The organism is Burkholderia sp. BE17, from assembly GCF_009362305.1.
Taxonomy (GTDB): Bacteria; Pseudomonadota; Gammaproteobacteria; order Burkholderiales; family Burkholderiaceae; genus Burkholderia; species Burkholderia pyrrocinia_C.
Map to the genome: position 1 here is coordinate 1 of NZ_WHNU01000036.1, position 102,285 is coordinate 102,285.

The 102,285-nt window shown below is 65.4% G+C and carries 90 protein-coding genes, 4 pseudogenes and 1 riboswitch; of the genes and pseudogenes, 32 read left to right on the forward strand and 62 right to left on the reverse strand.

Annotated elements, in window-relative coordinates; translation table 11 throughout:
* On the forward strand, window positions 1-1,014 hold a 1,014-nt coding region (locus GD429_RS27580), incomplete at its 5' end, for a helix-turn-helix domain-containing protein (RefSeq protein WP_227791767.1).
* A 63-nt stretch (window positions 1,015-1,077) separates the two neighbouring features.
* Here the strand turns inward: GD429_RS27580 and GD429_RS27585 are convergent.
* The 10 genes from GD429_RS27585 to GD429_RS27640 form a co-directional block, all read right to left on the reverse strand.
* A complete protein-coding gene (locus tag GD429_RS27585) occupies window positions 1,078-1,470 on the reverse strand; it encodes a 2-oxoglutarate dehydrogenase (RefSeq protein ID WP_227791768.1) in 393 nt (130 codons plus the stop codon).
* Between the two features lie 82 nt (window positions 1,471-1,552).
* On the reverse strand, window positions 1,553-3,409 hold the full coding sequence (locus GD429_RS27590; RefSeq protein WP_152861690.1) for a S10 family serine carboxypeptidase-like protein: 1,857 nt from the start codon (window positions 3,407-3,409) through the stop codon (window positions 1,553-1,555).
* A gap of 720 nt (window positions 3,410-4,129) precedes the next feature.
* Window positions 4,130-5,941, reverse strand: a complete 1,812-nt coding sequence (locus GD429_RS27605; RefSeq protein WP_152861692.1) for an ExeM/NucH family extracellular endonuclease — start codon at window positions 5,939-5,941, stop codon at window positions 4,130-4,132.
* A gap of 213 nt (window positions 5,942-6,154) precedes the next feature.
* On the reverse strand, window positions 6,155-7,096 hold the full coding sequence (locus GD429_RS27610; RefSeq protein WP_321574910.1) for a copper resistance D family protein: 942 nt from the start codon (window positions 7,094-7,096) through the stop codon (window positions 6,155-6,157).
* Window positions 7,093-7,473: a copper homeostasis periplasmic binding protein CopC gene (gene copC, locus GD429_RS27615; protein ID WP_152861694.1), complete on the reverse strand. Its 381-nt coding sequence runs from the start codon at window positions 7,471-7,473 to the stop codon at window positions 7,093-7,095. Before copC ends, GD429_RS27610 begins: the two co-directional genes overlap by 4 nt.
* A gap of 14 nt (window positions 7,474-7,487) precedes the next feature.
* On the reverse strand, window positions 7,488-7,835 hold the full coding sequence (locus GD429_RS27620) for a copper-binding protein (protein ID WP_152861822.1): 348 nt from the start codon (window positions 7,833-7,835) through the stop codon (window positions 7,488-7,490).
* Between the two features lie 74 nt (window positions 7,836-7,909).
* Window positions 7,910-9,205 carry a multicopper oxidase family protein gene (locus tag GD429_RS27625; RefSeq protein ID WP_152861696.1) on the reverse strand — a complete coding sequence of 432 codons (1,296 nt, stop codon included), beginning with the start codon at window positions 9,203-9,205 and terminating at the stop codon, window positions 7,910-7,912.
* Between the two features lies 1 nt (window position 9,206).
* Window positions 9,207-10,697 (reverse strand): TolC family protein, encoded by a 1,491-nt coding sequence (locus GD429_RS27630; RefSeq protein ID WP_152861698.1) that lies wholly within the window; start codon window positions 10,695-10,697, stop codon window positions 9,207-9,209.
* Window positions 10,694-10,990 (reverse strand): hypothetical protein, encoded by a 297-nt coding sequence (locus tag GD429_RS27635; protein WP_152861700.1) that lies wholly within the window; start codon window positions 10,988-10,990, stop codon window positions 10,694-10,696. The genes GD429_RS27630 and GD429_RS27635 overlap by 4 nt, the downstream gene beginning before the upstream one ends.
* An 88-nt stretch (window positions 10,991-11,078) precedes the next feature.
* Window positions 11,079-11,444, reverse strand: coding sequence for a hypothetical protein (locus GD429_RS27640; RefSeq protein ID WP_152861702.1), 366 nt, complete (start codon window positions 11,442-11,444; stop codon window positions 11,079-11,081).
* A gap of 267 nt (window positions 11,445-11,711) precedes the next feature.
* Here GD429_RS27640 and GD429_RS27645 point away from each other — a divergent pair, with 267 nt between their 5' ends.
* Window positions 11,712-12,383 (forward strand): heavy metal response regulator transcription factor, encoded by a 672-nt coding sequence (locus GD429_RS27645; protein ID WP_152861704.1) that lies wholly within the window; start codon window positions 11,712-11,714, stop codon window positions 12,381-12,383.
* Complete coding sequence (locus GD429_RS27650) at window positions 12,380-13,798, forward strand: heavy metal sensor histidine kinase (RefSeq protein WP_321574911.1); 1,419 nt, start codon at window positions 12,380-12,382, stop codon at window positions 13,796-13,798. The genes GD429_RS27645 and GD429_RS27650 overlap by 4 nt, the downstream gene beginning before the upstream one ends.
* A gap of 26 nt (window positions 13,799-13,824) precedes the next feature.
* Here the strand turns inward: GD429_RS27650 and GD429_RS27655 are convergent, their stop codons facing one another.
* Entirely contained in the window at window positions 13,825-15,033 is a 1,209-nt protein-coding gene (locus GD429_RS27655; protein ID WP_152861706.1) for an MFS transporter, read from the reverse strand.
* Between the two features lie 179 nt (window positions 15,034-15,212).
* Window positions 15,213-15,632 (reverse strand): winged helix-turn-helix transcriptional regulator, encoded by a 420-nt coding sequence (locus GD429_RS27660; protein ID WP_152861708.1) that lies wholly within the window; start codon window positions 15,630-15,632, stop codon window positions 15,213-15,215.
* A gap of 219 nt (window positions 15,633-15,851) precedes the next feature.
* On the opposite strand from GD429_RS27660, the gene GD429_RS27665 reads away from it, so the two are divergent.
* The 6 genes from GD429_RS27665 (at window position 15,852) to GD429_RS27690 (ending at window position 19,938) form a co-directional block, all read left to right on the forward strand.
* The gene (locus GD429_RS27665; protein ID WP_152861710.1) at window positions 15,852-16,724 is read left to right on the forward strand and encodes an NmrA family NAD(P)-binding protein; all 873 of its coding nucleotides are present in this window, start codon (window positions 15,852-15,854) and stop codon (window positions 16,722-16,724) included.
* A gap of 80 nt (window positions 16,725-16,804) precedes the next feature.
* Window positions 16,805-17,176, forward strand: a complete 372-nt coding sequence (locus tag GD429_RS27670; RefSeq protein ID WP_152861712.1) for a DoxX family protein — start codon at window positions 16,805-16,807, stop codon at window positions 17,174-17,176.
* Between the two features lie 19 nt (window positions 17,177-17,195).
* Window positions 17,196-17,426 (forward strand): hypothetical protein, encoded by a 231-nt coding sequence (locus GD429_RS27675; RefSeq protein ID WP_227791769.1) that lies wholly within the window; start codon window positions 17,196-17,198, stop codon window positions 17,424-17,426.
* A 153-nt stretch (window positions 17,427-17,579) separates the two neighbouring features.
* Window positions 17,580-18,326, forward strand: coding sequence for an SDR family oxidoreductase (locus GD429_RS27680; RefSeq protein ID WP_152861715.1), 747 nt, complete (start codon window positions 17,580-17,582; stop codon window positions 18,324-18,326).
* 149 nt (window positions 18,327-18,475) lie between these two features.
* The gene (locus tag GD429_RS27685; protein WP_152861717.1) at window positions 18,476-19,330 is read left to right on the forward strand and encodes a DJ-1/PfpI family protein; all 855 of its coding nucleotides are present in this window, start codon (window positions 18,476-18,478) and stop codon (window positions 19,328-19,330) included.
* Window positions 19,331-19,455: 125 nt separating this feature from the next.
* Complete coding sequence (locus GD429_RS27690) at window positions 19,456-19,938, forward strand: YybH family protein (protein WP_152861719.1); 483 nt, start codon at window positions 19,456-19,458, stop codon at window positions 19,936-19,938.
* A gap of 55 nt (window positions 19,939-19,993) precedes the next feature.
* On the opposite strand, the gene GD429_RS27695 is transcribed toward GD429_RS27690, so the two are convergent.
* The 4 genes from GD429_RS27695 to GD429_RS27710 all read right to left on the reverse strand — a co-directional run bounded on the left by GD429_RS27695 (window position 19,994) and on the right by GD429_RS27710 (window position 27,296).
* A complete protein-coding gene (locus tag GD429_RS27695; RefSeq protein ID WP_152861721.1) occupies window positions 19,994-20,941 on the reverse strand; it encodes a GlxA family transcriptional regulator in 948 nt (315 codons plus the stop codon).
* Between the two features lie 235 nt (window positions 20,942-21,176).
* On the reverse strand, window positions 21,177-23,690 hold the full coding sequence (locus tag GD429_RS27700) for an EAL domain-containing protein (protein ID WP_152861723.1): 2,514 nt from the start codon (window positions 23,688-23,690) through the stop codon (window positions 21,177-21,179).
* A 372-nt stretch (window positions 23,691-24,062) separates the two neighbouring features.
* Window positions 24,063-25,376, reverse strand: a complete 1,314-nt coding sequence (locus GD429_RS27705; protein WP_152861725.1) for an EAL and HDOD domain-containing protein — start codon at window positions 25,374-25,376, stop codon at window positions 24,063-24,065.
* Window positions 25,377-25,592: 216 nt separating this feature from the next.
* Window positions 25,593-27,296, reverse strand: a complete 1,704-nt coding sequence (locus GD429_RS27710) for a methyl-accepting chemotaxis protein (RefSeq protein ID WP_152861727.1) — start codon at window positions 27,294-27,296, stop codon at window positions 25,593-25,595.
* A 455-nt stretch (window positions 27,297-27,751) separates the two neighbouring features.
* A riboswitch (yybP-ykoY riboswitch) is annotated at window positions 27,752-27,889 on the forward strand.
* A 112-nt stretch (window positions 27,890-28,001) separates the two neighbouring features.
* On the opposite strand from GD429_RS27710, the gene GD429_RS27715 reads away from it, so the two are divergent.
* Window positions 28,002-29,012: a sodium:calcium antiporter gene (locus tag GD429_RS27715; protein WP_152861729.1), complete on the forward strand. Its 1,011-nt coding sequence runs from the start codon at window positions 28,002-28,004 to the stop codon at window positions 29,010-29,012.
* Between the two features lie 145 nt (window positions 29,013-29,157).
* On the opposite strand, the gene GD429_RS27720 is transcribed toward GD429_RS27715, so the two are convergent.
* From GD429_RS27720 to gstA, 6 genes are all read right to left on the reverse strand, one after another.
* Entirely contained in the window at window positions 29,158-29,553 is a 396-nt protein-coding gene (locus GD429_RS27720; protein WP_152861731.1) for a copper-binding protein, read from the reverse strand.
* Complete coding sequence (locus tag GD429_RS27725) at window positions 29,550-32,768, reverse strand: efflux RND transporter permease subunit (protein ID WP_152861733.1); 3,219 nt, start codon at window positions 32,766-32,768, stop codon at window positions 29,550-29,552. The genes GD429_RS27720 and GD429_RS27725 overlap by 4 nt, the downstream gene beginning before the upstream one ends.
* Complete coding sequence (locus tag GD429_RS27730; RefSeq protein WP_152861735.1) at window positions 32,765-34,294, reverse strand: efflux RND transporter periplasmic adaptor subunit; 1,530 nt, start codon at window positions 34,292-34,294, stop codon at window positions 32,765-32,767. The genes GD429_RS27725 and GD429_RS27730 overlap by 4 nt, the downstream gene beginning before the upstream one ends.
* Window positions 34,295-34,305: 11 nt before the next feature.
* The gene (locus GD429_RS27735; RefSeq protein WP_152861737.1) at window positions 34,306-35,598 is read right to left on the reverse strand and encodes a TolC family protein; all 1,293 of its coding nucleotides are present in this window, start codon (window positions 35,596-35,598) and stop codon (window positions 34,306-34,308) included.
* A 91-nt stretch (window positions 35,599-35,689) separates the two neighbouring features.
* Window positions 35,690-36,076 (reverse strand): hypothetical protein, encoded by a 387-nt coding sequence (locus GD429_RS27740; RefSeq protein ID WP_152861740.1) that lies wholly within the window; start codon window positions 36,074-36,076, stop codon window positions 35,690-35,692.
* A 106-nt stretch (window positions 36,077-36,182) separates the two neighbouring features.
* Entirely contained in the window at window positions 36,183-36,815 is a 633-nt protein-coding gene (gstA, locus tag GD429_RS27745) for a glutathione transferase GstA (RefSeq protein WP_152861742.1), read from the reverse strand.
* A gap of 136 nt (window positions 36,816-36,951) precedes the next feature.
* On the opposite strand from gstA, the gene GD429_RS27750 reads away from it, so the two are divergent.
* Both GD429_RS27750 and GD429_RS27755 read left to right on the forward strand, forming a co-directional pair.
* Window positions 36,952-37,344 (forward strand): winged helix-turn-helix transcriptional regulator, encoded by a 393-nt coding sequence (locus tag GD429_RS27750; RefSeq protein ID WP_152861744.1) that lies wholly within the window; start codon window positions 36,952-36,954, stop codon window positions 37,342-37,344.
* A 24-nt stretch (window positions 37,345-37,368) separates the two neighbouring features.
* On the forward strand, window positions 37,369-37,737 hold the full coding sequence (locus GD429_RS27755) for a hypothetical protein (protein ID WP_152861746.1): 369 nt from the start codon (window positions 37,369-37,371) through the stop codon (window positions 37,735-37,737).
* Here GD429_RS27755 and GD429_RS27760 read toward each other — a convergent pair.
* The gene (locus GD429_RS27760; protein WP_227791770.1) at window positions 37,734-38,282 is read right to left on the reverse strand and encodes a YbhB/YbcL family Raf kinase inhibitor-like protein; all 549 of its coding nucleotides are present in this window, start codon (window positions 38,280-38,282) and stop codon (window positions 37,734-37,736) included. The genes GD429_RS27755 and GD429_RS27760 overlap by 4 nt on opposite strands.
* Before the next feature lie 454 nt (window positions 38,283-38,736).
* On the opposite strand from GD429_RS27760, the gene GD429_RS27770 reads away from it, so the two are divergent.
* Both GD429_RS27770 and GD429_RS27775 read left to right on the forward strand, forming a co-directional pair.
* Window positions 38,737-39,621 (forward strand): helix-turn-helix transcriptional regulator, encoded by an 885-nt coding sequence (locus GD429_RS27770; RefSeq protein ID WP_152861748.1) that lies wholly within the window; start codon window positions 38,737-38,739, stop codon window positions 39,619-39,621.
* A gap of 187 nt (window positions 39,622-39,808) precedes the next feature.
* Window positions 39,809-40,020: pseudogene (locus GD429_RS27775) on the forward strand (arginase family protein); the annotation flags it as partial.
* On the opposite strand, the gene GD429_RS27780 reads toward GD429_RS27775, so the two are convergent.
* Together GD429_RS27780 and tam are read right to left on the reverse strand one after the other, a co-directional pair.
* Window positions 40,021-40,425 carry a nuclear transport factor 2 family protein gene (locus GD429_RS27780; RefSeq protein WP_152861750.1) on the reverse strand — a complete coding sequence of 135 codons (405 nt, stop codon included), beginning with the start codon at window positions 40,423-40,425 and terminating at the stop codon, window positions 40,021-40,023.
* A gap of 220 nt (window positions 40,426-40,645) precedes the next feature.
* A complete protein-coding gene (tam, locus tag GD429_RS27785; protein WP_321574914.1) occupies window positions 40,646-41,431 on the reverse strand; it encodes a trans-aconitate 2-methyltransferase in 786 nt (261 codons plus the stop codon).
* 138 nt (window positions 41,432-41,569) lie between these two features.
* Here tam and GD429_RS27790 point away from each other — a divergent pair, with 138 nt between their 5' ends.
* Window positions 41,570-42,466, forward strand: coding sequence for a LysR family transcriptional regulator (locus GD429_RS27790; protein WP_152861754.1), 897 nt, complete (start codon window positions 41,570-41,572; stop codon window positions 42,464-42,466).
* Window positions 42,467-42,597: 131 nt separating this feature from the next.
* On the opposite strand, the gene GD429_RS27795 is transcribed toward GD429_RS27790, so the two are convergent.
* Window positions 42,598-43,032, reverse strand: coding sequence for a GNAT family N-acetyltransferase (locus tag GD429_RS27795; RefSeq protein ID WP_152861756.1), 435 nt, complete (start codon window positions 43,030-43,032; stop codon window positions 42,598-42,600).
* Between the two features lie 200 nt (window positions 43,033-43,232).
* On the opposite strand from GD429_RS27795, the pseudogene GD429_RS27800 reads away from it, so the two are divergent.
* Window positions 43,233-43,631, forward strand: a pseudogene (locus GD429_RS27800) (LysR substrate-binding domain-containing protein); the annotation flags it as partial.
* 37 nt (window positions 43,632-43,668) lie between these two features.
* On the opposite strand, the gene GD429_RS27805 reads toward GD429_RS27800, so the two are convergent.
* Window positions 43,669-43,869, reverse strand: coding sequence for a hypothetical protein (locus GD429_RS27805; protein ID WP_152861758.1), 201 nt, complete (start codon window positions 43,867-43,869; stop codon window positions 43,669-43,671).
* A 29-nt stretch (window positions 43,870-43,898) separates the two neighbouring features.
* Window positions 43,899-45,218, reverse strand: a complete 1,320-nt coding sequence (locus GD429_RS27810) for a DUF3422 family protein (RefSeq protein WP_152861760.1) — start codon at window positions 45,216-45,218, stop codon at window positions 43,899-43,901.
* A gap of 129 nt (window positions 45,219-45,347) precedes the next feature.
* Here GD429_RS27810 and GD429_RS27815 point away from each other — a divergent pair, with 129 nt between their 5' ends.
* Window positions 45,348-46,223: a LysR family transcriptional regulator gene (locus GD429_RS27815; protein WP_027782171.1), complete on the forward strand. Its 876-nt coding sequence runs from the start codon at window positions 45,348-45,350 to the stop codon at window positions 46,221-46,223.
* Here GD429_RS27815 and GD429_RS27820 read toward each other — a convergent pair whose 3' ends face one another.
* From GD429_RS27820 to GD429_RS27840, 5 genes are all read right to left on the reverse strand, one after another.
* On the reverse strand, window positions 46,224-46,763 hold the full coding sequence (locus GD429_RS27820; protein ID WP_152861761.1) for a hypothetical protein: 540 nt from the start codon (window positions 46,761-46,763) through the stop codon (window positions 46,224-46,226).
* A 145-nt stretch (window positions 46,764-46,908) separates the two neighbouring features.
* Window positions 46,909-47,259, reverse strand: coding sequence for a hypothetical protein (locus GD429_RS27825; RefSeq protein WP_152861763.1), 351 nt, complete (start codon window positions 47,257-47,259; stop codon window positions 46,909-46,911).
* 314 nt (window positions 47,260-47,573) lie between these two features.
* Window positions 47,574-48,164 (reverse strand): class I SAM-dependent methyltransferase, encoded by a 591-nt coding sequence (locus GD429_RS27830; RefSeq protein ID WP_152861764.1) that lies wholly within the window; start codon window positions 48,162-48,164, stop codon window positions 47,574-47,576.
* Between the two features lie 283 nt (window positions 48,165-48,447).
* Window positions 48,448-50,169, reverse strand: coding sequence for a ubiquinone-dependent pyruvate dehydrogenase (gene poxB, locus GD429_RS27835; protein ID WP_152861766.1), 1,722 nt, complete (start codon window positions 50,167-50,169; stop codon window positions 48,448-48,450).
* 237 nt (window positions 50,170-50,406) lie between these two features.
* A complete protein-coding gene (locus tag GD429_RS27840) occupies window positions 50,407-50,934 on the reverse strand; it encodes an Lrp/AsnC family transcriptional regulator (RefSeq protein ID WP_006749407.1) in 528 nt (175 codons plus the stop codon).
* Between the two features lie 149 nt (window positions 50,935-51,083).
* Between GD429_RS27840 and mdeB the strand changes: the two genes are divergently transcribed.
* Window positions 51,084-53,816: an alpha-ketoglutarate dehydrogenase gene (mdeB, locus tag GD429_RS27845; RefSeq protein WP_152861768.1), complete on the forward strand. Its 2,733-nt coding sequence runs from the start codon at window positions 51,084-51,086 to the stop codon at window positions 53,814-53,816.
* A gap of 60 nt (window positions 53,817-53,876) precedes the next feature.
* Here the strand turns inward: mdeB and GD429_RS27850 are convergent, their stop codons facing one another.
* The 3 genes from GD429_RS27850 to GD429_RS27860 all read right to left on the reverse strand — a co-directional run bounded on the left by GD429_RS27850 (window position 53,877) and on the right by GD429_RS27860 (window position 55,461).
* Window positions 53,877-54,350, reverse strand: coding sequence for an RES family NAD+ phosphorylase (locus GD429_RS27850; RefSeq protein ID WP_321574915.1), 474 nt, complete (start codon window positions 54,348-54,350; stop codon window positions 53,877-53,879).
* On the reverse strand, window positions 54,347-54,850 hold the full coding sequence (locus GD429_RS27855) for an antitoxin Xre/MbcA/ParS toxin-binding domain-containing protein (protein WP_193727218.1): 504 nt from the start codon (window positions 54,848-54,850) through the stop codon (window positions 54,347-54,349). The genes GD429_RS27850 and GD429_RS27855 overlap by 4 nt, the downstream gene beginning before the upstream one ends.
* Window positions 54,851-54,960: 110 nt before the next feature.
* Window positions 54,961-55,461: an Lrp/AsnC family transcriptional regulator gene (locus tag GD429_RS27860; RefSeq protein WP_152861772.1), complete on the reverse strand. Its 501-nt coding sequence runs from the start codon at window positions 55,459-55,461 to the stop codon at window positions 54,961-54,963.
* Window positions 55,462-55,659: 198 nt separating this feature from the next.
* On the opposite strand from GD429_RS27860, the gene GD429_RS27865 reads away from it, so the two are divergent.
* Window positions 55,660-56,676, forward strand: a complete 1,017-nt coding sequence (locus GD429_RS27865; RefSeq protein WP_152861774.1) for a 1-aminocyclopropane-1-carboxylate deaminase — start codon at window positions 55,660-55,662, stop codon at window positions 56,674-56,676.
* An 80-nt stretch (window positions 56,677-56,756) separates the two neighbouring features.
* Here GD429_RS27865 and GD429_RS27870 read toward each other — a convergent pair whose 3' ends face one another.
* The 11 genes from GD429_RS27870 to GD429_RS27915 all read right to left on the reverse strand — a co-directional run bounded on the left by GD429_RS27870 (window position 56,757) and on the right by GD429_RS27915 (window position 69,738).
* On the reverse strand, window positions 56,757-57,527 hold the full coding sequence (locus GD429_RS27870) for a heparin lyase I family protein (protein WP_152861776.1): 771 nt from the start codon (window positions 57,525-57,527) through the stop codon (window positions 56,757-56,759).
* The gene (locus GD429_RS27875) at window positions 57,517-58,242 is read right to left on the reverse strand and encodes a WecB/TagA/CpsF family glycosyltransferase (protein ID WP_321574916.1); all 726 of its coding nucleotides are present in this window, start codon (window positions 58,240-58,242) and stop codon (window positions 57,517-57,519) included. Before GD429_RS27875 ends, GD429_RS27870 begins: the two co-directional genes overlap by 11 nt.
* Window positions 58,243-58,277: 35 nt before the next feature.
* Window positions 58,278-59,294 carry a glycosyltransferase gene (locus tag GD429_RS27880; RefSeq protein WP_193727219.1) on the reverse strand — a complete coding sequence of 339 codons (1,017 nt, stop codon included), beginning with the start codon at window positions 59,292-59,294 and terminating at the stop codon, window positions 58,278-58,280.
* Complete coding sequence (locus GD429_RS40700; protein WP_193727220.1) at window positions 59,291-60,541, reverse strand: hypothetical protein; 1,251 nt, start codon at window positions 60,539-60,541, stop codon at window positions 59,291-59,293. The genes GD429_RS27880 and GD429_RS40700 overlap by 4 nt, the downstream gene beginning before the upstream one ends.
* Complete coding sequence (locus GD429_RS27885) at window positions 60,538-61,824, reverse strand: hypothetical protein (protein ID WP_152861782.1); 1,287 nt, start codon at window positions 61,822-61,824, stop codon at window positions 60,538-60,540. The genes GD429_RS40700 and GD429_RS27885 overlap by 4 nt, the downstream gene beginning before the upstream one ends.
* A 20-nt stretch (window positions 61,825-61,844) precedes the next feature.
* Window positions 61,845-63,089, reverse strand: a complete 1,245-nt coding sequence (wecC, locus tag GD429_RS27890; protein WP_152861784.1) for a UDP-N-acetyl-D-mannosamine dehydrogenase — start codon at window positions 63,087-63,089, stop codon at window positions 61,845-61,847.
* Between the two features lie 28 nt (window positions 63,090-63,117).
* A complete protein-coding gene (gene wecB / locus GD429_RS27895) occupies window positions 63,118-64,296 on the reverse strand; it encodes a non-hydrolyzing UDP-N-acetylglucosamine 2-epimerase (protein WP_152861786.1) in 1,179 nt (392 codons plus the stop codon).
* Window positions 64,297-64,315: 19 nt separating this feature from the next.
* Window positions 64,316-66,565: a polysaccharide biosynthesis tyrosine autokinase gene (locus tag GD429_RS27900; protein ID WP_152861788.1), complete on the reverse strand. Its 2,250-nt coding sequence runs from the start codon at window positions 66,563-66,565 to the stop codon at window positions 64,316-64,318.
* Window positions 66,566-66,572: 7 nt separating this feature from the next.
* Window positions 66,573-67,064 (reverse strand): low molecular weight protein-tyrosine-phosphatase, encoded by a 492-nt coding sequence (locus GD429_RS27905; protein WP_193727221.1) that lies wholly within the window; start codon window positions 67,062-67,064, stop codon window positions 66,573-66,575.
* Window positions 67,061-68,245, reverse strand: coding sequence for a polysaccharide biosynthesis/export family protein (locus tag GD429_RS27910; protein ID WP_321574918.1), 1,185 nt, complete (start codon window positions 68,243-68,245; stop codon window positions 67,061-67,063). The genes GD429_RS27905 and GD429_RS27910 overlap by 4 nt, the downstream gene beginning before the upstream one ends.
* A gap of 86 nt (window positions 68,246-68,331) precedes the next feature.
* Window positions 68,332-69,738: an undecaprenyl-phosphate glucose phosphotransferase gene (locus tag GD429_RS27915; protein ID WP_152861790.1), complete on the reverse strand. Its 1,407-nt coding sequence runs from the start codon at window positions 69,736-69,738 to the stop codon at window positions 68,332-68,334.
* 474 nt (window positions 69,739-70,212) lie between these two features.
* On the opposite strand from GD429_RS27915, the gene GD429_RS27920 reads away from it, so the two are divergent.
* The gene (locus GD429_RS27920; RefSeq protein WP_152861792.1) at window positions 70,213-70,599 is read left to right on the forward strand and encodes a hypothetical protein; all 387 of its coding nucleotides are present in this window, start codon (window positions 70,213-70,215) and stop codon (window positions 70,597-70,599) included.
* Window positions 70,600-70,902: 303 nt separating this feature from the next.
* On the opposite strand, the pseudogene GD429_RS42135 reads toward GD429_RS27920, so the two are convergent.
* Window positions 70,903-70,977, reverse strand: a pseudogene (locus GD429_RS42135) (sel1 repeat family protein); the annotation flags it as partial.
* Between the two features lie 341 nt (window positions 70,978-71,318).
* Here GD429_RS42135 and GD429_RS27930 point away from each other — a divergent pair.
* From GD429_RS27930 to atsR, 3 genes are read left to right on the forward strand one after another with little or no spacing between them, the layout of a single operon-like run.
* Entirely contained in the window at window positions 71,319-72,191 is an 873-nt protein-coding gene (locus GD429_RS27930; protein WP_152861794.1) for a response regulator, read from the forward strand.
* Between the two features lie 42 nt (window positions 72,192-72,233).
* Window positions 72,234-72,737 carry a molybdopterin-dependent oxidoreductase gene (locus GD429_RS27935; protein WP_152861796.1) on the forward strand — a complete coding sequence of 168 codons (504 nt, stop codon included), beginning with the start codon at window positions 72,234-72,236 and terminating at the stop codon, window positions 72,735-72,737.
* 1 nt (window position 72,738) lies between these two features.
* The gene (atsR, locus tag GD429_RS27940) at window positions 72,739-74,559 is read left to right on the forward strand and encodes a hybrid sensor histidine kinase/response regulator AtsR (protein WP_152861798.1); all 1,821 of its coding nucleotides are present in this window, start codon (window positions 72,739-72,741) and stop codon (window positions 74,557-74,559) included.
* A gap of 65 nt (window positions 74,560-74,624) precedes the next feature.
* On the opposite strand, the gene GD429_RS27945 is transcribed toward atsR, so the two are convergent.
* Entirely contained in the window at window positions 74,625-75,044 is a 420-nt protein-coding gene (locus GD429_RS27945) for a secondary thiamine-phosphate synthase enzyme YjbQ (protein ID WP_027789935.1), read from the reverse strand.
* 10 nt (window positions 75,045-75,054) lie between these two features.
* The gene (locus GD429_RS27950; RefSeq protein ID WP_021160574.1) at window positions 75,055-75,381 is read right to left on the reverse strand and encodes a thioredoxin family protein; all 327 of its coding nucleotides are present in this window, start codon (window positions 75,379-75,381) and stop codon (window positions 75,055-75,057) included.
* 227 nt (window positions 75,382-75,608) lie between these two features.
* Here GD429_RS27950 and GD429_RS27955 point away from each other — a divergent pair, with 227 nt between their 5' ends.
* Window positions 75,609-76,310: a flavin reductase family protein gene (locus GD429_RS27955; RefSeq protein ID WP_152861800.1), complete on the forward strand. Its 702-nt coding sequence runs from the start codon at window positions 75,609-75,611 to the stop codon at window positions 76,308-76,310.
* A gap of 145 nt (window positions 76,311-76,455) precedes the next feature.
* On the opposite strand, the gene gcvA is transcribed toward GD429_RS27955, so the two are convergent.
* A complete protein-coding gene (gene gcvA, locus GD429_RS27960) occupies window positions 76,456-77,388 on the reverse strand; it encodes a transcriptional regulator GcvA (protein WP_059696122.1) in 933 nt (310 codons plus the stop codon).
* 138 nt (window positions 77,389-77,526) lie between these two features.
* Here gcvA and GD429_RS27965 point away from each other — a divergent pair, with 138 nt between their 5' ends.
* Window positions 77,527-78,729, forward strand: coding sequence for an MFS transporter (locus GD429_RS27965; protein ID WP_152861831.1), 1,203 nt, complete (start codon window positions 77,527-77,529; stop codon window positions 78,727-78,729).
* Window positions 78,730-78,743: 14 nt separating this feature from the next.
* Complete coding sequence (locus GD429_RS27970; protein ID WP_152861830.1) at window positions 78,744-79,640, forward strand: oxidoreductase; 897 nt, start codon at window positions 78,744-78,746, stop codon at window positions 79,638-79,640.
* Window positions 79,641-79,824: 184 nt separating this feature from the next.
* On the opposite strand, the gene GD429_RS27975 is transcribed toward GD429_RS27970, so the two are convergent.
* Window positions 79,825-80,397, reverse strand: a complete 573-nt coding sequence (locus GD429_RS27975) for a YbhB/YbcL family Raf kinase inhibitor-like protein (protein WP_059696124.1) — start codon at window positions 80,395-80,397, stop codon at window positions 79,825-79,827.
* A gap of 472 nt (window positions 80,398-80,869) precedes the next feature.
* Between GD429_RS27975 and GD429_RS27980 the strand changes: the two genes are divergently transcribed.
* Both GD429_RS27980 and GD429_RS27985 read left to right on the forward strand, forming a co-directional pair.
* Window positions 80,870-81,202, forward strand: coding sequence for a DUF2322 family protein (locus GD429_RS27980; RefSeq protein ID WP_048021448.1), 333 nt, complete (start codon window positions 80,870-80,872; stop codon window positions 81,200-81,202).
* Window positions 81,203-81,860: 658 nt separating this feature from the next.
* Window positions 81,861-83,072, forward strand: coding sequence for a polysaccharide biosynthesis protein (locus GD429_RS27985; protein ID WP_152861802.1), 1,212 nt, complete (start codon window positions 81,861-81,863; stop codon window positions 83,070-83,072).
* Here GD429_RS27985 and GD429_RS40705 read toward each other — a convergent pair.
* Together GD429_RS40705 and GD429_RS41305 are read right to left on the reverse strand one after the other, a co-directional pair.
* A complete protein-coding gene (locus tag GD429_RS40705; protein WP_193727224.1) occupies window positions 83,008-83,934 on the reverse strand; it encodes a hypothetical protein in 927 nt (308 codons plus the stop codon). The genes GD429_RS27985 and GD429_RS40705 overlap by 65 nt on opposite strands.
* Before the next feature lie 66 nt (window positions 83,935-84,000).
* Window positions 84,001-84,345 carry a hypothetical protein gene (locus GD429_RS41305; RefSeq protein ID WP_227791774.1) on the reverse strand — a complete coding sequence of 115 codons (345 nt, stop codon included), beginning with the start codon at window positions 84,343-84,345 and terminating at the stop codon, window positions 84,001-84,003.
* Between GD429_RS41305 and GD429_RS27995 the strand changes: the two genes are divergently transcribed.
* Window positions 84,344-85,237 (forward strand): acyltransferase family protein, encoded by an 894-nt coding sequence (locus GD429_RS27995; RefSeq protein ID WP_265334695.1) that lies wholly within the window; start codon window positions 84,344-84,346, stop codon window positions 85,235-85,237. The two genes, GD429_RS41305 and GD429_RS27995, sit on opposite strands and share 2 nt — an antisense overlap.
* 376 nt (window positions 85,238-85,613) lie before the next feature.
* Window positions 85,614-86,246, forward strand: a pseudogene (locus tag GD429_RS28000) (DDE-type integrase/transposase/recombinase); the annotation flags it as partial.
* 261 nt (window positions 86,247-86,507) lie between these two features.
* Here GD429_RS28000 and GD429_RS28005 read toward each other — a convergent pair.
* The 4 genes from GD429_RS28005 to GD429_RS28020 form a co-directional block, all read right to left on the reverse strand.
* On the reverse strand, window positions 86,508-87,560 hold the full coding sequence (locus GD429_RS28005; protein ID WP_152861804.1) for a fimbrial protein: 1,053 nt from the start codon (window positions 87,558-87,560) through the stop codon (window positions 86,508-86,510).
* A 183-nt stretch (window positions 87,561-87,743) separates the two neighbouring features.
* The gene (locus tag GD429_RS28010; protein ID WP_152861806.1) at window positions 87,744-90,311 is read right to left on the reverse strand and encodes a fimbria/pilus outer membrane usher protein; all 2,568 of its coding nucleotides are present in this window, start codon (window positions 90,309-90,311) and stop codon (window positions 87,744-87,746) included.
* 181 nt (window positions 90,312-90,492) lie between these two features.
* Complete coding sequence (locus GD429_RS28015; RefSeq protein ID WP_321574925.1) at window positions 90,493-91,221, reverse strand: fimbria/pilus periplasmic chaperone; 729 nt, start codon at window positions 91,219-91,221, stop codon at window positions 90,493-90,495.
* 164 nt (window positions 91,222-91,385) lie between these two features.
* On the reverse strand, window positions 91,386-92,126 hold the full coding sequence (locus GD429_RS28020) for a fimbrial protein (RefSeq protein WP_321574926.1): 741 nt from the start codon (window positions 92,124-92,126) through the stop codon (window positions 91,386-91,388).
* Window positions 92,127-92,412: 286 nt separating this feature from the next.
* Between GD429_RS28020 and GD429_RS41680 the strand changes: the two genes are divergently transcribed.
* Window positions 92,413-92,535: a hypothetical protein gene (locus GD429_RS41680; protein ID WP_265334696.1), complete on the forward strand. Its 123-nt coding sequence runs from the start codon at window positions 92,413-92,415 to the stop codon at window positions 92,533-92,535.
* Between the two features lie 65 nt (window positions 92,536-92,600).
* Window positions 92,601-92,888 carry a fimbria/pilus outer membrane usher protein gene (locus tag GD429_RS28025; RefSeq protein ID WP_193727223.1) on the forward strand — a complete coding sequence of 96 codons (288 nt, stop codon included), beginning with the start codon at window positions 92,601-92,603 and terminating at the stop codon, window positions 92,886-92,888.
* A 162-nt stretch (window positions 92,889-93,050) separates the two neighbouring features.
* Here GD429_RS28025 and GD429_RS28030 read toward each other — a convergent pair whose 3' ends face one another.
* The 4 genes from GD429_RS28030 to GD429_RS28050 all read right to left on the reverse strand — a co-directional run.
* Window positions 93,051-96,143, reverse strand: a complete 3,093-nt coding sequence (locus GD429_RS28030; RefSeq protein WP_152861812.1) for a hybrid sensor histidine kinase/response regulator — start codon at window positions 96,141-96,143, stop codon at window positions 93,051-93,053.
* A gap of 177 nt (window positions 96,144-96,320) precedes the next feature.
* Window positions 96,321-96,989 carry a response regulator gene (locus tag GD429_RS28035; protein ID WP_152861814.1) on the reverse strand — a complete coding sequence of 223 codons (669 nt, stop codon included), beginning with the start codon at window positions 96,987-96,989 and terminating at the stop codon, window positions 96,321-96,323.
* A gap of 625 nt (window positions 96,990-97,614) precedes the next feature.
* Complete coding sequence (locus GD429_RS28045) at window positions 97,615-100,719, reverse strand: ATP-binding protein (protein ID WP_152861816.1); 3,105 nt, start codon at window positions 100,717-100,719, stop codon at window positions 97,615-97,617.
* A gap of 597 nt (window positions 100,720-101,316) precedes the next feature.
* Window positions 101,317-102,285 (reverse strand): GLUG motif-containing protein (locus GD429_RS28050; RefSeq protein ID WP_415748958.1); only part of this gene is annotated, 969 nt, incomplete at its 5' end.

A 102,285-nucleotide genomic window follows, 5' to 3' on the forward strand; every position in this document is an offset into this window, starting at 1 on the left:
CCCCCGATGACGCCGTCTGCCCACCCGAGCGATTTCTCTGGCGCCCCGTTGTTCGCGCGAACGGTCGCGTTCTGCGCGTTCACCGACGTGGAGGAACAGGCGCGGTCGTTCGAAGGCTGGAACCTGAATTACACGCAGATCTCGGGCGGCCTGTTTCATGGCTCGTCGTCGATCGTGTCGCTGGGCGGCATCAAGCTGCTGGTCGAGGACCTCGACAAGGTCATCCTGCAGCGGGGCGCGGTGCCGTCGGACCGGATCGCCGTGGCCGTGCCGCTGGAACTGGAAGGGCATGCGCGCATGTGCGGCGAGAAAAGCGGGCGCGACAGCCTGCACGTGTTCTCGAGCCTGCCGGAATTCGAGTTCTACTCGCCCGACCGGCACGTGCTCGTGAATGTCGAGATCGAGCCCGACAAGCTGTCGACGCAGGCGATGCGCACGGTCGCCGCGTCGCTGCGCGCGCGCACGCTCGCGCCGCTGATCCCGATGCCCACCTATGTCGCGGACCATCTTCGCGATCTGCTGCGCCGAACGCTGGCCGCCGCGGCGAAAAGCACCTCCGTCGAAGACGTGACGACGCAGGACCGGATCGAGCTGCTGGAGCGCACCGTCCTGTATGCGATCTCGGAAGTGTTGACGGCGGCCGCGCCGGAGGCCGGCGCGCAAGCCGCACGCCCGACGAAATACTGGTCGCTGGTCAACGCGGTGCAGGAGCGGCTTCAGGACGCATCGACCTGCCCGCTGTCGATCGCCGAACTGTGCGTGCAGCTCGGCATCAGCCGGCGCACCGCGCAGTATGCGTTCCACGACGCGCTCAACCTGAACCCGATTGCGTATCTGCGGGCCGTTCGACTGAATCACGCGCGCCGCGAGCTTCGGCTCGGCGAATCCGTGACGTCTGCCGCAACCAAATGGGGCTTCTGGCACCTGAGCAGTTTCGCGCAGGACTATCGCGCGATGTTCGGCGAGTTGCCGTCGGCCACGGCCAGGCGCTATGCGGCGCGCCGGGCCATCTGAAAGCCTTTCGCGGTTCGGCGGCCGATGCCGGACCCCACACCGGCCGCCGTCCTGCTCACGCCATCACTCGTCCTGCTGTTCCTGCTGCGCCTGCACCTGCCGCTGCTGGATGAATTGCCGTACGTCGCTCATCGTCACGCGGCCCGTGTGCTTCGCATCGATCTCGTCGAAATGCTTCGACACGAAACCGAGCCCGCTGCTCTGCGCCTGCGCCTTCGTCACGGCCGCGCCGTTGCTCAGCACCGTATTGGCGCCGAGCCTCGCGTCGACGCGCCGCTGCGCCTGCTGCTGCAGCGTCGTGCCGGTCGACGGCAACACCGGCGCCGCACGCGTGGCAGGAAAGAACGGACCGTCGACACCGCGCCCGCCATGCGGCAGCTTCACCGGCGCCACCGCCTGCGGCGGCAATGCGTAGGCGCTGCTCACCACGGCACCGAGGACGATCAACGCAGACATACGCCGAATCAATTTGATTAGGGACATGATCACTCGCATTCAATGGATGAATAGAGGGTTCCTTTGACAAGGAGTCCGTCGCTCAAGGCGCCGCCGCCAGCGTCGTCGCGGCCGTCGCGCCCGGGACGCTGCCGGTCGGCACGCTGGGCGGGTTCTCGTCCGGCCACGGCGGCGGAAGCGTATGCAGCGTCAGCGCCGTCGGAATCCGCTTGCCGCGATAGAACGTCGTCAGGTCACGCTTCATCTGCGGACGCGCGACATCGTCCAGGTAAGTCATGTGACCGCCCTGGAAGAAGTTCACCTGTAGCTTCGGATTCAGGCCCTTCACCGTCTGCAGCCGCGCGAGTTGCTTCTCGGTGTTGAAGAACGGCGTCGCGAGATCGTGGAAGCCATTCTCCGCGAGCACGCGAAGCTTCGGGTTGAGCTGCAGCGCACCGAGCAGATCGGGGATCGTGTCGGGCATCGGCTGGCCGTCGTGCGAGAAGTCCCATACGCCGATGATGTTGTCGTTCAGCGGCAGGTAGGTCGCGTTCGGCGCGGTATAGCCGAGGTAGTCCGGCATCTGCGTCGCGAGCGCGTTCGTGAACGGCTGCGAGATCAGGATGTCGGACGGGTCGCCGTCGTTCTGCAGCCGCGGATCGGAGTTCGGCAGCGACACGCGTCCGTCATACCGGCCGACCGTCGTTCCGGGCAGCAGGCTCGTGCCGAACGGGTTCGCGTTGAAGTAGCCGCGCAGCGCCTGTTGCGTCAGGCTCGACGGGATCGACCACAGCTGGAGCGTCGCATCGCTAGGGAACACCGGCGTGCCGAGCGCATCCGGAATGCCGAGCTGGCTCAACACCCACGACTGCGAATACTTCTGCAACTGGTTGTAGATCAGCGTCGTGAACAGTTCCGTCTGCAGTGCGTACAAAGCCTGGTTCACCGGCGCCGGCGATACCTGGTTGAAGTACGCCGCGACCGCCGCATAACCGGGCAGGTAGCCGGCCACCGTATCGGTTTCGAGCAGCAGCCCTTCCGTCGACTGCGTGATCGCCACCGCTTCCACCGCATCCGCGAAGTAGTTCAGGATCGCCGACTGCAGCACGATGCCCGTCAGGTGCACGCCGGCCGATTCGAGCGCAAGCGCCAGCATGTCGGTACGCGGCGTGCCGTACGATTCGCCGTACAGGTAGATCGGCGACGTGCTGCGGCTGTTGACGTTCAGGTAGCGCTGGATGAAGTCGCGCATGATGTTCACGTCCGCATCGGAACCCCAGTACTTCTGGTTGGTGTTCGGCAACACGGCTTCCGACAGGCCGGTTCCCGGCGGGTCGATGAACACGAGATCGGTGGTGTCGATCAGGCTTTCCGCATTGTCGACGAGCGGATAGTTCGGCCAGTTGCTGCCGAACAGCGGATCGGGCGTGGCGACGCGGGTCGGCGCGAACGAGCCGAGGCGCAGCCAGATCGACGACGAGCCGGGGCCGCCGTTATACACGAACGTGACGGGGCGCGGCTTCCCGTTCGTGCTCGGCGCGGTGTACGCGACATACGACATCGACGCTTCCGCATTGCCGTTCGCGTCCTGCGCGGTCAGGTGGCCGGTGGTGGTCGTGTAGTTGATGGTCGTGCCGCCGGACTTCCACTGGTAATGCATGACCGCCGCTTTCTCGGACACCTGCGCGGCGGCGAGGCCGTCGGTCGCATTCATCGAATACGCGACCTGATCGACGTAAGGCTGGTTGGCCGCCGGCGCCTGGCTGGCGGCCGCTTGCGCGCTGGCCTGCTGGCTGGCGGTCGCCTGCGCGAGGCTCGACGCGCCGACGGACGACGAATCGTCGCCGCCGCATGCCGCGAGCGCCAGTGTCATGACGGTCAATGCGCCTAGCCCGGCCAACCGGCCGTGACGACCACGGCGACCTTGGCGGCTGCCGGTACAGCTCCTGTCTGGTTTCATCTCTATCCTTGTGCTGGGTTCGAATACCGCTTCACAAAGGCCGCCTTCGCCGGCGAGACGCGCAGCAACACCCGCCACTCGCGCAAAAGGCGGTTGGGATCGGACTGCTTCAAGAGACTGAACGTGATACAGACACAGCAAACTGCCGGCGAGAATCGTGCGTGAACCGCCCCCTGCAGTTTGGACTTCTTTTCTGATTACCGAAATTTACGACATCGACAAAATAGGCGGTGCTGCGCCGCGTTGTCAAAGATCATTCCGATATTAAAAATCCCGTAATGATGCGAAGGCCGGCCAGTGTCTGGCATTTGAAAGAAAACGGGATTATTCGTGCAAGGTGCGCTTTATCGGCAATGCTTCGTCGAATATTTTACTTTTCTCGCACAACGTAGAAGCCTTTGCTGTATTGATGCAGCACCTCAAAAGCCTTCATATCGACAGGGTTTTTCTTTCATTTTTATTATCCTCAATCGATTAAAGCAGTGCAGCGGTATGGATACGCGATTCGATTCACCCTTTATTTAATCGTGGCGGCTTATGCATACCTCGCCATCCACAAAATACCGATTTTGCTAATTCCCATCGGCCACGGCGGAATTATTTACCCGATATCAGGCCGGATTTTCCGCAGTGCGAGCGGCGCGCGATACACACGCGGCCGCCCGCGCAACACCGTGCGGCACTGCCGCACGTCGCCCGTCACGAACACTCAACCCGCGATCAACGCCCGCCGCCCGGCAGCGCGATATCGATCAGCACCGGATCGTGATCCGACGACCGATACGCATCCGGCGCGTAGTACGTCTTCTGCTGCTCGGCCGACTTGTACGCCATCGTGTATTGCAGCGCGAGCGGCTCGTCCGCGTTGATGTGCCATTCGTGCACGGCCTTCACGTGCGACGCGAGCGGCAGCGTCGCGAGCGCGTGGTCCAGATAACCGGCTTCGCCGTTGTACACGTAGCTGTATGCGTTCGCGCCGATCCAGCGCGCGACGAGGTTGCGGTAGCCGCGCGATTCGAGCGCACGGATCGGGTCTTCATGCGTGTAGCTGTTGAAGTCGCCGATCAGCAGCACGCCCTGGCCCGCGACACCGGTCGGCGTGCCGGCGAGCCAGTCGGCGACCTTCGCCGCCGCACGCGTGCGCGTCGGGTTCCAGCAGCCCTGACCGTCGCCTTGGTCGAGATCGTCGTTCGCCGCGTCCGGGCAGTTCTTCGACTTCAGGTGGTTCACCGCGACCGTCAGCGCCTGCTTGCCGCCGATGCGGCGGAACGACTGCGCGAGCGGCTGGCGGTTCTTGTCGTCGATCGCGAGCGTGGCCGCGCGGCCGACCGGTTCGACCTTGCGGCTGTCGTAGATCATCGCGACCGCGATCGCGTCGCCGCCGAGGCGCGACGTGCCCGGATCGACGACGCGCCAGGTGTTGCCGAGCTTCGCCGCGAGCTGGCGCACCGCGCTCAGTTCGCCGTAGCCGTTGTTCTGGATTTCCATCAGGCCGATCACGTCGGCGTCGAGCGCCTTCAGCGCGCTGACGATCTTCGCTTCCTGGCGCTGGAATTCCTGGTAGTTCTTCGCGCCGCGGTTGTTCGGATCGTCGAAGCCGCCGCCGAGACCGTTGCCGTTGAAGTAGTTGAGGACGTTGAACGACGCGACGCGCAGGTTCGATTTCGGGTCGCGCGCGGGCGCGTTGGTGCGCGGATTCGTGCGCGCGTCGAATGCCGGCACGGCCGCGCCGGGCAGCGGCTGCACGCGCCATGCGCCGTAACGCACTTCGAGCACGCCTTCGACGTCGCGCACCGTGTAGCCCGCGCGCAGCGTGTTCGCGGCCGACAGGCCCGGCGCCGGATACGGCACGGTCGCGGGGTTCTGCTTGTTCGAGCCGTCGTCGAGGACCAGCCGGTTGCGTGCGTTCGCATCGATCTGCGTCTGCGCCTGCGCGGGCGGCACGACGCTCGTCGGCGTGCGCAGGCGGCCGTTGCTGAGCAACACGCTGCCGTAGCGGCCGAGCTCGTAGTTGTCGGTGACGTTCAGCGTCTGCGGCAGGCGCACGAGCATCCCTTCATACGCGGCGAACGCGTTCGGGCTGTCGACCGGCAGCGTGAGCGTCGCGGGCGTGACGGTCTGGCCGTTCGCGCACACCGCGATCGCACCCGACTGCGTGAGCTGCGTCTGCCCGTATTTCTCCTCGACCTTGCCCGTCACGTGCACGAGATCGCCGGCCTTCGCACGCACTTTCGGCGCATAGACGAACAGGCCTTCGGACACGCCCGGCTGGTTGCGGCGCTGCGCGTCGGCCTGCTGGACGAAGAAGCCGCCGAAGCCGTCGGTGCCGCCGAAATCGGCGGTGACGACGGCTTCGATCGACACGTTCTGGCCGGCGAGCGGCGACGGCGCGCCCGGGCCCTGGATATCGGCGATCGGCGTCGCACTGCCGCCGCAGTTCGCGCTGACGGGAGCGCCAGTGGCGGCGATCGCCGGGGCGGCGAGCGTGGGCAGAAGCAATAGCGGGGCAAACAGGCGGATTGTCGAGCGCATGACGGGGAATCCCGGTTGTGAGGGTGGCGAAAGCTTAGCGGCGCTCAATGACAGTTTTTAGTAATAGACAGACAGGCCGATGTAATTTTCGACATCACGCTGCGATCGCAACCGGCCGCACGATCACGCGAGAAAAAGCGGGGAATCGTCCGACAAATATCCGCCGTGCGCGCGACGATTCCCCTGCGTGACCTTCGGCAACGCACCACCGCGCTAAATCGTCCCCGGCAACGCACTCGACACGAGCACGGCCGCCACCATCAGCACGCCGGCCAGCACGACCGCCTCGATTCGCAACACGGCGCCGAACCGTCGCAACAGGCCGGCCGGCATCGCGGCGGCCGGGTCCTTCAGCGCGGCCAGCAGCTTCGGCATCCCGAAGAACCGGTTGTGTCCGCCGAGCGCCGCCGCGGTCAGCACCAGCGCGAACTTCAGCAGCAGGATCTGCCCGTACGTCGACGCGAGCAGGTTGGCGGGCGTATCGACACCGCGCCATCCGTTGTACGCGCCGGTCGCGAACAGCACGATCAACGCATAGGTCGACGCATCGGAAAGCGACTGCACGAACGACGCGCCGGTCGCACGTTCGCCCGCGGGCATGCCAACGAGTCGCGGCATCACGCCGAACGCCGTCACGAGCACGAGCCCGACCCACGCGCTGATCGCCAGCAGATGCAGCCAGTCGACCCACACCGGCACGCTGAACAGCCCCGCGTCGACCGGATGGCCGCCGTTGCTGCGTGCGAGCGCGACGCATGCGAGCGCGGCCCACATCGCGAACGGAAAACGCGTGTCGTTCGCATGCCTGACGAACGACAGCAGCACGACGACAACCATGAACACGGCGCCGGCCAGCCACGCATGGCCGAAGCCGGTACCCACGAGCATCGCGCGGACGGACGGCCCTGCGTCGAGCATCGACACTTCGCTCATCAGCGCGCAGTGCGCCCAGAACGCCGTGATGCTCGCGAGCAGCGACACGACCGACGCGATGCGCAGCGTCGCGACGAGACGCCGCCCGATGCCGTGCTGCCACGCCGACGCGCCGCGCGCGAGCCAGTGGCTGCCGAGCAGCGTGCCGACGATCACCGCGAACCCGGCGTTCTGGATCGCCACCGATACGAGCCGCAGCAGGCCGATGAAGCCGTCGTTCACCCTTTCACCTTGAACGTATAGGTGCCCTTGGTGCGATGCGCGTCGGCCGTCATCGCCGCCCACTGCACCGTGTACGCGCCCGGCGCGAGCTTCGGCATCGCGACGGTCATCACGCGCGGGTTCGACGCATCGACCTTCGCCTTTTCCTGCGTGACGGCGTTGCCGTTCGCGTCCGACACCTTCACCGAACTGAACGTCGGTTCGAGGTCTTCGTTGAACGTAAGCCGCAACGTATCGGGCGCCGTGTCGACCGTGCTGCCTGTCGCGGGCGCGGCGCTTTCCAGCTTGCCGTGCGCCGATGCCGCGACCGGCGCGGCCGCGAGAATCGCGCCGACCGCGGCGAAGGCGGCCAGCCGCGTGAGAGTCGTGATCTTCATGTTCATGCCCTGCGTCACGGCTTCTTCAGCTCGACGACGGTCAGCGCGCCGCCCACGTCCTCGGCGACGAAGTCGACCTTGTCGCCCACCTTCACCTGCGACAGCATCGCAGGGTCCTTCACCTTGAACACCATCGTCATCGCGTCCATCCCGAGGTTGTCCAGCGGGCCGTGCTTGATCGTCAGCCTGCCCGCGACCGTGTCGACCTTGCGGATCTCGCCGTGCGACATTCCGTGCTTCGCGTCGGCGCCCTGCATCGCGCCGCCGCTCATGTTCATGCCGGCCATGTCGCCGGCCGCGTACGACGCGGCGGAAAACGCCAGCGCGCAACCCATTGCAATCGAAACCAGTCCCTTCTTCATCATGCTTGCTCCCGAGTGAGTGAATCGAAACCGGCGGCCGCATCGGCACGGCCGCCGCGTGCTGCTACTACTGCTCAGCCGTCCGGTAATTCGCCGGTGTATTCGTATGCGACGGTGCCCTTCGGATGCCGGAACCAGCCCGGGTCGCGATAGTCGTTGCGGCCGAGCCCCTGCCGCACCTTGAGCACCGTGAACATGCCGCCCATCTCCAGCGGCCCGAACGGGCCCGTGCCCGTCATCATCGGCAGCGTGTTGTCGGGCAGCGGCATCTCCATGTTGCCCATCGCACCGCCCGTGCTGCCCATCGCCATGTAGTCCGGCACGAGCTTGCCGATCTTTTTCGCGAGATCCTTCTGCGGCACGCCGATCAGGTTCGGCACCTGGTGGCCCATCGCATTCATCGTGTGATGCGACTTGTGGCAATGGAACGCCCAGTCGCCCGGGCGATCGGCGGTGAACTCGATCGCGCGCATCTGGCCCACCGCGACATCGGTCGTCACTTCCGGCCAGCGCGCCGCCGGCGGAATCCAGCCGCCGTCGGTGCCCGCGACTTCGAAGCTGTAGCCGTGCAGGTGGATCGGATGGTTCGTCATCGTCAGGTTGCCGAAACGAATCCGCACGCGGTCGCCCGCGCGCACCGGCAGCGGATCGACGCCCGGGAACACGCGCGAGTTGAAGGTCCACATGTTGAAGTCCGTCATCTCGTTCACGCGCGGCGTGTAGCTGCCCGGATCGATGTCGTACGCGGCGAGCAGGAACACGAAGTCGCGATCGACCGGCATCGTGCCGCGATCCTTCGGGTGCACGATGAACATGCCCATCATCCCCATCGCCATCTGCACCATCTCGTCGGCGTGCGGGTGATACATGAACGTGCCGTGCGATTCGAGCTGGAACTCGTAGACGAAGGTCTTGCCGGGCGGGATATGCGGCTGCGTGAGGCCGCCGACGCCATCCATCCCGTTCGGCAGCCGCAGCCCGTGCCAGTGGATCGTCGTGTGCTCGGGCAGCCGGTTGGTCACGAAGATGCGGACCTTGTCGCCTTCGACGGCCTCGATCGTCGGGCCCGGCGACTGGCCGTTGTAGCCCCACAGGTTCGCGTTCATGCCGGGCGCCATCTCGCGCACGACGGGCTCGGCCGTCAGGTGGAATTCCTTCCAGCCGTTCTTCATCCGCCACGGCAGCGTCCAGCCGTTCAGCGTCGCGACGGGCGTGTACGGGCGGCCGTTCGGCGGCACGAGCGGCGGCTGCGTGGCGGTTTTCGCCATCGTGGGCGCTTCGGGCAGCGACGCGGCGCCGGCCTTGCTGACCATCGCGGCGCCCAGCAGCGCGGCGCCCGAGCCGCTGAGAAATTGTCGACGGGACACCATGTCAATGACCTTCAGGATGCGTTGCGGGCGCAGGTTGCGCCGCGGGTGAGGAAGCCGGCTGCGACGCAGCGTCGGTTCGGGGTTCGGGTTCGGGTTCGGCGGAAGCCGCCGCGCGCGGCGCGGGGCCCGCAGTCGGCAGCCGGCCGCCGACGGCCATCTGCAGATCGGTTTCGGCGAGCCAGTAATCCTTCAGCGAATCGATGTAGCCGTTCACCGCGCCGACCTGCTCGCGCGCATCGGTCAGCAGCTCGAACACGCTCGCGAGCATCCCGTTGTAGCGCAGCAGCAGCTCGTCCGAGATCGTCTTGCGCAGCGGCACGACTTCGTCGCGATAGTGCTTCGCGACGTCGTAGCTCGTCACGTACGACGCGTACGATTCGCGCACTTCGGAGCGCGCATCGATGGCCGTCTTCGCGAGCCGGTTCGCCGATTGCATGTAGACGGCCTCGGCCCGCGCGACCTTCGCGCCGCCCCAGTCGAACAACGGAATCTCGACGCTGATCTCGTAACCGTGCTCGTGACCCTTGCCGGTCTCGTAGTTGTTCACGTAGCCGAGATCGACCGCATTGACGAAGCGCGTGGCCTTGCTGAGGCCGAGCGACGACGCGACACCTTGCGTCTGCAGCTTCGCGGCCTGGATATCGAGGCGGTTGCTCATCGCGAAGCGTTCGAGATCGGGCAGGTCCGGGCGCGCTTTCGGCAGGTCGGGCAAACGGTCGGGCAGCGCGTACTGCGTGCGCTCGCCCCACAAGCCCATCGCGCGCGTGAGCTTCTCGCGCGCGGCCACGGCCTGCTGGCGCGCCTTCGCATGCTGCGCGACCGCGTCGGCATGGAACGCCTGTTCGCGTGCGTAATCGAGCCGGCTGAAGTTGCCGGCCTGCCGCATGCGCTGCGCGAGTTCGGCGGCCGCGCTCGCCGCGTCGCGCACCTGCTGCGCGTAGTTCGCGGCCTGCTCGGCGGCGACGGCCTCGACATACGCACGGCGCGCGTCGGCCGCGACCTTCAGCATCGCATCGGCCGTTTCGAGCTTGGTCTGCTCGAAACGGCGGCGTTCGATATTCGTCGCGAGCGGCATCGTCAGCAGCGCGAACACGTTCGCCGAGAACGTGCGGCCGAGGCTCAGCTCGCCGTCGCCGGCGCGCGTGCGGCTGAACGAGAAGCGCGGGTTCGGCAGCCGGCCGGCCTGCACGAGGTCGGCTTCCGACAGCCCGAGCTCCGCATACGACGCCTGCAGGCCACGGTTGTTCAGCAGCGCGACCTGCACCGCGTCGTCCATCGACAGCGGCTTCGCGAGCAGTTCCCGGGTCCGCTTGTCGACGGCTTCGCGGTCGGCATCGGTGCGGACGACGACGGCGTCTTTCCCGATCCGTTCCGACGCGGTGGACGACACGGCGTCGAAGCCGCCATCTTTCGAAAACGTCGTGCAGCCCGCGAGGAACGCCAGCACGATTGCGGCCGCGCCGATCCGCGGCGATATCGCCAGGTGCTTCATTGCGCCGCCCCTCCGTGCATCGAATGGGCGCCGCCGTCGCCCGCCGGGGTGCCGGGCTTCGCGGCGCCGGTCGTGCGCCCCTTCGCGGGCCGTTCCATCACGTCCCGGTTCAGCTGCTTCCAGCCCGGGCCTTCGTCGTCCCGATACGGCCGGTAGCCGTCGAACGCGGACGTCACGGTGACGTCCGGCACCGTCGCGGAGGCGTCCGCCGGATCGGGAAACGGGGTTTGCGCAGGCGCGAGCGACGGCATGAGGGCCGCCGCGCTCAACAGCGCCGCAGTGATCAATCGCATGAACAAGTCTCGTCGTGAGTCGTCCGGCGGACCGCGTACGGCCGCCGGCGTGGATTGCGGAGCGCGGCCGGTCGGCCGCGGGCAGGGACTAGACGGGAATTCGGCGAGGCGGCCGCTCGATGCCGCCGGTCAGGAACGACACGACGACGGCCGCGGGCGGATACGACGCGCTCGCGATGCTGGCGTCCGCCGCAGCCGGCACCGCGGGTTCGCCCGACATGCCCGTGCCGAAGCAGCAGGACACGCAGGCGGCGCACGACGGCGCATGACTTGCGTGGCTGTCGCGGCTGTCGTGTTCGGCGTGGCTGCCCTGCGCGACCGGCATCGTGTGCGACGCCGCTTCCGCATGCGGCACGGCAGCGCCCGCGCACTGCATCGACACGGTCGCGAACGACTGGATCGGCAGGCTCAGCGCCAGCAGCACGACGAGGATGAATTTGCGCCAGTACGACATGGAAACGGAATCAGGCAAGCAACGACCGGATGGGCCGGCGCAGCGCCGCGACGGCGCGCTCCGGAGACAAGACGGCTGCAGCTTATCGCCGCCGCGGTGACGACGACATGGTCGAAACATGACCAGATTTTCATGAAACGCGGGGGAAGCGGCGAGTAAGCACTTCATGAAAAATCCGTCATCCCGCGGTCATCTTTCGCGCACGCGCGGCACCCTATGCTCTGGCGTTACACTGACCGGCTGGAATCACGGACAGCCTGCCTCACCATGCGGATACTGATAGTCGAAGACGAACCCAAGATGGCGTCGTACCTCCGGAAGGGGCTGATGGAGGCGAGCTACACGGTCGACATCGCGGAGAACGGCAAGGACGGGCTGTTCCTCGCGCTGCACGAGGATTTCGATCTCGTCGTGCTCGACGTGATGCTGCCGGAAATGGACGGCTTCGAGGTGCTTCGGCGGCTGCGCGCGCAAAAGCAGACGCCCGTGCTGCTGCTCACGGCCCGCGAGGCGATCGAGGACAAGGTCGCCGGCCTCGAACTGGGCGCCGACGACTACCTGCTCAAGCCGTTCGCGTATGCCGAATTCCTCGCGCGCATCCGCTCGCTGCTGCGACGCGCGCCGCGCAACGTGCGCGACATCCTGCATGTGGCCGATCTCGAAATCGACCTGATCAAGCGCCGCGTGCGGCGCGCCGACAACCGCATCGACCTGACCGCGCAGGAGTTCGCGCTGCTGCAACTGCTCGCGGAACGCGAGGGCGAGGTGCTGACGCGCACCTTCATCACGTCGCAGATCTGGGACATGAATTTCGACAGCGACACGAACGTCGTCGATGCGGCGATCAAGCGGCTGCGCGCGAAGATCGACAACGCGTACGACAAGAAGCTGATCCACACGATCCGCGGCATGGGTTACGTGCTCGAGGATCGCTCGTGACAGCGAGCCCGGCTTCGTATTCGCTGCTGCGGCGCCTGACGCTCGCGTTCGCCGTCGTCGCCGCGCTCGTGTTCGCGCTGACCGGTGCGTACCTCTATCGCTCGCTGTCCGCCGAACTGACGCGGCGCGACGACATCGAGATCTCCGGCAAGCTCAACCAGTTCCTGCAGCTCGCGCACGCGAGCGGATCGACGGCCGCGCTGCGCGACGATCCGGCCGTGTTCCACGAGGTGCTGCTGTCGCATCCGGGCGTCTATCTCGGCATCTACGACGGGCAGAACCGCCCGCTCGTCGAGCACACCGACGAAGCCGGCAACACGCTGGCCTCGGTGATCGCGGCGCCGCACCCGGCCAGCGGGACCGGTGGAACCGGCGGCCCGTTCACCTGCTCGCCGCCCGGCATCGGCACGTCGCGCTGCGTGTATGCACGCGCCACGCTGCCGTCCGGCGAGGCGATCCAGGTCGCGCTCGCACGCACGGCGACCGATCGCCAGTCGCTGCTCGAAAGCTATCGCGTCGACATCTGGCTCGCGGCGGCCGTCGGCGCGCTGCTGGTCGGCGCGCTCGGCTACGCGGTCGCATCGCGCGGCCTGCGCCCGGTCGAGAGCCTCGGCCGGCAGACGTCGAGCATCGAGGCGCACAACCTGAACGCTCGCCTCGACGCGCGCGGCGGCCCCGTCGAGCTGCGCGAGCTCGCGACGTCGGTCAACCGGATGCTCGACCGCCTCGAACGCGCATTCGTGCGGCTGTCGCAGTTCTCGTCCGATCTCGCGCACGACATGCGCACGCCGCTCGCCAACATGATCAGCTCGTCGCAGATCACGCTGTCGCGCGCACGCACGACCGAAGAATACGAAGCGCTGATCGATTCGAATATCGAGGAATGCGAACGGCTGCAGCGGATGATCGAGAACATGCTGTTTCTCGCGCGCACCGACAACGCGCGGCAGCACCTGAAAACCGCCGAACTCGACGCGGGCAGTGAACTGCGCCGGCTCGCGTCGTATTTCCAGGCGCTGGCCGACGAGGCCGGCGTGCGCATCGACGTGCATGGCGAGGCGCCGGTCGTCGCGGACGCGACGCTGTTCCGGCGCGCGGTCAGCAACCTCGCGTCGAACGCGCTCGAACACGCGGAAGCCGCGTCGACGATCGAGCTGGCCGTGTCCGCGCAAGCCGGCTACGCGGTCGTCGAGGTCACGAATCGCGGCGCGGCGATTCCGCCGGAACAGGTCGACCGGATCTTCGAGCGCTTCTATCGCATCGATTCGTCGCGGCACGGTGCGGCGCGGAACGCGGGGCTCGGGCTCGCGATCGTCAAGTCGATCATGGAACTGCATCGCGGCAAGGTCGAGGTCGTGAGCCGCGACGGATGCACGACGTTCGCGCTTTACTTTCCGCGCGGCACCGATAGTTAGTTTGGCCGTTCGCTGCCGGCTCGCGATCACCGGGCCTGCCCGGTGCCGAACGATCCGCGCAAGCGGACGAGCAGCACGATGGTCGCCGCGCTGAACACCGCCCCCGCGTAGAACGTGGCCGCGGCGCCCGCCCTGTCCCACAGCATGCCGGCGACGACACTCGATACGAGCGTCGCGACGCCGCTGAGCAGATTGAAAACGCCGAACGCCGTGCCTCTCAATTCGGACGGCGCGGCTTGCGCGACCATCGTGGCGAGCAACCCTTGTGTCATCCCCATATGGAGCCCCCACAGCGCCACGCCGACGAGTACGGTTCCCCAGTGCGTGCCGTGCGCGAGCACGAGATCGGCTGCAATCAGCATCACGAGTCCGGCCACCATCAGCTTCGTGTGGCTCGTCGTGTCGGCGAGCTTGCCGAACGGGTAGGCCGACAGCGCGTACACGATGTTCATCGCCACCATCACCAGCGGAACGAGCGCGACGGGTACGCCGCCGCCCATCGCGCGCAGCACCAGGAAAGCCTCGCTGAAGCGGGCCAGCGCGAACACGGCGCCGACGGCGACGACCCACCAGTAGCGCGCGCCGAGTTGCTTCACGACGTCGCGGCGGATCGGGTTGATGCGCTTGTCGCCCGGCGCGCGCGCCGGCTCCTCGATACCGAACGCGAGCAGCGCCACGGCCAGCATGCCCGGGATCACGGCCAGCCAGAATGCGAGGCGGAAGTCGTCGCTCCACATCAGCATGATGGCGACGGCCAGCAGCGGCCCGAGAAACGCACCCACCGTGTCGAGCGCCTGTCGCAGCCCGTACGCGGCGCCGCGCAGGTGGACCGGCGTGACGTCGGCCACGAGCGCATCGCGCGGCGCGCCGCGGATTCCCTTGCCGATCCGGTCGACGATCCGCGCCGTCACCACGACGCCGATCGTCGGCGCGATGGCGAACAGCGGCTTGCTGAGCGCGCCGAGCCCGTATCCGGCGACCGCCAGCCACTTGCGATTGCGCAGATAGTCGCTCAACGTGCCGGAGAACACCTTGACGACCGGCGCCGTCGCCTCGGCGATCCCCTCGATGACGCCGATCGTGGTCGCGCTCGCGCCGAGCCCCGCCATCAGGAACATCGGCAACAGGCTGTGGATGATTTCCGACGATACGTCCATCAACAGGCTGACGCAGCCCAGCACCCAGACGCTGCGCGGAATCTGACGAAGAATGCGGGTCGACGCTTCGGTCTGCATGGGTCGCTCTCGATTCGGGAAGCCTGACACGGGACGCCACCGATACTACTGCAGGCCGGTGACACGCGGCACGCATGGGCCGTCGCGCGCGTGATACGTCCTTCCGCACCATCTGCAAAGCAGGACATCAGCTGGCCGCTTCAGGCTTTCGCCACCACCCATCGCATCGGGCCGGGCATCTAGCGCGGGACGTCACCGGATGCGCCGTCAAAGCGGACGCGCGCGGCATGGATGTCGGGATAACGACGATCGGCCCAATCGATGAGGGCCGCCATCGGGTCCAACAGGGATTGGCCTAGCGGGGCCAGACGATATTCGACGCTTGGCGGGCTGGTGGGAAAAACATGGCGGGTGATGAGGCCGTCGCGCTCCAGATCGCGGAGCGTCTGGGTCAGCATGCGCTTGGAAATGTCCGGGATGGCTCGGTGAAGCTCACTGAAGCGCTGCGATCGCGTCGCGAGTTCCATGATCATGAGCATGCTCCATTTGTCGCCGATGCGGTCGAGCACGTCGCGAACCGCGCAGTGTGCGGGCTGGGCGTCGCTCACTTGGCGTTGATATCGGCTGAATCTCTCGATCGCATTCCGGGCGGTGCTCATTCGGGTTCCCTTTAACTCTTCTGGTAACAAAAAAGTGCCTCCTTCCGGCGCGAGGCATAGGTCTCTATGATAGACCTGCCCTCAACCAAAGACCGCTCCTGAGGGGGGTTCCGATGTCAAACCCCGTTCCCGGCGGCCTTCCGTACCAGTCACCCCGGCCGCAGCCCCAGCCGCAGAAATGTCGGCGTTCAAGGGCAATATCAATTTCAGGAGAAACACATGTTCTTAGTCATGGGCATTACAGGACGCGTAGGCGGCGCAACAGCCCGACATCTGCTGGCGCAAGGCAGGGAAGTGCGGGCGCTGGTCCGCAATCGCGAGAAGGCGACGAATTGGGCAGATCGAGGTGTGGAACTGATCGACGGCGACTGGAATGATGCGGCCGCCGTAGGGAGGGCGCTCGAAGGGGTCGAAGGTGCATTCGTCATGCTGCCGGCTGTCTGGGCACCCTCGCCTGATTTCAGCGAAGCAAAGAGCGTGATCGCGAACTATGTCGACGCGCTGACCGGGGCGCCACCGCCGCGGGTAGTCGTGCTGTCGTCGATGGGGGCGAACCGAACCAGCGGGCTGGGAATGATCACGGCCCTGTCGCTTCTGGAGCAAGGACTGCGCAACCTGACGTTGCCGATCGCCCATGTGCGAGCCGGCGGGTTTTTCGAAAACTTCCTTTACGGCCTGCACGTCGCCCAGGGCGGCACGCTACCCGTCTACTACAACCCGACGAGTCGGAAATCGACCATGGTCGCGACCGACGATGTCGGCGCCGAGGTAGCGACGCTGCTGACCGGGCCGGCGTGGTCCGGGCATCGCGTCGTAGAGCTTGGCTCGATGGTCAGCGCGGATGAAATCGCGGCCCAGCTGGGCGAAGTCTTGCAGCGCGACGTCAAGGCCTTTGCCATCCCGCGGGCCGGGTGGCCCGCCACGTTCGAACAGTTCGGCATCCCGAAGGGCCGGACCGGATCGGCCGAAGCGATGTTCGATGCCGTCAACGCAGGCTGGATGGACCTCGGCGTCGCGGGTACGGAGCACGTCGCGGGCACGACGTCCCCTCGCGATGTCTTTGCGGCGGCCCGCAACGCCGCTACGGCATGAACAGCGGAGATCGGCCGGCTCGTCCGGCCACGCGGCCACACTGGCCCTCGGCAGCGCCCTCGTCAGGGAAGGTAGAACGAATGTCCAGGATTTCCTGGCGCCAGGTATTGCCTTTGGTTCTTGCCGCCTTTTTCGTCGTGGGATCGCTCGGCAACATCGTCGCCCCGCAATCTATCGTTGAGGAATACTTGAAGTGGGGATATCCGCACTGGTTCCATTTCGTGACGGGTTCGCTGGAACTCATGACCGCCGTTCTGCTGGCACGAGCACCGACGCGGCTGTGGGGCGCGGCGCTCGGCTGCACCGTGATGCTGGCTGCGCTGGCAACCGTCACGGTCCACGGCGAATACGGACATGGGGTGGCGCCACTTGTCGTGGCGACACTATCGATTGTTGTCGGCCGGATTGCGTGGCGTCAGCGGCTCGCTGCCGGTTCTAACGCTCGGGCCTGAACCTTGCGCGACCTTCAAGATGATTCCGCGCGAGCAGGTCGTGCGCGACATCGTGGCGGGTATCGGGCGCCGCGCCGACATGATCGTCGTGCCACTGCCCAACCCCATCGCCATCGCCGCCAGGGCGCCCGGTTTCTTAAGGCGCTTCATTGAACGCGCCGCTTTTCGCAGCGGCGGCGTCGAACGCGCTGCCCGACATTGTCGCGCGCGGCAGCCAGTAGACCCCAACGCGGGTTCGTCAGCAAGTTGAATTGCATGACGCGTTTTGAGGGTTATACGACCTTTGAGCCATCCAATTCAGATTCCATAATTTGCTCAGGAATCGAGCCGGAACACGAACACAAACGCGATTGCGGCTTGTGCGTCCGGTTTGATCAATCTCGAGCAAAGAAAGGAACGGAAGATGAGGCTTAAGAACAAGTCAGCTTTGATTACGGGCGGTACCAGCGGCATCGGTCTCGCGACCGCCAGGCTTTTCATTGCGGAAGGCGCCCGAGTTGCGGTTACCGGTCGCGATGATGCAGTGTTCGAGCGCGTGAAGGCCGAGCTTGGCGAGAATGCGTTGGTTCTCAAGGGCGATGTCCGTTCGATCGACGACATGCGAGCGATTGCCGCCGAGGTAAAGGAGCGGTTCGGCGGGCTGGATGTCGTGTTCGCCAACGCCGGTTGGGCTTTCCCGTCCGCGGTCAACGACATCGACGACCATCTCTACAACGAGATCATGGACATCAACGTCAAGGGCGTGGTGTTCACGCTTCAAGCGGTGCTGCCGGACTTGCGAGAGGGTTCCTCAGTCATCCTCAACACATCGTTCGTCGCCCAGACCGGCAAGCATGGCATCTCGTTGACTGCGGCGGCGAAGGCCGCCGTGCGATCGCTTGCCCGTAGCTGGTCCTACGAGTTTCTCGATCGCAAGATTCGGTTCAACGCGATCGCGCCTGGCGGCACGGACACGCCCCTGCTCGGCAAGTGGGGGATGTCGGACGAGGATGTCCGCAACTTCAAGAGCGAGTTCGCGAAGACCATCCCGGTAGGCCATCTGGGAAAGCCAGAGGACATTGCCTACGCGGCGCTCTATCTCGCCAGCGACGAATCCTCCTACGTTGTCGGCAGCGAACTGATTGTCGATGGCGGCGCCTCGCAGCTTTAAGCCTGCGCGTTCCGATTCAAGAGCCCGGCACGTTCTTCCGGCTCATCCACACCTTGATCACACGTCCACCCGCATGCCTGTCGTGGTGGTTTTCAGTCCGGCCCACGCCTGTTGAGCACGGAGGGGCCGAAGCGCAAGGAGAATTGATCTTGACCGACAGCAACGATAACAATGCCAACGAAAAGGCACTCACCGGAGCAGGTCGCTCGCGCCGCGATATGCTCAAGTTCGGCAGCATCGCCACGCTGGGCGCCGTGCTGGGTGGCGGAGCCCTGCTTGGCCACACCACGCCTGCTCTTGCGCAGGCAGCCAGCAACGGAGAACTTGCTCCGGATGCCCCGCTCAACATCTTGATTGTCAATTACGACGGCGGGACGCTTCTCGACTTCGCCGGCCCCAGCGAAATTTTCCACCGCTTACCGAATACGAACGTTCGCTATGCGAGCCTCAATGGGGGCAACGTGACTCTCGAATTCGGAGTCGTGTATGGCAAGACCGAACGACTGGCCGATATCGAAAAGACCGACCTGATCCTGGTGCCCGGCGGCTCCGATTTGACGGCGCCGATGCGGCCCGAGTATCAAGCGCAGATCCGGCGTTTGGCGGAAAGCGCCAAACACGTCACGTCGGTTTGCAACGGATCGCTGGTGCTCGCTGCGACGGGCATTCTCAAGGGCAAGCGAAGCGCCTGCCATTGGGCCTTCGTCAACAAGCTGTCCGAATATGGCGCGATCCCCGTGCCGGACCGGTTCGTGGAAGACGACAACGGCCGCTTCATGAGCGGCGGCGGCGTGACGGCGGGCATCGATTTCGCCCTTCGCGTCGCAGAGAAGCTGCGCGGTCGGCAGGCCGCCGAATTCACGCAACTCGTGATCGAATACGATCCCGCTCCGCCGTTCCGTTCCGGTCATCCCAGAGACGCACGGCCGGAACTCGTCGCGATGGTCGACAAGGAACTGCCTGGTGCATCCAGGGGGCTCGCACGCATCCCGGGCGTTCGCTGAGATGCCCGCAGCCAATGTCGGTGGGACTTGCACGCGTTTCGATGAAGCCGCGGCCGACATCGCTTGCCTCACCTGCCCAAGCTCGCGCAGCCCCTTCGATTCAAACCCTGATCGGAAATCCTGAAATGCAACAGATTCGTCGTTTTACTGCAGCCCTTGCAGCCTGCTTTTCCTGTTTCGCGTTTGCAGCGCCAGCCATTGCCGGCGGCCCGCAGCCTCAAACCGAAGCGGCCATCAAAGCCGAGAACGCGCGATGGGCGGATGCCTTTGCGCGAGGGGACTATGACGCGATAGGCCGTCTATATACGAAAGACGGCGCACTCCTGCCGCCCGGCGGCGACAGGGTGACGGGGGGCAGCGCGATTGCCGCGCACTTCGCCAACGGGTATGCCGCGGCAAAACCCGACACCGTATCGTTCAGCAATTACGAGTTCTACGGTAACGACCGGACCGTGACGGAGGTTTCGGATGCGGAAATCCGTGACCCTGCTGGAAACCTCAAATACCGCGGCAAGCAGATCCTCCTCTTTCTGAAGGAGGGCGGCGCGTGGAAATTGCATCGCGACATCTGGAATGATTACGCCGCCCGGAAACCCGATGGCCGTTGAGCGCCCCGCGATCCAGGCAGTCACGTACCGCGAGCGCCAATAGCCCGGCGCTCGATCAGCGCGCACTGTTCAATCTGCTCTCGCGCCGGATCGCCTGCGGAGGGTGGCCATACAGTTTGATAAAGGCCCGCCGCATGCGTTCCGGATCAGTGAATCCCACGGCCAGAGCAATTTGTTCGATGGGCTCACTACCGTCCTGCAGGCGCAGCCTCGCAGCTTCGACGCGCAAACGTTCGACCGCCTTGGCGGGCGTTTCCCCGGTTTCCCGACGAAACGCTCGTCCGAACTGCCTCGGGCTCAATCTTGCCGCATCGGCGAGTCGTTCCACCGGTAGCGCTTCGGCCAGATGTTCTCTCGCGAAGTTCAGGGCGATGCGGATACGATCCGATTCAGGCTCCATTTGCGACATGGCGGAGAATTGGGACTGCCCGCCCGGCCGACGGTACGGAACGACCAGCAGCCTGGAAACAGCGCGCGCGACGTCCGCACCCATATCTCTTTCGATCAAGCCGAGCGCCAGGTCAATTCCGGAGGCAATGCCCGCCGACGTCCAGATGCGGCCGTCTACGATATAGATGCTATCGCCCTCGACCCGGGCGCGAGGGAAGCGGGACTGCAACAGCGCAGCGTATCGCCAGTGCGTGGTTGCTCTCAAGCCGTCCAGCAAGCCGGTTTCCGCAAGCAGAAACGCTCCGGTACACACGCTCGCCACCCGCGACGCCCTGGCGCACAATTTCCTGGCAGCGGCGATGTTCTCCGGTGTCTGCATCGGGCCGATATCACCGCCCACGAAAACGACGGTGTCGAACATGCGCCTTCCGACCGGCTCGGTCTCGATCGAAAGGCCGGTATTACCACGTACCGGGCCTCCAGACTGCGAGATGACATGAAGATCGTACGGAGTATGGCCAGCGGCTCCGGCCACCTGATTAAAAGCCGACAGTGGCCCGCCAAGATCGAGCGCGTCGTGGCCGCTGCAAACAAAAAACCCGATTCGATGCATGACGGAGTCGTTAGCCGAATACCCTGAGAAGGCGTATTTTACGGAAATCCCTCAAATCGTGTCATGCAGGCGGAAATGACGGCAAATCGTCATTTGCCCCTCATCCGCCCGCTGAAGCGTCATTGGAACGGTAACGACTTCGACCGGCTACGTGCCGCGCGGCAGCCGGTCCGCGCCGCATGCGTCAGTCGACCCGCCGGCGCGTGAACGCGCCGCGGCGCGCCCCGCGACCGGCTCACTCCGCCAGCAATTCAGCGCCGCGGCGCGACGAGATGCCGACCAGCTGGTCGGCGGGCTGCGGCCGCGCGAACAGGAAGCCCTGCCCCTGGTGGCAACCGATCTCCTGCAGGAAGGCCAGCTGTTTCGCCGTCTCGACGCCCTCCATCACGACATCGAGCCCCAGCGCGCACCCCATCGCAACGATTGCGCGCACGATCGCATCGTCCGTGCTGCCCGAACCGCAGTCCGCGAGGAACGACTGATCGATCTTCAGCGTATCGACGGGCAGATCCTTCAGATACACCAGCGACGAATAACCCGTACCGAAATCGTCGATCGCCAGGCTGATCCCCCGCGTCGCGAGTTCGCGCAGCAGGATGCCGATTTCCTCGCGGGTGTTCATCGCCATGCTTTCGAGCAACTCGAGCTGCAGGTATTCGGCCGGCAATGCGGTTTCGCTGAGAATGGTCGTCAGGTCGCTGAGGAAGTGATCGGTAAAGCACTGCCGTGCCGACACGTTCACCGACACACGCCCGAACTCGAAGCCCTCGTCGAGCCAGCGGCGCGCCTGCCGGCAGGCTTCGTGCAGCACCCACCTGCCGATCGGGACGATCAGCGCGGACCGCTCCGCCAGCCCGATGAAGTCGCCCGGCGGCACCAGGCCCCTGCGTGGATGCAACCAGCGCAGCAGTGCCTCCACGCCGACGATCCGGCCGCTGGCCAGATCGTATTGCGGCTGGTAGAACAGGCGGAATTCATTCTGCTCGAGCGCGCGGTGCAACTCGCCGAGCGTCTCCAGCTGCTCGATCGCCGACGACGTCATCTTGCTCTCGAAGAACTGGAACACGTTCCTGCCGCGGCTCTTCGCGCCGTACATCGCCTGGTCCGCGAGCAGGATCAAGTCCTCCGCCTCGGTGCCGTCGTCCGGATAGATGCTGATGCCAATGCTCGGCGTCACGAAGATCTCGCGATCGCCGATATCGATCGCCCGTCCCACTTCGTCCAGCAGCTTGCGCGCCACTCGCCCGACGTCGCGGACATCGTCGACCTCCTCGAGCACGAGCGCGAATTCGTCGCCGCCCATGCGCGCCACCGTGTCGTTCGCGCGCACTTTCGCGACGATGCGCTCCGCGACCATCTTCAGCACCTCGTCGCCGGCGTTGTGGCCGAGCGTATCGTTGACCAGCTTGAAGCGGTCGAGATCGAGGTACATCACCGCGACCTTGCGACCGAGCCGCTTCGCGTGGACGATCGCGTGCGAGAGCCGCTCCTCGAACAGCATCCGGTTCGCGAGATTGGTGAGCACGTCGTGCGTGGCGAGATAGCCCAGCCGCTCCTCCGCCTGGCGCCGCTGCGTGATGTCGGAAAAGATCGCCGCGTAGTGAGAGATCTCGCCCTCGCTGTCGCGAATGCTGGTGATCGTCAGGTATTCGAGAAACAGCTCGCCGGTCTTGCGGCGATTCCAGATTTCGCCTTGCCAGTGGCCATCGGTCGTCAGCGAATGCCACAGCTGCTTGTAGAAATCGGGCGTCTGGCGCCCGGAACTCAGCAGGCCCGGGTTGCGCCCGATCACTTCGTCCTCGGTGTACCCGGTCAGGCGCGTGAAGGCCTGGTTGACGCGCTCGATCCTCGCGTGCCGGTCGGTCACCATGATGCCTTCGAGTGCCGATTCGAACACCCGATCCGCCATGCGCAGGTTGAAGCGTGCGAGACCCAGCGCTTCGTCGCGCTCGCGCAAGGCGCTGCGCAGCTCGTTCGCGTATTCGTGCTCGATGCTCTGCAGCACGTCCGCGAAACAGAGCAGCCCGGTCAGCCTGCCATCGTCGTCCTGGATGCCGACATGCCGCATATTGTGCTCGGTCATGAAGCGCTGCGCCGCATACAGGCTCTGCTTGGCGGTCAGCATCTGCAGCGGCTTGCTCGCGTAGGCCCCGACCGCGCCTTGGGCCCCGCCGTCCGCCAGGAGCCGGACGATGTCCCGTTCGGTCAGGATGCCGTGCTCGCCGTCGTCGTAGCCGACGAGGATCGCATCGAGCCGTTGCGCGCGCATCCGCGCGATGACTTCGTGCAGTGCGGCCTGCTCGGGCACCACAACGGGCGGATGGACGCAGATCGATTCGATCGGCTTCAGGTGCAGGAAAAATTCCGGCCCCTGGTTCACCACGACGTCGGTCTGCGTCAGCACGCCGATCGCGGCGCCATCCCGGACCACCACGAAGTGCCGCACGCCCGACTGCTTGAACTTCATCGCGGCTTCACCCAGCGGCATATCGGCCTCGAGCGTCAGCACCGGATGGCTCATCACCTCGCTGACCGGCCTATCGAGTTCGCGCGAACTGTCGCCGGCCGACAGTGCATCATGCTCGGTCCAGATCCCGACGACCTGTTCATCCTGCATCACGACGATCGAGCTGCAACGTTCGGCGAACATGCGTCGCGCGACCTCCCGCACCGGCGTGGCGGGCGCGCAGGACAGAATCTGACGCGCAACGAGGCGCGCAATCGGAACATCGTAGCTGTTCGGATACATTCTCTAACCAAGACGAAAAATCCTCGCCGGCGCACGTCGATCCGGCAACCTTCGGGCTCGCCTGCGGCGGCTGGCAAGATACGATCTCACTTGCCTCGAATGGTTGCGTACTCATCGAACTCGCAAACGGGGAATTGACCCATCGCTTGAGGCGTCGTGGCGACGCGCGCGGCACTTTGGCCCCGAGACCACGGTCGACGCCCCCTTGTCCGGCGAATCCACATGCCGGAGCACCGCCCTCTCAGGGGCAGCCGCCCTGAGTTAACGGCAGATTCGGACAAGAGTTGAGTGCCGCGACGACATCCGGTTTGCGCGGCGGCAAGTCGAGCGGCTACGGGCAGGGTGAGGCCGACGGCGCGGCCATCGCCCCCCTTATTGCGAGGCTCGCTGCGGGCGGTGTGCGGGTAGCCCACGCACCTGATCGTCGTACCAGGCGGCGGCGGCAAGCCAGAGCATGGTCAGGTCGTTGGGGGCGAAGCTCGGCAATCCATTGCACGCTGCGCGGATTGCGTTGAACTCCCCCGATTCGGCTGCCTCGCTGGCGTTCAATAGCAGACCCAGCTCGCCATGCCGTTCGAGCAGTGCCCGCCGGATATCGGCGTGAATCGGCAGCGTAGTCACGACGTCCTCGATCGTGCTGCCGAACAGCACATGAACCAGCGAGAACACGCCCGCAATGAACGCGGTCTCGGCAAACCGATCGTCGTCGGGCCGCAGCCGGCCGGCGGCAAGTTCCATGAATCGCGCACGCGTGCCGCACAGCTGCGCCAGCGGATCGGAGCGCAACGCGTCCAGACGTTCGTCTGCAAACAGGAGCAACTGTGCCCAGCGCGTGATTTGCCGCGTGCCGACCAGCATGATCGCCTCACGCAGCGATGAAACTGCCTGGCTAAGCCCGACCGCGCTCGAATTGAGCAGCATCAGCAGTTGAATGACGAGGTTCGGGATCCGCTTGAGTTCGGCTTCGAGTTCCACAATCTCCGGTTCGCCGCCCAGAAGCACGAGCAGGCGCAGCAGCGCGTCGCGCGATGGCGTGATGCGCCGCGATGTCAGCACCTGCGGCTTCGCAAAGTAGTAGCCCTGAAACAGGTCGAAGCCGGCGCGCATGGCGGCAGCATGGTCCTCCGGCGTTTCGACTTTCTCGGCGATCGAAACCTTGCCGTGCTGCCTGACGGCGTCGATCAGTTCGGCAAGGTGTTCGTGCGGGCATTCGAGAAAATCGATCTTGACGATATCGACGTAAGGCAGAAACTCGAGCAGGCGCGGGCAAACCCGAGAAACGTCATCCAGCGCGAGCCGGTAGCCCGCGCGCCGCAGTTCGTTACAGCGCCTGCAGAGCGCCTCGTCGAACGTCACGGTTTCGAGGATTTCGAGTACGAAGCGTTCGCGCGGCAACAACCGGACGATGTCGGACATCAGCACCGTCCGGTCGACGTTCACATAGCCGGTGCGATCGCCCAGTGCAGCGTTGAGGCCAATATCGCCGATGAGTCTCTCGATGACCTGCGCGGTGGCGGCAGCGTCATCCGTGATTCGGGCGCGATTGGCTGCCCCGGAGCGGAACAGCAGTTCGAATGCGTTCAATACTCCGCTGCGGTCCAGAATCGGCTGCCGCCCGAGGTAGACGTATTCCGGTGTGGCGGCTGTGCTGTCCGACGTCGGTTGATCGTCGGCGGGGCCGGGCAACGGTGCTCTGGTATTCAATCTTGAACGATTCCCGTTGAGTTGAGGTCTCGCGGATGCCAAGCGGGTATCCGTCGCATCCGGGGAGTTCGTTGCGCTGATGACTGGCGTCGTCTCCGGCTTCTTCAACGCTCACGAAGACACATGATAACCGTCCGTGCCGGCGCCGAGCCGCGCGGTTTGCTCCGCCTGTCGGTCACTCGCGACGCGGATGGCCGCCTAGAAGCTGTCCCATTCTCCAGCCGCTGCGGTTTGCGCTGCCGGAACGGGCTGCGGTGCGGGCCGATCCGGGGCCGACCTGGCCGGGGTCCGGGCGCGCGTCGGCGCCGCGGTCGTGTGCGTTTGCGTGACAGGGCGGCTGACTTCGGCGTCGCGTGACGCGTTCAGTCTGAACATCGAAACGGACGCTTTCAGATCGTTCGCCTGCGACTCGAGCGAGCTGGCGGCGGCCGCCGCCTGTTCGACCAGCGCCGCGTTCTGCTGCGTGACTTCGTCCATCTGCGTGACGGCCTGGTTGACCTGGCCGATACCCTTGCTCTGTTCCTGCGATGCGGCGGTGATTTCCCCCATGATGTCCGTCACGCGCCTGATCTCGTACGTAATCTCGCGCATCTTCGCACCCGCTTCCCGTACATGGCCGGCACCTGCCTGCACGCGCTCCACGGAATCGTGGATCAGCTCCTTGATTTCCTTGGACGCCGCCGAGGAGCGCTGTGCCAGCGAACGTACTTCCGAGGCGACCACCGCGAAACCCCGTCCCTGCTCACCCGCCCGCGCCGCTTCGACAGCCGCATTCAGCGCGAGGATATTGGTCTGGAACGCGATGCTCTCGATGATACCGACAATGTTGGCGATCTTGTCCGAGCTGGCGTTGATGCCATCCATGGTTTCCACCACGCGTGACACGACAGTGCCGCCCTGCTCCGCCACCTGGGCAGCCTGCGCGGCGAGTTGGCTGGCCTGACTGGCATTGTCGGCATTCTGGGTGACGGTAGAGGTCAATTGCTCCATGCTGGCCGCCGTTTCCTCGAGCGAGGCGGCCTGCTCTTCGGTGCGCTGCGACAGGTCCTGGTTGCCCGCCGCGATCTGGTGCGTGGCGGTAGCGATCGAGTCGGCCGAAACCTTGATCGTACCGATCGTCTGCGTGAGCTGCTCCTGCATGCGCTTCATCGAAAAAAGCAGGCTCGAGCGGTCGTGCGGTGCGGTCTTCACCACGGCGGTCAGATCGTTGCCGGCGATCCGGTTTGCAATCTCGGCGGCATAGGACGGCTCACCGCCCAGTGAGCGCAAGATGCCGCGGTTGAGCAGCAACACGACAATCGACAGCGCGACGGCCAGCACCACCAGAATCCCGAGGCTCTGGTACAGCGTCGAGCGGAATGCAGCATCGAGGTCGTCGACATAAAGCCCCGTCATGAGAATCCAGTCCCACGGCTGATAGGTCAGGTTGTAGACGATTTTCGGAGAGGCTTCGGTTCTCCCCAGTTTCGGAAAGGAATACGCGGTAAAACCCCGGCCGGCATGCTTGATGACGGCGACCGTGTCCCTGAAGAAGTAGACGCCGTTCGGATCCTTGAAATCGCCGACGTCCTTGCCTTCCAGTTCCGGTCTTGCAGGGTTCATCAGCGCCATCGGCTGCGAATTGAGGATCACGAAGTAACCGTCTTCGCCGTACCGCATGTTCCGGACGCTGTCCAAGGCCCGCTTCTGGGCATCCGCTACCGGCATGGCGCCGGCGGCAGCCTGATCGCCAAGGGTCTTGACCGCACTCAGCGCGATCTCCGCTGCGTGTTTCAGGTCCGCCTTGCGCTCCTCCAGCCGCATTTCTCGAGTCTGGTAAGCGTTGTAGACCGATATGCCGGCGAGACACAGCAGGCTCAGGATGAGTGGCAACCAGAGTTTCTGCGCAAATGACAGCTTCATGTGCTTACCGACCTTGCAGATTGACCAACGGGGAGGAGAAGGTACGACGCTCACTCTGCAGAGTGAGCGTCGACGGAATACTTGCAGCAGATAACGGCCCGAGATCGATCGCGATTAGCAGTCGATTCTGGAGCGGTCCCTTACGGTACTTGCCAAAATGATGGCTGCCGATATGTGATAGGAGCAGGCGCGGGCGCCACGGAAAAAAATGCCGGACGCCGGAACTGGAGCTCGAGGGAGCGGACAGGAGACGATCAGCGCCCGGCGGATTCCTGCACATTCAGTGCGACAAAGGCCAAGAGGCGTGTCAACGGCCGCTTACGATCAGGTGACGGTCATACACGATAGTTGGCATGAAGGGCGGCTCGGGGTCCGACAGCGACATCCACGGAAATCCGCGAAGAAACATTTTTCGAGACGAAGGCTTGTCGAAAGAAATCCGCTCCGCTAGACTGCCGTTCGTCTTTGGGGAGTAGCCTGCTTTCCGCCTCGCGGAAAGCGAACGCGTCAACACACTCGGCTTTCGGCCGTGGCGCGTTCGGCCGATTCGGTCTGGCGAGACCATGGGCACATCGCGTCGTTCCTGGTCGGACGTCGGCGGATGTGCCATGGTTCGTCAGCGTCCGACCACGGAGTCCCCATGTTCCTCCCCGCCGTTCCCCCGCGCCCCATCGCCCTCTACGCACCAGCCTGCAGAGGTGCCGCATGACTTTCATGTTCGTCGAACTGGCGTTCATGCTGCTCGTGATCCTCGTGGCCGCCGAAGTCTTCACCAATGCGCTCGAACATCTCGGCGAACGCCTGAAGATTTCCGAAGGCGTGACGGGTTCGCTGTTCGCGGCCGTCGGCACCGCGCTGCCCGAAACGATGGTGCCGCTGCTCGCGCTGGCCGGCGGCACGGCGAACCAGGCGGTGAACGAGGAAATCGGCGTCGGCGCGATTCTCGGCGCGCCGCTGATGCTCGCGACGCTGACCACCTTCCTGATGACGCTCGCCGTGATCCGCTCGCGCGGGCTGCGCGGCACGATCGCGCCCGAGCGTACCGGCTTCGTGCGCGACATGAACTACTTCCTGGCCGCGTTCTCGCTGGCGACCGCGGCGATGTTCGTCCCGCATCACAACTGGGCCGTGCGCGCGCTGCTTTCCGCGATGCTGGTCGGCATCTACGCGATGTACGTCGTGATGACGTTCCGCGCGTCGAGCCAGCTCGTCGATGCCGGGCACGGCACCGAGGCGATGCACACGATGTTCCTGGCGCGCACGGGCCTGCCGACCAACCTGGCGACCATCGCGCTGCAGTTGCTGCTCGGCGTCGCGCTGCTGGTCGGCGGTGCGAAGGGCTTCATTCACGGCGTGGAAGGCGTGTCGCACGTGCTCGGCATATCGGCGCTGCTGCTGTCGCTGATCATCGTGCCGATTGCCACGGAATTACCGGAGAAGGTCAACAGCGTGCTGTGGATCCGCCGCAAGAAGGACACGCTCGCGTTCGGCAACATCACCGGCGCGATGGTGTTCCAGGGCACGCTGCTGCCGGCGATCGGCATCATGCTGACGCCGTGGGAGCCGCGCCCCGAAGTGCTGACCGGCGTGATCGTCACGCTCGCGGCGGCGGCCTGGCTGCGCGTCAATGCGCGCAAGCGCGGGCTCGCGATCTGGGCGTTGCTGGCGAACGGCGCGGGTTATGTGGTGTATCTGTTTCTGACGCTGGCGCGCTGACGCCGGGATCGGGCGCATTGCCCGACACGCACACGCGCGCGGACGCGGACGCGGACGCGGACGCGGACGCGGCAACGTCGGCCGCGTCCGTGCGATGCGGTTCACTGCATTGACGCGGGCGAAAGCAACACCCGCATCCGGACGATCAGGATGCCTTGACGAGCTTGACGATCGTCATCGTGCCGTTGACGTTCTCGATCCGGACCTTGACCTTGTCGCCCACATGCACCTGCTCGAGCATGGCCGCATCCTTCGCCTTGAACGCCATCGTCATCGGCGGCATCCCGACGTTGTCGAGCGCGCCGTGCTTCAGCGTGACCTTGCCGCTCGCGGCATCGACCTTCTTCACTTCCGCATCGGTCAGCGCGGCGTGCGATGCGGCCGAGCCGTCGGACGACATCTTCATGCCGGACATGTCCATGCTCTTCATGCCGGACATGTCCATGCCCGACATGTCTCCGGCGGCAAAGGCGGGGGCGGCGAAAGCGCCGATCGAGAGAGCGGCGGCGGCGGCGGCGGCGGTAATCATCAACTTCTTCATCGAGGTTCTCCAGTTTGGGTGGATGGCACGTTCATGCCGGAAGGCACTGCAGGTGAAACTGCGGGGAAATGCCGCGCATCGCTCGCTCGCCGCACACGACGGCGCTGAAGCAGAAGCCACGCGGCGGGAATGACGAACATCGACAGCAGCGGCGCGGTGACCATGCCGCCGACCATCGGCGCGGCGATGCGCTGCATGACTTCGGAGCCGGCGCCGTGCCCGACCATGATCGGCACGAGGCCGGCGAGCACGACGGCAACCGTCATCGCCTTCGGCCGCACGCGCAGCACCGCGCCTTCGCGAATCGCATCGAGCAGCAGCGCATCGGTCAGCGGTTCGCCGGCGTCGAGCCGGCGCGTCAGCGCGCCTTTCAGGTACAGCAGCATCACGACGCCGAATTCGGCGGCCACGCCCGCAAGCGCGATGAAACCCACCGACGTCGCGACGGACACCGCATGGCCGAGCCCCCACACGAGCCAGAAGCCGCCGACCAGCGCGAACGGCACCGTCGACATCAGCAGCAGCGCGTCGGCCGCCGAGCCGAACGTGAGAAACAGCAGCACGAAGATCACGACGAGCGTCACCGGCACGACGGTGCGCAGCGTCGCCGCCGCGCGTTCGAGATACTCGAACTGCCCCGACCACGCGATCGAATAGCCGGGCGGCAACGCGACCTGCTGCGCGACCGCCTGCTGCATCGCGCGAACCGCCGTGCGCAGATCCGTGCCGCGGATATCGACGTACACGTAGCCGGACAGCCGCGCGTTTTCGCTTCGGATCATGGGCGGGCCATCGGCGATCGCGATGCGCGCGACGTCGCCGAGGCGGATCTGCGCGCCGCGCGCGGTGACGACCGGCAGTTGCCGCAGGTTATCGAGCGAATCGCGGATCTCGCGCGGATAGCGGATGTTGATCGGAAAGCGCTCGCGCCCCGCGATCACTTCGCCGACATCGTCGCCGCCGACCGCCGACGACACGACCGACTGGATATCGGCCACCGACAGCCCGTAGCGCGCGGCGGCGAGCCGGTCGATATCGACGTCGACGTAGCGGCCGCCGTTCAGCCGCTCCGCGAGCGCGGACGTGACGCCCGGCACGCGCTTCACCGCCGCCTCGACCTGCGTCGCGATCGCGTCGATCCCCTTCAGGTCCGGCCCGGAGATCTTCACGCCGACCGGCGTCTTGATGCCGGTGGACAGCATGTCGAGCCGGTTGCGGATCGGCGGCACCCATACGTTCGACAGGCCCGGCACCTTCACCGTGCGATCGAGTTCGTCGACGAGCTTCTCCGGCGTCATGCCGGGCCGCCATGCGCTGCGCGGCTTGAAGCGGATCGTCGTCTCGAACATCTCCAGCGGCGCGGGGTCGGTCGCGGTATCGGCGCGGCCCGATTTGCCGAACACGGTGTCGACCTCGGGCACGGTCTTGATCAGCCGGTCGGTCTGCTGCAGCAGCTCGCTCGCCTTGTCGGCCGAGATGCCCGGCAACGCGGTCGGCATGTACAGCAGGTCGCCTTCGTCGAGCGGCGGCATGAATTCGCCGCCGAGCCGCGACAACGGCACGGCCGTCAGCACGAGCGCGACAAGGGCGATGCCGATCGCGAACCACGGGCGCCGCAGCGTCGCCTCGAGCAGCGGCCGGTACAGACGGATCAGCACGCGGTTGATCGGATTCGCGTTCTCGTGCGGAATGCGGCCGCGCACGAGATAGCCCATCAGCACCGGCACCAGCGTCACCGACAGCCCGGCGGCGGCGGCGATCGTGTAGGTCTTCGTGAACGCCAGCGGCGCGAACAGCTTGCCCTCCTGCCCTTCCAGCGAAAACACCGGAATGAACGACAGCGTGATGATCAGCAGCGAGAAGAACAGCGCCGGCCCGACTTCCGCGGCCGACGCCGCGACGAGTTCCCAGCGGCGCGCGGCCGTGATCGGCTCGCCGGGATGCGCGTGGTCGTAGGCTTCCAGATGCTTGTGCGCGTTCTCGATCATCACGATCGCCGCGTCGATCATCGCGCCGATCGCGATCGCGATCCCGCCGAGCGACATCAGGTTCGCGTTCACGCCCTGGTAGCGCATCACGATGAACGCAGCCAGCACGCCGAGCGGCAGCGACAGGATCGCGACGAACGCGCTGCGCAGATGGAACAGGAACACCGCGCAGACGATGCCGACGATCACGAATTCCTCGATCAGCTTGTCCTTCAGGTTGCCCACCGCGCGCTCGATCAGTTGCGAGCGATCGTAGGTCGTGACGATCTCGACGCCGGGCGGCAGCGAACGCTTCAGGTCGGCGAGCTTCGCCTTCACCGCGTCGATCGTCGTCAGCGCGTTCTTGCCCGAGCGCATCACGATCACGCCGCCCGTCACCTCGCCCTGACCGTTCAGCTCCGCGATCCCGCGCCGCATCGCCGGGCCCACCTGGATGCGCGCGACGTCGCCGAGCAGCACCGGCGTGCCCGCGTCGTCGGTGCGCAGCACGACATGCCTAAAATCGTCGAGCGTGCGCAGGTAGCCGGACGAACGCACCATGTACTCCGACTCGGCCAGCTCGACGACCGAACCGCCGGACTCCTGATTGGCCTGGCGCAGTGCGTCCGCAACCGCCGCCTCCGTGATCCCGTACGCGCGCAGCTTGTCGGGATCGAGCACGACCTGGTACTGGCGCACCATGCCGCCGATGCTCGCGACTTCGGATACGTCCGGCACGGCCTTCAGCTCGAACTTCAGGAACCAGTCGTTGAGCGCGCGCAGTTGCCCGAGATCGTGATGGCCGGTGCGGTCGACCAGCGCGTACTCGTACACCCAGCCGACGCCGGTCGCATCCGGCCCGAGCGACACGGTCGCGCCTGCCGGCAGCCGGCTCTGCACCTGGCTCAGGTATTCGAGCACGCGCGAACGTGCCCAGTACGGATCGGTGCGATCGTCGAACAGCACGTAGACGAACGCGTCGCCGAACGACGAGTACGCGCGGACGGTTTTCGCGCCGGGCACGCCGAGCAGCGTCGTCGTCAGCGGATAGGTCACCTGATCCTCGACGACCTGCGGCGCCTTGCCCGGATACGATGCCTTCACGATCACCTGCGTATCCGACAGGTCGGGCAGCGCATCGAGCGGCGTCTGCCGCAGCGAATGAACGCCCCATGCAGCGATCAGCACCGTAGCGAGCAGCACCAGGAAGCGATTGTCGATGGACCAGCGAATGATGCGCGCGATCATCGTTCGCCTCCTTGCGGTTCGACCTTCGTCAGCCGGTAGCCGTCGTCGGTCTGCGTGAACGCGAAGCGCACCGTCTGCCCTGGCTTCACGTCCGGGAACGCCCGTGCCGACGGCTTGCCGAACGCCATCGTCATCGCGCCCCAGCCGAGCGCCGGAACCGGCTGATGCGAGAACGTGATGTCGTCGGCCGTGACCTTCTCGACCTTGCCGGTCGTTTCGTAGATCGGCGACGCCGCCGCGGACGATGCGGGTGCGCTTGCTCCCGCGGCCCGCTCCAGCTTCGGCAGCACGCTTTTCAGGCTGGCTTCCGAATCGATCAGGAACTGCCCCGATGCGACGACCGTATCGCCTTCGTTCAAGCCGTCGAGCACTTCGGTGTCGCCGCCGACGTCGTTGCCCACCGTCACCGATACCGGCTGAAGCCGGCCGTCGCCGTTCTTCACGATGACGATCGTGCGCTTGCCGGTCGCGATCACCGCTTCGGACGGCACGAGCAGGCGCGAAACCGACTCCTTCGCGGCGACACGCACGCGCATCAGCATGCCGGGCGTGAGCTTCAGCGATGCGTTGTCGATCTCCACGCGCGCCTGCAGCGTGCGGCTGCCGGTGCTGATGCCGGGCAGCACTTCGCGGATGCGCCCGGTGAAGTGCCGCGCCGGATCGCCCGCGAACGTCGCGTCGACCGACATCCCCGGCTGCACGTTCAGCGCAAGTGCTTCGGGTACCTCGACGATGAGCCACAGCGTCGACAGCCCGGCGATCTTCGCAAGCGTCTGCCCGGGCGCGACCATCGCGCCGTCCCGCACATTCAGCTCGCTGACGACGCCGGTTTCCGGCGCGCTCAGCACGACGTGCGTCTGCGCACGGCCGGTGCGATCGAGATTCGCGATCATGCCGTCGGGAATCGACAGCGCCCGCATCCGCGCGCGCGACGCATCGAGCAGGCTGCCGTCCATCCCGCCGCGCTTGAGCGCGAGATATTCCTCCTGCGGCGCGAGCCAGTCCGGCACGAACAGCGACGCGACCGGCGCGCCCTTCGCGATGCGCTGCATCGGCGCGCGCGCATACAGACGGTCGATATAGCCGGTGACGCGCGACTGGACGACGTCCGCGCGCGATTCGTCGAACTGCGTGGTGCCCACCGCGTCGAATCCTGCCGCCGTCTGCTCGCGTCGGACGGTCGCGTAGCGAATGCCGAGGTTCTGCTGCAGGCCGGGATCGATCCGGATACCTGACGAACCGCCGCCTTCGTCCGCATAGACGGGCTGCAACTGCATGTCCATGAACGGCGATTTGCCCGGCTTGTCGAAGTGCTGGTTCGGCACCATCGGATCATGCCAGTACAGCACCTTGCGTCCTGTCTTCGGATCGGTCGCGCCTGCAGCGGCGACGGCAGGCGCTGCGGCCGCTGCCGCCATCCCCGCGCCGCCCGCCGCGTGGCGGACGCCCGCGAAATAGCCGGCGCCGAGCAGCGCCGCGGCAGCGAACGTCAACAGCGCCGCGCGCGCCAGTGATTGCTTCGTCATGAGGTTCTCCTTCACTGCGCGGCGGCCAGCGTCGCCGGCACGACCTGATATTCGAGCTGTGCCCAGGTCTGCGACACGTCGCGCCTGAGATCGAGCACCTGCAACTGCGCTTCCAGTTGCGCACGCCGTGCGGCGAACGTGTCGGCAAGCGAACCCGTGCCGGCCCGGTAGGCGGCGTTGGCGAGCTGCACGCGCTGATCGGCGGCGGGCAGCAGCGATGCGCTCAGGTTCGCGATGCGTTCGCGGCCGTTCGCCAGCGTTTCGGACTGCGTGCGGATATCGGCCTGTACCTGACGCAGCGTGTCCTCGTACATCAGCCGCACCTTCGTCGCGAGCGCGGCCTTCTCGGCGACGTCGCGGTTCTGGCGGTTCTTGCGGTTGATCGGCAGCGGGATCGATACGCCGACCGATACCATGTTCGAATACGCGCCGCCGCGCTGCTGGTACGCGACCTCCCACGTCCAGTTCGGGCTGCGCTCGCTGTTCGCGACCGCGGTGTCGGCTTCGGCAACCGCGATGTCGTCCGCGGCGGCGACGAGCGCAGGTTGCGACAGACGCAGTTCGTCCGGCGGCAGCGACGACACGAAGGACTCGGGCGCGGGCGGCGTGCCCGTCACGTCTGCAACCGGCGTGGCCGTCCAGCGGGCAAGCGCGATGAGTGCGGAACGATATGCCTGCTGCGCCTTTAGCACCTGATCCTGCGTTTGCGCGAGCATCGCGCGGGCCTGCACGACGTCGCCCGCGCTCGCCTTCGCGCCGCGATACGACGCCTGCGTCGCGTCGAGCTCATGGTTCATGTGCGCGAGCAGCGCCTGCTGAAGCGCGAGCGCCTGCTTTGCGTAGACGGCGTCGAGCCAGGCCGTCGCGGTCTGCCGGCGCACGGCGGCGAGCTGCACGAGATACCCCGCGCGTTCGCGGCCGACCTGCTCGTCGGCCAGCGCGGTGCGCAACCTCCGCTTGTCGCCGGACACCCATTCCTGCTCGATGCCGATGCGGCGCATCGTCATGAAGTCCTGGCCGATAGTGAAGCGCTGCCCGCCGTTGACCGGCAGGTTGTCGATGCCGGCCTTGAGCATCGGGTCCGGCAACTGGCCGGCCTTGACGGCCGCTTCCGAACTCGCGTGCACCGAAGCCTGCGCGGCCTGCATCGAAGCGGAACGATCGGTGGCGGACTGCAGCGCGGCGTCCAGCGTGAATGGCGACTGCTGCGCGTGAACGGCGCCCGTCACCAGCAGCACGGCCCACAGCACGGGCGCGCGCCGACACGCACGCCGCGTGCGCGGCGTGCCGAATTCGAATGACATGGTTTAACCCCAACATCGGAATCCATAGGGATTCCACGTCCTGAGCACAGGACGAACCTCACCGCGTGGGCGGTGAACCGGTCGGATGGGATCAGCTAATGCGTGGAGGGCGCCACAACCCGCTCGGGTCGCGGACCGGGACGGACTGCGTGTAGTGGAAGACGATCGTGCTGGCAAATGCAGCGGGACGGGTGACGTCGACGCGGGCGGCCGGGTGATAGAGACTGCCGAACTGGCATTGGGCCGTCACCTTGCAGGCCACGGTCTTGGCTTTGGCCTTCGCTTTCGCGCTGCTGGCGGCGGGCGACTTCATCGAATCGCAATCGCTCATGTCGGCGGACATCTTCATGCCGGTATCCGCTTCCATCGACATCGTGTGCTGCATCGGACATTCACCGGTCAGGCCGCTGGCTGCCAGCCCGCTGATGGGCAGCACCGCGCAAAGCAGCAGCAGGATGAAGGTCCGAAGCAGTTTCATGGCGGCGATTATAGCGCGGCATTTTGCTGCGTGGCGGCGCCTCGATAGCGCAAAACGGTCGCGGTGCGACGGGATGACGCGCCGTATCCGCGACCGTCGCCGCGCGCTACCGCGACAGGCCGTCCGCCGCCAGCACGGCCTGCACCGCCGGCCGTTCCCGCACGCGCTCGTACCACGCCCGCAGATGCGCATACCGGCTCAGGTCGATATCCGCGTTGTACACCGAGCGCATCCAGTCGGCCTTGCCCCAGCCGGTCAGCGCGAACAGGTACGCATCCGCAACCGTGAACGTGTCGCCCGTGACGAACACCTTGCCGTCGAGCTGACGGTCGATCCATGCAAAGCGGCTGTCGAGCTTCTGCCGCGCCGGCTCCACGTACTTCCCCGCCTGCACCGCATACAGCAGCGGGATGAAACCCTTGTGGATCTCGGTACCGAGGAAGTTGAGCCATTCCATCAGCCGGTAGCGCGCGAGCGTGCCGTACGCAGGCGCGAGCGCGGCATTCGGGCGCAGATCCGCGAGATACTGCGCGATCACCGGCCCTTCGCGCAGCATCGTGCCGTCGTCGAGTTCGAGCAGCGGCACGTAGCCGAGTTCGGTCACGTCGTAGTAGTTGCTTCCGCATTCGACGACATGCTTGCGCGCGTCGACGTTGACGATCTGCGCGTCGATGCCGCCTTCGTGCAGCACGATGCGGATCGCCTGCGAACAGCTGCCGGGAGCGTGATAGAGCTTCATGCGTTTCCTTGGTTGGTTGTCCGTGTATCGATTCGCCGCGACGCGGGCGCTAATATCTCGCATCGGCGCATGGCCGGGAAGACGGCAGTCGTTTGTGCCGTAGTCACAAAAAGTTTACCGACCAGGGTTCATCAGGATGAAAACGAGTGCGACAGGATGTTCCGTTGAAGAAGCGATGCGCATGCTCGGCGGCCGCTGGCGGCTGTTGCTGGTGTCGTATCTGCTCGACGGGCCGCGGCGCTTCAGCGACCTGCGCCGCGACATGCCGGGCATCTCGCAGCGCATGCTGACGCTCGACCTGCGCGCGCTCGAAGACGCGGGGCTCGTGCGTCGGACCATCTATCCTGAAGTGCCGGTGCGCGTCGAGTACGATCTGACCGCGGACGGCGACCGGCTGCGGCCGGTGGTCGACGTGATGCGCGAATTCGGGCTATGGCTGAAGGCGCGCGATGCCGATGCGTCGTGCGATACCGGTGTGACGCCCGAAGCGGCGGAGGCGATCGAAACGGCAAGCCGCTCACCCCAATAACCTATTACGCAGGAACCTACGTTCATGGACCTTCACGCTACCGTCGGCGCGGCAACGTCCGACCTCGACGACGACGAAAGCTTCGCCAGCATCTACTGTCACGACGCGGAGCAGGATTATTGCTTCGCACTGTCGCGCTTTCCGGACGACACGCTGATCGAAGTGATGGTGCGCGACCAGATCAACTGGCGCGTCAAGGATCTGTCGGTGCGCCTGACGGACGACACGATCGACGTCGAGATCGAACCGGGCATCGCCGCGCGTCTCGACGGCCAGACGCGCTATGTGATCCATCTCGCACCCGGCCAGTACGATCCGGTCGCGTTGCGCGCCGCACTGAAGGAGATCTTCGTCGGCAAGAGCGGGTATCGCGACGACAGCGCGGCCGGTTAGCGGCTCAATCGCACAGTCATCGTCGCCTTCGCGATGGCCTGGTAGTGAGCGGTAAAGCCGACGACCGCAGGCGTCGCGTCACGCTCGACCGGCAGCGTCGCCACCTTGAGCGCGGTCAGCGCAATGACGTAGCGATGTGTCTCGCCCTGCGGCGGGCACGGGCCAAGATAGCCGGCGTGGCCGGTGTCGTTCTTCATCGGGACGGCACCCGCCGGCAGTCTGGCAATGTCACTTCCCGAACCGGGCGCGATGCCATGAGCCGACGCCGGGATATCGGCGACGACCCAGTGCCAGAATCCGGAGCCCGTCGGTGCGTCGGCATCGAACATCGTCAGAAGGTAGCTTTGCGTTCCCTCCGGAACACCGCGCCACCGTATGGATGGCGAAATGTTTTGACCGTGGCAGCCGAAGCTGTCCGATACCTGCGCGGGATCAAACACGCCGCCGGCGAGCTCAGCGCTTTCGATCGAGAAATCGCCTGCTCGTGCCGTACCGGCAGCGATCATCGCAACACAAAGGGCGAAACCGGGCTTGAATGTCTTCATCGTCAACCTCACCAGCAAGCAGGAATGGAACGGACATTCTTGTCATCACGCCGATCCTGAACAAGGCGGGCAAAGGTACCGGTATCGCGACTACCCGGCAACCTCCGGCCATGTCGGTCCCGCTCGCGGAACATGCCGGATGCCGGTACATTGGCGGCAAACGGAAGCCGGGCCCCGCCGGCCGCTTTCATCCTCATCCGCGCCTTTCATCCCTGATCCGACCATGACGCGTCCCTCGCGACTCAGTTCGCTGCTCCACGGCTCCATGCTGCTGCTCGCTGCCTGTGCGTCGATTGCGCCCGCCGCGCATGCGGCCAGACTGACCTGCCACCTTCGGGGGGACAAGCGATGTCTTGCGAAGCGCGAAGTCGCAAGGACACCTGCCGGTGTTTCCCCTTAATGACGTTTTTCACCGCAATCGCTACAATCCCGCCGCTTCTCACCGGGGAACCGCATGCCGCAGAACGTGAACCCCTCCCACCGCGACAACGACCGCTTCAACGTGTCGTTCAAGGCGCTGGGCGAGCTGATCGAGACGGTCGGCACGCCGCACTTCGTGCCGCGCCTCACGCAACTGCTGAACGACGTGGTGCCGCTCGACGTCGCGCACGTCGAACGCTCGCGCGTCGACGGCACGATGCCCACGGGCTATCGATGCGAATGGATCGGCAGCAGCGGCATCGGCACCGCAACGTCGGACATCTCGGACGTGATGACGCTCTACTACGAGCGCTTTCTCGACAGCGACCCACTGTTCGCGGGGCTGCGCGGCAAGACCGGCACGATGCTCGTCGTGCGCGACATCGCGGCGATCCCGCCCGGCGAATTCCGCCAGCGACTGTTCGATGACGTCCATATCGGCCACGAATGCGTGCTCGCGCGCGGCACGCGCTATTCGCAGCATTCGATCGCGCTGGAGCGCGGCCGCGACCGGCCGCCGTTCACGCTCGCCGAGATGAATCGCTTTCGCAGCATCAGCGACGTGCTGTTCCCGCTGCTCGAACTGCATGCGTCGACCACCGCCGTGCGGCGCGTCGCGCACCTGGCACCCGAAGTCCATCCGCTCGCGCAGTTCGATGCGCGGATCGCGGCCGACGGCGTGAAGCTGTCGAAGCGCGAATACGAAACCTGCAAGCACCTGATCTCCGGCAAGACCGTGCCGGAAACCGCCGGGATCCTCGGCGTGCGCGTCGCGTCGGCCGAGTCGTACGTGAAGCGCGCGTTCGCGAAGCTGGGCGTGCGCACGAAACGCGAGCTCGCCGCGTGGGGTTCGGCCAGCACCGCGTTGCCTCCCGCCGGATCGCACGACGGCGCCGCGCCACCCGCGATCGCCCGCTGACCTGGCCAGGCCGCGCGGCCGCCTACGGTTGCGCCGCGTCGATGCGCCGGCGCCGCTCGCATCGAGCCCCGTCGATGTAAGCGTTGCGACTTCAAAATCTTCGCGCGGGCGTTCTCCTCTACCAGCGGCCGATCGCTTCACACCAGAAAGAGGAGACGGCCCCGAGCCCCACGAACCGAACCAGCCGATGGGCGGCAACGAAATGCCGCGCTTTGGCGGCATCGCCACGATATGCGACTGCCGCAGGCCGCGACGACCGACGGCCTCGACGTGTGCTTCGTCGGCGTGCCGCTCGACCTCGGCACGTCGAACCGCTCGGGTTCGCGCTTCGGCCAGCGCCAGATCCGCACCGAATCCGTGCTGCTGCGCCCGTACAACCTGGCCACGCGCGCCGCGCCGTCACTGTCGATGGGCCGCCGCTTCCGCCTCGGTATCGTGATACTCGGTAAACGCCGTGATCTTGCCGTTTTCGATCGTGATCAGATGCACCCACTCGTCCTCGTACGTGCGCCCGGTCGAGTGGACATACCAGCGTTGTGTGCCGAGTACGACGACCCGGTTGCCGCTGGCGATGAATTCGAGCGGCTCGAACCGTTCCGCGGTCTGCGTCGACGCAAGCGCCCCGAAAAACGCCGCGACCTCCTGAGGCCCATGTCGTCTGCCGGCGAACGGAATGAAGCTGGTCGGCCCCGGTATGAACCAGTCGACGCTATCGGATAACGTCTGCAGGATGCCGTCGATATCGGCCCTGCCGAACGCCGCGTACGCCTGTTGCACCAGTTGAATGTTGCTTTGCTCGGTCATCGTGACCTCCCGTCATCGCCGGTTCGCAGCGTTGCGACGCGAAGCGCGGGCTGCAGTCAATTCAGCATAGTCGAACCGCAGCGCGACACACTTAGGGTTGGCGAGCAATCGAGCGGCACGGATTTGATATGAGCAATCCGGGGCACCGCTATCCTGCCGCGACGATGACATGCGCCCGAATCTTGCCGGCCACCGGCCCGTCGCCAGCGTCATTGCCTCGTCACTTCCGAGTCGCCACAACGAACAGGCGCGGGAACGGCAGCAGCACGGTGCCGTCGCCGAGTGCCGGATAACCGTTCGGACCGGCGAGCGCCTCGCGATAATGCGCGAGGAACGCACGCTGTTCGCCGTCGTCGAGCGCCGCGAGGAACGGCCGCAACGCACTGCCCTTGAACCATTCGACGACCGCGTCCGCGCCGCCGCGCAGCGGGTGGTAGTAGGTCGTGCGCCACACGTCCACGCGCGAACACAGCGGCGACAGCAGCGCGTAGTAGTAACGCGCGTCGAACCGCTCGGTGCGCGCCGCGTCTTTCAGCTTGCCCGCCCACGGCCCGGCCGCCGCGACTTCGCGCATCAGCCGGTGCGCGGGTTCGTCGAGGTTGTCGGGCATCTGCACCGCGAGATGGCCGCCCGGCGCGAGCCGGCCGACAAGCATCGGAAACAGCGTGTCGTGCGCGGGCACCCATTGCAGCACCGCGTTCGACAGGATCAGGTCATAGCCGCCCGGATCGTCCCACGCAGCCACATCGGCGATGTCGAAACGCAGTGCCGGCAGGCGCTTGCGCGCGGCCGCGATCATGTCCGCCGATGCGTCGATTCCGTGGATCGTCGCGTCGGGTGCGCGTGCGATCAGCGCTTCCGTCGAATTGCCGGGCCCGCAGCCGATGTCGATCGCGGTGCGGATCGGCGTGCGCGGCACGGCGGCCAGCAGGTCGCGCACCGGCCGCGTGCGCTCGTCCTCGAATTGCACGTACTGGCTCGCGTATTGATCGAGTGGGGTCGTCACGATGGTTCTCCTTGTCGGCATGGGCGGCGCCGCCGCATCCGGGCGCGGGATGCATGCGGCCGCCGATGCAGCGCATTCTGCGACTGGCGCCGCACTTCAGTAAAATGAATTTAATATCGTTATTGATTCAAATTTCTGATGAAAATCGATACGCTCGGTGTCCAGGCGTTCGTCGCGATCGCCGACGGCGGCAGCTTCCGGCAGGCGGCCGACACGCTGCACGTGACGCAGACGGCGATCACGCAACGGCTGCGCAAGCTCGAGTCGTATCTCGGCGTTGCGCTGGTCGAACGCACGACGCGCCGCACCACGCTGACCGAAATCGGCCGGCGTTTCCTGCCGCAAGCGCGGCGGCTGCTCAACGAACTTTCCGATGCGCTGACCGAAATCCGCGAGACGGGCCTGAGCCAGCGCGGCGACGTCACGATCGCGTGCGTGCCGACGGTCGGCGTGCAATACCTGCCGCGCATCCTGCGCGCGTTCTCCGGGCACCGGCCGCACGATCGCGTGAAGATCCTCGATCACGCATCGGCGTCGGTGCTGCAGGCCGTGCTGCGGCGCGAAGCCGAATTCGGCATCGGCATCGCCGGCGACCAGCACCCCGAACTCGTCAGCGTGCCGCTCACGAACGACCCGTATGTGCTTGTCTGCCGCGACGATCATCCGCTCGCGAAGCGGCGGCGCATCCGCTGGGCGGCACTGCAACCGCATCCGCTGATCTTCGCCGGCGAAGTGAGCGGCAATCGCGGGCTGCTCGAAGGCGCGCTGAAAACCAGCGGCGTGTCGCTGCATTCGTTCTACGAGGTGCAGCGCAGCTCGACGGCGCTCGGGCTCGTCGCCGAAGGGCTCGGCGCGCCCGTGGTGCCGAAGCTCGCGATCCAGAAGAACGCGTATCCGATGATCCGCACGATCGAGCTCGTCGAGCCGTCGGTATCGCGCACGCTCGTGCTCGTCACGCGCAAGAGCGCGCAACTGTCGCCCGCGGCGCGGGCGCTCTACGACATGATCGTCGAACGCGCGACGCCTGGGCGGTGATTTGCGAGCGGTGCAGGCGCTCCCGAAACATCACCGGATACGAACGGCGGCTCATCCTGCGTTGCGCTTGCCGCCACCCGCTAGCGATGTCGGCGGATGTCAGGAACAGGCTCGTAACCGCGACAACACGCTCAAAGCGTCTTGACCATGAACACGCGCGCGGTCCCTTCCGGCTCGCACGGCACTTCGCCGAAGGTCTCGTAACCCTGCTTCCGGTAGAAGTCAGGCGCCTGGAACGAGATCGTGTACAGCACCGCGCGTGCGCACCCGCGCCGTTTCGCTTCCGCTTCGGCCTCGCGCAGTAACCGGCTGCCGAATCCGCCGCCGCGCAGCGATTCGGGCAGGTAGAACAGATCGATGAAGAAAAGGCCGAGCGAAGTCCGGCCGGTGAGGCCGCCCGATACCTCGCCGGTCGCGGGGTCGGTCACGTAGACGTCGAGCGCGGCCGCATCGGCGCGCCCAGTCATCGCGTGGTTGAATTCGCCGAGCTTGCGGCTGATGAAGTCTCGTGCGGCCGGCTGCTCGGTGTCGGTCAGTCGAAGGGTAACGTCGGGAAGGGCTGTCATCGGGCGAATGCATGCGTGAAAAGGCCGCCGGGCATACAGCACCCGCTGCGGGCGTCGCACGACTATAGCGCGTCGCCCGCGCGCCGGCATGCGGTCGCATCGAGTGCGACCGGCGCTGCCGCGGCAAAAGCGCGAACGGCGGGCGCATCGCGCGGCCGCCGCTTCGTTGCACGTTGTCGCGTTGCGTCGGCTCACGCCACCGCGAACGCAGCCTTCATGTCGGTCACGACGCGCCGCTCGTGCTGCTCACGGCCGAGTTCGCGACGCGCGTGCAGATCGACCGCTATTTCCGCGAGCACGACGTGCGGTCGCGTGTGCTGATGGAGGCGAATTCGCTTGGTGCGGTGATCGAGATCGTGCGCCGCACGAATCTCGCGACGCTGCTGCCCGCGACGATCGCGACCGGACACGACGATCTCGTCGCCGTCGCGCTCGATCCGGCCGTGCTGCGGCGAACGGCTGTGCTGCTGCAGCGCAAGGGCGCGTACCGGAGCGCGGCCGCGCGTGCGTTCGTCGAGCTGGCGCTCGCGCTAGGGGCGGCGAAAGCAAAGGGAAAAGGCGATTCACGCCCGGCGCGCCAAAGGGCGGCCGGTAAATGAACGCCTGCGTCGAATCGAATCGACGCGAAGAAACGCGTCAGTTGTAGCCGAGAATCGCCACCGCCGCGACGTCCGGCCGATCGTGCGTATTCCCGACGAGCGACGTCATCGGCTCCTGCAGCACGGCCTGATACGACGTCACGCGCGCCTCTTCCGGCACGCCCGCGTCATCCGGTGCCGGTTCGTCGAACGCGTCGAGACCGCTGAAGAACCCCGATTGCTTCTGCGAAAAAGTCATCTCCACTCCTTTGATATGTCGTTGATGTTCTAGTTGACCTGCTTCAACGCCGCCTCATGCACATGCGTGCCGTCATGCACGGCCTCCGATCGCGCAAGCTGCGCGCGCGTGCGCCGCGTGATGTGAATCACCGCGAATACCACCGGCGCGATCAGCAGGCCTTCCGCCAGCTCCGGATCGACCGGCAGGTTCATCACGTGCAGCGCCTTGAACGCCGCCGTCGCGAGCGACAGCACGTAGTACGAAATGGCTGCCACCGACAGCCCTTCGACCGCGTGCTGCAGATGAAGCTGATTGCGCGCGGTGCGCTCCATGCCCGCCAGCAGGCGCGTCACGTCCTTTTCCTGCGCGAGGTTCACGCGCGTGCGCAACAGGTCGACCGCACGCGCGATCCGCGCGGCGATCTGCTCGTGGCGCGCCCACACGCTGCGGCACGTCTCCATCGCCGGCGCAAAACGCCGCTCCATGAATTCGGCGATCGTCGGCATTCCTTCGATGCGCTCCTCGCGCAATTCCTGGATGCGCGCCAGCACGAGCTTCTCGTACGCACGCGACGCACTGAAACGCGCGCCCGAACCCGACAGCGATTCGACCCGCACCGCGAGATGCGTGAGCTTGACGAGCAGCGCCGCGTCGTCGCCGTCGGCGCCGCTCGCGTCCATCCGCTGCATCAGCGCATGCAGCGCCGCGTGGATCTCGTCGAGTTCGCGGCTCATCCGCCGCGCGACCGGCAGCGCGAGCAGCGCCATCATCCGGTACGTTTCGATTTCGTACAGACGCTGCAGCAGGCGGCCGCCCTGCTCCTCGCGGAAATCCTCGTCGACGACGAGAAAGCGCATGAAGCCATCGTCGCGCACATGCCAGTCGCAGAACACCTTGCCGCCGCCGAGCACGTTGCTGCCGACGAGCGCGGGCCCGTCGATCCAGCGGCGCAGGTCGCCGCAGACGAGCCGCGCGGCGTCGCCCGACAGCAGTTCCATCCGCACCGCGACGAAACGGATGCCGGCCAGCCGCGCGAACCACGCGGCCGGAATGCCTTCGATCGCGAGATCGTCGAAATAGCCGGTGTCGCGACGCGGCGCGACGAACGTAAAGGTCGAGAATTCGGTATGGCGTTCCCACTTCAGGTGCCAGCCGCACGGCGACTGCACCGCGTAGTGCGTCGCGCCTTCGTGCGGCGCGGTTATGCCGGTGTCGCGGCACAGCGCGTGCAGCAGCGTTTCGTGGATGTCGGGCTGGCCGTCCGCATAGATCGCGTAATGCGTGAGCGACACGGCTTCGGCAAGCCGCAGGAACGGCCGCGCATGCAATTCCGCGGCCAATGCCGCGCGCAACGGATGGTCCATCATCGATACACCACTCTTCCCTGTTCAAGCCTGCGTGCCGGGCAAAACGCCAGCGTGATTGCACTATGGCAGACACACAGCAACAATAAAAACGCATAATGCTGATCGTTACGTTCAGTTTTCCTGATACCCATGAAGATGCTCGATCACGACGTGCTGGCCACCGTCGTCGCCGTCGCGGAAACCGGCAACATGACCCGCGCCGCCGAGGCCGTGAACCGCTCGCAGTCGGCGGTGAGCATGCAGATCAAGAGCCTGGAAGACGCGATCGGCCGGCCGCTGTTCGTGCGCAAGCCGCGCAGCATCGTGCTGACGCGCGAGGGCGAGGTGCTGCTGGGATTCGCCAGACGAATGCTGGCGCTGCGCGACGAGGCGTGGGCGGCCGTGGTGCGGCCGGAAGTGACCGGTAAAGTGGTGATCGGCGTGCCGGACGACTATGCATCGTCGCTGCTGCCGTCGGTCCTGAAGAAATTCTCGGCGACCTACCCGAAGGTCGAGATTCAGGTGATGGGGCTGCCGAGCAGCGCGCTCGCGCCGCTGATCAAGGAAGGCACCGTCGATCTCGTGTGCGGCACGCGCATCAAGGGGCTGACCGGCGACTTCATCCGCCACGAGCCGATGGCGTGGGCCGCGATGACGAACGGGCCGCGCGTGTGGGAGGAGCGGCCGCTGCCGATCGCGGTGTTCATGCCGGGCAGCGTCGCGCGCGAGAACGCGATCCGCAGCCTCGAACGCGCGAAGGTGCCGTATCGCACCTCGTATGAAAGCCCGAGCCTGCTCGGGCTGCTCAGCATGGTCGAGGCCGGCCTCGCGGTCGCGCCGCTCGCGCGCTGCGCGATTCCCGCGCAACTGTCGATGCTCGGCCGCTCGCACGGGCTGCCCGACCTGCCGCCGCTCGAACTGATTCTCGCGCGCAGCACGAAATCGAAGCGGCCGCCGTGCGACTTTCTCGCGGAACAGTTGATGGAGGATCTGCAGCGGCAGACCGGGCAAACCGGCGACGCGTGATCAGCGCGTCGCGCGAAACCCGGCCGCGGCAAGCGCCGCGTTGACGTTCGCCGCGACCGCATCGACGAGTGCCTCGAGCGTATCGCCGCGCACCTGCGCGTGTTCCGGCGCGACATGTTCGGCGCGTCGCCAGCCCCACTGCGCGCCCGACGCGACCGACAGCGTCGCACCGAACCGGTTGCCGTGGCGGCGGCCGAAGATGCTCACGCGCCGCTCGTCCAGATACGCCTGCTCGGGCAGGCAGAGCTGGATCTCGACCGCGACCTGATCGGAGTCGTTGACCCGCGCGGCCGGGTTGATCGCCGGCGCGAACACCTTGCCGATCCGCAACGTCACGCAGGTCTCCCACGCCGCGAGCGGTCCGCCGGCCGCGTCGACGCGCTCGGTGTCGACCGACCACTGATGCCCGTCGGGCACGACGATCGCCTGATGCAGCAACATTTCGGCCACGCGCACCGTCGTCACGAGCTGCCGCGCGAGCTGCCGGCCCGACGGCAGCGACGCCGTCCGCGCGCTATGCACTTCTTCCGTGAGGTACATGGACACTCCATATTCAGGATCGGCGCCGCGCGCGACGCGGCGCACGAACATCCGCCGCCCGACGGGCGGACAGCACCGCGACCGACGATCCGGCGACGAATCAAACGATCAACAAACAACCGACACGCAATAATCGCTCCCCGACTCACCGGGGCTGCGGCCCGACGCGCAACCGGCGCGCGACGGGCCCGATCACCGCATCGGCCTGCTGCGCGATCAGCATGTGCAGCATGAAATCCAGATCCTCCGGCGCGATCTCGAAGTGCACATGGATCACGTCGCGCACGGTGCGCGCGCTGACGACATACACGCCGAGCGGCGAATGCAGCAGCGCCGCGAGGCGGGCGCGCGCGAGTTCGCCGGAGCCGACCGTCAGCGTGACGGGCAACTGCAGGCGCGGACGCGGCGGCGGGAACGGAAGGACGTTGTGGCGTGCGCCGGCGCGCACCTGACGGCCGGCGACATCGAAGGCGGGAACGGGATGGATGAAGGTCATGGCGCGGACGGAAGCCGTCTCGGCTGTTCGACACATGCCCAGCTTAGAAGACCGCGCATAAACGCCGTGCAAAAAAACGGCGCGGTAATGCTAAAACGGCATGCGGGTACCGTCTTTCGTCAGCGGGCCGCGCGGCGACGGCACGCGCTTCTAGCGCTTCGTCGGCGATCCCTGTCGGATGCGGCTGGAAAAGGAAAAAACCGGCCGGCCTGACCGCAAGCCCCACTTGCGAAGAATGGAAATTGGAAGAATCTGTATGGCTTGCGAAAGAAACCGACGCGGTGCCGTGTCCCGGCGCCCCGCGCGCGGCCGCGTCAATCGGCGTGTTCGGCGGCGACGCCGCGCACGGTCACGATGCGCGCAGGCGGAATATTTGCCCAGACGATACGACTGCCGCAGGCAACGAATGCCGAATCGCCCAGCGGATGACGGCCGGGCGAGCGCAAATCGTAGGTAAATTGAACCATCACGCCATCGGCCGACAGCACGTGATGGCATTGCTCGACGATGGCCGTCACGTCCTCGCGCGGCAGCGTGCGCAACGGCAGGCACGACACGATCGCATCGACCCGCGCGGCGGGCGGCAGCAGCCGTTCGAGCTGCCGCGCATCGCCCCACACGATCGACACATCCGGAAAGCGTCGCCGCAGGTGCTGCACGAACGCCGGCGAACGCTCGACCACGACGAGGCGCCGTGGCGCGACGCCGCGTTCGAGCAACGCCGCGGTGATCGCGCCGGTGCCGCCGCCGAGTTCGACGACCAGCCCGTCGCCGTCCGGCACCGCGCCGGCCATCTCGCGCGCCAGATGCCGCGAACTCGGGCACAATGCGCCCACCGCGGCCGGGCGGCCGACCCACTCGCGCACGAACAGTGCGGAGACGCGCCACACGTTTGGCCAGATCATTGGCCGGCCTTGAGCGGTTGCGCCTTCGGCTTCGACGTGCCGACGACTTCGTGGAACGGGGCTACGGCGACACGGGGCTTGTTCACTGGCATCCTCCTGGACGAAGCGGTCCGCCGCAGGAAGAGCGACGATCCAATCGATTCTAGGAAACGCAAACTTAAGGCGACGTGAAGATTGTCCCTAATTGCCCGCGCCGCCGCATCCGTGAGTGGGTCGCCGACGGGAGCGAAGCAGCGTGACCGATCGGGAACGAACGGCACGCCGCATCGCGCGCGGCACCGCCTCACCTCAGGTTGGTTCTCGCCAGCTCGACGATCTCGTCGCCGCGCCCGCTCAGGATCGCACGCAGCATGAACAGGCTGAAGCCCTTCGCATGCGCGATCTCGATCTTCGGCGGCATCGCAAGCTCGTATTTCGACGTGACGACGTCGACCACCGCCGGCCCGTCGTGCGCGAACGCCGTGCGCAATGCCTGCTCGACGTTCTCCGAATGCTCGACGCGTACGCTGAAGATACCCGCGCCCTTCGCGATCGCCGCGAAATCGGTCGGGCTCAGGTCGACGTTGGTATCGAGATAACCGGCCGCCTTCAGCTCCATCGACACGAAGCCGAGCAGGCTGTTGTTGTACACGACGATCTTGATCGGCAGGTTGAGCTGGCGCGCGCTCAGCAGATCGCCGAGCAGCATCGACAGCCCGCCGTCGCCGGACAGCGACACCACCTGCCGCCCCGGATGCGCACCCTGCGCGCCGAGCGCCTGCGGCATCGCGTTCGCCATCGACCCGTGGTTGAACGAGCCGTGCAGTTGCCGCTTGCCGTTCATCGTCAGGTAGCGCGCGGCCCACAGCGTCGGCGTGCCGACGTCGGCCGTGAAGATCGCGTCGTCGGCCGCGACTTCGTCGACGAGCTTCGTCAGGTATTGCGGATGGATCGCGCGGCCCGGCGGCTCGGCCACCGCGAGATCGTCGAGCCCCTTGCGCGCGGCCGCGTAATGCTTCAGCGCATTCTCGAGGAAGCGCCGCTGGGCCTTGCGCGTCAGGCGCGGCAGCAGCGCGGCGATCGTCTCCTTCACGGTGCCGACGAGGCCGAGCGCGAGCGGCGCGCGATGGCCGAGCTGCGAGCCCTTCCAGTCGATCTGCGCGATCTTCGCGTTCGACGGATAGAACGGCCGGTACGGGAAATCCGTGCCGAGCATCAGCAGCGTGTCGCACGATTCCATCGCGTGATAGCCGGAACTGAAGCCGATCAGCCCGGTCATCCCGACGTCGAACGGGTTGTCCCATTCGACGAACTGCTTGCCGCGCAGCGCATGCACGACCGGCGCGCCGAGCGTGTCGGCCAGCGCGACCACTTCGTCGTGCGCGCCCTGCGTACCGCTGCCGCACAGCAGCGTGACCGCGTCGGAACCGTTCAGCAATGCCGCGAGCCGGTCGAGATCGGCTTCGGCCGGCAGGATCGACGGCGGCGCCGATTCGCTCCACGCCGGCGCTTCTTCCGGGCCGTCGCCGAGCGCGATGTCGCCCGGCAGCACGATCACCGCGACACCGCGTTCCTCGATCGCGGTGCGCATCGCGCGCGCGAGCACGCGCGGGAACTGCGACGCATTGGTCACCAGCTCCGCGAAGTGGCTGCACTCGCGGAACAGTTCCTGCGGATGGGTTTCCTGGAAGTAGCCGAGCCCGATTTCGGTCGACGGGATGTGCGCGGCGATCGCGAGCACCGGCTGGTGATTGCGGTGGCAGTCGTACAGCCCGTTGATCAGGTGCAGGTTGCCGGGGCCGCAGCTGCCCGCGCACACCGCGAGCCGCCCGGTCGACGCGGCATCCGCGCCGGCCGCGAACGCGGCGCTTTCCTCGTGCCGCGTATGCATCCAGCGGATCGAGCCGATCTGGGCCAGGCTGAACGACAGGCCGTTCAGGCTGTCGCCCGTCACGCCCCAGATGCGCTCGACGCCCGCCGCCGCCAGCGTCTTCGCCAGGTATTCCGCCATCGTCTGTCTTGCCATCACGCCCTCACTCGTTGATTGATCGAGACATGCATGAAGCGGCCGCGCGCTCGCACGTTTCGCCGACCGGACGAGCATACGCGACTGGCCCGCGCCGCGTCGCGACGGTGCAACCGGGCCGACTGCCGTATGAGGCGCACCCACGCGATCGGTTCGATCCGGCGCCGCGCAGCGCGGCGGGCGTCATCGTTTCGTCACCTTCGCGTCGGCGAACGGACAGGCTGGCCGGCGCCGCGCTCAGCTCCAGTCGGACGCCGACTCGTCCGGATCGACCAGCGTGAGCCCCGCCGCCGGCAGCGGCAGCGCGGTCTTGTAGCGCACCTGCTTCAACGCGAAGCTCGACCGGATGTTCGACACGCCGGGAATCGTCGTGAGCCGCTCGATGATGAAGCGCTCGAGCGTGCGCATGTCGGGCATCACGACGCGCAGCAGATAGTCGGCGTCGCCCGACATCAAATAACACTCCATCACCTCGGGCCGCTGCGAGATCGCCTCCTCGAAGCGCTGCAGCGCGTCCTCGACCTGCTTCTCGAGGCTGACCTGGATGAACACGTTGATCCGCAGCCCGAGCGGCTCGGGATCGAGCAGCGTGACCTGCTGCCGGAACAGCCCGAGTTTCTCCAGCGCGCGCACGCGGTTGAAGCACGGCGTGGCCGACAGGTTCACCGCGCGCGCGAGTTCCGCGTTCGTGATCCGCGCGTTCTGCTGAAGCTGGTTCAGGATGCCGATGTCGATGCGGTCGAGCCGCTTGGGAGAGGCGCTCATAGTCTGAATATTCCTTCTATCACGACGATTCCGGAATATTTACACTATCCGGCGGCAAATTCCCAATGAATTCAGACGCATATTTTGCGGATCGACGCGTAGCATGAGTCCCATTGATGCGTGCCGCCGACGGCGCGCGGGAGACTCCCATGACGGATCTGTCGAACGGTATCGAACACGCGCAGCGCGCGGCCCTCGCGCGCACCGATGCGGACCCGGAAGAAACCGCCGAATGGCTCGAGGCGCTCGACGCGGTGGTCGCGCACGTCGGCCGCGACCGCGCGCAATACCTGTTCGACCGGCTCGCCGAGCATGCGCGCGCAACCGGCCTCGCGTCGGCGCGCACGCCCGTCACGCGCTACCTGAACACGATTGAGCTCGCCGAGCAGCCGCCGTATCCGGGCGACCTCGACCTGGAGGAACGGCTGTCGGCCGCGCTGCGCTGGAACGCGCTCGCGATGGTCGTGCGCGCGAACCGCGCGTACGGCGAACTCGGCGGCCACATCGCGAGCTATGCATCGGCGTCCGACCTGTTCGAGACCGGCTTCAACCACTTCTTCCGCGCGGCGTCGACCGCGGCCGGCGACGCACCCGGCACGGCCGGCGGCGATCTCGTGTACTTCCAGCCGCATTCGTCGCCGGGCGTCTATGCGCGCGCGTATCTCGAAGGCTTCCTCACCGAGGATCACCTGAAGCATTACCGCCGCGAAATCGCCGGCCCGGGCCTGTGCTCGTATCCGCACCCGTGGCTGATGCCCGATTTCTGGCAGTTCCCGACCGGCTCGATGGGGATCGGCCCGATCAACGCGATCTACCAGGCGCGCTTCATGCGCTACCTGCAGCATCGCGGCCTCGCGAACACCGCGGGCCGCACCGTGTGGGGCTTCTTCGGCGACGGCGAGATGGACGAACCCGAATCGCTCGGCGCGCTGTCGCTCGCCGCGCGCGAGGGGCTCGACAACCTCGTGTTCGTGATCAACTGCAACCTGCAGCGGCTCGACGGCCCGGTGCGCGGCAACGGCCGCGTGATCGACGAGCTCGAAGCGCAGTTCGCGGGCGCCGGCTGGAACACGATCAAGGTGCTGTGGGGCTCCGACTGGGATCCGCTGTTCGCACGCGACCACGCCGGCGCACTCGCCCGCGCGTTCGCCAATACCGTCGACGGGCAGTTCCAGACCTTCTCCGCGAACGACGGCGCCTACAACCGCGCGCGCTTCTTCAGCCAGGACCCTGCGCTCGAAGCGCTCGCCGCGCAGCTCACCGATGCGGAGATCGACCGCCTGCGCCGCGGCGGCCACGACGCGCGCAAGCTGCACGCCGCGTATGCGCGCGCGCTCGCGCACCGCGGCCAGCCGACCGTGATCCTCGCGAAGACGATGAAGGGTTACGGCATGGGCGCGGCCGGCCAGGGCCGGATGACGACCCATCAGCAGAAGAAGCTCGACGTCGACGATCTGAAGGCGTTCCGCGACCGCTTCCGGTTGCCGCTGTCGGACAGCGACGTCGAACAGTTGAAGTTTTACAAGCCAGCGGAAGACAGCCCGGAAATGCGTTACCTGCATGCCCGCCGGGCTGCCCTGGGAGGCTATCTGCCCAGAAGGCGGACAGCGGCATCGAAGGGGCTGACCGTCCCTTCGATGCCGGCCTGGGGAACGTTCGCGCTGGATGCGGCGGGCCGCGAGATGTCGACGACGATGGCGCTCGTGCGCATGCTCGCCGCGTTGATCAAGGATCGCGACATCGGCTCGCGCGTCGTACCGATCGTGGCTGACGAAGCGCGCACGTTCGGCATGGCCAGCCTGTTCCGGCAGGTCGGCATCTACTCGCCGCTCGGCCAGCGCTACGAGCCCGAGGATCTCGGCTCGATGCTCTACTACCGCGAGGACACGCGCGGGCAGATTCTCGAGGAAGGCATTTCGGAAGCGGGCGCGATCTCGTCGTGGATCGCCGCCGCGACGTCGTACAGCGTGCACGACCTGCCGATGCTGCCGTTCTACATCTACTACTCGATGTTCGGCTTCCAGCGCATCGGCGACCTGATCTGGGCCGCCGCCGACCAGCGCTCGCGCGGCTTTCTCATCGGCGCGACGTCGGGCCGCACGACGCTCGGCGGCGAGGGGTTGCAGCACCAGGACGGCAGCAGCCACCTCGCCGCGTCGACGATCCCGAACTGCCGCGCGTACGATCCGGCGTTCGCGTACGAAGTCGCGACGATCGTCGATGCGGGCATGCGCGAGATGGTCGAGCAGCAGCGCGACGTGTTCTATTACGTGACCGTGATGAACGAAAACTACGCGCAGCCGTCGATGCCCGACGACGAGGTGGCCGCGCGGCGCGAAGGCATCCTGAAGGGCATGCACCGGCTGCCGTCCGGTTCGAACGCAACCGCACGCGTGCAGTTGCTCGGCTCGGGCGCGATCCTCGGCGAAGTGCTCGCCGCGCAGCGGATGCTGAAGGACGACTGGTGCATCGATTCCGCCGTGTGGAGCGTCACGAGTTTCACGGAACTGCAGCGTGACGGGATGGAAGCCGAGCGTCGCGCGCGGCTCGACGACGACGCACAGTCGACGCCGTACGTCACCGCCGCGCTCGCCACGACGCGCGGGCCCGTGATCGCGGCGACCGACTACGTGCGCGCGGTGCCCGAACTGATCCGCGCGTACGTACCGCGCCGCTACGTGACACTCGGCACCGACGGGTTCGGCCGCAGCGACACGCGCGACGCGCTGCGCGCGTTCTTCGAGGTCGATCGCGCGAGCATCGTGCTCGCGGCGCTGAAGGCGCTGGCGGATGACGGAAAACTCGATGCGACTGTCGTGCGCGACGCACGCGAGCGCCTCGGCAAGTCGGCATATCCAGGCGGCGCGCCATGGCAGCGCTGACCGCGCGACGCGACCGTGCAGCAGCCGACGATGATTCGTCGACCAAAACAATACGACCGACTAGCCGAAGAGGCGCGGATCCAGCGCGAACGCTTCCTTGCCGATCACTTTCACACTCGAAGCAAAATCCGCATGCAGCGGGTTCATCAGCAAGTTGAAGTCGGTCGAGCAGACGACTGACGGTACGCGCATCGCCAACTGCTCGCCCGCTTCAAGCCAGACCCGCCCGATCCGCGCGGTCGACTCCGGATCCTGCGACAGTACCGCCCAATCGTCCGGCAGGTCCGGCTGGTACGCATTGTCATGGACGATGTCGGGCACTTCCAGCGTCACTAAAAAAAATCCGCCAACGGGAAGCAAGCCGGACATATGGACGAGTGACTCGAGCAACGACGTCGACGCATGGCAGCAGGTGTACAGCACCCGCATGCCGCGAGGATTCCAGCGGCCACCTGCGATCGCCGCGCCGTTCCCGCTCAGGTCGTCGGCCAGGTAGTGCCCCTTTCGTTCTTTCGCGAGACGATACAACCTCACGCGCCGACCCCGAACTGCGCACGGTTCAGAATGTCGCGCACCCGGTCGTAGCCGGGCTGTACGTCGAGCACTTCGAGCGGCTTCAAACCGTCGAGCTCCGCGTTCGCCCGGCTCATCCACGCCGCTGCGCGCTCGCGGTCCTCAAACAGATCGGTGGCGAGATTCAGTATATAAAGCACGCGCGCAACGCGATCGGACTCGCCTTGCGACAACCGGTCGTGTTTGGCGATTTTTCGCAGAATGGTCGAGCTGGGAAGGCTCAGCGCGCTCAATAGGGACTGAACCGGCACGCCGAGCAACTCGCGCGCGACACGCTCGATGATGACCGCGTCGAAACCCTCCGCGATCGCGCGCCGCTGCGACATCGGCGCCATCCGGCCAAAGGTGTCGAAATCGCCCTTGCCGGCGCCCAAACCGTTCGAGCCGCCCGCCGGCGACGCGGCGCGGGATGCGGCAGCCCGCTTGGCAGGCTGACGGGCCGCAGGTGGGGTTGCTGTCATGGCGATTCCCAAATGGGTTAATTTGAATTCTCATTGTATACACCCAAACGGGAATTTTCAATTTGCCAAACGGCATAGCCTAGGCCAATGGGAATCGACGACGCTCCGCGCTACACCGGCAACGCATGCGTCGACAGGATCTCCTTGAGCACCATGAACGAGCGCACCTGCCGCACGCCCGGCAGGTAGATCAGTTGTTCCGCATGCAGCCGGTTGAAGCTCTCGTTGTCGCGTGTGCGCACCAGCATGAAGTAGTCGAACTCGCCCGTCACGACGTGGCATTCGACACACCCCGACACCTTCTGCGCAGCCTTCTCGAACGCGGCGAACGCTTCCGGCGTCGAGCGGTCGAGCACGAAGCCGATCACGACCAGCATGCCGGCCCCGAGCGGCTTCGGGTCGAGCAGCGCGACGATCCCGCGAATCATCCCCATTTCCTTGAGCCGCTCGACGCGCCGCAGGCACGCCGGCGCGCTCAGCTTCACCTTCGCGGCGAGGCTCACGTTCGAGATCGACGCGTCCTGCTGAAGCTGCCTGAGGATCGCGCGATCGATGCGATCGAGCGCGGGCGCGGCATCGCCCGGCGCCGCCGGTCTTCCAGTTAATTTCATTGCGTCTTCCTCGATTTTTTCGAACTCGAATTGCTTGATCAGCACTCGATTCGTTATCAACGTAGGCCGACGATATTTATTTCGCAAGCTCATTTCGCGCGTGCTTGCCTATCATTTTTCCATCGGGACACGGCGTGCCGGCCCCTCCCGAACGCACCGATGCCCGCGCCAACCCCGCCTTTCCGGAGACAAAAATCGATGAACCTGCAACGCTTCCCCCGTTATCCGCTGACGTTTGGCCCGACCCCGATCCAGCCGCTCAAGCGGCTGAGCGCGCACCTCGGTGGCAAGGTCGAGCTGTATGCGAAGCGCGAGGACTGCAACAGCGGCCTCGCGTTCGGCGGCAACAAGACCCGCAAGCTCGAATACCTGATTCCCGACGCGCTCGCGCAGGGCGCGGACACGCTCGTGTCGATCGGCGGCGTCCAGTCGAACCAGACGCGCCAGGTCGCGGCCGTCGCCGCGCATCTCGGCATGAAATGCGTGCTCGTGCAGGAGCACTGGGTCAACTATGAAGACCCCGTGTATGACAAGGTCGGCAACATCCAGCTGTCGCGCATGATGGGCGCCGACGTGCGGCTCGTTGCCGACGGCTTCGACATCGGCATCCGCCGTAGCTGGGAAGAAGCGATGGAAAGCGTGCGGCAGGCGGGCGGCAAGCCGTATCCGATTCCGGCCGGCTGTTCCGAGCATCCGCTCGGCGGGCTCGGGTTCGTCGGCTTCGCTGAGGAAGTGCGCCAGCAGGAAGCCGAGCTCGGCTTCAAGTTCGACTACATCGTCGTGTGCTCGGTGACGGGCAGCACGCAGGCCGGGATGGTCGTCGGCTTCGCGGCCGATGGCCGCGCGGATCGCGTGATCGGCATCGACGCATCCGCGACGCCGGAGAAAACGCATGCGCAGATCACGCGCATCGCGCGGCATACGGCTGAAATCGTCGAGCTCGGGCGTCGCATCGACGAGCAGGACGTCGTGCTCGACACGCGCTACGCGGGCCCCGAATACGGGCTGCCGAACGACGGCACGCTCGAGGCGATCCGGCTGTGCGCGCGGCTCGAAGGCGTGCTGACCGATCCCGTCTATGAAGGCAAGTCGATGCACGGGATGATCGACAAGGTGCGGCGCGGCGAATTCGAGCCGGGCTCTAAGGTGCTGTATGCGCACCTGGGCGGCGTGCCGGCGTTGAGCGCGTATGCGGAGATTTTCCGCAACGGGTGACGGGGCCGGGCGGAGGCGCGGCGCGCACCGGCGTCACGCCTCCGTCGAACCGGCACGGCATCCGCGCGGTTCGGCTCCGCTCATCGGGCCGTGTCACGCAGTGCCTTCATCTCGATGTCGCCGTAATAAATCGTTCGCTCGGTCACGTCGGACGGGCGGGTCTTCCACCACCATTTGTAGAGGCCGAGCTTGAAGTAAGCGTCGCGATCGTTCGGATACGCATTCGGTACGCCCGCAACATGCACGACGCGTTCGCCGTTCCGGAACACCTCGGTCAGCGCGTCGACGCCTGAATCGTCCGGTCGATACCGCAGCACCCACCAGACCCGTTTCCCGCGATCCGCCGACGGGTCGCCGAACGCAATGGACCGGCTCGGCATGCCCGGCGCGCCGCGCACATCGACTTCGTACTTCCCGGCATTCAGCAGCAACGCAAACGGAGGCGATCCGTCGCTGCCGCCCTGATGCAATTGCGCGATCAGTTCCGGCTGTCTGGAATCGAACCGGTAGTCGGCGGGAATGACCGTCGACCAGCGCACCTCGTAGTCGCGACCGTTGACGAAGCGGAACACCGGAAAGAAGCTGATCTCGGCACGCGGCGTGCCGCTCGCCACGCTGCTGAAGTCCTGCGAGCGCTTCATCGTCACCCTCAACAGCGTGCCGCGAACACCGGAAATCTCGGCGGTGGTGATGTTCTGCACCGCCGGCTCCTGCAAACGAAGCCGCGCATCGATGCCGCTCGCCCAGTCCGACCGATAAAAATGCGCATCGTCATGCTTGCCGCCTTCCGGGCCCGCGCGGCAAGCCGACGCGACGAGCACGCATGCGGCAACGACGAAGCTACCGCGCATCCCGCTCTCCTTTTCGCCGAAACAGCCGCGACACGTACGCGCGCGCCAGCATCGCCAGGAAGCGGCTGTTGGTCGACAGATAGCGTTTCCACATCCGCCCCGGCTCCTGGATCACGCGAAACGCCCACTCCAGCCCGCTGCGCTGCATCCACGGCGGCGCCCGCTTGACCTTCCCCGCCACCACGTCGAACGTGCCGCCCACGCCCATCACGAAATCGACGCCCAACTGCGATTTCCAGCGATTGATGAAGTTTTCCTTGCGCGGCGACGTGATCGCGACGAACAGCAGCCGCGCACCCGAGCGGCGGATATCGTCCACGACCGCCTGTTCGTCGTCCCAGAAATAGCCGTGGTGATATCCGGCGACCGGCAGCCGCGGATAGCGTGCCGCCGCCACCGCGACGACCCGCTCGACGACCTCCGGCGTCGCGCCGAGCAGATAGACCGGCAGCCCTTTCGCTTCGGCCAGCGCCAGCAGCCGCTCGAACAGATCCACGCCCGCGACGCGCTCCGGCACCGGGATGCCGAGCAGCCGCGCGCCCCAGACGACACCCATGCCGTCGACGTTGACGATGTCGCATTCGCGGACCGACGCGGCGAGTTCCGCATCGCGCTGCAGGTTGACGAGCTTCGCGACGTTGACCACGACGTGCTGTGTGAATTGCCGTTTCTCGACTCTCGCGCCGATCCAGTCCACCGTATCGTTCATCGACATCAGATGGATCGGGCATGAAAAGATTTCAGCTCGGTTCATAACAAGGCCCCGCCATCATTTTTTTTGACTTCCGGAATATCGTCGGCAAATCGCGACGGTCGGCACAGCGACGTGTACAGATCCTTCAGCTTCGCCGACACATCGGCGGAGAAGCAACCGAGCGCCGCAAGCTTCTCGCGCCCGTTGGATCGCGCGCCGGCCTTCAACACATCGGCAAGCTCGTTCGTGAGACGGCCCGCGTCGTGGTCGAACACCACCATGCCCGGCGACACGCCGTCGAGCAGTTGCCGCACGTTGCCGACATCGACCGATACGACCGGCAGATCGAGCGCCATCGCTTCCTTGACCGATTGCGGCGACCCTTCCCGGGTCGACGTCATCAGCAGGCACGCGGCATGCGCCAGCAAGTCGCGCACCTCGCCGCGATCGAGACCGTCGAGATGCCGCTCCTGCACCCGGATGCCGTGCTGTTCCGCAAGCTGCCGCAGCACCAGCGAAAACAGCGGATAGTTCTTCTCCGGACGTTTCGGCGAAGACGGGAAGACAACGATCGGCACGGCGGATTGCATGAGCGCATCGTCGCGATCCCCGGCGAAGACCGTCTCGTTGACCGCACACGGAATCGTCACGCAGCGGCGGCGCAGCCGGATCAGGCGCGATGAAATTTCCGCACTCACGCCGATGCACGCATGCGCGAAACAGGCCATCGATTTCGACACCGCGCGCATCCACAGCGGACCCAGGATGTCCGTGCCGTGGAACGTGATGACAACCCGCGCTTTCGAAAACAGCCGGACCAGCGGTGCGGAACACGCGCTCAGGCCGAAGTGGTAATGCACGACGTCGTACCGGCCCGCACGAGCGGCCTTCCAGACCTGCCGGATCGAGCTCAGGTATTCGCGCTTGCCGCGATACCCTTCGATGACGAGCACATCGACCGTGCAGCCGCCGGAGCGCCGCAGCGCGTCGACCTGCTCGGTCACGAACACGCCTTGCCAGGGGCTCGCGCGGTTGCTGCCGAGATACATGTTCGTAACGACGAGAATTTTCACGAGCGAACTCCCACCACACCGCCGCGATGCACCGGGCCGACGCGCGGCCGCCCCCACGAGAACGCATACATCGCCAGCAGCGCGGAAAATACGTAAGACGGCGAAACAAACGCCATCGAAAAGATGTTGTCGAAGCAGAACGCACCGACGATGTAGAACCAGACGGCCGGCTTGCGCCGTCCTTGCCCGTACCCCAGCACGAACACCAGCCACGCGAGCGCGCCGAACACGCCCATCTCGACGAACAGGTGCGGGTAGAACGTGTCGGTGGTCTTCAACAGCCCGCCGAGCCCGTACCAGTCGAAGTGATAGAGCTGGTAGAGCGGCGACGAGAACTTCACCGACGCCGGGCCGCCGAAGCTGCCCAACCCTTCGCCAAGCAGATTGCCGTTGCCGATCGACTCGAACATCACGCGATAGGATTCGGCGCGCGCCGAATTGCCCGCGACGACGTAGAACAGGATCTTCGCCATGCCGACCTTCAACAGCGAATCCAGCACGCCCATCGCCATCAGCACGAGCATCGTGCCCGCGATGCCGGCGGCAGCCAGCCACGCGCGCACATCCCTGACGTTCCTCACGAACGGATAGAGCGCCAGCACCGCGAACAGCTTGAACGAGAAGCCGAGCAACGCGAACAACAGGAACCCCCACGACGCGATCGCCGCGCGACGGCCGGACCAGTACCAGCGGCACAGCAGGAACGCGCAGAGATTGATGAAGCTGAACTCCGAAAAGAACCCCATCCACCCCTGCGCACGCAGGAACAATCCCGAATCGATCCGCACCGGCATGAACAGCGGCAGCCCGACCGCATACGACACGTAGAAATACAGCTGGAACAGGTCGTTGCTCACGACCACGCCGATGAACGTCTTGACCAGCACGTCGAGCCGGTCGCGATACGGGAAGATCGCCACCGTGATCGCGACCGGAAAGAGGAAGCGGACGAGTTCCTCGATCCCGGCATGGACGTTGAACGACAGCAGCATCCCGATGCAGAGCGACACGGCGATGGGCAGCGCGAGAACGGCCAGCCGGTGAAAGCGCGGACGCAACAGGATCGCCGCGAACACGAGGCCGAACGCGCCGATCTTTACGACCTGCGAACGATCGTCGTCGAGCGTGAGCAGCGTGTCGCTGACGCAGAAGACGAAGTAGGCGAGCGCCAGCAGGCCGGCGCCCAGGTCGGCCACGCGCGATCGACGATGCGGCACGATCGCCGGGAATCGGGCGGCCGCATTCATGGCCGCGCTCCCGACGCCGCCGGCATCGCTTGCATATCGGCGACGCCCAACGCGCTGATCGATTCCGCATAGGCCGCGCATACCCGCCGTGCATGCATCACGACGATCGCGTTCCGGATCAGCGTCACGACCACCGCGGACGCCAGCATGCAGAAGAACCCGGTTTCGCCGCCGATCGCAACGCAGCCGCCGAGCAAAACGACGAACAGCGCCGAGGTGCCGATGTTGATCCGCGCGGTGGCCGCGCCCTGCTCGAACGCCATCATCACGTTGCTGCCGACGACGCCGAGCACGCCGGCCGCGCACTGGATCGCCAGCAGCACGCCGCCCGCGAGCGCCACGTACGCGCCGCTGCCGTCGAGCCCGTAGCGGTAGGTCAGCCCCGCCACCATTGCAAGGTTCGCGACAAGTACGACCAGGTTCGACAGGTCGATATCGCGCCGCATCGCGCCCAGCGTCGCGTCGAGCGGCGCCTTGTCCTTCTTCCGCTTCACGAGGTCCGGCAATTGCGCGATCGAAATGGCGCGCGGCAGCAGGTTGCCGATCGCGGTCACCGAGGAAAACAACGACAGCATCCCCGCGAACGACGCGCCGCACATCGCGTTCGCCGCCGGCACGGTCACCAGCGCGATGCCGCCGGACAGGAAATTGGTCAGCCCGAACTGCAGCCCCTTCACGTCGATGCGCATCGAAAACGCGCGACGATCGGGCGCGCCGATCGCGGCGAACATCGCGACGGCCACCACGACCAGCGCAACGGCGAGGCACGGCGACGCGGAATAGCCGTGGCGCGTGCCGATCCACAGCATCGCGCACGAGCCCGCGATCAGCAGGCAGTCGAACGCGATCGTGATCCGGTAGCGGCGGTACGACACGAAGAAATGTCGCGCGAGCTGATACACGGTCCAGCCCCACATCAGCGCGACCACGCCGCCGAGATCGAACGCGACGAAGCCGGTGGCGGACACCAGCACGCATGCGATCGTGGCGGCCACGGCGGTCCATCCCGCCATCGACACCAGCGAGTAGAACGCGCCGCGCGCCGCCTGCTTCCCGTCGCTCGCCGGTACGCGCACCAGAATCAGCGTCGCCCAGCCGATGGCCGTGAAGAAGCCGATCATCTGCGCGATCGACAGGTTGGACGCCGCAGCCCCAAGCTCGTCCAGCGAATAGATCCGCTGGACGACCCAGAACGTCAGCACGCGATAGAGGCCGGGCGCGCCGGTACAGACAAGCGCCTCGACACGGCCCAGCAGCTTTTTGGCGTCGGCCTTCCGCAGCATGATTTTTGTGCGCCCGCCCGTTACCCGCGCGCCAGCACGCCGCGCGTGTCGATCACGACCTTGGTCTGCAGCCGCACCGGGTCCATGCGCCGGAACGGCGCGTGATCGACGAGGATCACGATCACGTCGGCTTCGGCCAGCGCGGTGCTCAGATCGCACAGCCGGGTCGTTGCTTCCAGCGCTGCCGGCAACGCGACGATGTTGGGTTCGACGACCAGCAGCGTTGCGCCGGCGTTCTCCGCCAGCGCTTCGACGATCTCCATCGCCGGGCTCTCGCGCAGATCGTCGATATCCGCCTTGAACGCAAGCCCGAGACACGCGATCACCGGCTCGCGGAACCGGCTCGCCGCCTGCCGCACGCGCTCGTAGACGAAATGCGGCTTGTCGTCGTTCACGTTGCGCGCGGTGCGGATCAAACGCGCGTGCTCCGGCGCGGAATCGACGATGAACCACGGATCGACCGCGATGCAATGGCCGCCCACGCCCGGCCCCGGCTGCAGCACGCTGACGCGCGGATGGCGGTTCGCCAGCCGGATCAGTTCCCATACGTTGATGTCCAGCTGGTCGCAAATCACCGACAGCTCGTTCGCGAACGCGATGTTCACGTCGCGAAACGCGTTCTCGGTCAGCTTGCACATCTCGGCGGTGCGTACATCGGTCAGGATGCATTCGCCGCGCACGAACACCTCGTACAGCTCCTGCGCACGCGTGCCGCATTTGCGCGTCATGCCGCCGATCACGCGGTCGTTCTCCACGAGTTCGCGCACGACATGGCCCGGCAGCACGCGCTCGGGGCAATGCGCGATACGGATGTCGGAGCGCTCGCCGGCCTGTTGCGGAAAGCTCAGGTCCGGGCGGTGCGCCGCGAGCCACGCGGCAATTTTTTCGGTCGCACCGACCGGCGAAGTCGACTCCAGCACCACCAGGTCGCCCTTCTTCAGCACCGGCGCGATCGACCGGCATGCGGCCTCGATATAGGTCAGGTCCGGCTTGTTGCCATCGGCAAACGGTGTCGGCACCGCGATCAGGAACGCATCGGCCGGCTCGGGCGTTGCCGTCGCGCGCAGGTAGCCTTGCGTCACGGCGGCATGCACGAGCATGTCCAGTTCGGGTTCGACGATATGGATCTCGCCGCGATTGATCGTGTCGACCGCGTGCTGCGACACGTCGACGCCGACCACGCTTTTACGGCGCGCGGCAAAGGCCGCCGCGGTGGGCAGGCCGATGTAGCCCAGCCCGATGACGGAAACGGTTTCGAAAGACATGAATGAGGTTCTCCAGACGTCGGGGGATTCAGCAGGGCGCGCCGGCCAGGTATGCCGACCCCTGCGTCAAGATCGGCGGCGAGACCAGCAGATCCGCAATCCGCTCGCTCGCGCGGCCGTCGCCATACGGGTTGTGCGCGCGGCTCATCGCGCGATAGGCGCGGCCGTCGTCCCACAGCTCGACCACCGCGCCGACCAGCCGCTCGACTTCGGTGCCGACCAGTCTCACCGTGCCGGCCGCGACGGCTTCCGGCCGCTCGGTGGTGTCGCGCATCACGAGCACCGGCTTGCCGAGCGACGGCGCCTCTTCCTGGATCCCGCCGGAATCGGTCAGGATCAGCCACGCGCGGCTCATCAGGTACACGAACGGCAAGTACTCCTGCGGCTCGATCAGCACGACGTTGCCGATGTCGCCGAGCAGCCGCGTGACGGGCTCGCGCACGTTCGGATTCAGGTGCATCGGGTAGACGATGAGGCACTCCGGATAGCGCTTCGCGATGGTCGCGATCGCTTCGCAGATCTGCTCGAACCCGCGGCCGAAGTTCTCGCGGCGGTGGCCGGTCACGAGGATCATGCGCCGCTCGTCGTCGACGAACGGGAACCGCTCACGCATCTGCCGCACCAGCGCCCGGTCGTGCTCGAGGCGCCCGGTGATCGTCAGCAAGGCATCGATCACGGTGTTGCCGGTCACGTGCACGCGGTCGGCTTCGACGCCTTCAGCCAGCAGGTTCGCCCGTGAGGTTTCGGTGGGCGCGAAGTGATGCAGCGCGAGCGCGCCCGTCACCTTCCGGTTCGCCTCTTCCGGCCACGGCGAATACAGGTTGCCGGTGCGCAACCCGGCTTCCACGTGACCGACCGGAATGCGTCGGTAGTACGCCGCGAGCGTCGCGCCGAGCGTCGTGGTCGTATCGCCGTGCACGAGCACGAGATCGGGCCGGAACGATTCCAGCACCGGGTCGAGCGCATTGAGGATGTGCCCGGTCAGGCCGCCGAGCGTCTGCCCCGCGCGCATCAGGTCGAGATCGAAATCCGGCGCGATGCCGAACAGGTCGAGCACCTGGTCGAGCATCTGGCGATGCTGGGCCGTCACGCAGACGCCGCAGCGCACGCCTTCGCGGGCCCGCAGCGCGTGGACGAGCGGCGCCATCTTGATGGCTTCCGGGCGGGTGCCGAACGTGACGAGGATGTTTTCGTGGTGATGGGTCATCGGAATCTCCGTCGGCGGATCACGTGCGATCCGCGGCGGTTTGCGAATCGGCGTTGTCATACCCGTACGCGCCGTAGTTGCCGTACCGGGCGGAGCGCAGCCCCGGCCAGAAGCCGTTGAACACGACCGCGGTCGCGCGCGCGCCGACGCGTTCGATCCGCTTCGACGCTTCGAGCAGTTCGCCCGAGGTCGTCACGCCGGCACGTGCCGCAAGCAGGATCGTGTCCGCATGCGCGGCCAGGACGACGGCGTCCGTCACCGGCAACAGCGGCGGCGCGTCGAGCAGCACGACGTCGTAATCGCGTGCGACGTGCATCAGCAACGCCGACAGACGATCGGACGACAGCAGTTCGACGGGCCGATCGGCATACGGGCCGGCCGGCAGCAGGTCGACGTTCGGCGCGACGTCGCGCACGATGGCGTCGGCGGCGGTCGCGCCGCCGCGAAGGACGGTCGACAGGCCGATCTCCGGCCGCATGCCGAAGCGCTTGGCCAGCTTGCCGCGACGCAGGTCGCCGTCGATCAGCAGCACCCGCTTGTTCGACTGTCCGAGCAGCGCGGCCACGTTGGCCGACACGAACGATTTCCCGACACCCGCGGACGGCCCCGTGATCAGCACACGGTTGCCGTCGGGCTGGTCCATCAACTGGAACCGCAGTGCCGTGCACAGGCTTCGCAGCGCCTCGACCGCGGGTTCGTTCGGTCGCGCCAGCGCCAGGACCGTCGCCCCGCCTGCCACGGCGTCACGCTGCGCGAACCGGTGTTGCGCAACGCTGTGCGGAATCGTCGCCATCACGTTCAGGTTCGTGTCGCGCTCGATCTCCGCGGGATCGGTCACGCCGCCGAACAGCACCGCGCGGCCGATCACGGCGCACGTGCCGAGCACGAGCCCCATCAGTGCGGCCATCACCGTGACCAGCGCCGGCCTTGGCCGCACGGGCTTGTCCGGCACGATCGCGCAATCGATCACGCGCACGTTGCCGATCTTGCTCGCGGTCGCCAGGCGAAGCTGCTGGACGCTGTTCAGCAAGCCGACGTAAATCTCCGTTTGCACGGTCACGTCGCGGCGCAGGCGTACGACGTTCTGCTGCGCATCGGGCAAGCGCCGGATCGTGTCGTTGATCGTCCCGATCTGCGCGTTGGCGGCGGCGATCTGCCGGTCGACCGCCGCGAGCTCCGGGTGAGCCGGCGTCAGCGTCGACGCCAACGCCCGCCGCTTCTGTTCGAGCTCGAACAGCGACATCTGCGCGGCGGTCGATTGCGTCAGCATCGCCTTCGCCTGCTCGGTCAGGTCCACGATTTCATGGCGGGCCTGGTATTCATTGAGGCGATCTTCGGCCGCACGCAACTGACGCTCCACGGCCGGGACCTGGTCGCTCAGGAACGCCAGCGACTTCTCGGCGGTGGCCGCCTTGCGGCTCGCGTTCTGCCGCACGTAGTTGTCGGCGATTGCGTTCAGCACGGCCGCCGCGAGCACCGGATCATGGCTTTCGTACGACACGCCGATCACGCCGGACTGATCCTTGCCTCGGTTCGCTATCGTCAGTTTCTTCTGCAGTTCGGCGAGCACGACCTGCCTCGAATCCGCCTTCACGACGAACTGCGCGCCCGCTTCGGCTTCGATGCCGGCGACCTGCAGCGTCACGTCGCCGGCTGCCGTCTTCACGCGCAGCGGTTCGCCGATCGCGCCTTCCGCATCGCGATCGAGATCGCTGCCGGACAGGCGATAGCGCCCGTCGCCCAGCGACGTGACGATGAACGTGTGTTCCTGGAAGTCGCGCGGCACGTCGAATGCCGGAACATCGATGCGCTCGATGCCCCAGACGAACCCGCCGATCCCGAACAAGCCGGGCGTCGACAACCCGCGATTGACGCGCGCGACGGCGGCGCCGATCACGGGCACGCGGCGCGGATGCGCTTCGATGTGCAGGCGCTGAGCGTCGACGACCGGTTCGGTCACGAGCCGCGAGCGCAGGATTTCCATCTCGCCGTCGTCGGTCGACTTCACGTCGAACAGCGCGCCGAGACCACCGACGAGTCCGCCCTCCGCCATGCTGCGCAGGTCCGAGCCGCCGCTTTCCACCTGCACGGCAATGTCTGCCTTGTAGACCGGCTTCACGACGAAGGCATACCCGGCGCCAAGCGCGGCACACGCCGCCGTGACCGCGACGATGCGGCCCGCGTGCCGGATCAGCACGTCGAGGATGCCGCGAACGTCGAGTTCGTCGGCGTCGTGTAAATGAGGTTGGCGCGGGTTCGATGCGTTCATTTGAGGCTCACTGCAAGTGTTCCGGCGCATCCACGCCGGTATCCGGATGCGGCTGCGGGTTCGGTTCGAAGGTGGCGATCCGCGCGGCCCAATCGGCCACGCCGTGCTCGATCAGCTTCATCGCGTAGTCGTAGACGTAGCGGCTTCGGCGGTACGGATCCGGAACGTCGGTCCGGTAGCGCTCGGCCAGGCGATACACACGGCCGCGCGTCATCGGGCAAGTCCGCTCGATCAGCTGGCGATGCGCGACTTCCATCACCAGAATCAGGTCGGCCCACCGGCAGGCCAGGTCATCGAAGCGTCGGGCCCGATGCGCGGACAGGTCGAAGCCGCGCTCGATCAACAGTGCATTCATCACCGGGTCGACCGCCGTCCCGCCGATCGCCGCGACGCCGGCCGACTCCACCGTGCGACCGGGCAGCGCGCGCGACAACAGCGCCTGCGCGGCCGGGCTGCGGCATACGTTGCCGGTACACACCACCAGGATCCGTTTCATCATTTCGTGACGATCGCGGCCGTCAGGCCCGCGTTGATGGCCGGAAGCAGTTGCGCGAGCACGCGGCCGAAGCGCGCGAGCTTCGTACTGTCGACGTACACGACGTCGCGCGGCTGCAGCTCGAACTCATTGGCGAGAACCATCGACACCGGCGAGCTGCCGTCCAGATGAAACACCTGCGCCTGCCGGTCCGCGCCGGCGCGAATCACGTAGGTCTGCCTAGGATCGGCCGTACCCTGGTTCACGCTGCCGGCCTGCGACAGCGCGTCGGCCAGCGTAAGCCGGCCGTTGCGCAGCGGCAGCGCCGTCGTCGGCTTGTTGACTTCGCCCATCACGTACACGCCGAACTGGTCGCGCGCGCCGACCTGCAGCAGGTCGCCATTGCGCAGCACGATGCGCGACGGATCGACGCGCTCGCAAATCAGGCCCGGCAGGTCGACCGGATAGGCGGCACCGTCCCGCACGAGCGTCATGCGGCTCTGATCGGCGTCGGCCGTGAAGCCGCCCGCGCGCGTGACGGCTTCGAGCAGCGTCATCGGCGTGTCGTTGAGCGGGTGCGCGCCCGGCGCACGAACTTCGCCGTCGATGTAGACGCGATTCGCGCGATACGACGCGACGCGCACCGTCAACTGCGGCGCGACGAACCACTTCGACAGCCGCGCGCGAAGCGCGGACTGAATCTCGCTCGTGCTCATGCCGGCGACATGCAGCTCGCCCACGTACGGAAAAGCCAGGTTGCCGGCCTGATCGACGACGAAGCCCGCCGGCGGATCGGCAGCGCGCACCTGTTGCGAGCCCGGGTTGCCCTGCGCCGCGGCTAGCTCGGGGTGATCCCACACGGTGATCTGCAGCACGTCGCCCGCGTCGATCGCGTATGGCGCCGGCACCGCAAAGAGCGCCGCGCGCGTGCGTTCGTCCCGTATGCTCGCCTCGCGCCGCTGGGCCGCGATCAGCTCGCCGTCGATCGGCCCGATCGGTACCGATGCCGCCGCTTCACGCGAAGCGGGTGCGTTTCGCGGCTGGCCGGACGGTGCCGCAACGATGCGATGCATCGACACCGCCAAGCCGCCTTCGGATGTCTGCGTCGCGATCCCGCCATCCCGCGCCGCATCGTGCGCGAGGTTCATATGCATGCCCGGTTCGATCGTGCAAGCGGACAGCAGCACGACGGGCAAGACCGTCATTGCCGATCGCAAGCGCTGCGCCCGTGAACCGGGTCGTTTTCCTGTTTCCATTTCCGTTGTCCAGACCGCGTACATCGACGCGTCATTCAATAGGCATTGCGATGCGTGAATCCATACAGGACAGTCGCCGCCACGATCCGAATGTCCATCGCAAACGACCAGTTGTTCAGGTAATAAAGATCGTGTTCGACCCGCTTCTGCATCTTCTCGACGCGATCCGTCTCGCCGCGATGCCCGTTGACCTGGGCCCAGCCGGTGATGCCCGGCTTGATCCGGTAGCGCTGGATATAGCCGTCGACAAGGGGCTGGTAGAAGCGGTCGTGCTCCACCGCATGCGGGCGCGGCCCGACCACCGACATGTCGCCCTTCAGCACGTTGAAGAACTGCGGCAGTTCGTCGAGGCTCGTGCGCCGCAGCAGCGCGCCGACACGCGTGACGCGCGGGTCGCCTTGCGTCGCCTGCCGGACTTCACCCGGCTCGCGCGTGTCGGGCACGCGCATCGTCCGGAACTTGTAGATCGTGAAGATGCGCCCGTAAGCGCCCCTGCGTTGCTGCCGGAACAACACCGGCCCCGGCGACGACAACTTCACCGCCAGCGCAACGACGGCCATCAGCGGTGCGATTCCGATCAGCGCCAGGCCCGCGAACACGCGATCGAACATCGCCTTGCCCACCAGCGCCCGCGCGGACAGCGGCGACGAGACGAGATCGAGCGCGTGACCACGAAGCGCCCCGTTCGGATGAAGCGGCGTCATGCCGGTGAGGTCGGGCATGAAGCGGATGTCGACCAGATCCTCGGCGAACGCGTGGACGATCTCGCTGACGCGATCGGCCTCCGACAGCGGCAGCACGATCCAGATCTCCCCGACGTGGGCGCGACGCACGTACTCGACGAATTCGGCCAGGTCAAGATGCACGGCCGGTTCTTCCGGCCCGATCGGCGACGAGCCGGACGTGTCGAAGATCCCGGCGATCTGGAGCGACCGCCCCGTTTGCCGCGCATCGCACCCAACGAGCGTCCGGCAACTTTCGCGATGCCCGACGAGCGCAACCGGTTTGCGCCGGGCATGCCGCACCGCCGCGAAAACGCCGAGGCACCACCGCGCGGCCTGCGACACGACGAGCGCGACCGCCGACAGCGCGAACCAGCCGGCTAGCCAGTCGAGCGCGACCGGAAATTGCCGGTCGTGCGCAATAACGGAAATCGCGCCGACGCACAACGCGACGGCCAGGCAGGCCGGCGCGAGCCACACGCGACGCCACGACAGGCGACGCTCGGGATCGCCGTACAGACCGACCAACGGAAACAGGACCAGCGCGCACGCGATCGAAACGGCAATCAGCACGGCATCCGATCCGGCAGACGACGAGCCGCCCAGCCAGCTTCTCGCTGCCAATGCGGTGACGACAAGCGATACGGCATCCAGCAACCTGAACCGTGAAGCTGTTCCGCGAACGGCGGGGGTGGATCTAGTTTGGTTGAACGAAGGCATAACCCTGGGCGATCATCCGTCGAGATCGATTGGCGACGGAGCGGCAGCGCATCTACACGCAACGCACGCCACGCCGGCACGGATCGACTCCCGAACCGATGATCGATTTTCATCTGTTGTTTAGTAATGCGAATCTGAAGCGATTGACATGGGCATTCAATCAACGTCACGGATCGTTAAATTTCGAACCTGGCTGACGTGGCCTAACAACTTCAACGAGGCAGGCGTCCACCGCTTACCGCAATCCCATCGCTTATCGAGACGGTGTAAGACTTGATACTGCCATTACGATCCGGCGTTTTAAATCGTTCATGTCCTAAACAAATTGATATAGAGCCGTTAATTGTCCTATTTGACAATGAGGCCCCTGCCTACAAGGCGCGTCTATTGATGTCAAGTGGCCAAGCAAGCCGCGTGATGTGTGCCGGTTCACTTCGCAAGCCGGTGTGGAAGCACCGCCATCCCGCGAACGCGATGACCGACGACTGCGACGTGTGTCGGCGTTGTGACCAGAGGCGGCGTCAATGCGCCGCTGCGCATGGGCGGCAGGTTTCGCCGCGCGTCCTGGCGAGCAACGCACGCCTGCGCTACTTACGCGCGTCGTTTCAGGTGACAGCCGACTCGGTATCGACGCGCATCGGCGTCGCCTGTTCCGACATGACGTGCCGGCTCGGCGGCGAATTCGAGAATCTCGACTGCAGCAAAAAGGCGAGCGTGTGCCGTGCGCTCGTCGCGATGCCGCTCGTGCGCAGCCGTCACGGCAGCGTCAGCGTTCGCTTCGCGTGCGAGAACAGGAAAGTCCGCTTGGGACGTGATCGAAATTTGCCGCGAGATCGCTCGAGGGGCTCGGCCCGGGCGTAAACGAAATACCGCCGGCAAGCCGGCGGCAAAAGATGCGCCACGGATGACGTGGCGCACCTGAGGCACTCGATTCAGCGAGCGCGGGTCATTGAGCTGTGAATGACCCGTGCGACGCTACCGCGACAGACGCGCAAAGCGCCGCGGCCAGCGCACCTTGAGTGAGACGACGGGAAAGGTTGGTCTTCATGTCGTTATCGTTCGATAGAGTCGTCGTTCGGCTTATGCGTCCGTGCGAACTTCGATAAACCCCCGGCGTGGCGCGATGGTGGTCTCCCCGCTGCCGCCCCCCGTTGCTTCCGGCCCGCCGCGGAAACAACGCAGGCCGAGATCGTAAGCCGCCTTCGGCCGGGCCTTCGCGGCCTGCTTCAGCGCGACGATGGCGCCGCAATTCTTCGAGCTTTTCCCCCCGCGAACTCGCCTCGCAACCCGGTCGCGCGCGGCGCAGCGGATACAATCCGCCAACGCCGACACGCTGCCCAAGGCTCTCTCAGGTTCTCTCTTCGAATCGTTCAGTCACTGAGTCATTGCCGTCGCTTTTCGCTGTACCGGCTGATGCCGGCATCGGCCTCCAAACATGACGCGACAAACAATAGTGACGTGGTGAGCAATAATAATGGAGAAAAACGGTATGTCAAGGTCCTTCGCGTTTTCAAAGTTTGCGTGATGCGTCACTTTTGATATGCTCTCCCTCGCCAAAACCCCCTGGAGAACCCGTCGAGATGTCCAACAGCGAGCAGGCCAACGTCGATCTGATCACCGCCAACAAGGTGCGCGACCTCCTGAACCGGAACGGCATTCCGCCGCGAAGTCACAACACGACGATCGCGAATGTGCTCGGCCTCAGTTTCTCGGTCGTCACGCGCAAGATGAAGGGCCTGATCCCGTGGAACCTGTCGCAGTTGCAGGACATCGCGACGCACTTCGGCGTGCCGCCCGCGATCCTGCTCGACGACAAGGGCACGCAGCCGGCCGCCGCCGAGATGGTCGACGCGACGCTCGTGATCGAGTCGCGGCGCTTTCGCTGCCGGGCCGCCATCTCGACGAAAGCCAGCAGCCAGATCGAAACGGATTTCGTCGCGCTGCAGTGGCAAGGCGAATGGATCGTCACCGAGCGCGAGCACGCGCGCGAAGGGCGCACGTATCCGGTCGATGTCGTCGAGCTGCGCTCGAGCCAGCCGAACGTGTACGCGGCGCGGATCGCCGTGGTCGACGATTCGCGGGACGTCGCCGAAACGGTATGTGAATATTTCATCGAAAAAGGCGTGAATGCGATCCCGTACTTCGACGGCGCGACGTTCCGCAAGGCGCTGGAAGTCGAGGATTTCGACGGCTACATCCTCGACTGGATGCTCGGCGACCAGACCGCCGCCGAGCTCGTGCGCGGCATCCGTTCGAGTGAGAACAGCGGCGCGCCGATCTTCCTGCTGACCGGCAAGATCTCGACCGGGGAAGCCAGCGAGGACGAGATCGCGCACATCGTGTCGCACTACAACGCGCGCTGCGAGGAAAAGCCGGTGCGCCTGCCGATCCTGTTCGCCGAAGTGGCGCGCGAACTGAAGATCGCGCAGCCGGCCGCAGCCGCCGCGAGCTGAGACCGGAACGACAAGCAACCACGCCACGACCGAGGGAAAGACATGCGAATTTCGACCACCTGGACCAAGAGCCTGCTGACGGCCTGCCTGCTCGGCATGGCCGCCGCGGCATGGGCCGCTTCGTCGTTTACGTTCACCGTCGACGGCAACATCGACAAGAGCAACCAGCAGGGCAAGACGGCGTACGTGTTTTCCGAGCAGGCGCTGATGGCGCTGCCGCAGCATACGATCGTCACGTCGACGAGCTGGACGCCGAAGGCGACCTTCACCGGCCCGCGCCTGTCCGACGTGCTGAAGATCGTCGGCGCGCACGGCACGCAGATCGAGTTCCGCTGCATCGACGAATACACGTTCACGATCCCCGTGTCCGATGCCGACCGGTACGGCGTGATCCTCGCGCGAACGATGAACGGCAAGGTGCTCGGCAACGACAACTATGGCCCGCTGTGGATCATGTATCCGCGCGACCAGTATCCCGACGAGTTGAAGACGCCGCTCGGCGAAGCCAAGTTCGCATGGCAGATCATCGGCCTGACCGTGAAGTGACATGACGCGGCCGCGGCGGAAAAACAGAAAGATCATCCTGGTCCTCGGGTCGCTGTGGATCGCGGGATTCGCCGCGTGGGCGTTCCTGCTGTGGGATCTGCTTGCGACCTCGGTCAACGAGGGCGTGCTCGAAGGGCCGCGCGAAGGCGTGTTCTGGACGGCCGCGCAATACCGGAACGTCTATACGCGGTTCGACCGGCAACTGATCCTCTACGCAACGCACGAGGACGACGACTTCGATCACGTGCAGATGCAGCTCGACAGCCTGTCGGTGTCGTTCGGGTTCTTGCAGCGGCCGTCCGAAGTATCCCAATACTGGCTGCGCATCCCGCGCGCGCGCAACGAGATCGCCGCGCTCGGCGAGTTCATGACACGCCTGAAGCGCGACGTGCCGTTGCTGCGCGGTGCGCCGAAGCACGCACATCAGGTGATAGACGAAGTCAATGCGTACTGGCCGAAGGTCAACGGCCTCGCGAACGACTTCCGCGCGATCGAGATGGCGCAGCGCGATTTCACGTTCCATCAGCTGAAGGAAAAGCAGCGCGCGATCCTGACCCTCGGCATCGTGCTCGGCGTGATCCTGTGCGCGCTGTTCCTGCTGCTGTTCTATACGATGCGCACGCGCGACGACCTGCTCGAACGGCAGGACGCGGCGCTCGACGCGGAGCGCAAGGCATCCGATCGCGCGTTCGAGATGATCGAGGCGAAAAACGCATTCCTGGGGATGGTCAGCCACGAACTGCGCACGCCGCTGCAGGCGATCTGCGGGTCGATCGAGATCCTGCTCGCGCGCCCGCAGTCCGACGCGAACCTGAAGACGATCCGGCGACTGCAGAATTCCGCGTTGTCGCTCGAAGCACTCGTCAAGGACCTGACCGACTACATCAAGCTGCGCTCGACGAAGCGCCTCGCCGAGCGGGAAACCGTCGGCATCGCGTCGCTGCTCGCCGAGGTGCTCGACCCGCTGCGCGAGAAGATCGCGGCCAGGCGGATCACGGTCGCGCAGCGAGTCGAGCCGCACGAGCTTGCGATCCGTTCCGATCGCAAGCTGCTGCGCCAGGTGCTGTCGAACCTGATCGAGAACTCGGTCAAGTACACGCTCGGCGGATCGATCGACGTGTCGATCACGCTCGCCGACGCGCCGGCCGGCCAGCAATTGAAGATCGCCGTGCGCGACACGGGCGCCGGCATCGCGAAACAGCACCTGTCGAAGATCTTCGAGCCGTTCTATCGCGCGAACGACGCGGTCGGGCTGCATGTGGACGGAATCGGCATGGGGCTCGCCGTCGTGCGCGAAATCGTGACGACGCTGCGCGGGCATGTGGACGTGCGCAGCACGGTGGGCGAAGGCAGCGAGTTCGTCGTGACGCTGCCGGCCGAAGTGCCCGGCATCGACACCGCCGGCAACGCGGCCGGCGACGCGCCCGCGCTGCCGCACGCGGCCGCATACCGCGGCCGGCGCGCGCTGGTGGTCGACGACAACGACAACGCACGCGAAACGCTCGGCGCGATGCTGTCGGCGCTCGGCATCGACGTCGATCTATGCAGCACGGGGCAGGAAGGCGTCGCGCGCTTCGGTGCGAGCCGCTACGACATCGTCGTGCTCGATCTCGAGCTGCCGGACCTGAGCGGTTTCGACGTCGCACGGCGCATTCGCGCGGTGGCGCAACCCGACGACGACGGCCGGCATCCGGCGATCCTCGGCGTCAGCGCGTATGAATCGGCTGCGCTGGGCGAAAACAAGCGGGTATTCGACGCATTCCTGCCGAAGCCCGTCCACCTGCGCGAACTCGGCGCGCTCGTCGAGAAACTGCTCGCGTAAGCCCGCGATGCCGTGTGCGCACAGGCACCGCATTACGAGCCGCGCGCGGCGTCACCCGTCGAGACTCATTCGCCAATCAGATGCAGCACGATGTCGCGCCGGTGCGCGGCGCGGCGATGCTCGAACAGGTAAATGCCCTGCCACGTACCGAGCACCATCCGTCCGTGCTCGACCGGGATCGACAGCTGTACCTGCGTGAGCGCCGTGCGCAGATGCGCGGGCATGTCGTCGGGCCCTTCGGTGTCGTGCTCGTAGCGCGTGGCGTCCTCCGGTGCGAGCGTCGCGAAGTAGCGTTCGAGATCGCGCTGCACCGACGGATCCGCATTCTCCTGGATCAGCAGCGACGCCGACGTATGGCGGCAGAACACGGTGAGCAGGCCGGTGCGGATCGCCTGCTGGTCGACGAATGCACGCACCTGCGGCGTGAATTCGACGAGGCCGCTGCCGCGTGTGTCGACGCCGATGTGCGTGAGGGCCTGTTGCATCTCGGCGACCTCAGGCCAGCGCGGCGAAGCCGTCGGCTTCGATCTGCTTCGCGTCGGCCGGGCGCACGACGCGCGCGACCTCGACACCGTCGCGCAGGAACACCAGCGTCGGCCACAGCTTCACGCCGAACGAACGGCCGAGCGGGCGGCCCGGGCCATCCTCGATCTTCAGGTGCCGCACCGCAGGATGCGCGGAGAACGACGCGACGATCGCGGGCTGCGCGCCTGCGCAGATCCCGCACCAGTTCGCGCCGAATTCGATGACGGTTGCGCCGCCCAGTGCGTCGACTTCCGCGCGCGTCGGTGCATTGGCGGTGTAGCGTTGCTCGGTATCCATCAGGCCCTCGTGTGCGTTGGCGGAACGTGGCCGCGCCCGCGTGCGTGGTGCGGCGGTCGCGGCCTGCGATTTCCTACTCTAGCGGAAAAGCGCGCGTGATGCCGGCCGGTCCGTTGCGGCGCCCACGCCGCCTGCGCCCCTTCCGGAATGACACGACAAGATTCGGAGCGCCGCGCCGCCGCGACAGGATCAGCATGCGGACTGATCCGTCACCAGGGGCACCCGCCATGAATGCGCCGCATTGCGTCACCGAACCGAACATCCTCTATTTCGGCACGCCCGTCGTGCTGATCAGCACGCTGAACGAAAACGGCACGCCCAATCTCGCGCCGATCTCGTCCGCGTTCTGGCTCGGCTGGCGCGGCGTGATCGGCATCGCCGCCAGCTCGCAGACCACCCGCAACCTGATGCGCACCGGCGAATGCGTGCTGAACCTGCCGTCGTCGGCGCAGGCGGACGCGGTCGACCGGATCGCGCGCACGACGGGCACGCATCCGGTGCCCGACGGCAAGCGCGCGAGAGGCTACGTATTCGAACCCGACAAGTTCGGCACGGCCGCGCTCACCGCAACCGCGTCGCAAACCGTCGCGCCGCCGCGCGCGCTCGAATGCCCGGTGCACATGGAAGCGGTCGTCGCGGCCGCGCACGGGATCGGCGACGAGGCACCGGACCTGCGCGGCCACATCCGCGTGTTCGAGTTGCGCATCCAGCGCGTGCACGTGCATCCCGACCTGCTGATGGACGGCCACGCGGACCGCATCGACCCGGACAAATGGTCGCCGCTGATCATGAGCTTCCAGAAGTTCTACGGGCTGGAGCCGCGGCAGGTGCATGCGTCGCGGCTCGCGGAGATTCCCGAGCGCGCTTATCGCAGCCCCGATATCGAGCGCTCGCGTGAAGCGGGCATGTTGACCGGCGCCGGACGGTAACGAAGCGCCCGGCGCAATGGCAGTAAACCCGGCGCGTCGTCGTGCCTCCACCGGCGGTATCGATGCGGCTGCGCCGACCCGGCACCGCCTCGCACTGCCGGCCCTGCGCATCGCGGTGCCGATCGTGCGGATCGACACCGCGAGCCTATCCCGCCTCGCGGCCCGCCATGCGTTCCATCCATTGCTCGAACGCGGACACCGCGGCATCGTCGGCACGATCGGCGTTCGTCACCAGCATGTAGTCGTCAGCACGCCATACGGGCGACGCGATCGGACACACGAGGCGCCCCTCGGCGAGATCGCGCCCGATCAGCGGCAGTGATGCCAGGGCCACGCCGAGCCCCTCGATGGCCGCGCCGAGCTGAAGATTCACATGATCGAATTCGACATGACGCGCGGCGCGCAGATCGGAAGCCCCCGCTTCCTGCAACCAGTGCGACCAGGCGGAGCGCGTCGTGGCCGAATGCAGCAGGGTGTGATGGCGCAGGTCGGCCACGCTCTGTATCGGATGCCGGCGCAGCAATGCGGGATTGCAGGCCGGCACGCGCAGGTCGGGCATCAACGGGCGCGATACGACGCCCGCGCCCTGCTCGGGACCGGAACGAACACCGATATCGAAAGCGTCGGCGACATAGCGCAACTTGCGCGATGTCGTCGACACCCTCACGTCGATGTCGGGGTAGCGCGAATGGAAATCGGCGAGCCGCGGCAGCAGCCAGCACAGCGCAAAGCTCATCGGCACATTCACCCGCACGACGCCCGATATCCGGTGCTTGAACGTGTCGTGGCGCAGCCGCCCCACCGCGGTACCGAGGCGCTCGAACACGTGGCTGACGTCATGCAGCAACGCGGCCCCTTCGTCGGTCAGCACGACACCGCGCGGACGACGGTCGAACAACGGCAGGCCGAACCAGTCCTCCAGCAGCCGGATCTGCTTGCCTACGGCCCAGTGGGTGACATGCAGTTCCACCGCCGCCCCCGCGAAGCTGCCGTGCCGCGCGACCGCATCGAAAGCGCGCAGCGCATTGAGCGGAGGCAACTCGCCCCGATGCTTCGCCGTGTCCTGGTTGTCGTTCATGACGTGACTTTTTCTCTCCGTTGACGCGATTTTAGTTCAATTGAAATGGCTGCTGCCTCACCCATAAAATTGACGCATCGAGCGTGAAAACAATGCCGCGAGCGGCTTCCACCGACCGCTCGCACGGAGCGAATGACGATGCGCCTGCCGGTTTTTTCCCCTCCCGCGACGCGGGAGACTGCACCGCCCCGACGGCGCGTGCTGTGGCTGTCCTGCATTGCGCACGCAATGCACGATGGCTATACGGACATGATCTACGCGTTGCTACCCGTGTGGCAGTCGGAATTCGGGCTCGACTTTGCGGCCCTGGCGATCCTGCGCGGCATCTATGCCGGCACGATGGCGACGCTGCAGTTGTCTGCGGGGCGCCTCGCACAACACCTGGGCAGCGGCACGACCCTCGCATTCGGCACACTGCTCGCCGCGCTCGGTTATGCGCTCGCGGGCCTGTCGGGTGGCCTGCTCGGTCTAGGCGTGGCGCTGGCGATTTCGGGCGGCGGATCCAGCACGCAGCATCCGATCGCATCGGGCGCCGTCTCCCGCCTCTATGGACGCGACGCGAGAGGCCCGCTGAGCATCTACAACTTTGCCGGCGATCTGGGGAAATCCGCACTGCCGGCCGCCATTTCGCTGCTCGTGACCATGATGCCGTGGCGTCACGCGCTATGGATCGTCGCCGGATTGGGCTGCGTCGTGGCCGCCGTCATCGCGCTCTGGTTTCCCGCCGTGCCGCGTGGCGCCGGCAAGACGGCGGCCAAAGAACAAGCGGCCGCTCAACGCAGCGGCACCGGGGGAAGCGGATTCCCCACGCTGTTTTCCATCGGCGTGCTCGATACGGCGGTACGCATGGGACTGCTGACATTTCTGCCTTTCCTGCTCAAGGCAAAAGGTGTCTCGCCGCAACTGCTGGGAACGGCGCTTGCACTCGTTTTCACAGGCGGTGCGGCCGGCAAATTCATGTGTGGCTGGCTGGGCGCGCGTCTGGGTATGGTCAGGACGGTGCTGCTCACGGAGGGTGGTACAGCCGCGTGCATCGTCGCGGTGATGTATCTCCCTTTGGCACTTGCCATGGTGCTGCTGCCGATTCTGGGTATGATGCTCAACGGCACTTCGTCGGTGCTGTACGGAACCGTTCCGGAGATGTCCGCACCCGAGCGCACCGAGCGCGCATTCGCGATTTTCTATACGGGGACGATCGCATCCGGCGCGATATCGCCTGTTCTCTACGGTTTCCTGGGCGACAGGATCGGTGTGCATGGCGCCACGTATGCGACCGCGCTGACCGCCCTCGCGATTTTTCCGCTCGCCCTCGCACTGCGCCCGCATCTGGCGGATGACTGAACAGGATGAACACCATGACGAACGCTGACTACCCGACCGTCGCCCTCGTCGGTCCGGGCGCAATCGGAACGACCGTCGCCGCGGCCCTTCATGAAGCCGGCCGCACGCCGGTGATCTGCGGCCGCTCGGCACACGAACAGTTGAAGCTGCGCTTCGACGGCGGCGAGATCGTCGTGCCCGGGCCCGTACTGACCGATCCGCACGCGGTCGAGGACAGGTTCGATCTCGTGTTCGTTGCGGTCAAATCGACGCAGATAGCGAGTGCGGCACCCTGGGTCTCCGCGCTATGCGATGCGAATACCGTCGTCTGCGTGCTGCAAAACGGCGTCGAGCAAAAAGCCGCGTTCGCACCGTATGCGGCCGGCGCCACGGTCGTGCCGTCGGTCGTCTGGTTTCCGGCGCAACGCGAATCGGGCGCATCGGTGTGGCTGCGGGGCAAGCCTCGGCTCACCCTGCCCGATACGCCGGCGAGCAACGTGGTGGTGTCCGCTTTGCACGGCACGCGCTGCGCGCCGGAGGTGGCGGAGGATTTCATCTCGCTCGCCTGGCGCAAGCTCTTGCAGAACGCAGTGGCGGGACTCATGGTGCTGACCGGTCGCCGCGCCGGCATGTACGCGCGAAGCGACATCACCGAACTGTCGCTCGCCTACCTGCGGGAATGTCTCGAGGTCGCGCGGGCGGAGGGCGCGAAGCTGGGCGATGAAGTGCCGCAGGAAATCGTCGATGGATTGCATGGCTTTCCGCCCGATTTAGGTACGTCCATCCTTGCCGACCGACAAAGCAACCATCCGCTCGAATGGGACTGCCGGAACGGCGTCGTGCAGCGCTACGGACGAACGCACGGCATTCCGACGCCGATCAGCGATCTGGTCGTTCCGCTTCTCGCTGCCGCCAGCGATGGTCCGGGCTAGTCGCAAGCAAACCCAAGGGATCGGATCGACGCGAGACTCACCGCCTCACCGGTCATGAAATTCGGCCGCAGGTCACCGGCTCGCGCCACACCGCTTCTCGTCAGCAGCGGTGGGCGTTTCGTCAACGGCGTGAACCTGAATGTCGACGGCGGGATGTCGCTGCGATGACCTCCCGCCAGGACGCTCACTCCGCCGCCCGGTGATACATCGCAACGTAGCGAGCCCGTGCAATCACTTTTCCGTGCATCTGATATGCAACGAGGGCCGGGCTCGACGTGGCGTTCACGTCGATACTCGGAACAGAGAGCGCCGATGCCGTAACGATGTATCGGTGCGACTCCCCCTGAGGCGGGCAAGGCCCGCCGTATTTCGCCGCGCCGAAGTCGGTCAGCGTTTCGATGGCCCCCGCAGGCATCCGCTTCGGATCGCCGGAGGCGCCCTTTTCGATCGACGTGTCGGATGCCGGAATATTGACGACGCCCCAATGCATCCAGCCCAGTCCGCCCGTCGGGGCATCGGGGTCGTGAATGGTCACGACGACGCTCTTCGTTCCGTGAGGAAGATGGGACCACGAAATGCGTGGCGAGACGTTTCCGCCGTGGCAGCCAAATCCGCCGTAGACCTGTTCGTTCTCGAACCGGCCATGGTTCAGGTCATCGACTTTGACGGAGAACGTTCCCGCGACAGCGATGGTCGGCACGATCGACAAGAGCATCGCGGAGCAGAGGGTCGATCGCGGCAGGAAATTGAATGTCATGGTTGCTCCGTTGAAAAGGACGGCGTTTCCGCAGCAGGCAAGAACGATCCAGCCGAACGAAGCGGACGGATTGCCGGCTTCGTTGCGGCAGGTACTTCGGGTTGGAACATGGAACAAGCGTTGTACAACCCGCGCTCAAACAAATTGTAGATTTGGATTCCCGACGTCAGTAGCGTCGCCAACGCGTTCACCATGTTGTCTTGATGGCAACAATTGACGACGGGCATGTCTTGAAATTGCGAGCGCGACTGTCACGCTGATGCGGCGGCGGCACGAGAAGCAGGCATGGCAAACCGGACGGCTGCGCGTCGCGGAGCATTCCCGCGTGCCCGCAATCGGCCGCCGAGCGCGTCTGCGATCGGATGATCAGACTCCGTGCAAATCGCCCGGTCGCGTCGAAAAGTGCATCGCGGCGAATCAGATAACATACAGGCCGCCACCTTTCCACGATCAAACCGACGGAGTGTCTTCAGTGATTCAACCGACCCCTGTATTCAAGGACAATCTCGCGCAACTGCCGGCCATCGACGGTATCGCGCGCATCGATCTCGCCGGCGCGAACGGCGACGTGGTCGCGACCATCGAGAACCAGCCGGGCAAGCAGGGCTCGCTCGCGGTGTACAACTATCTGCAGCAGGCATTCGGCACGCTCGACGCGAAAGCGGCCGAGCACGGCCTCGCCGTGTTCGCCGAACATACGGCCGACGCACGCAACCGCCCGGGCGCGCACCCGAACGTCGATCGTCTGCTGGCGATCGTCGACGGCGGCGAAGCGCTGCGCATCGACGTCGTCGCGAAGGGCTGAGCAACAGGCGGGGCAATGATGCCGCGCCTCAATGCGCGGCACGCGCATGCATCGCGTCAATGGATGCCGATGCATGCCGGATCATCGTCCCTCCAGCAGCGTCACCGCAATTCAGTCAAACCTGACGGAGCACATGCAAGCGTCGGTAAAAGCGCATCGCTTGCGTCGAGCACACGCAGTTGCCCGTCAACGCCATCGATGACGGCCTCGCCCGCCACTCGTCATTTCCACGACTGACTCCCCTGATTTAAACAATACGCCTCGAAAATCGCCATCTGGCCGGCAAATCGCGTCGTCCGTCACGCGACGACGCCGGACTTTGCGCGACCCATTGCACACGCACGTCCAGTGCGCAACCCGTCGCGGGAACTGCATACCGTCCCGGCATCGGCCATGCCGGCGTGCTTCAGCGAACACGGCGCCGACAACCGGAACGATCGGCGGCCGGTCTTTCGCAACCCACGCCTCTCGAAAACCCCAGCACATCGCATTAGTACATGTATTAATAGCCTGGCCGTTCATTTAATACGTGTCCCATTTAAATCGCATCCCAGGTTATCCAAAATTGTCTTTGGTTGAGTCGAATCCAACACATCGCAACCTCAGGCTCGGATCTGACTGTATTTAAAAGTTCGGCCTGACGATCGTCATCGCGCGCATGCTCGGCTTCGATGCAGTCGCCGTCTACGGGCTCGCGGTCGCCGCGTCCGTCGTCGCGTCGAAGCTGCTCGGGCTCGGCTTCAGCACGGAGCTCAACCGCCGGTTGAGCGCGAGCGACCCGCGGCCCGCGATCGGCAAGGCGCGCAGACTGTGGGCCGTGTTCGGCGGGCTTTATCTGCTGATCTGCACGTCGCTCGCGATCGCATCGCTCGCCGGTTTTCCGGCCGGAGAATTCGGCCTGCCGACGCGCGTGCTCTGGTGCGTCCTGCTCGTGGTGCTCTCCGAGCATGCGGCATTCGAAACGAACGCATGGCTGTTTTCGCTGCACCGCCCGCGCACGGGCTCGTTGCTGCTGTTCATGCGCACCGGCGCATGGGCCGGCATCGCGTGCGCCGACCTGCTCGTCGGCGCAGTGCGCTCGATCGAAGCCGTATTCGCGCTGTGGTTCGCGTGCAATGCGTGCGCCGTGGCCGTGTCATGGCATCGCATCGGCGTGCTTGCATTCCAGGCAGGCCACGCAGGGCGGGCCGCGCGCATGCCGGCGGCCCGCGACATGATCGAGGTCTGGCTGCGCGGCCTGCCGTTCTACGCGGCAGGCGCGCTGCTGTCGATCCTGCAGTACGCCGAGCGCTTCATCGCCGGTGGCCAGGCGAGTGCCGACGCGCTCGGCCGCTATGTTTTCGCGTGGTCGGTCGCCAACGCCGTGCAGACGGTCGCGTTCGCGACGGTCGCCGCCACGGCCGCGCCCGGTTTCGTGCGCGTGCTCGCGGACGATCCCGCCGACTTCCGTCGTCGGCTGCGCCGTGCGGTGGCGGCAAGCGCGGGTCTGGCGGCATTGCTTTCCGTCGCGATCCTCGTCGTGCACGACGACATGTTCCGGCTCGCGAACGAACGGACCGGTGCGCACGAGGTCGTGTTGCTGGCGGTGCTGCTCGCGTCGCTCGTGCTGCGCGCGGCCGCCGACGTGCTGTGGGCGGCCGCGATCGCGTTGCGGACCGGCGTCGCCGTCACGCTGTCGATGGCAGGCGTCGCGCTGGTTTGCGTGCCGGCCGCGTGGTACCTGATCGCGGGTTTCGGCACGACCGGCGCGGCGCTCGCGCATCTGACGGCCAGCATCGCGATCGTTGGCGTGCTGGCGCCGATCGTCATGCGCGGCGAGCGAATCCACGCGGCTGGCGCAATCCGGAGGAGCGTATCCGATGCTGCATAAGCTGATTGGTGCAGGGCCGACCCTCAGCCGCGGGTTGACCCGCGCGATCGCGGCGCTGGCCGTGTTTCTCTACTGGATCGTCTATGCGAAGGCCGGTGCGTTCCTGCTGGAATACGTGTTCCGCGACGCAGAGAAGATCCAGAGCCAGATCGGTGGATCGGGCGACTACGACGGCACGTCGTTCGATGCCGTCGCGAAGTTCTACGCGATGCTGGGCGTCGGCGGCACCCACGCGTTCACCGCCGCGGTCGGCGCGCTGTTCATCTGCGTGATGATCGCGCAGGGGCGCCGCGCCGGTTCGCTCGCGGCGAGCCTCGTGCTGCTCGTGCCCTGCGTGTTCTTCAACCTGTTCGTCGCGAGCAAGGACACGCTCGTCGTGCTGATCGCGATCGTGCTGGCCAGGGTCGCGCAACGCCGCCCCGCGCTCGTCGCGATCGCGGCAGCCGTCGTGCTGTACGGCGCCTATGCGGCAATCGTGCGCAGCTATTTCGCGCTGATCCTCGGGGTCGCGCTCGCCGTGCTGCTGTTCCGGCGCGGCACATGGCGCCGCAGGACGCTGCTGATGCTGGCCGCGCCGCTCGTGCTCGTGCTGCTGCCGAACGACGCGTATTACCTGCTGCTGCATCCGCGCGACATGGCCGCGGACTACCTCGCGTACGGTTCGCCGTACGGCGCGCGCACCAGCTTCCACAACCCGATCGCCCCGACGTCGTTTTTCGCGTTCTGCGTCGATTACCTGTACGCGACGCTGCGATTGAATCTGCCGGTGCTGTTCTCGCCCGGGCCGAAGGAAATCGCCATGCAGGGGTTTGTCTGGATCGCGCTGGCCACCGTGTGGCGGCGCACGCCCGGCGACGGCCAATTGGCTCGCGTCGCTCGTCGTCGGGCATGTCGCCGTGTCGATGCTGTTCGAGCCCGATCTCGGCAGTTACACGCGCCATTTGTCGAGCGTGTCGCTGCTGGGCGCGATGCAGTTCGCCGGTTTCGCGCGCCCGGCACGCCGACCGGGTCGGTCGGCGTCCATGCCGGGCGCCGACGCCGGCGCCGCAAGCGGTGTCGAAGCGCACGTGCCTCCGTCCGCAATCTCGCCTTCGCGACGCACGGTCGGGAGGTACATGTGAGCGCAAACACACGGCGCCAGCCCGTCTACCTGAACATCCAGTCCGCGCGGGCGCTCGCCGCGCTCGCGGTTGTCGCTTATCACCTGCATGTGCTGCCGTCCGGGCAAGCCGGAGGGAGGCGACGTCTTCTTCGTGATCAGCGGATTCATCATGTCGTGCGTCGCGCCATACGAGGGCCGCAATTTCCTCGTCAAGCGCGTGATCCGGATCGTGCCGCTCTACTGGGTGACGACGCTCGGCATCTACGCGATCGCGCTGCTGCGTCCTCACTGGCTGAACACGACGACGGCAGCGCCCGATTATCTCGTCAAGTCGCTGCTGTTCATCCCGTACGTAAAGGAAAACGGCCATTGGGGGCCGCTGAATCTCAACGGCTGGACGCTCGAGTACGAGATGCTGTTCTATCTCGTCGTCGCGGCCGCGCTCGGTTGCGTGCGTGCACGTCATGCGGCCGTGCTTGCCGCGCTGACACTCGCGTTGCTGTGCGCATGCGTGGCCGTTCTCGACCCACGCGGTGCGACCGTCGTCGACCATCTCGGTCAGCCGTTCGTGCTGGAATTCGGTCTTGGTGTCGTGGCGCACGGCGTGCTGCAAACCGGCATCGTGAAGCGGATCGCCGCGCCCGTCTGGGCCGCCGTCGCCGTTGCCGCCATCGCGGCGATCCCATTGCTGCAGATGCGCTACGGTACACCGGAAGGGTTTGCGCGGGTCGTGCTGTGGGGCGGCCCCGCGTTCGTGCTGATCGTCGCGCTGGTCGCGCTCGACAGGCGGGGTTGGACCAACCGGAACCGGATCACAGCCGAGCTCGGCGCCTCCAGCTATTCGATCTATCTGATCCGTCCCTACGTGATCGGCATGGCCGGCAAGCTTGCCGGACTACGCGCTGATCCGCGCACGGGGGCGGGCCTTGGCGCCGCGTGCGCGATCCTCGGCGTGGCCTGCGTCTGCGGTTACGTGTGTCACGTATGGATCGAACGACCGATGTTGAAGGCGCTGAACCGGAGATTCCGGCGCGCACGCGGCGCGGCCGATTTGTCGACGTGATCGCAAGCAGGATGCGATAAGGCTAGACTCGGCGAGCCGCACCGGCTGTCGCCCGGATGGACCTATCCGCCATTTTGTGGGCGGGGCAATGGAATGGACGCCTCCCACCCCGTGAGTTGCGGAGGTGGCAAACCGGAGGGTCCGCCATGAAGCTCACGCCAGTTGGGATCGACATTGCAAAGAACGTCTTTCAAGTCCACCACGTCGATGAGGAGACCGGCGAGGCCCTAATCTTACTGTGTCAATAAATTCATGCCACTATAGGAACTTCTTCATCCATGGCGTGAGGCATGATGGACTGGGAGACGTCATTCGAGGTGTATCTGGAACATTTGTGTGAAGCACTTGGGCATAACGATCGCGAATTGGGCTGATGGTGTTCAATGCGAAACGCATCTATCGCGTCATGAGCACCCATGGCTTGCTGATGGAGCGGCGACCGGTTCCGCCTCGCCCTCAGCGACGGCACGACGGCAAGGTGGCCGTGGCGCGCAGCAACCAGCGTTGGTGTTCGGACGGCTTCGAGTTCCGGTGCGACAACGGCGAGCCGCTGCGCGTGACGTTCGCGCTGGACTGCTGCGACCGCGAAGCCATGAGCTGGGCGGCCACGACGGCGGGCCACAGCGGCGACATCGTGCGCGACGTGATGCTGGCTGCAGTGGAAAATCGTTTCGGTACTGCGTTGCATACGCCATCCGAAATCGAGTGGTTGAGCGACAACGGTTCAGGCTACACAGCCGACGAGACGCGCCGGTTCGCTATGGACATCGGTCTGAAGCCATTGACCACGCCCGTATGCAGCCCGCAAAGTAACGGCATGGCCGAGAGCTTCGTGAAAACGATGAAGCGCGATTACGTGGCCTTCATGCCGAAGCCGGATGCAGCAACTGCGGCGCAGAACCTGACCATCGCCTTCGAGCATTACACCGAGAAGCATCCCCAGAGCGCGTTGAAATACCGCTCGCCAAGAGCGTTTCGTCGCGCGATGGATTCAGCAACCTTAGTGTGATGCCGTGTCCGGGATTACAGGGTCAACTCCACCAAGATTGAAATGGCCCGAAGAAATCAGGCAGGTCAGGCCGCGCGTGATCACGAGGAAGGTGCTGGAACCGCCAATCCCCAATCGTGACGCCTACGAACTCGGCCCTGGGGACGATGACATGCGTACCTGCTCGATATAGCATGATATTCAGGGTGAATCGAGCGTCCGTGTACGGACGCTCACCCACGCCATTCCAGCCCATGACGAGATTCCAACGCCCCGGGGTTGTTACTGATAGCTCATCGTGAATGTCGCGCGGCCATCGGCCTTACCTGGCGTGACCGTGGGGGCAGACTGGACATATCGCGCGCTGAGCGGAATGTTGAACGAGCCATTACCCGTCGAGCCTGCCAGCCACTGGTTGGTATTGCCGAGGACATTCGAATCCGGGCCGTAGGCAACCAATGCCGTGCCGTTGTTACGCAGAACCTGGATGCCAACACCGGTTGCCGTGGACTCCGGAATGAGCGAAAGCGTCGTTGTTTCGTTACCCTTTCGAGTGTTGTCCGTCAAGGTTACGTAGACGGCCGTCAAGTAACCGGGGTCACCACCTGAACACGTCAGTTTGATATCAAAGGGCCGTGCGTTCGACGTGGAACCAACGCCCTTGAAGATCGTTTTGGGCATCGCACCCAAGGGTACAGCGATCGAGGGTGTTGCAACGGTGCAAGTCGGGGTTTTGGGGACCAGAATGATAGGCGCCGACCATCGAAAGTTCCAAACCAACCCGGAAATTTGTCCCCCTGTTCCGTTGTTTTCTCCAAAAATCCCGATCAATTGCCCTGCGCCAACACTCCCCGTCTTAACAAGCTGGACCTCTAATTTCGCAGCGCTGCTTGGATTCAGCGTAGTAGTCTGGTAGTTAGATGCCGGCCAGAATCCAGAAGGCTCCGCTCTAGGAGCCCACCTTATCTTCATTCCAACACCCTGCACGCCTGTGGCATAAATATTTTTGCCAAGGTACTCGTTGGTTCCTTTATAGCTCGAGACCCAGGTGAACTCGCCGCTCGGGCAATTTCCAATAATCGATGATCCTGCTAACACCGTACCCTTCCACAAGACGGCACCTATGGGTACAGATGGATCCAAACTAATTGACGAGGGCCCCTCCATGTTTAACGTATGCGGCGTTGAACACGAAACTGCATTTGCGATAGATGGAATGGCTCCCGTCAATACCAGAATGGCGACGGCTTTAGCGGAGACAGAAGATTTTTCCACTTTCCTCGCATTCCGATATGCACGACATGCACCCAGATTTTTAACTAACAAGCTCAGCATGAAATTTCTCGCACAGATTCAACAGATGATTTTAAAACTTCACCATCGCTCGGTGAACGTCGACGTTCCCGCAGTCGGGCAAATGGCATTTTCAGCCTGTACTTCGCTCATCGTCTGATTACCTCAACCACGATGCCGATGGCGGCTGATATAGAAATGACCGTCACCCGACCGCACTGACACTCATTGACATATCGAATCAAGCTGATCGTACTCCGAGCCATTTCTCGCACTATCCTTTACCGGTAGAGAATAATTGATGCGACAAAGCGATTTATCACCGCTACCGATCTTTACATCGAGCATGCCCTGATCGCTGATCCCACGCGTAAAGATTTTGCTCGCTTGCCCGACCGCGCCGACTTCCTTTCTTTCTTCGTCATAGACGAGTGCGCCGAACGGCAGCGGTGTGCCGTCTTTTTGAGGCGCACGAATCAGCACTGCCCTGCCCGAAACCGTCTCGAACTTCATGAACACGACCGATCCGGCACGCGGTGCAATCTGCTGGCTCGTCTGCTGCAATTCGACGTCGGTCGAAGTTCCCTTGGGATCGAGTTCGATCGCGTTCATACTGTAAGGCGTCAGATACGGCACCACTGCGTAGCCCCGGCCGTCGACCCGCACCCCAGAGGTGTTGATAACGCGCGTTCCCTTGGCGTCGGGTGCCTCGATGACACCGATCGTTTCCGACAGCGGCTGCGACAGCGTGACCCCACCCGGGTGCGCAACAATCGCGCCACGCGCACCCACCGCGGCCTGCGAAAATCCGCGACCGCCAGTCACGCTCGCCTGCATCTCGGTGAACGGACTGCGGTACATCGCATTCGCGCCTCCACCCATCGACGCCGTTGTGCCGCCGCCAGCCGCCTGATTCGTGGTGACACCGTACGAGAAGTTGTTGTCCACACCGAGCGACCCCGTCAACGTCGTCTGCACCTGTGTGCGACCGCTGCTTTGGTGCGTCAAGTTGCTGGTCAACGTAACCGGACGGGTCTTGCCAAGCGGAATCGTGACGCTTGCGTAATACAAGGTACTGATCGAGCCGCCCAACGAGCGCTGACGTGTCGCCTGAACGCTGTAGCCGATGTTCCTGAAACTGTTGTTATAGCCAGCCGAATAGCTGACGTCCGAGCCCGCTCGATTCCAGTAGTTCGCCGCCGATGCAGTGACGTAAAGCTGGCCGCGCTTCTCTCCCAGATTCTGACTGAGGGTAAGAGAGGCACGATTGCGCTGACGCCAAACCGTATCGACCGAGAGACTGTTCTCGGCATTGCTGCGCGTCCGCGCCGCATCGTTCAGCCCAAAGTATCCCCCGGTCGAATAGCGATAGGCGGCCAGCGACACGTCGGTGCCTGTCGCCGGCAGATTCTTCGCATAGCTCACGCGCACGCTGCTGCCGCTCATCCGCCCCTGGCCGGGAAGCGTCGTCATCGCTTGTGTGATGTCCGCCCCGATGGCGCCGATCGGCGTGTTGAATGCGCCGCCGGCCATCGCTGCAACATACCCCTGGGCGACCGTCACACCAGCGTACCCAGTAAACAGGTTGGTGAAACCACGCTGCCAGGTGCCTTGGAAGAACCATGGATTGCCGCTGATCATTGGATCGCGAACGGTGCCGGCAACGAAACTGTACCGGTTCACGCCAGGGCGCAACGACAGCGGAACGGCCGCATATGGCACATTGAACGAATGCACGCTGCCATCTGCTTCGAGCACATCGACCGTGAGGTCGCCACCGTATCCCGTCGCGTACAGATCGTTGATCTCGAACTGGCCAGGTGCGACGGGGGTCTCGAGCAGCGTCACGCCGTTCTGCTTGATCGTCACCTTCGCATTGCTCTGTGCAATGCCGCGAACGACCGGGGCGTAGCCGCGAAGCGAATCCGGCAGCATGCGATCGTCGGACGCCACGCGCACGCCGCGGAACGACGTCGACTCGAACAGTTCGCCGCTCGTGTAGGCTTCACCGATCGTCAGTTGCGAGCGCAACTTCGGCAGATCGCGCTGGACATACGTCGCAACGTTCTGATACGTGCTTTGGCCGCTGGACGACCATGCATAGGATCCTTCGTGACGGAAATGCCAGCCACCGACATTGAACCCGCCACGCAGGCCGAGATAGCCCTGCGTCTGGCTGCCGCCCGCGCCGCCCGCGTTGAACTGGTAGAGGTTCGCGTCATAGCCGAGCATCCCCGCCGTCACCCCGGAGTCCCAGAACTCGGGGCTAACGTAGCCGCGCGCATTTCGGCTCAGCGACGCCTGCGGAATGCTAAGGTCGAGCCGCTGATCGCCGAAATCGAAGCTGCTGCTCGCGTCGGGAATCACCTCACCGATTCGCCAGCATTGATCCGCTTGCTCAACCTTCTCGGCCGCTTCCTGCGACAGTTTCTTCAGATCGACACCGATCTGCAGAAACGCCTTGCGATCGAAACAGGGTTCGGCTCGGTCACCTTTGTCGTCATCGCGAAACTGCAGTGTGGAACGGCCAACCCGGGTCTCGTTGACGTAGATGTCGACGTTGTACGAGCCTGGCGCAACGAAGTTGCCTTTCTCGAAGCGAGACAGGTCCACATTGCCGTTGAGGAGAAAGCCTTGATCGAATTGCACCTGCGCGACCGTATCAGACGGGAGATCCCTGTCGGCGCGCGCCTCGATGCCATAGACGGCGATCGCAGAGAGCACTAGTACGTAAATCGGCTTGAGCGGCAGCAATTTTCGGTCGGCCGCTAGCGAAACAGGTATCGACGTCATGTCAGCCCAGTAAAATCGTCACGCTGGAAGAGCGCGCAACAGAAAATTTCGGAAATAGGCTTCTCCCAAGCATCCCGAGGAGGCTCGCCAAACCGTTCAAGTGGAGAATTTGCGGCGGGATCGCGCATCGATCCGCCCGTGGTACGGAGGTAGCTTGTGCACTACCTCCGTTGTCGCCGGCTCAGTGAGCCGCGTTGGTATCGAGCGGGCGCTTGTTCGTCATGCCGGCGCCGTAGTCGTTGATGCTCAGATACTCGACCTCTGCCACGGCCGCCGGTGCCTGATTCAGCTCGTTGACGGGGAACGTCGACGATTCGCCAGGCGCGATGTAGCCTGCACCTGCCTCGAACGTCTTCCCGCCCGTATGCAGCGCGACATTGCCGAGGTTCACGTAGTACGCTGCGGGATTCATGCCCTTCAGCACCCAGCCCTTTCCGTCCGTGGAACGCTCAACCGTCCACTTCACCTGGGCCGGCGCCTCTTCCGACTTGCCGGCGAGATTGGTCGGGCGAAACAGCACCTTGATACGCGTACGGATCGCGAGCTGCAGGTGGTTCTCCCCCGCTACTTCCGCGCTCGGCTTCGGCGGCACTTCGAGAACGTTCAACCAGAACAGCGATTCCTTGTCTTGCGCCAGCGGTTCCTTCGTGTAAATCATGCGCAGGGTCTGTCCTTTGCTCGGATCAATCCGGAACATCGACGGCGTCAGCGTGAACGGCACGTCGATCTTGTCCGGGCTCTCGTTCGCATCGCCCTTGTCGATCCAGGTCTGAACCAGTGCAGGCGAATTCCCCACGTTGTTCAACTTCACGGTCACTTCGCGCTCGGCGGCCGGATAAATCACCCGCGTGCCGGCTATGACGACGGCTGCATGCGAACTCGCGGCGGCCATCCCAATCACTGCCGTCACTGCTACTACGAAGAATCTCCTGATCTCAACAACCATTCGTAATCCTTAATATCTATTCGTTTCATGGAAATTTTCCCGCTAAGCCGGCTCGCCTGAAAACGAGCCGGCTTAAAGAGCACAACTCCGGATTCGGCCGCTGTACAGTCGGCGGCCGTCGATCAAGCTTACTGGTAAGACATCGTGTATTGGACGCGCGAGTTTGCCGCACCAGCCTTGGCGCCGCCCAGCGATTCGTACTGAGCGTAGTAGCTCATGTTCGCATTGCCGCCCGCGATGTTCACGGTCTGCGAGTTCTGCGAAGCCACCGCCGCGCCGGCCTTGATCTTGCCGAACGTATCGTTCAGAAGACCGATTTCGACATTGGTCGCACCGCCCTGGTCGACGATCAGTCGGCCCGTGTTCTGGTTGACCGTCGGGCCCGGCTCGAAGTACGTTTGAACGAGGCCGGTTTGCGGCGAGCAGTTCGACAGCTTGATATCGAACTTCGTGCGGCCAGCCCAGCTACCCGCGCTTGCGAGCGAGGTGGTCGACACCGGCGGCAGCGCCACCGTGAAGTCCGAACCGCCACCGTTGCCGCGAATCTCGCAGGTCGTGCCGACAACGCTGCCCGTGAAATCGATCGTGCCGTCCGCTGCTTGAGCTGCCGGTGCGAGAGCGATCAGGCTGGTTGCGACGATGGCTGCCGAGAGAAGAGTCTTTTTCATATGGTTAATCTCTATAAAGTAAGAAGGTATCGGAACTGAACAAAACAAACTTGCGATAATGAACACCGATTTAAATTGGTATTCGACGCGTGGAATATCAACTCCACTGACTATATTTTCCATGAAATAGCAACGACGCAAAACAGGACAAGTACGACATTCTCCACAAACATGTAGTACAAGTACGAATTTCTTTTTCATCGCTCTAGTCGACTGATTATTAAATATATTTTTCAAATCACAACGCGTTGATCTCTGGAAAGCCCGAGAATATAGATACAGTGATGAGCGTGATTCGCCGCCTTTCGCCAGTGAAAAACAGAACACCGATTCAGTCGCCGTCACTTTCGAAAGACCGCTATCGAAGGACATCGAACGGGTAATCGAGGTAACGGCAGCCGCCCGAGCGAGCGGTTCGGTTCGAACGCCCGACGGAAGGCGTCATTCACGCCGGCGTCGACGTTCGATGCATCAAGGCGATGCTTCGGTGGTGCGAGACGCAGCCAACATCGATGCGAAGGTCACGTTCCTCGGGAACGGCATGACGCTCAACGCAACGGCGGTCGCGCCCGGCGCGTTGAGGATCGAGGATATCTGTCCAACCGGCTAGGGCAGCGGTCCGATTCGATCCGCCGCCGAGGCGGACGAAATAGGTGTACGCAGACTCGGTACAGTGTGCAGCAGCAGCCGTCGCAGTGGCCCGGCATCGGCGGCTACAGCTTCGTGGCCAGCGCGCCGTGCAACTCGCAGGCGATCGGCAGCCCGCTGTTCGCGCAAGCCACGTACCAGCTTGGCGTGACAAACCTCGTCACGTGTTATGGCGGTGTCGCGATCGCGTCGGGCTATGTGTCCGCGATCCTCCGTGCAGCGTTCAATATGCCTTTCGGAACGGATATCACCCAGATGACGCTGGCCCTCGACGCGAAGCGCTTCAACGGCTCCCGCGCACAGGTCGGCCATTAGACCAACACCGATACCGAGGTCACGGCCTACCGCGAAGCGGCGATGCGCGAACGAATCGCCGTCGAGCCCACCTCTCTGTTTGGGCAGTGGATATTGGAATGTTCAGGCAGCGATGCCCGGCATGATCGCCGCCTGTCACGAACCAACGGCAAATACCCCGGACTATTTTCCCGACTTGCCCGAGCCCGGCCCGTCACGCGTCGACAGCCGTTCGAGTGCCCACCGGACGGCATCCTCGGTCGCATCCCATACATGTTTCAATGCTTCCGGACCGCCGTCCCGCATCGCGTGTTCGGCGCGGGCGCATGCGTCGCGCGCTTCCGTGTCGCCCGCCAGAGCGAAGCCACCGCGTATCGAATGCAGTTCGATACGCAGCGTATCGGCGTCGCCGTTCGCAAGGGCGGTGCGGATCGCCGCGAGCGAATGCAGTGTCGCGTCGCGCAGTGTGCGCCGCACCTCGTCGGTCATCGCGGGCGCAACAGGTGCTCGCCCGTTCGCCGGTGCGGACGGCACCGCGTCACGTCCGGCATGTCGCCGCAACGCCGCGTCGAGTGTCTCGATCGACAGCGGCTTGAGCACAACCTCCACCGCGCCGGCCTGTTCGCAGCGCCGGCGATCCTCGTCGGTCGCGTGTGCCGTCATCGCGATCACCGGTACGCGGGCGCCCTGCTCGCGCAGGAAGTTCGCGAGCGCGAAGCCGTCGAGTTCCGGCATGCCGAGATCGGTCAGCACGACGTCGTACGGCCGCTCGAAGAACGCGCGCATCGCCTCGATGCCGTTGGACACGATTGTCGCGTCGTAGCCCAACGCGTCGAGCTGGTCACGCAGCAGCGCCCGGCTTGCCGGATGATCCTCGGCGACGAGCACGCTCAGCAGCTCGTCATCGTCGGCCTCCGCGTCCGTCTCGGCCTCTCCACCCGCTTCGAATTCCGCCTCCGCTTCGTACCCGCGCGCAGTATCCGCGAGCGCCCCGGGTTCCGGCGCATCGTCTCGCCAGCCGGATGGCGCTTCGGGCAGCGGCAACGCGGCCACGAAAACCGTGCCTTCGCCAAGATGGCTGTCGACGCGCAACTCGCCACCCATCAGCGTCACGATGCGCCGACACAGCGGCAGCCCGAGCCCCGTGCCGCCGAAGCGCCGGTAGATCGACGCGTCGGTCTGGATATAGACATCGAACAGGGTCGGCATGCTGTCTTCCGGAATGCCTATGCCCGTATCGCTGACAGCGATTTCGACGCCACGGCCGGCCGAGCCCGCCGGTGCAAGCCGTACGTCGATCGTCACACTGCCGCGCTTTGTAAACTTGATCGCATTGCTGACGAGGTTCGAGACCAGTTGCCGCAGCCGGGTCGAATCTCCCATGTAGCCATCGGCGAGATCCGGGGCAATGCGGCATGTGAGCGTGAGGTTTTTCGCATCCGCGAGCGGGCGGAAAATCGAAGTCACGTCGTTCACGACACGACGCAGGTCGAACGGAATGCTTTCGAGCGCCATCTGGTTCGACTCGGCCTTCGACAGGTCGAGCACGTCGTTGATCACGCGCAGCAGCGCATCGGACGACGACATGACCGTCTTCAGGCGCCGCCGCTCCCGTGCCGGAAGTGCCGCGCGCTCCATCAACTCCAGGTTGCCGACGATCGCATTGAGCGGCGTGCGGATCTCATGGCTCATCGTCGCAAGGAACGTCGATTTCGCCTTGTTCGCGAACTCGGCGGCTTCGCGCGCCTCGCGCAGCTTCTCCTCCGCCTGCTTGCGGGCCGTGATGTCGAGCAGCGTGCACAGCAACACGTCGATCCCGCGGTACTTGGTGCGCGCGATATGCGCGTCGAGATAGGCTGCGCCGTATCCCGCACGCTCGATGGCCAGCTCTCGCGTCACCCGCGTGCGCGCATTGCCGGCAGGCGCGCCCTCACGATATGCGCGCCACAAGCGCTTGCCGAGCGGCTCGCCCGTCACGTCCCGCTCGTACGCGATCATCGCGTCGTTGCGCACGATCGCTTCGCCGTCGGCGAACGACAGCAGCACGAGCCCGGCCGGCGCCGTGCGGATCAGCGTCCGGTTGAGCGCCTCGCTTTCGATCAGACGAATCGCACGCCGATTCGCGGGACGCAGCGCCCGCCTGTCGAACGTCACGATTGCCATCCACAGCAGCGCGATCGCGAAGAGCGCGGGTGCGACCGTCAAGCTCGCGCGCAGGACTATGTCGCTCAGAACGGCACGCCATGAGATGGTCGCCATCACCACCTCGTCCGATCTCGGCACCCGGTCGCTAACGACGAAGTTCATGCCGACGCGATGGGCGACCGCTCGCTCGCCGGCCTCGTTGCGCACGTGATCGAGCGCACGGGCCACCATTGCGCTGTCGGGTTGCCGGCCGAGCAGGACCTTGCCTCCGGCGTCGACGAGCGCGTATTCCCTGCCGGCGCCCGGCGAGCGCAGTATCCCCTCTATCAGCGGCAGGCTGTTGATGACGAACCAGACGACCGGCCTGCCGTTCGCGCCACGCACCCATTGCACCATCCGCAGCACGGAGCGCCCGAGCACCGGATCGAATCGCCGGTCCAGCACAATCGCGTTTCGACGAACCGCGGGCGCCGTCGATACGGCCGTATCGTTCGCCATCGGCCGCAGTTGCTCGACCAGTGCCCTTACGTCGAAACCGCCGGGCAGCGCAAGCGCCCGCTTCACGAGCGGATGCCCCGCCGCAACGATGAAATCGCCGTTCGGATCGATCAGATAGGCGGAACCGCCCGGATCGGCCGGTTGTGGCGGCGGCAGGACGCCCGTCACCTCGACCCGCTCGAGATAGCGTGCGAGGTAAGGCAAGTGACTGTTCGCTGACGTGGCCGGCGGGATGTCGGCGAATGCGGCGATCGCAATTCGCCCATTCCGCCCGACGAACGTCTGCTTGCCGTGCTTGCCGGCGAGCAACCCGGGCAGGCCCGGCGAATTTTCAGCGACGCTGGCCCATTGCAGCTCCATGTCCTCGACATAGCGATTCCGCAGCGCCCTCATGATCTCCACCTCGGCAACGAGTTCGGCCCTGCGTCCCGTGAACTCGACGCGGAAACGCTCGAGCGACTCCTGCACGTCGAGCAGCAACACGAGTGTCGCGCACACCAGAATGAACGCCGAGATCGCCGCGCCGCTGCCGTATAGCAGAAACTGTTGCTGCCTCCTGACGCGCCCCGGTTCGAATGGTTTGCGGACGGCCACCGTGGCGTGCGAAACAAGTCTTTTCAGCTTTGCGGGCATGTCGTATCGATCTCGTTGCTCGTGGCCGGGCGTACCGAATCATTCACCGATGCGGGCGCATCGGCTCCCTGGAAAACAGGGTAGTCGTGTCGCGCGGCGTGCCTCCGCCCGCACGCAATGCGTCATTTCAGCGGCGTCTGCCCCGAAACGTCCGGAGCGGCAGTCGGCCCTCGCGCGTTACGTCGACGCGGTATCGCCGTCGGACGCGCCGGCGAGCTTTTGCTCATCGTTGTAACGGATCAGATCCGCGTCGCGAACGATCCCGAGTTTCTTCATCGCGCTCGACTTTTGCGAACTGATGGTTTGCTTGCTGCGATGGAGCTGCGCGGCGATCTCTCCCACCGTATAGCCCGCGCCGAACAACCGGACAACCTCGATCTCGCGTGTCGTCAGTGCGCGGGCGACGGGCTCGGATTCGATGTCCTGCAGCAGTTTCTTGATGTATGGCGACACATAGTTCGCACCGACATACGCGGCATGCACGGCGCCGATCAGGTGCGAGATCGCGTCCGACTTGCTGAGGATGCAGCTCACACCCTGCTTGTGGATCGCGCGCAGCACGCTCGGATTGTCGATCATCGTGATCGTCACGATATGCAGCGCGGGGTAACGACGCTGCAGGAACGACAGCAGCACGAGCCCGTCGCCGTACTTGCCGCCCGGCATCACATAGTCGAGCACGAGCACATCGCTCTGCTGCGCGTCGAGCGCCGCGACCAGGTCCGTCGAGTTCGAAACGGTGCCTACAAGCTTGATCGTGCTGTTGCCTTGCAGCGACTGTGACATGCCGAGCGCGGACGCCGGATGATCGTCGGCTACCATCACGCGCACAAAGAATTCGTCCATGTTCCTGTTTCCCCGAGGCTTTCAGTCACGCTTCCGGTCCCCGCCGCGACGGGGAGCATGCTCGCGCCATCGTGTCGATGGCTAGCCGTATACGGCGCACCGGACAAATAGTGACTCAATTCTAAGATAAATCCCGGTTCGCCCTGCAATCAGCGCAGGCCACGCGGCGGACGATACGCGCTGGCGCCCGTGATGCGCACGACGTATCCGCACTGCCGCGCCGCGCGGATTTGCCGAAGTTCACGACGGCTTGGCGCCGTTACGGGATGCCGCGACGGCGTCCGGCCGCGCTCTCTCGCAGCGTGGTCATGCCGCCACACGGCGCGCTATCGGTGGCTCGAATCGCCCGGCAGGTCATGCGAGTTGTCATCCACCCTATTTTTCCAATCGATCAGCGCACGTCGCCGCTGAACCGGCGACATGAGCAGAAACTCGTTCATCATCGTCAGGAATTCCCGACGAGACTTCTCAGAGAGTGCGGCAAACTCGAGCAACAGTGCGAATATTTTCCCTACATGACGCACGGCGTTCCCCTTCAGTATTGATTTGAAATCTGCCGTGCGACGTGCGCCGGCACCCTGCCTGTTTTATTTTGGATACGCATTGATGCGTACGCTGCTGTTGGTTACTTGTCATGCAAAGCCGTTTCATGATCGGTTGAGCCCAATGGACGCGCGGCCACGCATGGTTCCTTCGCCGAAGTCGCGGCACGGCGCTGCCACGCATGCGCGAGCGCGCCGCGCAGGTGCCCGAGCGTCACGGGTTTCGTCAATACGCGCCGCACACCGGCTGTCGTGCAGCGGTGCATGCCTTCGGGCGTCAGATGGGACGTCACGACCAATACGTCACACACGGGATCGACGCCACGTGCCGCTTCGGCCAGTTCGTGCGCGCGCATGTCGGGCAGATCGTCGCCGATCAGCAGCACGTCCCAGTCGCCGCCGGCCAGCGATTCGAGCGCCGCACGCCCCGATCCGACCTCGGCTGCCGTGCAGCCGAGTGCAGACAATTGTTCGCTGAAAATCGAACCGTTGATGGTTTCGTCGTCTGCAACGAGCACGCGCAATGCGCGACTGCCTGACGCGGCCGAGTCGCGCGACGAATCGGCCGTCGCCGAATCGCAAGCGTGCGTATCGTCACGTCGCGGGGCATCGCCCGATGCGGCATCGATCCCACTTTCGTCCCGCATCGGGCCGCCGAGCGCCAATGCGGCGCGCAAGCCGCCGAGCGAATAACTCGATACGCGTACCGTGTCGCCCGCTCGATACGGTTCGAGCGGGCCGTCGGGTATCGCGAGTATCAGCATCTCGCAATCGCTCAGGCTGATCAGATCCGCATGCGACCACGTGTCGGAATCGCCGAACAGCACGACCGCGCCGTGTCGTGCGATGCCGGTCGGCAGACTCGACGGGCTGTCGTACACACTGACGTCGAATCCCCATGCGCGCAGATGCGGCAACGCAAATTCGCGCCACGCGGGATGCGCGGCGATCAGCGTCAGCCCGTGTGCGTGAGCCGTGCGCGGCCGGTCGAGTGCGACGACGTCCAGGCCGAGCGGCAAAAGGACCGTGAAACGGCTGCCTGCGCCCGGTTCACTCGCCACTTCGATGCGGCCGCCCATCGCCGCGACGAGCCGGTCGCACAACGCAAGCCCGAGCCCCGTGCCGCCGTAGCGCCGTGTGATCGACGTGTCGCCCTGCGAAAATGCGTTGAACAGCTTGCGTCGATGTTCGGCGGCGATACCGATGCCGGTGTCCTCGACCGCGATCGACAGCTCCGGCGTGTCGTGCCTTTCTGCAATGACCGCGACGCGCACGGTCACGAGGCCGACATCGGTAAACTTGAGCGCATTGCTCAGCAGGTTGCGGAGCACTTGCGCGAACCGGGTAGGATCGCCGCGCATCTGTTGCGTACTGCTCGCATGGATCCCGCAGAATAGCTGGACCCCCTTCGCCTTCGCGATCGTCGCGAACGCGTTCAACTCACGCTCGACCATCGCGATCACGTCGAACTCGATCGATTCCACCGACATCGCACCGGCCTCGATCTTCGAGAAATCGAGAATGTCGCTGACGAGCGCGAGCAGGCTCATCGCCGACGCGCGCAACGTGTGCACGCGATCATGCTGGGTCGCGTCGAGCGCCGAGCGCTCGAGCAGTTCGAGGTTGCCGAGAATCACGTTCAGCGGCGTACGGATCTCGTGGCTCATCGCCGCGAGGAACGACGATTTCGTGGCGTTGGCCGAATCGGCCGCGCGCACGGCCTCTTCCAGTTGCTGCACGAGTTGCCGCTTGGCGGTCATGTCGGCGACCGCGGCGATCAGCACGTCCGTGCCCTGATAGCGTGCGCCGCACGCAATGAATTCGAGGTGCAGATGCGCGGCTTCCACGCCCCCCAGCAGGAGGTCGTCGTGCAGCACGCCGCCTGCGTCGCCGCGCGCCTGCCATGCGTCGGCCACCTGGCTCGACAGCGCATGATAGTCGCCGCCGATCCGCGCAACCATGTCCGTGAGCGCAGGGCTGACGAGCATGAAACGTCCGTCGTCGCGCGCGATCAGCCCGAGCCCGATCGGCGCCATCTCGATCACGCTGCGGCACAGTGCTTCGCTGTCGAACACGCGCTGCGAACGCGTGTAGAGCGGCACGAACTCGCGCCGATGAAAGCGCAGCAGCAGCCCCCACATGACCACGAGCGCAAGCAGCGTCGCGGCGCCGAGCGTGCCGGCCGAACGCGCGACGCCGGCCGCAATGTCGGCCCACGACAGCGCATAGGCAAGCGTCCAGCCCGTCGATTCGAGCTTGCCGTGAAACAACAGGAAACCGTCGCGGAACACGGGCGCGCCCGGCGACGACGCACCGCTCCATCGCGGATTCAGCTTCGACAGGCTTTCCATGCGACCGGTATCGCGCGCCGACGGATCCATCGTGACGAGCCGGCCATCGGCCGTCTTGATGTAGAACGTGCCTTCCGGGCGATAGTCGGCAAGCCAGGACAGCAGGTATTCGGGTGGATATTCGGTGACGAGCACCGCAAACGGTTTACCGTTGTCGCGCGCCTCGGCCGCAATCCGGATACGCGACTGCCCCGACACGGGATCGATGAACGGCGCCAGCCAGCGCACACGCGGGCGCGTATCGGCGATGTCCGGATACGGGCGCTCGAAATCGATGCGCAGCGCGTCCAGCACGCGTGCACGGCTTCCCGGCGAAACCAGCGCCGGATCGTCGCGGTTCCGATGGGGGATCAGCGCGAGCAATCCCGTGCGCGTGCTGTAGTGGTAGCCCTCCAGCGTACGCCCGCGATTGATAGAACTGGCCGCGCAGATGCGCGACAGCAGCACCGACAGCGACAGATAGCGCGCGACTTCGGCCCGGTTGCCGGTTTGCGCCGGCACACCGACGATGAGCGACGGATACGGCCGGGTCGCGATACGTTGGTCGTTGGCGAAGAATTCGTCGACGACGGCCGCCGGCGCGTCGCTGGCCTCCTGCCAGATCAGTTGCGCGTTCGCTACGCCGTTGCGGAACGAGGTTTCGCTCACATGGATTTCATTGAGCGTCTGCTCCAGGCCGTTCAGGTAGTTGCGCCGAGCCCCCTCGACATAACCCGAGACGATCGACGCCATCCCGAGACCGCAAGCGATCAGGACAAGGACGGTGACGACGATTCCGCCGCCAAACACCGAGATGCTCTGATAACGACGAAGGGATTGAAGCGGGCTCTGCGACATGGCGCGCGGCGACGATCGCGAACGCGACCGGAACGACGTCGCTCCGGCACGCGTGATCGTCTCGGAAAACACCTGGAAAAAAGGGGATTTCCGATCATGCCAAACGCCCACATGGGTGTCTGCATCATGTGAACCATTTCGTACATGTTAGATGGAATGGCATCTCGCTTTCGGACTTGACCTAACTTTGATGCGGCAAATATGCGTCGCGTGTTCCGCATTGCGGCAACTGAGCATTCGGAGGATCAGCCGCTCGTGCGATGCATTTTGTTCGGGGAATTTTTAGAGATAGCTCCGTTCGCGCTGCCGTCTCGACACGCGCCGACAGCGCACGCGAATGCCGACCGTTCTGACGATTCCCGGCCGTGTCCGGCTCGCGGCCAAAAGAAAAGGTTCTTCACGGATCGACGTGAAGGACCTTTGAAAGCATCGTTTCGACGGAAACCGGGCCGGCGACGGCATACGTACCGCCATCGCCGGCTCGGCAACCCGTCCGGCATGCCTGCCGAACGGGCGTCGGATCGACATCGCGACAGCGTGACGTGCCCGGGAAGCGAGCATCACCGCAATGAACGCCGCTTCCCGGATCGACGCCGATCAGTTCCGGATATCGCGGAAATTGAGGCCCGCGAGCGGCACCGCCGCCGCGCTTCCGCTCACGCTATTGCCGCGCATCCAGCCGAAGTTGACGCCGACCAGCCCACCGTAGAACTGGTCGTAGCCGACCGTATAGGCAATACGGCTGCTCGAGCTCGAACGATCGACATTGCCGAAGTTTGTGCCTGCCACGCCGCCCAGCCGGGCATTGCGCCCGCCGGACACCTCACCCGACGACGACGACGACGACGACGCGATCTTGCCGTCGTTTTTGCCGACGAGACCACCGACTGAGCTGACATCGCCGCCCTTCACCGAACCGGACGCGTCGGACGCATTGATCGATGCGTTCATGACGTTATGACCGACCAGGCCGCCGACGGAACTATCGTTGCCCGCGACGACGTTGCCCGACGCGCTCGACGACGACACGCTGCCTTCGTTACGCCCGACGAGGCCGCCCGCGATACCGTTCGCACCGGCCGATACGCCGCCGGCCGCCGAGGAAGCGATCACGGTGCCACGGTTCTCGCCCACGAGGCCGCCCGCCACGCTCCGCGCGCCCACCTTGACCGTCCCGTTGGCCGACGAAGCGCCGATCGCGCCGTCGTTCGAGCCGACGAGACCACCGGCCTTTGCGTTGGCCCGCCCGTCCACGTTGCCATGCGCGCTCGACGCCGTCACCACGCCGAGGACGTCGTTACGGCCGACGAGACCACCCAGTTGGCTGTCGTCGCCGGTCGAGACGTTGCCGTTCGCGGTGGATGCGCGGACCGTGCCCGCGTTATGCCCCACGAGCCCGCCCGCCACCGCGGCGTTGCCGACCCGAACGCTGCCGTTCGCCGTCGACGCCAGGATCGTCGCGCGATTGACACCCGCGAGCCCGCCGACGACGGCCGACTTGCCGGCAACGACGTCGCCGCCCGCCGTCGACGAAGCGATCTTGCCGAGATTCTCCCCGACCAGCCC

What these genes read in the sequence shown, in the direction of transcription:
- GD429_RS27780 (WP_152861750.1), bottom strand. Translation starts at nt 40,425, where the DNA reads ATGACCGAGCAAAGCAACATTCAACTGGTGCAACAGGCGTACGCGGCG.
- GD429_RS27665 (WP_152861710.1), top strand. Translation starts at nt 15,852, where the DNA reads ATGTTCTTAGTCATGGGCATTACAGGACGCGTAGGCGGCGCAACAGCC.
- GD429_RS27860 (WP_152861772.1), bottom strand. Translation starts at nt 55,461, where the DNA reads ATGAAATTAACTGGAAGACCGGCGGCGCCGGGCGATGCCGCGCCCGCG.
- gstA (WP_152861742.1), bottom strand. Translation starts at nt 36,815, where the DNA reads ATGAAGCTCTATCACGCTCCCGGCAGCTGTTCGCAGGCGATCCGCATC.
- GD429_RS27820 (WP_152861761.1), bottom strand. Translation starts at nt 46,763, where the DNA reads ATGTACCTCACGGAAGAAGTGCATAGCGCGCGGACGGCGTCGCTGCCG.
- GD429_RS27995 (WP_265334695.1), top strand. Translation starts at nt 84,344, where the DNA reads ATGTCGTGCGTCGCGCCATACGAGGGCCGCAATTTCCTCGTCAAGCGC.
- GD429_RS27730 (WP_152861735.1), bottom strand. Translation starts at nt 34,294, where the DNA reads ATGACGAAGCAATCACTGGCGCGCGCGGCGCTGTTGACGTTCGCTGCC.
- GD429_RS27640 (WP_152861702.1), bottom strand. Translation starts at nt 11,444, where the DNA reads ATGTCGTACTGGCGCAAATTCATCCTCGTCGTGCTGCTGGCGCTGAGC.
- GD429_RS27695 (WP_152861721.1), bottom strand. Translation starts at nt 20,941, where the DNA reads ATGCATCGAATCGGGTTTTTTGTTTGCAGCGGCCACGACGCGCTCGAT.
- GD429_RS27770 (WP_152861748.1), top strand. Translation starts at nt 38,737, where the DNA reads ATGCCGCAGAACGTGAACCCCTCCCACCGCGACAACGACCGCTTCAAC.
- GD429_RS27750 (WP_152861744.1), top strand. Translation starts at nt 36,952, where the DNA reads ATGAAAACGAGTGCGACAGGATGTTCCGTTGAAGAAGCGATGCGCATG.
- GD429_RS27605 (WP_152861692.1), bottom strand. Translation starts at nt 5,941, where the DNA reads ATGCGCTCGACAATCCGCCTGTTTGCCCCGCTATTGCTTCTGCCCACG.
- GD429_RS41305 (WP_227791774.1), bottom strand. Translation starts at nt 84,345, where the DNA reads ATGATGAATCCGCTGATCACGAAGAAGACGTCGCCTCCCTCCGGCTTG.
- GD429_RS27955 (WP_152861800.1), top strand. Translation starts at nt 75,609, where the DNA reads ATGAATGCGCCGCATTGCGTCACCGAACCGAACATCCTCTATTTCGGC.
- gcvA (WP_059696122.1), bottom strand. Translation starts at nt 77,388, where the DNA reads ATGAACGACAACCAGGACACGGCGAAGCATCGGGGCGAGTTGCCTCCG.
- GD429_RS27700 (WP_152861723.1), bottom strand. Translation starts at nt 23,690, where the DNA reads ATGTATCCGAACAGCTACGATGTTCCGATTGCGCGCCTCGTTGCGCGT.
- GD429_RS27590 (WP_152861690.1), bottom strand. Translation starts at nt 3,409, where the DNA reads ATGAAACCAGACAGGAGCTGTACCGGCAGCCGCCAAGGTCGCCGTGGT.
- GD429_RS27585 (WP_227791768.1), bottom strand. Translation starts at nt 1,470, where the DNA reads ATGTCTGCGTTGATCGTCCTCGGTGCCGTGGTGAGCAGCGCCTACGCA.
- GD429_RS27910 (WP_321574918.1), bottom strand. Translation starts at nt 68,245, where the DNA reads ATGACGGTCTTGCCCGTCGTGCTGCTGTCCGCTTGCACGATCGAACCG.
- GD429_RS27810 (WP_152861760.1), bottom strand. Translation starts at nt 45,218, where the DNA reads ATGATGGACCATCCGTTGCGCGCGGCATTGGCCGCGGAATTGCATGCG.
- wecC (WP_152861784.1), bottom strand. Translation starts at nt 63,089, where the DNA reads ATGTCTTTCGAAACCGTTTCCGTCATCGGGCTGGGCTACATCGGCCTG.
- GD429_RS27920 (WP_152861792.1), top strand. Translation starts at nt 70,213, where the DNA reads ATGACCGACGACTGCGACGTGTGTCGGCGTTGTGACCAGAGGCGGCGT.
- GD429_RS28035 (WP_152861814.1), bottom strand. Translation starts at nt 96,989, where the DNA reads ATGGACGAATTCTTTGTGCGCGTGATGGTAGCCGACGATCATCCGGCG.
- GD429_RS27805 (WP_152861758.1), bottom strand. Translation starts at nt 43,869, where the DNA reads ATGACTTTTTCGCAGAAGCAATCGGGGTTCTTCAGCGGTCTCGACGCG.
- GD429_RS27635 (WP_152861700.1), bottom strand. Translation starts at nt 10,990, where the DNA reads ATGCGATTGATCACTGCGGCGCTGTTGAGCGCGGCGGCCCTCATGCCG.
- GD429_RS27885 (WP_152861782.1), bottom strand. Translation starts at nt 61,824, where the DNA reads ATGCTGCGGAAGGCCGACGCCAAAAAGCTGCTGGGCCGTGTCGAGGCG.
- GD429_RS27985 (WP_152861802.1), top strand. Translation starts at nt 81,861, where the DNA reads ATGCTCGGCTTCGATGCAGTCGCCGTCTACGGGCTCGCGGTCGCCGCG.
- GD429_RS27900 (WP_152861788.1), bottom strand. Translation starts at nt 66,565, where the DNA reads ATGAACGCATCGAACCCGCGCCAACCTCATTTACACGACGCCGACGAA.
- GD429_RS27760 (WP_227791770.1), bottom strand. Translation starts at nt 38,282, where the DNA reads ATGAAGACATTCAAGCCCGGTTTCGCCCTTTGTGTTGCGATGATCGCT.
- wecB (WP_152861786.1), bottom strand. Translation starts at nt 64,296, where the DNA reads ATGACCCATCACCACGAAAACATCCTCGTCACGTTCGGCACCCGCCCG.
- GD429_RS27720 (WP_152861731.1), bottom strand. Translation starts at nt 29,553, where the DNA reads ATGAAGAAGTTGATGATTACCGCCGCCGCCGCCGCCGCCGCTCTCTCG.
- GD429_RS27975 (WP_059696124.1), bottom strand. Translation starts at nt 80,397, where the DNA reads ATGACATTCAATTTCCTGCCGCGATCGACCCTCTGCTCCGCGATGCTC.
- GD429_RS27815 (WP_027782171.1), top strand. Translation starts at nt 45,348, where the DNA reads ATGAAGATGCTCGATCACGACGTGCTGGCCACCGTCGTCGCCGTCGCG.
- GD429_RS27865 (WP_152861774.1), top strand. Translation starts at nt 55,660, where the DNA reads ATGAACCTGCAACGCTTCCCCCGTTATCCGCTGACGTTTGGCCCGACC.
- GD429_RS40700 (WP_193727220.1), bottom strand. Translation starts at nt 60,541, where the DNA reads ATGAATGCGGCCGCCCGATTCCCGGCGATCGTGCCGCATCGTCGATCG.
- poxB (WP_152861766.1), bottom strand. Translation starts at nt 50,169, where the DNA reads ATGGCAAGACAGACGATGGCGGAATACCTGGCGAAGACGCTGGCGGCG.
- GD429_RS28020 (WP_321574926.1), bottom strand. Translation starts at nt 92,126, where the DNA reads ATGAAAAAGAAATTCGTACTTGTACTACATGTTTGTGGAGAATGTCGT.
- atsR (WP_152861798.1), top strand. Translation starts at nt 72,739, where the DNA reads ATGACGCGGCCGCGGCGGAAAAACAGAAAGATCATCCTGGTCCTCGGG.
- GD429_RS27690 (WP_152861719.1), top strand. Translation starts at nt 19,456, where the DNA reads ATGCAACAGATTCGTCGTTTTACTGCAGCCCTTGCAGCCTGCTTTTCC.
- GD429_RS27935 (WP_152861796.1), top strand. Translation starts at nt 72,234, where the DNA reads ATGCGAATTTCGACCACCTGGACCAAGAGCCTGCTGACGGCCTGCCTG.
- GD429_RS27945 (WP_027789935.1), bottom strand. Translation starts at nt 75,044, where the DNA reads ATGCAACAGGCCCTCACGCACATCGGCGTCGACACACGCGGCAGCGGC.
- GD429_RS27870 (WP_152861776.1), bottom strand. Translation starts at nt 57,527, where the DNA reads ATGCGCGGTAGCTTCGTCGTTGCCGCATGCGTGCTCGTCGCGTCGGCT.
- GD429_RS27875 (WP_321574916.1), bottom strand. Translation starts at nt 58,242, where the DNA reads ATGTCGATGAACGATACGGTGGACTGGATCGGCGCGAGAGTCGAGAAA.
- GD429_RS27675 (WP_227791769.1), top strand. Translation starts at nt 17,196, where the DNA reads ATGATTCCGCGCGAGCAGGTCGTGCGCGACATCGTGGCGGGTATCGGG.
- GD429_RS27660 (WP_152861708.1), bottom strand. Translation starts at nt 15,632, where the DNA reads ATGAGCACCGCCCGGAATGCGATCGAGAGATTCAGCCGATATCAACGC.
- GD429_RS27965 (WP_152861831.1), top strand. Translation starts at nt 77,527, where the DNA reads ATGCGCCTGCCGGTTTTTTCCCCTCCCGCGACGCGGGAGACTGCACCG.
- GD429_RS27735 (WP_152861737.1), bottom strand. Translation starts at nt 35,598, where the DNA reads ATGTCATTCGAATTCGGCACGCCGCGCACGCGGCGTGCGTGTCGGCGC.
- GD429_RS27790 (WP_152861754.1), top strand. Translation starts at nt 41,570, where the DNA reads ATGAAAATCGATACGCTCGGTGTCCAGGCGTTCGTCGCGATCGCCGAC.
- GD429_RS27855 (WP_193727218.1), bottom strand. Translation starts at nt 54,850, where the DNA reads ATGACAGCAACCCCACCTGCGGCCCGTCAGCCTGCCAAGCGGGCTGCC.
- GD429_RS27715 (WP_152861729.1), top strand. Translation starts at nt 28,002, where the DNA reads ATGACTTTCATGTTCGTCGAACTGGCGTTCATGCTGCTCGTGATCCTC.
- GD429_RS27620 (WP_152861822.1), bottom strand. Translation starts at nt 7,835, where the DNA reads ATGAAGAAGGGACTGGTTTCGATTGCAATGGGTTGCGCGCTGGCGTTT.
- GD429_RS27915 (WP_152861790.1), bottom strand. Translation starts at nt 69,738, where the DNA reads ATGCCTTCGTTCAACCAAACTAGATCCACCCCCGCCGTTCGCGGAACA.
- GD429_RS27970 (WP_152861830.1), top strand. Translation starts at nt 78,744, where the DNA reads ATGACGAACGCTGACTACCCGACCGTCGCCCTCGTCGGTCCGGGCGCA.
- GD429_RS28045 (WP_152861816.1), bottom strand. Translation starts at nt 100,719, where the DNA reads ATGTCGCAGAGCCCGCTTCAATCCCTTCGTCGTTATCAGAGCATCTCG.
- copC (WP_152861694.1), bottom strand. Translation starts at nt 7,473, where the DNA reads ATGAAGATCACGACTCTCACGCGGCTGGCCGCCTTCGCCGCGGTCGGC.
- GD429_RS27655 (WP_152861706.1), bottom strand. Translation starts at nt 15,033, where the DNA reads ATGCAGACCGAAGCGTCGACCCGCATTCTTCGTCAGATTCCGCGCAGC.
- GD429_RS27950 (WP_021160574.1), bottom strand. Translation starts at nt 75,381, where the DNA reads ATGGATACCGAGCAACGCTACACCGCCAATGCACCGACGCGCGCGGAA.
- mdeB (WP_152861768.1), top strand. Translation starts at nt 51,084, where the DNA reads ATGACGGATCTGTCGAACGGTATCGAACACGCGCAGCGCGCGGCCCTC.
- GD429_RS27710 (WP_152861727.1), bottom strand. Translation starts at nt 27,296, where the DNA reads ATGAAGCTGTCATTTGCGCAGAAACTCTGGTTGCCACTCATCCTGAGC.
- GD429_RS27680 (WP_152861715.1), top strand. Translation starts at nt 17,580, where the DNA reads ATGAGGCTTAAGAACAAGTCAGCTTTGATTACGGGCGGTACCAGCGGC.
- GD429_RS27930 (WP_152861794.1), top strand. Translation starts at nt 71,319, where the DNA reads ATGTCCAACAGCGAGCAGGCCAACGTCGATCTGATCACCGCCAACAAG.
- GD429_RS27625 (WP_152861696.1), bottom strand. Translation starts at nt 9,205, where the DNA reads ATGGTGTCCCGTCGACAATTTCTCAGCGGCTCGGGCGCCGCGCTGCTG.
- GD429_RS27630 (WP_152861698.1), bottom strand. Translation starts at nt 10,697, where the DNA reads ATGAAGCACCTGGCGATATCGCCGCGGATCGGCGCGGCCGCAATCGTG.
- GD429_RS27670 (WP_152861712.1), top strand. Translation starts at nt 16,805, where the DNA reads ATGTCCAGGATTTCCTGGCGCCAGGTATTGCCTTTGGTTCTTGCCGCC.
- GD429_RS27645 (WP_152861704.1), top strand. Translation starts at nt 11,712, where the DNA reads ATGCGGATACTGATAGTCGAAGACGAACCCAAGATGGCGTCGTACCTC.
- GD429_RS28030 (WP_152861812.1), bottom strand. Translation starts at nt 96,143, where the DNA reads ATGCCCGCAAAGCTGAAAAGACTTGTTTCGCACGCCACGGTGGCCGTC.
- GD429_RS27830 (WP_152861764.1), bottom strand. Translation starts at nt 48,164, where the DNA reads ATGATCTGGCCAAACGTGTGGCGCGTCTCCGCACTGTTCGTGCGCGAG.
- GD429_RS27825 (WP_152861763.1), bottom strand. Translation starts at nt 47,259, where the DNA reads ATGACCTTCATCCATCCCGTTCCCGCCTTCGATGTCGCCGGCCGTCAG.
- GD429_RS27905 (WP_193727221.1), bottom strand. Translation starts at nt 67,064, where the DNA reads ATGATGAAACGGATCCTGGTGGTGTGTACCGGCAACGTATGCCGCAGC.
- GD429_RS27740 (WP_152861740.1), bottom strand. Translation starts at nt 36,076, where the DNA reads ATGAAACTGCTTCGGACCTTCATCCTGCTGCTGCTTTGCGCGGTGCTG.
- GD429_RS28005 (WP_152861804.1), bottom strand. Translation starts at nt 87,560, where the DNA reads ATGCTGAGCTTGTTAGTTAAAAATCTGGGTGCATGTCGTGCATATCGG.
- GD429_RS27755 (WP_152861746.1), top strand. Translation starts at nt 37,369, where the DNA reads ATGGACCTTCACGCTACCGTCGGCGCGGCAACGTCCGACCTCGACGAC.
- GD429_RS27725 (WP_152861733.1), bottom strand. Translation starts at nt 32,768, where the DNA reads ATGATCGCGCGCATCATTCGCTGGTCCATCGACAATCGCTTCCTGGTG.
- GD429_RS28010 (WP_152861806.1), bottom strand. Translation starts at nt 90,311, where the DNA reads ATGACGTCGATACCTGTTTCGCTAGCGGCCGACCGAAAATTGCTGCCG.
- GD429_RS27795 (WP_152861756.1), bottom strand. Translation starts at nt 43,032, where the DNA reads ATGACAGCCCTTCCCGACGTTACCCTTCGACTGACCGACACCGAGCAG.
- GD429_RS27840 (WP_006749407.1), bottom strand. Translation starts at nt 50,934, where the DNA reads ATGAGCGCCTCTCCCAAGCGGCTCGACCGCATCGACATCGGCATCCTG.